Origin of the sequence: Boseongicola sp., assembly GCA_014075275.1 — a bacterium.
In the GTDB taxonomy this organism is placed as follows: Bacteria; Pseudomonadota; Alphaproteobacteria; order Rhodobacterales; family Rhodobacteraceae.
Genome location: CP046179.1, coordinates 703,347 through 818,689, shown reverse-complemented (window position 1 = coordinate 818,689; position 115,343 = coordinate 703,347). Strand labels below are relative to the sequence as shown.

Genomic DNA, 115,343 nt, shown 5'->3' with positions numbered 1-115,343 from the left:
AGCTTTTTCGTGTGCACGGGATCACCCACAATAACTGGTACGATATGGGTGCCGTGATCGATGATAGGCAAGCCAAGCCCCTTCAAACGCAGCTTCAGAATCTTTGCCTGGGTTTGGTGCTGTTCGCGGCGATCTTGATCTTGCTTGAGGATCCGAATGCTGGCAGCGGCGCCTGCTGCCACCACGGGCGGTAAGGACGTTGTAAAGATGAACCCTGGCGCATAAGACCTTATTGCATCGCACATTTTCGCGCTGGCAGTGATATAGCCACCGTGGACACCGAACGCTTTGCCGAGCGTCCCATTGATGATGTCCAAGCGATGCATAACCCTGTCACGCTCCGCAACACCCGCGCCGCGCGGACCATACATGCCGACAGCGTGGACCTCGTCCAGATAAGTTAGCGCTCCAAATTCATCGGCCAGATCGCAGATCGCTTCAATAGGCCCAATATCGCCGTCCATCGAATAAATTGACTCAAACGCTATCAGTTTCGGCGCATCGCTATCATCCGACTCCAAGAGCTCTCGCAGGTGATCCAGATCATTGTGCCGGAAAATCCGCTTTTGTCCGCCATTGCGGCGAATGCCTTCAATCATGGACGCGTGGTTCAATGCGTCCGAATAGATGATCAAGCCAGGAAACAGCTTGGGCAATGTCGACAAAGTCGCGTCATTGGCGATGTAAGCCGAAGTGAACAACAACGCCGCTTCTTTGCCATGGAGATCGGCAAGCTCGGCTTCAAGTGCATTGTGATAAACGGTGGTCCCAGAAATATTGCGCGTGCCGCCCGAACCTGCGCCGGTCGCTTCTAATGCCTCGCGCATTGCTGTCAATACTTCAGGATGCTGACCCATTCCCAGATAATCGTTGCCACACCAAACAGTTACAGGGCGCTCGGACCCATCCGGATGCCGCCAGGTCGCATGGGGAAACTGCCCGCGCTTGCGTTCGATATCGATAAATGTGCGATAGCGGCCTTCGTCATGAAGCCGTTGCAACGCCCCGTCCAGCTTGTCGTCATAATTCACGGTTACCGAATCCTTCGTGTGGTCCTGATCTTTTAGATATCATGAACAGAAAACGGTATAGTACAAATTGCCGCGATGACATGGATCAATTTTCGACATCTACTTGGCAGTCCGAAGCGCTTTTCGATGCGATTCTGCACTCTGCAAGTGCTGCATCGGCACTGGCTCCTATACCCCAGGCACCGGTCGAACGAGAAACAGCCATGGCGCTGCCAGTTAACCAATCACGAATAGATTCTTGGAATGCCGCCGTCGCAGGTTGAGACAGTGTGAAGTCCCGGTTTGAAAATCCTTGCGGCAGAATACGAGCCGCGACGCGGCAAGACACAGAGCCAGACTTTTTTGCCTTGTTACAAGCGGCTCTCGCCGCCGCGTCTGCCGAGGCAATGTCGTGGTAATTAAATGCGCCCTGCATCGAGGCGCTGATCAAACCTTCGTCAGGACTGTACGCAAGCGATGAATAGTATTCGACCGAAGCTGCCAACTGAGTCTTTAGCACCGGCACCAAAGCGACCATCACGTCGCGCTCATCCTTACTCAGTGACGATGATAGCTGAATGGCCTGCCCGTCGTGCGGGAACAGTCGCGTCTGCGCCTCGCGCATCGAAATTCCCTCTCCCAAAGCCATCACTGGGACAATCCAAACTAGAAAAACCATTGTCAGAATACGCATTTGCGACACCCGTATTGTTTTGAGCAGGCTATCTTCCACAACAGCTTCTGACCAGACTGGACCTCACCAACAGGACTGCTACGGTCGCGCCAAATCACACAATGGAGCCGCTTATGAGCATCGACACAATACTGGCACGTATAGACGAGGATCTGCCTAAGTCGCTGGAGCATCTCATGGAACTTCTGCGCATCCCGTCTATTTCAACCGACCCTGCCTATGCCAATGATTGTCAGACTGCCGCAAATTGGCTCGTGTCCGATCTTGAGGCCCTGGGAGTTCAGGCGGAAGCCCGTGCCACACCTGGCCATCCCATGGTCGTGGGGCACGTCGGCGAAGGCAGCCCGCATCTTTTATTCTATGGTCACTACGATGTGCAGCCGGTCGATCCGTTGGAACTTTGGAACCACGACCCATTCGATCCTCAGCTGGAAGAAACTGCCACGGGCCAGGTGATCCGCGGTCGCGGTGCCTGTGACGACAAGGGCCAGTTGATGACCTTTGTCGAAGCATGTCGCGCATGGAAGGCGGTCAACGGTGAATGGCCCTGTAAGATCACTTTCTTGTTTGAGGGCGAAGAAGAATCCGGCTCGCCCTCTCTCGTGCCATTCCTGAAAGAAAACGCCGAGGAACTCTCGCAGCCTGACCTTGCCCTCATCTGCGATACCAGCTTATTCGACTTCGACACCCCAGCAATCACAACCATGCTGCGCGGTCTTCTCGGCGAAGAGATCACCATCACCGGCCCGGATTTCGATCTGCATTCTGGCGCCTACGGCGGTGCCGCAATGAACCCGATCCGAGTGCTCTCTAAGATCATTGCCGCCCTTCACGACGATACCGGCCGCGTCACCGTGCCCGGCTTTTACGATGGCGTCCCCGAACTGGCCGACGATGTCATGGCTCAGTGGAAAGCACTTGGTTTTGACGAGGAAGCCTTCCTAGGCGAAGTCGGTCTCGCGGACGCCGCTGGTGAACAGGGTCGCACGATGCTGGAACTGCTCTGGTCACGCCCCACCTGCGAAACCAACGGCATTACAGGTGGTTACACCGGCGACGGCTTCAAAACCGTGCTGCCTTCCAAAGCCTCCGCGAAGATCAGTTTCCGCCTTGTGGGCACCCAAGACCCCAAGAAAATCCGAGAGGATTTCCGCGCCATGGTTCGCGCCATGGTGTCCGCCGATTGCAAAGTTGAATTCGGTGATCACGGCTGTTCCCCGGCCTCTGTCATGTCCACCGACGACCCCGCCTTCGAAAAAGCCCGCAACGCCATGTCAGAAGAATGGCCCAAGCCAGCTGCTTTCATTGGATCAGGCGGTTCAATTCCAATCGCGGGGTACTTTAAAGAAATCCTTGGCGTCGATTCCATGTTGATTGGCTTTGGTCGCGATGATGACCTTATTCACAGCCCCAACGAGAAATACGACACCCGCAGCTTCCACAAAGGAACGCGCAGTTGGGCACGCATTCTCGACGCACTCACAAAGGGCTGAGAAAAAGGAAGATGGCGCGGTTGACGGGGCTCGAACCCGCGACCCCCGGCGTGACAGGCCGGTACTCTAACCAGCTGAGCTACAACCGCGCGATCCCCGTGATTTATGCGAGCTAACGCATTGCGTCAATCGACAAATCATCAGAAATCCGACGAACGATTCTTGGGCAATTTTTTTGGGAAGAAGTTAGTGGCGCGGTTGACGGGGCTCGAACCCGCGACCCCCGGCGTGACAGGCCGGTACTCTAACCAGCTGAGCTACAACCGCGCATCTAACGGCGCGCTTCTATGGCCAGTGTTCAGTCCAGTCAATACCAATTGAGCGACTAGTCTGGTATTTGAGTTCGCTTCATTGGACGATTGATGAAATCTGCCAGCAAATCAAATACGATACGAACTCGCCGGCTGGTTTTGAGTTCTTGCGGAGCCACCAACCACACAGGAAATTCAACTGCCAGTTCGTCTTTCAACACCTGTCGCACCTCTGGGAACAACGCGCCAAAACTCCAGCTATTCAGCCCCAGTCCGACGCCACGAGGAGTCATTTCCCAATGCACATAATGACTCTCCGAAAACGCGACGAGATTTTCTTTTTCTATAGGTGCACCCAGTCCCTGCAACGTTGCCAATAACTGATCGTCATCAAGAAATCCGATCAACGGAGCGCCTCGCAGATCCTTCAAAGTGTTGAATGGCCCGTATTTTTCGATAAACACTGGCGTTGCAAACAGACCACCTGTTTCGTTTTTTATTCTCCTGGCAATTGTCTGAAGTCAGCGCCTATGGGTCCAAATAGCGTTATTTGATAAGAGAGAGTTGTTGGCTCATCGTAACCACTGAGGAGTGGATGATGAGAAAGACAACCAAAAGCCCTGGCGAGCAGATCGTCAAAGACATCTGTCCGTCGTCAGGGTTTTGGGAACCAAGAGTTGCTTAAACAAGTAAAGAGTTTGGCTCGTCTGGTTGATGTTATTATGCGGCGCGCTGTCTGTGATGCAAGCGCCGCGCTTCGAGCGTCTTTCGTTTGATCCTTTCCCGTTGTCTTAGAATGGCTTTGTCACGCCCGAAGTAGACGTCGGCGGGTGTGACGTTGTTCAGGCTCTCGTGGTAGCGCTTGTGATTGTAGTGATCGACGAAGGCTTCGATCTGGGTTTCGAGGTCTCCCGGAAGGAAGTAGTTCTCCAATAGGATGCGGTTCTTCAGGGTTTGATGCCACCTCTCGATCTTGCCCTGTGTCTGGGGATGATATGGTGCGCCCCGAGAATGCTTCATGCCTTTGTCCTGCAGCCATTCAGCCAGATCGCCAGAGACGTAACTGGACCCGTTGCCGCTGAGGAGGCGGGGTTTGTGGATGACGTGAACCTGATCGCACCCTGATGCTTGTAGCGCCAAATCCAGGGTGTCCGTCACGTCCTCTGCCCGCATGTTCGTGCAGAGTTTCCACGAGATGATGTAGCGGCTGTAGTCGTCCAGGATTGTGCTGAGATAGAACCAGCCCCAGCCAAGCACTTTGAGATAGGTGAAGTCGGTTTGCCAAAGCTGGTTGATCGCAGTGGTCTTGTCTTTGAACTCGTTTGCCGCCTTGAGCACGATAAAGGCCGGGCTGGTGATCAGATCGTGGGCCTTCAGGGCCCGATAGACTGAAGATTCCGAGACGAAGTAGCGCTCCCGATCCGTGAACGTCACTGCCAGTTCGCGCGGCGACAGCTCCGTCTCCTGCAGCGCCAGCTTGACGACCTTGCGCCGGACTTCGTCGGGGATGCGGTTCCAGACATGTCTGGGCTTAGGCGCTTGATCCACAAGGCCAGCGTCGCCGCGCTGCCGATACCGATCATACCAACGGTAAAATGTGGTGCGGGGGATGCCCAGCTTTGCCAATGTTCGACGAGCAGACAAATGCGACCCCTCAACAAGCCGGATGATCTCCAACTTCTCAGATGCAGCATACCTCATTCTTGGTCGCCCCCACCGCCGGTCATGCTTTTTTTGAGAAGACGCAGTTCCAGTGTTTGCTCGGCAACGACCTCCTTCAGGTCTCGGGCTTCGCGGCGCAGGTCCTTGACTTCGTCGGTCGTAGCCGCACGCGCCGTATCTCCAGCAAGCCGCCGTTTGCCAGCTTCCATGAAGTCCTTGGACCATTTGTAGTAGATACCTTGAGATATTCCCTCACGACGGCACAACTCAGCAATGCTGTCTTCGCCACGCAAGCCATCCAGCACGATCCGGATCTTCTCTTCTGACGAATACTGTTTGCGCGTCGCGCGCTTGATCTCTTTGACGATCTTCTCGCCGGGGCTCCTGCGAGTTCCAGTTGTCTGTCTCATGTCCCACTCCTCAGTGGTTACGATGAGCCAACAAAACTCTCTTATCAAATTAACCTAATTGGACCCATAGGCGCTGACTTCAGACAAAGCAACTCTTGGTTCCCAAAACCCTGACGACGGACATTCTCCTGGCAATCAAGTCCGGGTCTGTTGGGTCGGCATTGCGCACCGCAATATCTGCCTCTCGTCGCCGCAAATCACTTAGTGAGTTTGTCGCGATTACTTCAAGAATAATGCCGGGGTGGGTGGTCCTAAGTTCGGCTACAAGATCGGGCATAAGCTGTGCCGCGAACATCTCTGTTGCCGTGATCTTCACAACCCCTTCAACGGACTGCGACTGACCCGTCGCTACCAATGAAAATCGGGTTGCCGCCTCGCCCATGGCTCGAACATGTTCGGCCATTTCCAGGGCCGCGGGCGTAGGAATTAGTTCGCGGCCTGCACGCTCAAACAAAGTAACATCCAGCCGGTCTTCAAGTGCAGCAACCTGGCGCCCCAATGTCGGTTGTGTCAGTCCCAGTGAACGCGCGGCCGCAGAAAGAGACCCCTCTTCCAGCGTCGCCAGAAACGCTCGGACCTGATTCCAGTCGAAATTTACGGCATCCCAGTTCATGCATTTTCGTATATCAAACCGACGAATTTCTGCAATTCTATTGGGCGTCGAAGTGTGGGATCAGACCACAACGAAAGGATACGCAATGACCGCCGCCAGTTTCTGGGACAAAACCGCACCCAAATACGCGCTCAGCCGCATCTCCGATCAAGCAGCCTATGACACGACAATGGAACGGGTTCGCGCGCATCTGAATAGCAACGACAACGTTCTTGAAGTCGGATGTGGCACGGGTTCAACTGCCCTCATTCAAGCCGGCGGCGTTCATAGCTATGTTGGAGCAGACATCTCACCCGGCATGCTGAAAATAGCCAATGAAAAGCTCGAGTCCACGCCAGTAGAAGGACTGTCCTTCAAAGTTTCTGACGTCTTCGCGTCCGAAATGGAACGTGAAACATTCGACGCAGTTCTTGGCTTTAATATCTATCATCTGGTCAAAGACCTGGATGTCGCATTTCTTAGGGCCCGAGACCTAATCCGACCTGGCGGATTGTTCATAACCAAGACCCCCTGCCTTGGCAAAAAGTGGTATTTGCGCCCCGTGGTCGCCGCGATGCAGTTGGTTGACAAAGCCCCATTCGTCGGTTTTTTGACTGTCGAGGACTACGACGCGGCTGTGAAGAAAGCCGGTTTCGAAATTATAGAAACAGGTCTTTACCCGCCGTCTGCTCCCAGCCGTTTCGTCGTTGCACGCAAGCGTTAAAGCGAAACCACCCAACAAACTGCACAGTTTGCAGTTCAAAATTCTCCTTTATTTGCCAAAGGAAAGCCCCAAGAACCGCCTTAAAGGAACCATATTTGAGTGGTTTTTCCGGATTGCGAAACAGTAATCCATTGGGTCTCTATGTCGGTCGCCACAGATTTCACCACCGGCAAGCCAACTCGGCTTGCTCCTGTTGTCTTCACACTGACGATTTTCCTCAGTGCGTCGTTACTGTTTTTTGTGCAGCCATTATTTGCCAAGATAGCTCTACCAGTCATCGGCGGCGCACCGGCTGTTTGGACGACAGCAATGCTATTCTTTCAAAGCGTTCTGATCGGCGGTTACCTCTACGCGCACCTGTCGACTAAGTTTCTAGCTATTCCCTTACAGGTAGGACTTCATATAGTGCTTTGGGCAATTGCTCTGGCTTTCTTGCCACCAGAGTTGCCGCAAGGCTGGACGCTTGATGGCGGGGGTGGCGTGGCCATTCAAACGCTAGGATTGTTTGCCTTGGGTATTGGCGTGCCTTTCGCCCTTTTATCTGCAAACGCCCCACTCATTCAGTCGTGGTATCGCCACAGTGGCGGCCCCTCGGCAGACGACCCCTACTTCCTGTATGGGGCGTCAAATCTGGGGTCACTGACTGCGCTATTGGCATTTCCACTTGCTGCCGAACCACTTCTTGGTGCCAGCGCAATTTCGATGTCTTTCGCAGGCGGCTTTGTTTTGTTGGGCGCTGGACTTCTAGGCAGCGGAGTTTTGGCCATCAAGGGCAAGGGCCTTCTGACAAAGGCCACTGATCTCAAAGAATTGGCTTCGCTGGACGCAAAGACAATCGCTTTATGGGCATCCCTAGCGTTTGTGCCTTCCTCGTTGATGCTGGCGGTCACCTCGAAAATCAGTACCGACATTGGCGCTTTGCCCCTGGTTTGGGTTCTGCCACTGGCAATGTTTCTGCTGACCTTTGTTCTGACATTCACCAACAACACAATTTTCCAGCTACGTTGGCTCAAGCGCGCCTCGCTGCTTTCCGTTACTGCCGCCACAGCTCTGTTTCTCGGTGTGCTAGGGCCGCATTTCAGCCTGGCGCACATGGCGATACTTCTGGCAGCGTTCTTCTTCATCACACTTTGGGCGCACCGTACGCTATACGAACTGCGACCAGCCGCCGAGCACCTCACGCTGTTCTATGTCATCATGTCTGTCGGCGGCGCATTGGGTGGACTGTTCAACTCAATCGTCGCCCCAGTTTTGTTTTCCGGACTCTACGAAGGGGTTCTCACATTAGCCGTAGCTTTGCTGCTGATGTTTCGGCGTAGCTTGGACTTTACGCCTAGCCCGCTACTCAAGGCTGCAGCGGTCGGATTGCTCGCCGGGGCCGCGCTTATATTCATACTTCAATCCCTTGGACCTGATGCCACGGCACCTCGAATATTCGCCTTGGCAGTTCCAGCAACGCTTTGCTTATGGCTCTTTAAGCCCAACCTTACGGCGGGCGGCGTCGCACTGGTGGCACTTTTATTGCCGCCAATGCTTATGGGTCCGGACGATCAATTATTTCGAGACCGAAGCTTTTTTGGCCTTCACCGGGTTCTGGATCAAGACGGCGCGCGTTATTATTCCAACGGCACCACGGTTCACGGTGCCCAACGACTGGACCAACTGACTGCTGACCAACCGACGCCATCCAGCTACTACCATCCCGCCGGACCGATGGGTCAGATTATGGCATCAGATCTGGGAACCCGCGCCACTTCCATCGGGATCGTCGGCCTCGGCGTTGGTTCATTGGCTTGTTACGGAAGGCCCGGACAAGACTGGCAATTCTATGAGATAGACAAGATGGTCGACCAGGTTGCCCGCAACCCTGCCCTATTCACGTTCATGTCTAAATGTGCAAAAAATGCGCCAACGCACATCGGCGATGCACGCGTGGTGCTGGAAGCTCAATTCAATGCCAGATTCGATGTTCTCGTTATTGACGCCTTCTCATCCAATTCGGTGCCCATGCATTTGACCACAAAAGAAGCGGTCGAAATCTACGCAAATCGGTTGTCCGACGATGGCATTGTCATCTTCCATATCTCCAACCGTTACTACGACCTCGCACCGCCACTGACCCGTATCGCCTCCAGTCTAGGCCTCAAAACGTGGTTACAGGTGCAGGGTGCAGGCGCTTCTGACGATCCCGGGTTCCGCCCAAGCGTCGTTTTGGCCATGACACGAGCGGACGCGGCTACGACCTATCTCCACGACGATCCCCGTTGGACCAGGCAATCCGCAGATCGGCAACCGCCGTGGAGTGACGACAAGGCCAATCCTCTGTCAGCACTCAAGCCGGAATTTTTGCCGTGGAACTAAAGGGAATGGTGGGTGATGAGAGGCTCGAACTCCCGACATCTTCGGTGTAAACGAAGCGCTCTACCAACTGAGCTAATCACCCGATCGCCGGTTCTTTAGCGCCAAATGCCACCCGGTTGCAAGCCTTCAAAGCTGACTTTGATAACCATTTCTGATAACGTGTATGACACCCTGTCCGCCGGGCATGTCTGCAGCCGCGTCCAAGCCCTGTCCTAAGGCCGCCGCCCGCAGGAATCGGGTGGTCACTCCGTGGCTGATAATGACGGTTGGACCGGTGATAATCTCAAGAACAGCAACAACACGTGCCCAAATTGAATCAAACGTCTCGCCTCCCGGAGCCGCAGCATAGAGCTCCAGCCAATTGGCGGTGTCATGGGTTGGGTTTGCCGCACGAAGATGATCGCGTTTTTGCCCAGTCCATTCGCCTACGTCGATCTCCGCGAGTCTGTCATCCACGGCCGCGACAGCATTTACTCCGGACAACGCTATTTCGGCCGTTTTCATCGCGCGAAGCTGCGGCGAACATATGAATGCGTGACTTTCTGCCGTTACTCCGGCCAAGCGCAGTAATTCGCCCTGATCGCCAGCCTGCTTTCGTCCAAGCGCGGTCAGCGGCGAATCCAATTGCCCCTGCCAACGTCCCTGCACGTTCCATTCGGTTTCTCCGTGACGCATTACCAGAAGCTCCGGCAACGCCAAACGCGTCTTTTCGCTTAACTGAACCTTCATGGAGTCGACCCTAATGGCGTGGAAGAACGCCGCTTGCCTACCGCGCGCCATACGATCCCACAACCTTTGAAACAAAGACGCAAAACGGCGCGCCCATTTGGAGCGCGCCGCTTTGCATATCGGTTCTAAAAGTTTAGTGCGCTATAGCGCCACTGTCCCGTGCAGCCTGTGCCTCGGCACGTTGAATAGCCGCCGCTTCTTCTGCGGCTTCGTCCCAATCGATAGCTTCAGGCTGGCGCACAAGAGCGTGTTTCAGGACCTCACTGACATGGGTGACAGGAATGATCTCCATGCCGTCCTTCACGTTATCGGGAATTTCGGTCAGATCCTTGGCATTCTCTTCGGGGATCAAAACAGTCTTGATCCCGCCCCGCAGCGCAGCCAACAGTTTTTCTTTCAAGCCGCCGATCGGCATCGCATTGCCGCGCAACGAAACCTCGCCCGTCATGGCAATGTCTTTGCGCACCGGAATTCGCGTCAGCACCGAAACAATAGAAGTCACCATCGCCAAACCAGCCGACGGCCCGTCTTTTGGCGTCGCCCCATCCGGCACATGTACATGAATATCCATCGTGTCGAACTTTGGTGGCTTCACACCTATGGTCGGTGAGATGGATCGAACATAACTCGACGCCGCGTCGATCGATTCCTTCATAACATCGCCCAATTTACCGGTGGTCTTCATCCGGCCCTTGCCAGGCAACCGAAGTGCTTCGATTTGCAGCAGATCACCACCGACACTCGTCCAGGCAAGCCCGGTTACAACGCCAATCTGATCTTCCTTCTCGGCAAGCCCATAGCGGAACTTTTTGACACCCAGAAATTCTTCAAGATTATCAGGTGTTATGACGACCTTCTCTTCCATCTTCCGAACGATCTTGGTCACAGATTTCCGCGCCAGCTTAGCGATCTCGCGCTCAAGGTTACGAACGCCAGCTTCCCGCGTATACGTGCGGATTATCTCGTTCAGTGCTTCATCTGTCAGTTCGAACTCCGAAGCCTTCAATCCGTGGTTCTTAACCTGCTTTGATGTCAGGTGCTGCTTCGCAATCTCGCGCTTTTCATCCTCGGTGTAACCGGCCAGAGGAATGATTTCCATCCGGTCCAAAAGCGGCCCCGGCATGTTGTACGAGTTTGCAGTGGTCAGGAACATCACGTTCGACAGATCGTATTCAACCTCTAGATAGTGGTCCACAAAGGTCGAGTTCTGCTCAGGGTCCAAAACCTCCAGCATCGCCGATGCCGGATCGCCCCGGAAATCCTGACCCATCTTGTCAATCTCATCGAGCAGGATCAGCGGATTGGTTGTCTTCGCCTTCTTCAACGCCTGAATGATCTTACCCGGCATGGAGCCGATATAAGTTCGACGGTGACCGCGAATTTCACTTTCATCTCGCACGCCCCCAAGGCTGATGCGGATAAACTCGCGCCCGGTTGCATTGGCAACGGACTTACCAAGCGAGGTTTTACCAACACCCGGAGGGCCAACCAGACACATGATCGGGCCCTTCAGTTTCTTGGACCGCTGCTGAACCGCCAGATACTCGACGATCCGCTCCTTGACCTTTTCCAGACCATAGTGATCGGCATCCAGGATCTTCTCGGCTTTGCCCAGGTCTTTCTTCACCCGGCTCTTCGTTCCCCAAGGGATCGACAGCATCCAGTCCAGGTAATTGCGCACAACCGTCGCTTCGGCCGACATCGGAGACATCGACTTCAGCTTTTTCAACTCGCCTTCCGCCTTTTCACGGGCTTCCTTCGAGAATTTGGTTTCCGCAATCTTTTCTTCCAGCTCGGCAACTTCGTTGGCGCCCTCGTCGCCATCACCAAGTTCCTTCTGAATGGCCTTCATCTGCTCATTCAGATAATACTCGCGCTGTGTCCGCTCCATTTGGGACTTCACGCAGGTTTTGATCTTCTTTTCAACCTGAAGAACTGACATCTCGCCCTGCATCAGGCCGTAAACCGTTTCCAGACGCTCAGCGACAACCAACGTCTCCAGCAGTTTCTGCTTCTGATCCACTTCGACGCCCAGATGCCCGGACACAAGGTCAGCCAGTTTCGCGGCTTCGCGCGACTCGGCAACTTGTCCCAGCGCTTCTTCGGGAATGTTTTTCTTTACTTTGGCGTAGCGTTCAAACTCTTCGGCAACCGAGCCAACCAAAGCAGCCACGGCTTCGCTATCACCCAATTCTTCATCCAGCGAATGCGCGTTCGCCTCGAAGAAACGGGCGTTTTCAACAAAATCGGTTATCTGCACCCGCGAGCGGCCCTCGACCAGCACCTTTACGGTGCCATCGGGCAGCTTCAGCAATTGCAGAACGTTGGCCAGAACTCCAACTCGGAAAATGCCATCCGCCGTCGGTTCATCTACAGCGGGATCAATTTGCGAAGACAACAATATTTGCTTGTCGTCTTTCATCACTTCTTCCAGCGCGTGCACAGACTTTTCGCGCCCTACAAATAGCGGCACAATCATGTGGGGAAATACCACAATGTCTCTCAGCGGCAGCACCGGAAAAGAGTTTGGGAAAGGTGCGTTCATCCTGTTTCCTTATTACTGGCAAGAGGGCCCGGCCCCGCAATGCGGCAACACTGTTCCCTCTCCTGTCTCGGCCTCTTTATTTGGGGACCTTTAACAGTCCTTCAAGCGTCTTTACAAAAAGCGTGACCAGTGTGAACCCCAGAACCTCTCGGGGCAAGGCGTCATTCAAGAATTCTGTGATTCAGTATTAACACCAGCGATTCAGGTGTTGCATGCACGCTATCGGCGAAACGACGCCGCTTTCCGTGGATAATTGTTCTTGTTGTGGAAATATTTACGAGATCGTCTAACTTTCACCTTAGTTCGACACTAGCGAGGGCCTTGGGGGGCGCTAGTCTGGGGAGACTACGCATGATTCCGGGCCTATGGCGCGCAATATATCTTGAACGACGCCGTTTGGCATTTGTGACCATTCTGGCATTTCTTGCGGGTTTCATTTTCTATGCAAGAAATGACGCAGTTATAAATGGCCTGCCAATCGCGCTGTATACTGGTCTGATTTATGCAGCCGTCATCGCTCCGGTAACCCTACTCGTTTGTATCTTTATGCCAACTTTTAGGTTCATGATCGATGCAGTGGCCGTTTCTCGATTTGCCGTTTCGATTTTTGTGTATCTGTTCCCAGAAGCCGGAGCCATCATTCTGGCATCACCTCTTTTGACGGCAGTTATCGTCGTTGGGTATGGTGTCCTGTTCAGCAAGATCATGCACGGCCAGGCTGTTCGCCAAAAGGCGCCTCGTCTGCGTGACCGTGTAGCGATGCACGCCAATGGAATTCGCGAACCTGCCCTCATTAACGCCGCTCCAGTCCAGCATCGGTTCGTGCGTTGGGTGGATGATACGCCGCCCGTGCGGGCCTAAGACGCAAACGCATCGCGATGACACTGCCTGGTCTGAAACCCTTCATCCGTCGGCGACAGCGGCGTATCATTGGCTACGCAGTTCTCGTTGCTTTCGTTGTCACCGCGATGATCCTGACGAACCTCGGCATCAATGCTTGGCAAGAGATACTTTTTGGGTTGGAAGGTATATTTCGCAGCGAAACCGGAGCAGATGTCTGGTTAAACATTCAGTACTTTTTCCTCGCCTATTTGATTCCTGTTTTCATCGTCGTTCTCATCGCTTTCCTGGCCGCAAGTGCAGTTGGCATACTGGCCGCAGCAATCGTAACTTGTCTGGTGCCAGCTCGATTCCTAGGTTTTATTGACTTTGTCCTCTATGTCATCTTCGCGTCGACCATTATCAACGCCTCCGGTTTCGGCGCGTATTTGTCCGACGAATTGCCCCGATATGGCGCCTTTTGCGCACAAATGTTGATTTTTGCCCTGCCCATGTCTCTGGTTTGGGACAGGTTGCCAGTCGGCTTCACTTACCGAGGAACAGCCAAACGTATTATTAATCTAGGCAAAGAACCTATACTGGCGCGCCTGATCCCCGATCACAGCACAGAAACCGAACTTGCAGACGCCGGATGGCTACAAGGGCAAGGTAAACTAAAAGGCGAGACTGATGCCTCGGTCGAGATGATCGAAACCGGGCAATATCGCGTTCATCAGGATAGCCCACTTCGCCACGGCCCCAAAAGAGACACCGATTTTGTGCTATCCGAGATCGAAGACGGCAAAGTCGAACTCGGCACTTCAATAACCATTAAGGGGCTGGGACCACTCGATTTCTGGGAGCTATGGTCAAGGCCATTCGCAGAAGACTACGCCGATCATCTTCAAGCCCGACTGCACGGAACCAAAGACTTGTCGATCCACGGCGTTCTCATGCGCAGATACCGTAAGAAACGCGCCAGGAAACAGTCCAAACTACAAGCTGCCTAAAGCGGCTCAACATCACCTTGCGCTCGGTCCGCGTGAAATTTGGCTTCCCAATCTTCGAGACGACACTCTGCGATTGCTTTCCGCATACCGGCCATCAGATCCTGATAATATTGCAGATTGTGCCAGGTCAGCAGCATACCCGAGATCATCTCGTTGGCGCGAAATACGTGGTGCAGATAGGCCCGACTATAGTTTGAACAGGCAGGGCAGCCGCAACTCTCATCCAAGGGACGAGGATCATCTGCATGCCGGGCATTCTTGATATTCACGACGCCGCGTCGTGTGAATATCTGACCTGTCCGGCCGGACCGTGACGGCAGCACACAATCCATCATATCGATCCCGCGCTTCACAGCCCCGACAATATCGTCTGGCTTGCCAACGCCCATCAGATACCGTGGCTTGTCGACAGGCAGCATGTCCGCCGCATAGTCCAGCACGCCGAACATCGCCTCTTGCCCCTCGCCCACGGCAAGCCCGCCCACGGCATAACCATCAAATCCAATGTCACGCAGGGCCTCGGCGCTCTCTGCCCGCAGCTCCTCAGTGACACCACCTTGCTGGATGCCAAAAAGTGCATGTCCTGGTCGATCACCAAACGCTTCTTTCGACCGCAGCGCCCACCGCATCGACAACCGCATACTGTCGGCCACACGCTTATCGTCGGCTGGCAAAGACGGGCATTCGTCAAAACACATCACAATGTCCGAGCCCAAAAGCCGCTGGATTTCCATCGATCTTTCGGGGGTCAACATATGTTTGGACCCATCGATATGACTGGAAAACTTAACACCGTCCTCGGTTAACTTTCGCAGGCTGGCCAGACTCATGACCTGAAACCCTCCGGAATCCGTCAGAATGGGCCGTTCCCAATTCATAAACCTGTGCAGACCACCCAGTCGATCAATGCGCTCCGCACCTGGTCGCAACATCAGATGATAGGTATTTCCCAGAAGAACATCGGCGCCGGTCTGTCGAACGCTTTCAGGCATCATCGCTTTAACGGTGGCCGCTGTCCCCACAGGCATGAAGGCTGGCGTGCGGATGTCGCCACGAGGCGTGCTTATGACCCCAAATCGGGCCCGGCCATCAGTGGCATTCAACTGAAACTGAAATCTGTCGCTCATGGTATTGCCTATCGGAATTCTCGCCCGCGTTTACGCACAAACCTTCATGCCGAAAAGATCTTTCCTTGCAACAATGTCGAAGCACATCTGCGGAAATGTCGCGACCCTGCGTCTTTACCCGGTATACGCCATTCCCTATATAAAGACTCAAGAATGGGATAATGGACACGACCATGACAACAACCGAACATCTGGAAGGCACGCCGCTAATACGGCCCTCCACAACCGAACATCCTCTGCATGAAGCTATTGTGGAAGCCTGCCGGTCTGTCTATGATCCTGAAATTCCTGTGAATATCTTCGACCTTGGCCTGATCTATACAATCGACATCGCCGACGAAGGCGCGGTCAACGTGATCATGACCCTAACCGCGCCCGGATGCCCCGTTGCCGGCGAAATGCCGGGCTGGGTGGCCGAAGCAATCGAGCCTCTGCCGGGCGTGCAAAAAGTCGACGTCGAACTGACGTGGGAACCACCCTGGGGCATGGAAATGATGTCTGATGAAGCACGGCTGGAACTTGGGTTCATGTGATCCCCTTGGATAGGACTGAAATAGGACCTATCTTTCAACACGCGAAGTAACCGAGACAAAAACATGTTTGGCATACCCGGAAAACAAGCCGTCTCCATGACGCCAGCCGCGATCAAACAAATCGCGAAACTGATGAACCGTGACGGTCATCAGGGCCTGCGTATTGGCGTCAAGAAGGGCGGCTGCGCGGGTATGGAATATACTATGGATTATGCCTCGGATATCGATCCGATGGATGAAGTCGTCGAGCAAGACGGTGCGCGTGTGATGATCGCCCCAATAGCCCAGATGTTCTTGTTCGGGACCGAGATCGACTATGAAGTCGCTTTACTTGAATCCGGTTTCAAATTTCGCAATCCGAATGTCGAAGACGCTTGCGGATGCGGGGAATCGATCAAGTTCAAAGATATCGATGATCTGACAGCCGAACGCGAAAGTGTCGCGAAGGCTTGACCTTAACCATTTGATGGCCGATGTCGAACCGACCATTCAGGGAGGCTTATCGATGCGTCGGAAACTTGCAGCTGGCAATTGGAAAATGAACGGAACCGGCGCCAGCCTGTCCGAGATAGAGGCCCTAATGGCCTCGCACCCGGCCCCAAATTGCGACGTCCTGATCTGCCCGCCGACAACGCTGCTTGACCGTTTGGCCAGTGCTGCAAAAGGCAGTGCCATCGCTGCGGGCGGTCAGGACTGCCACGCCAATGCGACCGGCGCACACACTGGTGATGTTTCAGCCGAAATGATTGCCGAGGCAGGCGGAACCTATGTCATTACCGGTCATTCTGAGCGCCGCGCTGATCACCGCGAAACTGACGATATCATCCGCGCGAAATCCGAGGCCGCCTGGCGCGCAGGATTGACCGCCGTAATTTGCATCGGCGAGACACTGGAAGAACGCGAAGCCGGCCAGACCCTTGATATCGTGGGCGGCCAGTTGCAAGGCTCGCTTCCCAATGGCGCGACCGCAGCCAACACGGTTGTTGCCTACGAGCCTGTCTGGGCGATTGGCACCGGCAAAGTGCCGACGCTGGAAGAGATCGGCGCGGTCCACGATGACATCCGCCGCCGCCTGATGGCGCGCTTTGGATCAGAAGGCGAAGGCATGCGCATACTTTATGGCGGGTCCGTGAAGCCGTCCAACGCGACTGAAATTTTTGCCGTTTCCAACGTTGATGGGGCTCTGGTCGGAGGCGCATCGCTCAAAGCTGCCGATTTCGGTGGGATCATCACGGCCCTAGGTTCAGCCTAAAGGTTTCGCCGCCTGACGGCGTCGACGTGTGCGCCAACTGATGTTGGCGCGACTTGGGGCGCTGCCCCCGCGCTTTCGCGCTCCCCGGAGTATTTCCGCCAAAAAGAAAGATTATCTGTCTGAGGCCCAATCCGCAGACTGCATTTCTCGCAGACGGCTGGCGGTGCGTTCAAACTCAAAACTGCCTTCGCCTTCGATGTAAAGATGTTCCGGCACATCGGCGGCGGTGGCAATCAAGCGAACCTTTGCTTCGTAGAGAGCGTCAACAAGGGTCACGAAACGGCGCGCCTGATTATAGTTTTCTGACCCCAATCTCGGAATGTCTTCCAGAATTAGAACTTTCACTGCTTCGGCAAGGGCCAGATAATCTGCCGGTCCCAATGGTTGTCCGCAAAGATCGTGAAATTGCACCCGGGCGACCCCGTTAGCATACGTCGGCACCGAGACTTTACGGCCATTGACGGACAAGACCAACTCCTGCGACTGTCCCCCGCTCAAATCTTTCCACATCGCATCGACCGATGCCCGTGACCCTGAATTAACAGGATAAAAATAGACCTGCTCACCTTCCAGCCGGTCCTGACGATAGTCCTTTGGAGATATCAGTTGCAACACGTTCATGCGCTCTTTGATAGTATCTATGAACGGCAGAAAAAGTGCCCTGTTTAGGCCGTCTTTGTATAGATCGTCCGGCACACGGTTTGACGTCGTTACGACTGTCACACCGCGCTCAAACATACGTTCAAAAAGGCGGCCAACGATCATGGCATCGGCGATATCGGTGATTTGCATTTCATCAAGACACAAAAGCCTCACACCGTCGGCCATATCGTCCGCGACCGGTTTGATCGCGTCATCCACACCGGTTTGGCGCGCAACATGCAGAGCCGCCTGAACCTCTTGCATGAAAGCATGGAAATGTATCCGACGGCTGCGTTTTATCTTTGCTGCGTCATAGAACAAATCCATCATCATGGATTTCCCGCGACCGACTCCGCCCCAAAGATATAGCCCCTTGATCGGTTCGGCCTTCTTCGCAAAAACCCATCCAAGACTGCTGCCCTTTTCCGGCACAGCAGCCACTGTGACCGCGATGCGGTCCAGCTCAGGCAGCAGCGCTTCTTGCGCGGGATCAGTAGTAAGCTCTGACCCGGCAATCTTCGCTCGATACGCCTGTGTAATCGGTTTCATACCAATGACATCAAACATGGACCGAGATGAAAGAAAAGCCCTAGTGCTTGGCGGTTACGTCATGCCGATAAAGCCAGTCAAATTTCTTCAATGGTTGTGCTGGGGCAATCCGTCCAACCATTCTCAGAATACCATGGGCGGACTTTCGGATCAGGGGGTGTCGCAAGTGATAATTACGTGCGTTCTTGGTTGCCGCTTCGATGATCTGCGCAGCCCGAGCTTGGCGAAGCGACTGATAGTTGGTGAGCGCATCTGGCAATTCTGCACCCGACAATGCTTCGCTCAACACAAAAGCATCTTCCAACGCCAGATTTGCCCCCTGCGCCAAAAATGGCAGGGTCGGATGCGCTGCGTCGCCCACCAAAACTTGCGCGCCCGCATGCCAGCGATCCGCAACTCGATGTCGGAACAATCCCCAAAGAAAACAGCTTTCAATGTCATGCAACCATGCTTGAACTCTTGGAGAAAATCCCGTGAACGCTGCCCGCAAGTTGGCCGGATGATCTTCGTGGCTCCAGCCTTCCTCCGCCCAGGCACTACGTTCTTCAACGGCAACGATATTGCGCAAGTTTCCCGCCAAAGGATAGGATACCAAATGCCGACCCGGCCCCATATGCACTTCGACAACAGGAGCCCCGGTTCCCGGAATTACAGTCCGCCAGGCGACCTGTCCTGTGAAGAATGGCTTTGAGGCTTCGTCGACTTTTGCACGCAACCGCGAGTGCAACCCGTCGGCACCGATCAAAAGATCATCGCCGGGCATCGCCGAACCATCCAGGGGCGGCTCAACCGTTACACCGGTCTCAAGAGCCGCCCGTAGACTTGTGGCGCGCGCGGCCAGAAGTTCGATCAGGCGCGCACGGTGCACAAAACGCCAATCCAGGTCAGGCGCATGTCGCGCCAAGTCCAATGTCAGAACCGGCTTGCCGGTTGGTCCATCGATAAGGCGAACAGCAGTTGCACGAACCGAAACATCATCTAGATCCTGATCAACTTCCAACGCGCGCAAAACAGCCATGCCGTTCGGGCTGATCTGAATACCGGCACCAACTTCGGAAATCTCACTTGCCTGCTCGCAGACGCGCACCTGATGCCCCTTTCGGCGCAGGGCAATCGCCGCCGCCAAACCGCCAATGCCCGCGCCTGCAATTGTGATCTTCATAACGGTCCTCGCACCAAAACCTTTGGCTCATACAACAATTGGCGGGCAACCCGCCGTACCAGTTACGACGTCATCGGCAGTCTGCTTTCGGCCATTTCTACCCACCAGGAACATCCAGCCGGAATCGTCTGATCATTAAAATCATAGTCGGGGCTGTGAACGCTTGCGGTGTCGCCATTGCCAACCAGAATATAGGCACCCGGACAGGCGTTCAGCATGAAAGAAAAGTCCTCGCCGCCCATTGTAATATCGGCAACCGCACAATCGCCCGACACCTTGCGTGCCGCCGCCTGAGCATGTTCGGTCTCAATGTCGTGGTTTATCATCACCGGATAGTTGCGCAGATAATCAATCTCGGCATTCACTCCGAACGCCGTCGCCGTATGGGTAACAATCTCTTTCAATCGCTGCTCGGCCATGTCCTGCACGGCACCGTCCAGCGTTCGCACGGTTCCTTTGATATGAACACGTTCTGGAATGACGTTGAACGCTTTCGACGATGTTTCAATCGACGTGATCGAAACGACAACATTATCCTGAGGATTCGCATTACGGCTGGCAATGGTCTGCAATGCCAAAACGATCTGGCTGGCCACAATGATAGGATCCACAGTTTCATGTGGCTTGGCGGCATGACCACCCTGCCCGGTCAACGTTATGGTAACAATATCCGTCGCCGCAAAAAACGCACCCGGACGGATGGAAAAGGCACCAACTGGCGTGCCTGGCCAATTGTGCATGCCATAGACTTCACTGATCCCAAAACGATCAATAAGCCCTTCATCAACCATCTCGCGACCTCCGCCGCCGCCCTCTTCAGCGGGCTGAAAAATCACCGCAACTGTGCCGTCAAAATTTCGCGTCTCAGACAGATATTTTGCGGCACCCAACAGCATTGCCGTGTGCCCGTCATGTCCGCAGGCGTGCATGGCTCCTGGGGTTTCGCTGGCGTATTCCACTCCGGTCTCTTCGTGGATTGGAAGGGCATCCATGTCGGCGCGCAGCCCGACAACTTTGCCTGAGTCGGAGGTCCGCCCCTTGATCAACCCGACGACGCCAGTGCGCCCAATGCCGGTCACAACTTCATCGCACCCAAATGCCTTCAGCTTTTCGGCAACAACACCAGCAGTCCGATGAACTTCAAAAAGTATCTCCGGATGGCGATGCAGATCGTGCCGCCACTCGGTGATTTCGGAATGCAATTCGGCAAATCGATTGCGAATGGCCATGGGCAGCTGCCTCCATTTTTCAGGTATCGCACAAACTTCTTTTGCTCGGAGATACTCTGGAGGGGCCTGCGCAGCAAGCCGGGGCAAAGCCCCGGGGAAAATGCGCCGCACATATGCGCGGCGCACTATTGGAGATCAGCTGCGGGCGTTGCCCACAAACTTCCAGACAGCAGGCACAAGAAGCGCAGCCAGTGCCAATTTCAGCACGTCACCCGCGATGAACGGTGTCAGACCCCATTCAAGGATCGGCTTGTCCCAACCGTAAAGCTGACCCAGCCACAACAGGCCTGGAACATAGATGATTACATTGCCGATCAGCAGCGCCAGCGCCATCCAACCCATCGTCCGGTCCCAACCGCGCGTCGCCAGATACCCTAGCGCCATTGCCGCCAAAGCATAGCCCACCAGATAACCACCGGTGCCGCCCATCATATAGACCAGACCGTTATTTTCGGCATCAGAACCGGCAAATACGTTAAACCCAAGCGCGCCAACGGCCAGATAGGCCAGAATGGTGCCAAGACCCAAACGCGGGCCGTAGGCCGCACCAATGGTCAGCACAGCAAACGTGCCCATGGTCATTGGAACCGGCCACACCGGAATGCGGATCTTCGCGGCAATGGCCAGAACTGCAACGCCAAGAATTACCAATGCAATCTGCTTGATGCGCAATTGCGAACCCGACTGCGGGCCAAAAATATCGCTTAAAACCGGTCGTGCGCTAAGTGCAGACATGGGGCTTTCCCTCGTTTTATGTAACGTTGTTGGTCGTTTCGCCGCGCTTATCCCACGTCAGCCGATTTTCGGCAAGCGATGGCAGCGCTTACATTCCTTACAGATTGTCGCGCCTGAATGTGCTGATCATCCGATAGGCCTTGCGTGGCCCCTCTACGTCCCAAGTTGACGTCCATTCAGGATACGCGCTGAAATCATAAGACACTTCGTACCGGTCTGGCGGACACAGACAGGTTGTTCCGGGCGTCGGCGTGCCAAGCGGAATCGAGTGGAATGGTCGCATATCTTCGAACGCCACTTCGACGCTGTTGCCCGCACTCGCCCATACATAGCGCCGCGTCGCCTTCATTGACGTCCCTCCACGTGCTGGCGTCAAAACCCCATCTTCATCCTGAACCATCCGCGGCCCCGACCGTTTGAAGCTGGATTGCCCCGAAAACACATCCTCGCGCCCATCCTGATGGCGGATGACTCGTTCCAACACCCAACGCCCCTCTAGTGCGGCCAATGACGGCAACCCGCTCATTCCGTGCCCCGATAGGTCGCGACATAAGTATCCCCGTGCTCACCACGAAATCGCACGCCCGATCCATCAGCACTTACGTCTAACTCATAACAGTCCCAACCCTGCGACGGCGGCCACTGGCTGCAATACCGGTCGCCGCGCACTTCCCAGTTTCCCCAGGAATTCTCGCCCGCGTTGTAAAGCGTCCTCCCAGAGACGCGAAAATCCTGCCAAGCATCGTCGTAATCTACCACGCGCCCTTCCAAAGCGGCACGAATCCCGTCCCCGTCCTGCACCACCCAATCCTCGGCAAAAGCTGGCGAACCCATCAATATCAAGACTGCGAAAATCTGGCGCACGCGGCACTCCTTGTCCCTCACCGCCTGCCAGTCTAAACGCTGGGCGCGTGGAAGCGAAAGGCCCGAAAATGATCCCCAGATACGCCCGCCCGGAAATGACCGCTATTTGGTCGCCCGAAACGAAATTCCGCATTTGGTATGAAATCGAGGCCCACGCCTGCGACGCCATGGCTGATCTGGGCGTGATCCCCCGCGAAAACGCCGATGCCGTCTGGAAAGCCAAAGATGTCGAATTCGACGTCGCCCGCATTGACGAGATTGAAGCCGTCACGAAACACGACGTCATCGCCTTTCTGACCCATCTGGCCGAGATCATCGGCAACGACGAGGCCCGTTTCGTCCATCAAGGCATGACGTCGTCAGACGTTCTCGACACCACACTGAACGTCCAGATGGTCCGCGCCGCTGATATCCTTCTGGCCGATATGGACAAGCTGCTCGACGCTCTGAAACGCCGCGCGCACGAACATAAAACGGACGTCCGCATTGGCCGCAGCCACGGCATCCACGCCGAACCCGTCACCATGGGCCTCACTTTCGCGCGCTTTTACGCCGAGATGGACCGCAATAAGAACCGTCTGCAAAAAGCACGGTTTGAAATTGCCACTGGCGCAATTTCCGGTGCTGTTGGCACCTTCGCCAACATCGACCCGGCAGTAGAAGAATACGTCTGCGAAAAACTCGGCCTGCGCCCCGAGCCAATTTCTACCCAAGTCATCCCCCGCGACCGCCACGCAATGTTCTTTGCAACCTTGGGCGTCATTGCCAGCTCGATCGAAAACGTCGCCACTGAAATCCGCCATATGCAGCGCACCGAGGTGTTGGAGGCCGAGGAGTTCTTCTCGAAGGGCCAAAAAGGCTCCTCCGCCATGCCGCACAAGCGCAACCCGGTCCTGACCGAGAACCTGACCGGCCTCGCCCGCCTCGTCCGCATGACCGTGGTGCCCGCAATGGAAAACGTCACGCTTTGGCACGAACGCGATATTTCGCACTCTTCCGTTGAACGTGGCATCGGCCCCGATGCCACCGTCACCCTTGATTTCGCGCTGAACCGCCTGACCGGCGTCATCGAGAAACTCGTCGTCTATCCTGACAACATGATGAACAATCTCAATAAGTTCCGGGGCCTAGTTCATTCGCAACGTGTTCTCCTCGCCCTGACCCAAAAGGGCGTCAGCCGCGAAGACAGCTATCGTCTGGTGCAGCGCAATGCGATGAAGGTCTGGGAAGAAGGCGCCGACTTCATGACAGAACTTAAGGGCGACCCGGACGTTACCGCCGCAATGTCCGTAGCTGAAATCGAAGAAAAATTTGACCTCGGCTATCACACCAAACACGTCGACACCATTTTCAAGCGCGTGTTTGGCGAAGCCTGACACTCCGCAACGTGATTTTGACCTAAGGCCAACTCGTGCTACCTTCTGAATACGAGCAAGAAGGAGAGACCGATGAAGACCAAGTTGCTTCTGGCCACTCTGGCCCTGGCAATGTCGCCAACCCTCGCCATGGCGATGGGCTGCGGCTTTGGCCACGCAAAGGACGAACAGATTGTGATGTCCTGCGCCGTTGGGTCTGTTTATGACGCCGAGGCGCATCGCTGCGTCCCGACAACCGGCTAACACCATTCCCTCGTTAATAGTTTTGGGCGGTTCCCTAAGGGCCGCCCTTTTTCCTTTGGCGGCGTCCTTTTTCCTGACAACCGCCGCGCATGCCGTCGGGACCGAACAAGGCTCTGATGAGCCGCCCAAGCCCACCGAAACTACTCAGGACTGCGCCCATGGCACAATATGGGACGACAAGATTGAAGCCTGCGTGGCCCCCGAAGATTCGACCAACGATCAAGCCAGCCTCTATCTGAACGCGCGCGAACTTGCATGGGCGGGCCGTCTTGATGATGCTTCCCGCGTGCTGAACGTCATGCAGCCTTCCCATAAGGTTCTGACATATCAAGGCTTTGTGGTCCGCGCCGAAGCCAATTGGTCAAAAGCTGAAAGCCTTTACCAAGCCGCCCTCACCGCCAATCCAAACAACCTTCTGGCGCGTTCCTATTACGGTCAGGGCCTCGCTGAAAATGGCGATATTTCAGGTGCCCAAAACCAACTTAGCGAAATCCGCCAACGCGGTGGCCGCATCAGTTGGCCCGAAACCGCCCTGCGCCTGACGATTGAAACCAATTCAACCGCATATTAATTGCCCACAGTAGCCAAGTCTTAACCTCCCGCACGCTATCCCTTTGGCAATGGAGGCGTGAGGATGTCACTCGATTTGGCGCTGCCGGATATTCCGGCACTTGGGGCTGCTTTGCCGGTCGTGAATCTAAGCGGGCGTGAAAAGGCGGCAATTGTCGTCCGCCTTCTGCTGCAATCCGGCACGGTGCCCGCGCTCTCGGAATTGCCTGAAAGCCTGCAAACTGAACTGGCAGTGCAATTGGCCCGTATGACGCCCGTAAATCAGGATACAGTTCGCGCCGTCGCCTCAGAATTTTCGGAACAAATTGAACGCATTGGCCTCTCTTTCCCGACCGGGATTGATGGCGCGCTTGATCTGTTGGATGGCGTGATCAGCGCCAGCGCCTCCAGCCGCGTGCGCCGCATGTCCAGCGGCGATTTCAACGGCGACCCCTGGGAAACGCTGGACGCCGTCGAAAACGAACGCCTCGCCCCCATTCTGGAAAATGAGTCTCTGGAAGTCGCCGCCCTAGTCCTGTCGAAGCTGAAGGTCTCGAAAGCTGCCGATCTTCTCAGCCATCTGCCCGGCGAACTGGCCCGCCGAATTACCTACGCCGTGTCACTGACCGGGTCCGTTGCGCCCGAAGTCGTGCGTCGCATCGGCGTCAGCCTTGCAGAACAACTCGACACCCGCCCAGCCCGCGCATTCTCTGATGGACCGGTCACCCGTGTTGGTGCGATCCTGAACTATTCCCCGGCCTCAGTGCGCGACGATGTACTGACCGGCCTCGACAACGAAGATGCCGAGTTTGCAGAACAGGTGCGCAAAGCCATTTTCACCTTTGCCAACATCCCAGAGCGCGTTTCGCCGCGCGATGTGGCCCGCATCCATCGCGACCTCGAACAAGCAGACTTGATCACAGTTATCGCGGCCACCGAAGGCGACGATGCCAAAACAGTCGAATTCTTGCTTGAGCATATTTCTCAACGTATGGCCGAAAATCTGCGATCCGAAGGTTCCGAAAAAAAGGGCACAACTGTCAAAGATTGCGAAGAGTCCATGCGCCGTATCGTCAACGCAGTTCACAAACTCGAAGGCGAAGGCGAAATTTTCCTGACCGCAAACGATGCATAAGCCAAACACTCTCTGAACGCCTTGTGCCCCAGGGCCCGGACTTCTATCTAGGACACCATGAAACTGCCGTCCGGTTCTTATGGCTTCCGATAAAATCACACTTGCCAACCGCGTTCAAAATCTCGCTGCTTTAATGGTATTGCGCGGCGCGTTGTTGATACCCTATCGCGCCCGCGTGCCATTTGTTGGTTGGGTTATGAGCGCGCTTGTGGCTCCACTGTCTGGTTGGCGCAAACGTATCCGTGACAACCTGGCTCTTGCTTTGCCTGATCTGCAACCGTCTGAAGTAGAACGCATCGTTCGCGCAGTCCCTGACAACGCCGGTCGCACGTTGATCGAAATTTACTCTGGCGAAGCTTTTGTTTCGCAAGCCATGAACACTCCACAAAGCGGCCCGGGACTGGAAGCATTGCATTCAGCGCGAAAGGCTAACAAACCTGTTATCCTTTTGACCGCACACTTTGGTAATTATGATGCCATACGCGGGGCGTTGGTGCGTCAAGGCTTTCCCATGGCAGCACTTTACAAACCAATGCGAAACACCGGCTTCAACAAACACTACGTTGAGGCGATCTCTGCCATCGCCGAACCGGTATTTCCGACAAACAAAAAAGGGCTTTTTGCGTTAGCAAAACATTTGCGCGATGGCGGCATCATCGGCATTGTCGGCGACGTTGCAAAGCTCGGCGCGCCCGTTCAATCTTTTTTTGATCAACCGTCTCACACGCCGCAAACGGCTGCTGAATGGGCGCTGAAATTCAATGCCGCCCTCATTCCGGTATATGGACGACGCAAATCAGATGGCCTCAGTTTTGAAATATTCTTTGACGAGCCAATTCCGGCTTCGTCGCCGGAGGAAATGATGCAGACCTATAATGACAGCGTCGAAGCCATTGCCCGAAAATACCCCGATCAATGGTTCTGGGTCCATCGCCGTTGGAAGCTACACGACCATAGAGTGTTAGACAGCCAAAAAGACTGAAAACTCGATTTACTTGAGCTGCGCCGCACCAAGCATCGGACCGTAATTCGGCTGTTGGACCAAAACTGCAATCGGAGTGGTTGCAGGCACCTGAATAGATGCACGATACGTTCCGCGCCCGTTCCATTCTCCGATCTCAATCATCTGCCCGACAACGTTGTGATAGGTCAGCGTGCGTCCACGGTTTTCGCCACGGCGTATATCTACCGTTTCCTTTTCTCGGAATGTCGCAAGTTGAACCAATGCGCCTCCTGATGGCATACCGCTCTCTGCAGAAATTCGAACGGTAACGCGATTGCCGTTGCGCTCAAGCCTCACATCGGCGGCGTATGGCGTTTTCCAATGGTCTTCTAACAGCTCAAAAACCTTCATGGGCCGCGAACCCACTACATGATCGCGCCCACCAATGACCATTTGCGGCGTATAGATCGTACGTTTCCCGGCGGCATGTGAATAGCCGCGCTGGCGCACTGTATGAGCTGGATCGGCGAATTCATCTTTCCAACCAATATAGTCCCAATAATCGACATGCAGGGCCAATGCGATTACGTCATCGCGCTGCGCAATTTCGCCCAGCAATTTGTCAGCCGGCGGACAGGACGAACATCCTTGAGACGTATACAGCTCAACAACAACCGGGCTCTCAGCCACAGCCAATTCGGAAAAGCCAGCCCAAACCGCCGTTATGATTGCACTCATTCGCACCATATCTGTCATCCCAAACTTACGCCCACTCCGCAATTGTGAGTAACTCAGACCAACGCGCGATACCAATCAAGGTTTTGCGAGAGTGCGTTACAGAATCTTCACGACGCAAATTGTACACCATGGTATACAAAATCGACGCACCCCCCTTGCGCCACCCCCATTCATGGGAGTATTCCCGCGTCAAAACCAGCCGCATTTCTGCGAAAAACCCGGAGATTGCCCTATGCCCATTACCGTCGGCCACGATTCTTCCAACACCCGCAAAACTCTGTCTGTCGGCGCACAGTCCGTCGACTATTACTCTATCCCGGCCGCAGAAGCCGCAGGTCTCGGCTCATTCGCCCGCCTGCCCGCCGCCCTGAAGGTCGTGCTGGAAAACATGCTGCGGTTCGAAGATGCCAAGACGGTTTCGGTTGACGACATCCGGGCCTTTTCGGAATGGGCCGACAAAGGCGGCAAAAACCCACGCGAGATTGCTTATCGCCCTGCCCGCGTCCTGATGCAGGATTTCACCGGCGTGCCTGCCGTGGTCGATCTGGCCGCCATGCGCGACGGTATCGTGGCCCTTGGTGGCGACGCCGAAAAGATTAACCCGCTGAACCCCGTTGATCTGGTTATCGACCACTCGGTCATGATCGACGAGTTCGGCAATCCCCGCGCCTTCCAGATGAACGTGGATCGCGAATATGAACGCAACCTTGAACGCTACACCTTCCTGAAATGGGGCCAGTCGGCATTCAACAACTTCCGCGTCGTGCCACCGGGCACCGGCATCTGCCACCAGGTCAACCTGGAATACCTGTCTCAAGCCGTTTGGACCGACAAGGATCAGAATGGCAGCGAAGTTGCCTATCCCGACACCCTCGTTGGCACCGACAGCCACACCACAATGGTTAACGGCCTCGCTGTTCTGGGTTGGGGCGTTGGCGGGATCGAGGCCGAGGCCGCCATGCTCGGCCAGCCGATTTCCATGCTGATCCCCGAGGTTATCGGCTTTGAACTGACCGGTGCCATGGTCGAAGGCACCACAGGCACTGACCTCGTGTTGAAAGTCGTCGAAATGCTGCGCGCCAAAGGCGTTGTGGGCAAATTCGTCGAGTTTTACGGCAAAGGCCTCGACACGCTGCCACTGGCCGACCGCGCCACTATCGCAAACATGGCCCCGGAATACGGCGCGACCTGCGGTTTTTTCCCAGTCGATGGCGAAACGCTCCGCTACATGCGCACCACGGGCCGTTCAGAAGACCGCATCGCACTGGTCGAAGCCTACGCCAAGGAAAATGGCTTCTGGCGCGGCGATGATTATGCACCGGTCTACACCGACACTCTGACCCTCGACATGGGCACCATCGTCCCCGCCATCTCCGGCCCAAAGCGCCCACAGGACTACGTTGCCCTGAACGCCTCGAAATCGGCCTTCACCAACGAGATGGAGAACACCTTCAAACGCCCCATGGGCAAAGAAGTGGCCGTCGATGGCGAAGACTACACGATGAATTCGGGCAAGGTCGTGATCGCCTCGATCACGTCGTGCACCAACACATCAAACCCCTATGTGATGATCGGCGCGGGCCTCGTCGCCCGCAAAGCACGCGCCCTTGGTCTTGATCGCCAGCCTTGGGTTAAAACATCTCTGGCCCCCGGCAGCCAGGTCGTCTCGGCCTACCTAGAAGCCGCCAACCTGCAAGAAGACCTCGACGCCATCGGCTTCAATCTGGTCGGCTATGGCTGCACGACCTGTATTGGTAACTCTGGCCCGATCCAGCCCGAGCTTTCCAAAGCCATCGCCGACGGCGATCTGGTGGCCACTTCGGTCCTGTCCGGCAACCGCAACTTCGAAGGCCGGATCAGCCCGGATGTGCGCGCCAACTATTTGGCCTCACCACCGCTGGTCGTCGCCTACGCGCTGGCTGGCACCATGGACATCGATCTTACAACGGAACCGCTGGGTCAAGACCAGAACGGCAACGACGTCTACCTGAAAGACATCTGGCCAACTCAGGCCGAGATCGCGGAACTGGTTGAAGCCACCGTTACCCGCGAAGCTTTCACCTCGAAATATGCCGAAGTCTTCACCGGCGACGAGAAATGGCAATCGGTCGAAACCACCGACAGTCAGACCTACGACTGGCCCGCAACGTCGACCTATGTCCAAAACCCACCCTACTTCCAGGGCATGAGCAAAGACCCCGGCGTTATCTCCAATGTCGAAAACGCACGGGTACTGGCCATCCTTGGCGACATGATCACCACCGACCACATCTCACCGGCCGGTTCGTTCAAGGAAAGCACACCGGCAGGCCGCTATCTGACTGACCGTCAGGTCGCCCCGCGCGAGTTCAACTCCTACGGATCGCGCCGCGGCAACCACCAGATCATGATGCGCGGCACCTTCGCCAACATCCGCATCAAGAACGAGATGCTGGACGGTGTTGAAGGTGGTTATACCCTTGGTCCCGACGGCGAACAGGCGGCAATCTACGACGCCGCCATGGCCTACCAGGAACAGGGCACACCGCTGGTGATCTTCGGCGGCGAACAATACGGCGCCGGTTCAAGCCGTGATTGGGCCGCCAAAGGCACCGCGCTTTTGGGGGTCAAAGCAGTGATCGCCGAAAACTTCGAACGTATCCACCGCTCGAACCTGGTCGGCATGGGCGTAATCCCGTTCGAATTCACAAATGGCGACAGCCGCAAATCTCTGGGCCTGAAAGGCGACGAAATCGTCTCTATCACCGATCTTGAGGGCGACCTGAAACCACTGTCGAACGTGCCCTGCACGATCACCTTTGCTGACGGATCAACCAAAGACATCGAGATCAAGTGCCGGATCGATACCGCCATCGAAAAAGAATACATCGAACACGGCGGCGTTCTGCACTACGTCCTGCGCGATCTGGCCGCGTCCTAAAGCGACCTATATTCAAGACAAAGGCCGGGCTTCGCTCCCGGCCTTTTTTTGGGCAATGCGCCATTGTTCACCGCATTGATATGACTTTGGAAACAATGCATTAAACCTTTGACCAGCAACCCCGCCTGACCTACGGTCAAACTGAAGAAACAGGGGGACTACCATGAGAATTTTCACCACTTTGGTGCTTGCCGCGACGGTGATGACAGCATCGGCATTTTCCGCGACTGCGGATGAAGGTGCGAATGTAACAGTAAATCAAGAGCCAAATAATTCTGACTGGGACCTAGTTGTGAGAGTAAGAGTCGAGTCAGAGACCTCCAAACCCAGAAACATCCTTCGCGGTTCGCAGCAGGCAAGAGGTACGATAGACGAAAATGCCAGTGTCGTGCGCTTCCGGCTCGAACTAAAAGATTGAGAATAAGTTTAGCTCGACCAGCACTTGCGGTGATACCGGAGGCTACAAATCGCCCGCCCTGATCGGTGGGCGTAGTTGTGTCTAAGGACTGCATCAAGACTCTTTGAAAGTACCTAATCAAATAGAAGCCCCGCAGGTTAATTCCAGCAGGGCTTTTTCTTTGAGCATGGCGGAATTGACGTTAACTTGGCCAACAAGGGGTACGCCTATGAAGTCCAACAGAAACCGAACCTACCTGATGATCATCGCGCTGCTGATGCTCTCCGGCGCCCTTATCCTCGTCGCTTACAACACCGCCACCCCCGGCTTCTGCCCGACCTACCCCGTCCTGAACCAACCCGCCTGCGTCATTGTATCGATCTACTTCGCTGGGATGCTCGGGGCGCTTTCCATGACCGGAGCAGTGAGTGTCTGGCTTTTCTACGCTTGCACCACGCTTGCGCTTTTTACCGGTTTGGGTTTCAGCGCGTTTGAGCTTACGACCGACGGCCACCAATGCCCGCAACTCTGGGGCATTCCGGTTCCTCTGTGTTTTACGGTCCCTCCAATGATGCTCCTGGCTCTTTTTTTGGGAAACGATGGTCGCAAAGAGTCGCTACCAGACTGAGCCTCAATCTGCGATTCTCAGCCCTGAGCATGCTTAACGGCTAAGTAGAACTGTGCCATTCGCTGTTTCCACACAGACATTTTTGCCCCCAAATTCCCAGAATTGTTTCCAATTCCAACGTTACCAACCGCGAAACCCATTGTTTCCTCGCCCGACAAGTCGCCAACGTCCATAGATAACGCGTGTAAGTTCTGGGGGTTGTAATGAGTATAGATCAAATCACCGATACGATTCGGGCTGTGGCCCGATCTCTGCCAACGCGTCTGCCACCACTTGAAGGCGGCGCGCTAATTTTGCTGTATGGGATTTGGCTATTCGGCTGAGGCTTCGGCCAAAGCAGGACGAATACGCTTTTCCATAATGTCAGCAGTTATCGGCCCGGCAAAGCGCAGGACAACCCTGCCTTTGCCGTCGATGACGAATGTCTCGGGTACACCGTAGACACCCCATTCAATGGCCATTCGCCCACGCGGATCGGCTCCAACCCCTTCATAAGGGTTTCCCAATTCCGTCAGGAAAGACTTCGCCTTACCGACATCATCCTTGTAGTTGACCCCATAGACCGGCAAGCCCTCATCGGCCATGGTCATCAACTGCGGATGCTCAACCCGACACGGCGCGCACCAGCTTGCCCAGTAGTTCACTATTTTCGCCCCTGGCGCATCCAGCAATTCGCGTGCAAACGGCGTCAGCCCAGCCATCGGATCAAGGTCAATCACAGGTGCCGGGGACCCGATCAGGGTCGAGGGCAAAGCATCCGGGCTGGACCGGAACATGCCTCCCAGAAACAAACCTGCCAGCGCCACAAAGAACAGGGGCGGCAAAATAGCCAATGGCGGCAACTTAGCCATCGCTCCAATGCTCCTCGGCCTCTTTCAGCGCCTCTCGGACCCGACGGGACTGGGCGACACTCAGCCAGACAATGGCAATCAAAAGGCCCAACGACACACCATAGGCCAACCCGACTTCAACTGCATATCTTCCAAGGTCAGGCATCACGCAGCCCTCTGTCTCAGGGTGATTGCGTGAATGCGGCGTTTGCGGATTTCAGTTCTAGTCCGCATCAGCACCAACGCCACGAACAAAAGAATGAAAGCGGCGATGCAGACCAGCAAAGGCAACCAAAAAACGTCAGAAATATTCTCTTCTTTATCTAGCGAAAGACTTGCACCCTGATGCAGTCCCTGGTTCCAGAAATTCACCGCATAGCGTGACAAAAATGCGAAGACCGAACCTACCAGACTCAAGATACTTGTCAGATCAGCCGCTGTATCCGGGTCCTCGATCGCCGCCCAAAGCGCAACATATCCAAGATAGAACAGGAACAAGATCAGAAACGACGTCAAACGGGGGTCCCAGGCCCAAAACGTGCCCCACATGGGCTGCCCCCAGATCGCACCAGTCAGCAATGCCATCAATGTCATGACGATACCCACCGGGGCTGCAGCTTTAGCTGCCAGCGCTGACACGTGATGCCGCCGGATCAGCCAGACCAGCGACGTCACCAGCATCATTACCCAGATATTGATCGCCATCATGGCCGAGGGCACATGCAGATAGATAATTTTCACTGTCGATCCCTGCCGGTAATCGTCCGGCGTGCCGAAAAATCCCCAGATCAGACCAACCGCAAGCAAAACGCCAGACACGGCAAAGGCCGGCCCAACCACCCGGTCGGTCACAGCCATGAAACGGCGAGGATTTGCATATTCCCAAAGCGACATGAAAGCTATCTATCCCCGCTCTCCAGGTCCCACAATACACGACCCCGTGGGCAGATCATCGCAGGTTGATCCGCAAAACGGCGGCCCCCGCAAATGGCAACAGCGCCACGCACCCCGCCGTAATCCCCGCCAGCAATGTCAGGGGCACATCTCCACCCAATCCCTCTGCCCCGCGACGCACAGTTTCAGCCCCGAAAATCAATGTCGGAATATAGAGCGGCAGAACCAAAAGCGACAAAAGCAATCCGCCGCGCTTCAACCCAACCGTCAGAGCCGCACCAAAGGCCCCGATCACTGACAACGCAGGGGTTCCAATCGCCAGTGACAAGACCAGCCAGACATAACCCTCGCCCGGAAGATTCAGGAAAATTGCGAACGCCGGTGCCGCCAGCGTCAGTGGCAATCCCGTCGTGATCCAATGCGCAAGCGCTTTCACCGCCACCAATGCCTCTAGCGGCAAAGGCGACGTGGCCAACAATTCCAACGACCCGTCTTCGAAATCGGTCGCGAATATCCGATCCAGCGACAACAGACAGGCAAGCAATGCCCCAAGCCACAATATTCCCGGCCCTATGGGACGCAATACGGCTTCAGACGGCCCAACCCCAAAAGGCACCAGAACCGTAACGATCAGGAAAAACACCAATGCCAACCCAAAGCCACCACCTGCTCGCACCGCCAAACGTAAATCCCTGACCAAAAGCGCCTTCATGTGAACGCCTCGTCAAAGGTCCCGCGCCGAGCTCCACGCGCTTTAAACGACGAGATATCAATTTCGCGCGCCGCAATGCCCAGGTCGATGTGGGTGGCGATCAATGCACAGCCACCCCCCGCCAAATGGCGCTCCAACACCGCTCCAAACAACGCGACCGCGTGTACATCCAGCGAAACCGTTGGTTCATCAAGCGCCCATACCGGCCGCCCTGTCACCAACAATCGCGCCAATCCCAACCGGCGCTTCTGCCCGGCCGACAATGCCTGTGCCGGACGCTCGGCTAAATCAACCAGGTCGAACCCTTCCAGCGCAGCCATCACACCAGACATTCCAAACATGCCCGCCCAGAACGTGAGGTTTTCAGCCACCGTCAACGTGCCTTTGATCCCATCGGCATGACCGGCATAAGCGATACTGTCCGGTGCAATTTCGATCACGCCGGTGTCAGCGGCCTGCAACCCCGCAATCGTGCGCAAAAGCGTCGTCTTGCCCGACCCGTTCGGTCCACGCAGAACGATGGCCTCGCCAGCACCAACCTGAAACTCCACGCCGTCCAGAACCGTCAACCCACCCCGGGCACAGCTCAAACCACTCACTTTCAGCACTGCATCAACCATCGACAAAGGCATGGCCCAAACCACCGATATTGTCCACGACCCAGTAGCGCCTAAAATTTAAGTAAAATTGTGCTTTCTTTTTGGGGAAAATACTCCCGCCGGAGGCATAAAAATTAGGCCTCTCAAACTGGCAATGCCGCCAGAGCAACGCGACGCCCCTCACCCAAAAGCACGTTATAGGTCCGGCAAGCCTGTGGCGTCGCCATGATTTCAACACCAATCCCTGCCGCTTCCACTGCCTCGCGAAAGACCGCCGGTATGTGGGCGATGTCCGCGCCGGTGCCAACCAAAACCACATCCAGCTCGCCAGCTGCCGCCACCAGCCCGGCGCTATCGTCAAACCCGCCCCAGGACACAGCACCAGAACCCATAATCAACACAGCCCCATCCTGCACTTCACCACCAAGACGGAAGAAACCGACCCCATAACCGTCTACCGGCACAGCGTCGGTATATGTCACTTCGTTGACGCGCATCACGACCTCCTCAATCCCAAAACGGAATGCCCATTATCGCCGAAGCCGCAATGATCACATAGGCCGTCGTTCGATAGTATTTCTCGACCTCCGGGCGGAACATCACGGCGCCAATCCAATTCCCGAACAAATACGGCACAATCATCAAGATGCCCGTCGCCACTGCCGCCAAGACAAGCAATCCCCCCAGCCACAACACACAGACCAGAATGATATCTGCAACAATCAGATAAAGCGTCAGATTGGCGCGCACCACTTTGGCCGGAAGGGTCGACGCCATGTATAACATGATCACAGGCGGACCCGGCAAACCCACCGCTCCGGCAAAAAGCCCACCCAAGGCGCCGGTGCCAAAGATCATCGCGCGGGTCAGTTCTCCGCGATAGCGCACACCCAAAATAAGCAAGGCCAATAGCCCCACAGCGACCAGCGAAACGCTTCACCTGAACACATCCGGATGCACCAGTGACAACAAATATATACCCACCGGAACCGCAAGCATTGCTCCGGCCCCCAAACGCAATACATCGCCGGGTTGCCCCTCTCGCAACGCGCGCCGCACGTGGATTAGCGGCGCTGTCAAATCGATGATCATCAACGCTGTCAGGGCTTCAAACGGCCCCAGAACCTGTGCCGCAAACGGCAGAAACACCATTGCAGTACCAAATCCGGTAAAGCCACGGACTATGCCTGCCAGCAGGGCTCCAACTCCGATCAGCCAAAGCCCTGACGTCGCCAGAGCTTCTGCCAATGGCTCAAGCATCTATATTCGCGAATTGAGTTCCAGCACCGCCGCCGCCAGGACCACCTGCATCCGGCTTGGACCAGTCGCGCTTGACGCCCAGGAACAGAACCGCGCTTTTAGCGACATAGACCGAGGAATATGTGCCAACAATCACACCCCAGGTGATCGCGAATACAAAGCCACGGATCACATCGCCACCCAGAATCAGCAACGCAATCAACGCCAACAGCGTCGTCACCGATGTCATCAATGTCCGCGACAAAGTCTCGTTCACAGACTTGTTCATGACGTCCTGCAACGGCATCTTCTTGAACTTGCGCAAGTTCTCTCTCAGCCGGTCAAAGATCACCACCGTGTCGTTGATCGAATAGCCGACAATGGTCAAAAGTGCGGCAATCGTCGCCAAATCAAATCGGATCTGCAAAAGACTGAACACGCCGATGGTTAAAATGACGTCGTGGAACAAAGCCGCCACGGCCCCAACAGAAAACTGCCACTCAAACCGCAACCAGATGTAAATCAGGATCGCCGCCAGTGCCGCCAGAACCGCAATCACTGCCGTCTGGATCAGTTCGCCGGACACTTTTGGCCCCACGGATTCCACCGAAGCAAAGGTGATGCTCGGATCCACCGCCTGCAAAACCACCAGAATTTCATCGATGACGACACTGGTCACACTTTCCTGACCATCCTGCGCCTGAATACGGATCATGGAGACATGCTGGTTTTCGTCAAATGTCGGGTCGAAAACCTCGGAAATCGACACATCCCCAAGGTTCAGGCTTTCAACCGCATCACGATATGCACCCACATCCACCGCCTGAGCCGCATCCGTCCGAACAGTCGTGCCGCCCCGGAAATCGATGCCGAAATTCAGGCCGACGAATATCCACAACAGGATCGAAGCGATCATTGCGACGATCGAAAATCCCATGGTGATCTTCACATGGCGGAAGAAGTCGATGTTTGTTTCGCTTGGAACAAGTTTCAATCTCATGACATCAAACCTCGATTGTCTTCGGGCGTTTGCGTTCAAACCACATGACAATCAACAGCCGCGTCACAAAGATGGTGCAGAAGACCGAGGTCATGATTCCGATCCCCAGCGTCACCGCGAACCCCTTAACCGGCCCCGATCCCAGGGCAAACAGGATCGTCGCAGTGATAAACGTGGTGATATTGGCATCGATGATCGCACTCAAAGCCCGCTCATAACCCAATTCAATCGCCCGGCTCGGCCCCTTCGCCGACTTCAACTCCTCGCGTATCCGCTCGAAAACCAGCACATTGGCGTCCACCGCCATACCAATGGTCAGGACGATCCCCGCAATGCCCGGCAATGTCAGCGTCGCACCAATGGCCGACAGTATTCCGAACAGCAACGCAACGTTCAGCACCAGCGCGATATTGGCAAATATCCCGAATAATCCGTAACTCAGCGTCATGAATGCAAGCACCGCCGCGAAGGCTACCAAACAGGCGATGCGTCCAGCATCAATGCTGTCTTGACCCAACTCCGGCCCAATGGTTCGCTCTTCCAGAAACGTCATTTCTGCTGGCAGTGCACCTGCCCGCAACAATATCGACAACTGCGTCGAGCTCTCAACCGTAAAATTCCCGGTGATTTGCCCCGATCCACCCATAATCGGCTCGTTAATCCGCGGCGCCGTTATTACCTCGTCATCCAAAACGATGGCAAACAAGGCCCCGGTGTTCTCTGCAGTGAACTGCCCGAACACCCGCGCGCCCGAGGGATTAAACCGGAACGTTACAGAAGGCAGTCCGTTCTGATCAAACCCAGGCTGCGCATCCACCAGATCGTCGCCGGACAGCACGGCAGTTTCTTCCAGCAGATAAAACTGGCTCGAGTCGTCAAGATCCGGCAGCAGGATTTCACCCGGGGCAGCAACCGTCTGCGATCCAGCAAATGAAATCACCGGATGAAATGTCAACCGCGCCGTCGTTCCAATGAGATCTTTCAGCTCGCCGGCAGATCCAATGCCCGGCACCTGGATCAAAATCCGTTCGGCACCCTGTCGTTGAATGGTCGGTTCACGCGTGCCAACTTCATCCACACGGCGGCGAATGATCTCTAATGATTGCTGAAGCGTGCGGTTATCCGTAGCCAGCTTTTCGGCCTCGGATAGCGTGACGATCAACCGATTGCCCTGCCCGGCCACATCAATGTCAAAGGCGCCAATCCCGGTCAGACTGGCAACCGGCTGTGCCAAGGCACGCACTGCTGCCACTGCTGCGTCCAACCCGGCCGCGTTTGAAATCTGGATATGCAATTCACCTTCAGGCGCCGTGCGATCCCGTTCGACAAAGCCAATCTGATCACGCAACGGCACCAGCGCATCGCGCGCCAGAAACCAGTAACCATCCATCCGTTCAACATAGACGTCTTCCAGATGAACCTCGGCCAGCAAATGCGCACCACCGCGCAAATCAAGCCCCAGATTGACCAGCGAATTGGGCAAATAAGACGGCCACTCTGACGCCGCCACCAACCGTTCTGGCGTCTCGCCCAAAACTTCGATCTCGGCCAGCGCATCATTGTGATGCTCAACCCGCGTATAGAAACCATTCGGAAATGCGAAAAGGATCCCGGCAAGACAAACCGTCCAGATCAGGACGCGCTTCCAGGCTGCAATCTGAAGCATGAAAGCCCCTTAGTTTTTGTTGGCCGGCTCGGTCTTCGAACGTACCTGGGTCAGCGTATGCTTGACGACACGCACATTCACGCCTTGCGAAATCTCAACTTCGATTTCACCGTCGTCTTTAACTTTGGTCACTTTGCCCAACAAGCCACCGGCAGTCACAACTTGGTCACCACGGCGCACTCCGTCGACCATCGCCTGATGCTCTTTCAGTTTCTTTTGCTGCGGCCGGATCAGCAGGAAATACATGATACCGAAAATCAGCACCATCGGGATGACGAGCGAGGTGAAAACATCCCCGCCGCCAGCGGCCTGAGCATAAGCAGGCGTGACGAACATGGCTTTTAATCCTTGTTGTTATAAGGGCGCGTTGCCCCCTGTTTGACGTTGGCGCAGACCCTATCTGTGGGCGAATTGGTTGGCAAGCAAGGGAGCATGCTAAAAACACCACCTTTTGCGCTTGAATGATCCGCGCTCATGCCGCCAAATCACCCCATAATCGCGCCGCGCCATCCCGTCACCCCAAGACTAAAGCAGATCCCATGCAGCCACTGCGCATTGACAATAAGACCGCCCGCCAACTTTGGCTGCAATTGCAAGGGCTTGGGCAAACGCCAACCGGCCAGCCGGATGTCCTTCAGACCATCAAGAGTCTCGGCTTCGTGCAACTGGATTCCATCCAGGTCGTTGCCCGTGCGCACCACCACATCCTTTGGAGCCGCAACCAAAACTATCGCGAACCGATGCTCGACAAACTTATGGCCAAAGATCGGGCCATATTCGAACATTTCACACACGACGCATCTGTCATCCCCATGGAGTTTTTGCCCATGTGGCAAAGACAATTCAGCCGCATGAAAGCACTCTATGACCGTTCCGGTTGGTTCAAGGGCTTGCCGGACGAAGCAGCGCGCGAGGTCATCAAAGATCGCATTCGCACCGAGGGTGCCCTGTCCACCAAATCCTTCAACAGCACAATTGACGGCTCAAAGGAAATGTGGACGCGCCCGCCGCACAAGATGGCGCTGGATTACATGTGGTATGCGGGCGAGCTCGCCACCTGCCATCGCGTCAATTTCACCAAATTTTACGATCTGGCAGAGCGAATTTTCCCCGAAAACCTGCATAAAGCCAATATGCCCGAGGCCGATCAGATCGACTGGCTCTGCAATGCCGCGCTCAACCGCATGGGGTTCGCCGCGCCCGGCGACATCCAACGTTACTGGGACGCGGTCACATCCGACGAAGTCAAAGACTGGGTCAGCACCAATCAAAGCTCGCTTGTTCCCGTTCAAGTCCAATCCGCAGACGGCGAATGGGTTGATAGACTTGCAACCGCTGACATCGAAGAACGTTTGGCCGACCTTCAGCCCACAACATCTCGGCTGCGCATCCTCAATCCCTTCGATCCGGTCATACGCAATCGCAATCGCCTCAATCGGCTGTTCGGCTTTGAATATCGCGTCGAAATGTTCGTCCCCGCCGCAAAACGGGTTTGGGGCTACTATGTTTTCCCAATTCTCGAAGGCCGCCGGTTTGTCGGGCGCATCGAAATCAAAACCGACCGCAAGGCATCAACCCTGAACGTCATCAACTTTTGGCCCGAAGACCGCGTCAGATGGCCAGCATCACGCCATGAGAAACTCGCAGCTGAACTTGATCGTCTACGCCGTTTTGTTGGATTTGATAAAGTCCAGTGGAGCCCGTGATAACAGAAAGTTATACGGCGGTCTTAATGTCAAATAAACCGCCGCTTCCAAACAGGCTCCGGCCTACCAGGCCTTAGACCCCAACAACCGCTCACCAAGCTCTGTCAGCTCCGCCGGCTTTACATTTTGCTTTTCCCAATCCCGTGGATCACCCGGAAAATCAGGACGGTCCGGCGGCTCTATATCGTGCCAAAGCCGCACGCGCTCGTCCTTTTCAGCATGGTTACTTGGTTCAGCCGGATGCATCGAAATATATTGCGCCAAGCGCACTTTATTCTTAGAAATATTCGGTCGCACGCCATGGGCCAGAAGCGAATTGAAGATCATCAGATCGCCCGGGTTCAGCGAAATATTCTCGCGTTCGATCCCGTCCATGTCCGGCAAAAGCGGATTGCGGTCATCAGGCTGTGTCTTCACCCACTGGTCGAAATGCTCGAACAAGTAAGGCGCACACTGAAACCCACCGGTTTCATCGTCCTGAATATCCAGACTTAAGACGCCCTGAACCCCGATCGGTGGCGGATCAAGCGCAGTATTCACATCCCAATGAATAAACCCGTCCTTGGATGTCGCCCCCTTCTTGGGAACGTTCAAATTGGCGCGGTCGATGGTCACCCAAAGGTCAGTCCGATCCCAGATATCCACAAAGGCATCGTAAACACGCTGGGTCTGCCGGTTATCCCAAAGCGCCTGATGGTGATAAATCTCGACCATGCCCGCATTGTTCAACTCTGCACGTACATGAGCGCGCCGTTGGGGCGCATACCAGGTTGACGGATCGCTCGGATCCTTTTCGTCAAACTCCCACAACACATCTGCCAGAGCCTTTGCCTGCGCAGCCGGAACGGCATTGCGCACAATCACGAACCCTTTGGTGATCCAATGGGTCCAATCATCTTCTGACAGAACCCTAAGCGGCAGCTCTTTTTTGATGTCCTTAAGCTGCGTGGTCAGTTCTGCACTGACCGGATGGCTGATATCGTCGGCGTTTGGTTGCATATTCGTGTCCTCTCCCTTGCAGAAAGTTGACCCCTAATTCACCGGTTTGTCCAGAATCCTGTCGAACTGCATGATCAATTCGTCAGAACCGCAACCGCGCCCCGCTATCGCCATCAAAGAAGTAAAGATGGCTAGGGTCTAACGTGATGCCAGCTTCTTGCCCGTCCGATATTTCAAATTCCTTCGGCATCTTCACGACTAATGGCGTGCCTTCCAGCCGTAAGGTGACCAGCACCTGATCGCCCGTCATCTCGACCGTGTAGACATCCGCATCAAGCAATCCTTGGCCGGCCTCTACGATATCGCAGTCCTCTGGACGAAACCCCAGTGTCACTGATTTGGAATCCGGCGCACTGTCAACATTCGCGCTAACGCCCTTTGCTTCAAACGTTCCATTCGAAATGGCACCATTAACAAAGTTCATTGGCGGTGATCCCATGAAACCTGCAACGAACAAGTTCGCCGGATCCGAATACACCTCTTTCGGGGTTCCAAGCTGTTGTAAAATCCCGTCTTTCATGATCGCAACGCGATGCGCCAGGGTCATAGCCTCAATCTGGTCGTGGGTGACATAGATCGTCGTAATCCCCAGTTCACCCTGCATATGCTTAAGTTCTGCGCGCATATTCCCACGCAGTTTGGCGTCCAGATTGCTCAGCGGTTCATCCATCAAAAAGACCGATGGCCGCCGGATAATAGCCCGCGCCAAGGCTACCCTCTGCCTTTGACCACCAGATAATTGGCCGGGATAGCGCTCCAGCAACTCGCCCAGCTCCACCTGATCCGCCGCCGCACGAACCGCAGCCGCCATCTCGTCAACTGGCGTCTTGGCAACTTTCAGCGGAAACCCGATATTTTCGGCCACGGTTTTGTGCGGGTAAAGCGCGTAAGACTGAAACACCATCGCAATGTCACGATACTTAGGAAGCACATCGGTGACATCGTTGTCACCAATCAGCAGATCGCCTGACGATATGCTTTCCAGCCCGGCAATCATGCGCAGCGCCGTAGATTTCCCACAGCCCGACGGGCCCAGCAAAACCAGAAACTCGCCCGCTTCCACCTCTAACGAAAAGTCCTTCAACGCATGAAAGGATCCATAGAATTTGTTCATGTCACGAATGGTGATCGCCTTGGCGTCGCCTGTGATTTCAGCGGTCATAGTCGCTACCCTTTTACAGCCCCGACAAGGAGCCCTTTCGAGATATATTTTTGTAAGACAATGGCCAGAATGACGACCGGAATGATCATGACGATAATTGCGACCGACATGGACCACCACAAGATGCCACGTTCACCCGCATTCATTGCTGCCACCAAAAGCGGCATGGTCTGCGCCTTGGTTGTCGAAAGGAACAGCGCCAACAAGTATTCGTTCCAACTAAGGATCATCACCAACAACGTCGTCGCTGCCAATCCGGTGCGCGACAGTGGCAACACAATCTCGCGGAAAGTGCCAATCATCGTGGCCCCGTCCAACTGCGCACTTTCTTCCAGATCGCGTGGGATCGAGTTGAAGAAATCATACATCAGCCAAACCACAATCGGCATGTTGACCACGGCGTAAGTGATGATGATCGCTATGTGGGTGTCCAACAGGCGCACGGACTGGAACATCATGTAAATCGGAACAACCACAACAATCGGCGCCAGAATGCGCTGCGAGATGATCCAGAACAGAATATCACCGTTGTGCAGTCGGAATTGATACAGGTTCCCCACCGCCCGCGCCAGGAAAAAGAACAGCGCAATGGCAACCGCCATCGCCAACCGCCAGTCCATCTCGTAGACACCAATTGCTACACCGGTCATCGCCAGCAAAAACACGAAGAACAGGATCGTAATCAGGTTCGGGGCATAAACGACGCGACTTAAAGCATAGGCCGCCATCGATCCGATCAATACCGACAGCCCGGTGGCCGACAGCGAAATGACGATCGAATTGAAATAGGCCCTGAGCGTATCTTCATAGTCGATGACAAAAAGCTCTTTCCACGCATGCAAACTCGGCTGAAAATCTACCCATGGGATGAAGAAAGGCCCCTGATTAACGTCCGCGGCATCCTTGAAAGACGTGATCACCAGCCAATAGATCGGGAACAGCACGAAGGCCGACCAGATTAGCAGCATTGAATACAGCACGATCTTGGTCGCCGTCGATTTCTGCCCAATGGCCGGGGCCTCAAAGATGCTGCGTTTGCGGGTCAATGGTTGACTCATCTCTGTTTCCTAATCCGCGCAAGCACCACAAGGTTAAAGAAAGACACACAGATCACGACAGTGAGGAACAACAGGATATAGGCGATGGCCGAAGCTGAACCCAAATCCAGACTTCGCCATGCATAATAGGCTTGAAGCGATACAGACTCGGTCGCAATTCCGGGGCCGCCCGACGTCATGATGTTCGGCAAATCAACGATTTTGAATGCCTCAATAGCGCGGATCAGCATGACCGTTGCTGCAATGGGCAAGACGTGCGGCCAGGTAATTTCCTTGAAGCTCTGCCAGGGACCGGCCCCATCCAGCTCGGCGGCTTCTGTTAAGTCTCGCGAAACGCTTTCAAATGCCGCCAACATCATGATGAAGACAAAAGGTATCCACTGCCAACTATCGGCAATCACGATGAAAATTCGCGCTGCCCAAGGATCGGCTGCCCAGGCAAAGTTACCCAAGCCAATCCATTGCCAGACCTCGGAAAACGGGCCTTTGGTCGTGTCGGCCATCATGCGAAAAGTGTAGCCAACTCCAATGGGCGTGATCATCATCGGAACAAAGAAAATAACCCGAAACGCGGTCTTGCCTCGAATGCTCTGCGAACAAGCATAGGCCAGCGCAGTGCCAATCAGAAACTGAACACCACATCCAACCAAAACGTAAAACAGCGTGGTGCCAACCGTCCCAAACAGATTGCCGCTCAGCAAGGTGCCCGCGAACATCCACGTCAAAGCCAAGCCCATCGCAAGCGTGATCACGCGTCCGACAAATCCAAACCAGGTGAAGTGACTGCGTACATATTTGGTGATCCACCAAAACAAGGCCGCACTCGCCGACAGTCCGAATATCCAGCCCAAGATGGAAACCTGTGAGAACGTTCCAATCAGATGAAACTGTTCAGAACCGAAAAATTGCTTGTCGAAATTGCGCCATCCGACAAAGCGCACCTTGAAACCACCTGCCGAAAATCGAATGCGCGCAAACGCCATGATTAACGACGCAACAAGTGGGAAAATTGAGAAAATCAGAATCAACGTCACCGCAGGTGCCAGAAACAGCCGACCCATATGTCTGTCGAGCCATTCGTTCATCGTGGTCTCCGTGGTGCGTTGACTGAGAAAGACGTGAGGCAGGCGGACCATGCGATCCGCCTGCCTCTTGGGAGAGACTTAGTTCGTGATGCCCAGAGACAGCGAATAGATTGCTGCCTGGTCTTCGCGACCAAAGTCATCAGTAATTTCTTCCCAACCTTCTTCGATGTTGGCCAGAGCCTGCTCAACGGTGATTTCACCGGCAAGATAACGGGCCAACTCGCGGTCAAGTACCACACCGGTGTACTGCTGCGCACCCGGAATGCGGAAATCTGACGCCATGTTCGGATGGTTCAGGCTTTCCTTGATCGCACTCAGATAGTTCTCGGCGGATGCTTCACTGAAGCCTGCCTCGACCCATGCGGCCGTATCCTCAAGCTGCGAGTTCCGATACGGGTTGTAGCCGGTCCAGCCCATAGTCACGTCCACATTCGACTGTTCTGCCTGGTTCATGTAGCTCAGAAAGTCGTATGCCGCCTGCTTCTTCTGATCATCCAGCGTCGCCGAAACGGCACCGGTCCAACCACCAAAGGCCGCAAACGGAGCGAAGTTCACACCATCAACCGCATGTGGGCAAGAATTGGCATCACAGGCAACAAGTTCGCCTGAAGCAGTATCAAGCATTTCCATTGAACCCGGCATGATGATCGCGCCAACTTTGTCCTTGATCTGGCTGCCTTCTTCGATGGAAAGCGGGCCGATATCGCCCCAGTCGATGACCATGCCGCAACGTCCGGCAAGCGCCAAAGACCGCGTATCGCCAATGTCGTGGTTCAGAACATCGGGTGGGTTGAATGCGACCGAAGCATTGAAGACTTCAAACGCTTTCTTCCAGGCATCGTTGTTAATCTTGGGCTTCATCGTGGCAGGGTCAAAGTAAAGCCCCTCGCCGGTGCCTTTCGACTGAACCATGCTTGCCGCAACGGATTGGATAGCAAAGTAACTCTGCGCGTTCCGCTTCATGAACGTGCATGATCCGTAGTCCGGCTCGCCATCGCCATTCATGTCCTTGCCATGGATAGCTGCACCAACTTCAAGGTATTCTTCCCAAGTGCGTGGCGGCTCCAATCCATTCTCTTCGAAGACGTCCGTCCGATAATACATCATCTGGAAGTCGCCATCGATTGTGATGAAGTATGTCGAGCCTTCAACCTTCTGATTAAAGTCACGGAAGTAAGGCGCGATGTCCTGAAGATCGATCTTGTCGTCGGCAGCGATATAGGGATCAAGGTTTTCAACCAGACCACCGGCAACAAGCTCAACACCCCAACCCGAGGCAAAGACGCCAACATCAATCGAATTAGTGCCGGTCGCCCAGTCTGTCAGAAGTTTCTGGAAGATCTCGGCAAACGGCACTTCGGCCACGCGAACTTCAGCGCCAGTCATGGCTTTGAATTCTTCGCCGCGTTCGACCATGCGGCCAGCGATAACGGGGCCTGGACGTGTCAGGATATTGATGGTGACACCATCATAATGGTCATCCGCGGCAGCGGTCATCGGCGTCAAAGCCGTTGCCATCGCTAGCGCGGTCCCTCCTAATATCTTTCTTAACACTTTCTTCTCCTCCTTGTTGAATTCGTTATGTTTTTACAGACGCGATTAACCTCGCGCTTCTACATCACAGCTCCCATTTGCCAGGGAACAAACTCAGCACCACCAAATCCAAGCTCTTCGCTGCGCGTCTGCTCGCCACTGGCGATGCGCAGGATCAGCTCGAACAATTCTTCACCCTTCGCTTCAATTGAAACGCCGTCAGTCACGATGTCTCCGCAGTTCAGATCCATGTCATCCTTCATGCGGGCATACATTTCCGAATTGGTCGCCAGCTTGATGCAGGGTGACGGCTTGAACCCGGAAACCGAGCCTCGGCCCGTCGTGAAGACAATAATGTTGGACCCTGATGCCACCTGCCCGGTCACCGAACAGGGATCAAAGCCGGGGCTGTCCATAAAGACGAAGCCCTTCTTGTCGACGCGCGCGCCAAACTTGTAGACATCCCGCAAGGGTGCAGTGCCGCCCTTGGCGGTCGCGCCCAGGGATTTCTCCAAAATCGTCGTTAACCCACCGCGCTTGTTGCCGGGGCTTGGGTTGTTATCCATCTCGCCGTCGTTTTTAGCGGTGTAATCCTCCCACCACCGAATTCGCTCGATCAGCTTTTCACCGACCTCCACCGTTTCGGCCCGCCGCGTCAGCAAATGCTCCGCCCCATAAATCTCGGATGTTTCCGATAAAATGGTCGTGCCCCCATGGCGCACCAGCAAATCCGAGGCATAGCCCAGCGCAGGGTTGGCAGTGATCCCGGAATACCCATCCGAACCGCCACATTGCATGCCAACTGTTATTTCAGATGCTTGCGCGGGTGCCCGCACCGACAAATTGGCAATCTCCAAAACGCCACGCAGCTCGGCCAACCCACGTTCAATGGTGCGACGTGTGCCGCCTTCGTTCTGGATCGTCATATACCGAAGTTCACCGTCAGGGCGGATAGCACGTCCGCCAACCAGCTCTGAAAGTTGCATAACTTCGCAGCCAAGACCAATAAGCAAGACACCGGCAAAATTCGGATGCTGCACATAACCCGACAACGTCCGAAACAACGTTGCAAAGCCTTCATGGCGCAGCGACATGCCGCACCCGGTTCCATGCACAATCGGCACCACACCGTCGACATTGGGAAATTCGTCCAGCAACCCCGATTTTTCAGCAGCCTCAGCTATGAAGCGGGCCACAGACCCCGAGCAGTTCACGGTTGTCAGAATGCCAACATAGTTTCGCGTGCCCACCCGGCCATCAGCACGGTGATATCCCTGAAACTCCCGTTTTTCAGAAATCTTCGGCAAAGCAACAGCAGCACTGGCATGGGCATAATCCTGTTGATGATCTCCCATCCCCAGATTGTGCCCGTGAACGTGTTCGCCCGGCGCTATATCGGATTTTGCTTGCCCAATGATCTGGCCATATCGATAAACACTACTGCCCGCAGTGATCGCCTCAGCCGCCACTTTGTGGCCCCGTCCGATCTTCGACACCAATGGTGCCTCTACATCTGCAAATGTCTCACCAGCCACCAGATCGCGTAACGCTATGACAACGTTGTCGTTTGCATGAAGCCGAATGGTGCCCGAAGTGTTATTAACTGCGTCCAACGCGCCCCTCGCATGGCTGGAGTTCAGGTAATCGTCCTCAAACAAGTAACTTGACTGAAATTTTATGTCAACTAACATGTCAGTTAAACGGAAGCCAATATGAACGCACCAAACGCCGACGCCAGCAAACTCAAGGACATGCGCGCCTTCAGCGGTCTTTTGTCCGATCGTGTCTACGAGGTTTTGAAGTCTGCGATCCTATCGATGGACTTTGAACCTGGTGCGGTCCTGCGCAAGGGTGCGATATGCGACCAGCTTGGGGTGTCACGAACGCCCGTCTCTGATGCTATCGCCAAACTTGAATCCGAAGGTTTGGTCGAGGTCATTCCCCAATCCGCCACTCGCGTCTCGAAGATGTCGATGACCGAAATTCGCGAAGATGCTTTCTTGCGCGAAGCTCTCGAAGTCTCTGCCGTTGAATATGCCGCCGAAAACCGCTCGGAAGAACTTTTGGCACGCCTCGCCCGTAATTTGCGCATGCAAGTCTCGCAGGTTGAAAACAACGACTTCGAAGAATTTTTTAAAACCGATCAGGAATTTCACCGCCTGATTTTGGATTGCTGCAACGTCCTGCGTCTGCACACAACAATTCGGTTTGTCTCCAACCATATGGACCGCGCCCGCCTTCTGTTGCTTCCAGCACCGGGACGCACGTCTGACTCTGTCAAGGAACACCACGCCATCTTCGATGCAATCGAGGCCAAAAACCCCGACACAGCCCGGACCGCCATGCAAAACCACCTTCGCCAGCTTATCAAACGGCTTGAGCCACTGGAAAAAGAGCGCCCCGAAATCTTCGCACCGTAAACACTTACCCGCTTTCAAAACAGGTCGACCAACAATGAAACCAAGCGACAAAGTCCTTCTGAACAAGCGCACCAAAGTGCCGGTCCCTGTTACACGCATGGGATTTGGCGGCGCACCACTGGGCAACCTTTACCGCGTAATTTCCGAAGAAGATGCCCAGTCTGCATTGCAAGCTGCCTACGACGCTGGCATCCGCTATTTCGACACCGCCCCGCAATATGGCCTGGGGCTGTCCGAGGGACGGTTTGGTCAGGCCCTGAACCGCTTCGGCGACGAAGCCGTAAAGCTCTCTACCAAAGTCGGCCGCCTTCTCGTGGATTGCGACCCCGAAGACGTCACGCCCGAGGCATTCATAGGCGTGCCGCAAAAGCGGATAGTTTTCGACTATACCTACGACGGCGTCATGCGCTCTTTCGAGGCAAGTAAATCCCGCCTCAACTATGACCGCATCGACATTTTGTTGGTGCACGATGTCGATGTCTTCAGTCAGGGCAGCCAGGAAGCCAGCGATGCAAAAGTGCGCGAACTGTTCGATCAGGGCGGCTACCGCGCATTAAGCGAACTGCGCGATGCCGGCGAAGTCTCGGCCATTGGCGCAGGTGTCAACGAATGGCAGGTCTGTGAAAAACTCCTTGGTCTGGGCGATTTCGACGGATTCCTGCTCGCCGGTCGCTACACCCTCTTAAAACAAGAAGCTCTGAACTCTTTCCTGCCTCTGTGCATTGAACGCGACGTGGGCATCATCCTCGGCGGGCCTTACAATTCAGGCATCCTTGCGACTGGCCCAATTCCTGGCGCTAAATACAACTATGCCGATGCGCCGGAAGACATTCTTGAACGCACCCGCAAGATCCAAACCGTCTGTCAGGCTCATGACACCGAACTCATTACAGCCGCGTTGCAATTCGCCCTAGGGCATCCCGCGATAACAACCGTCATTCCCGGTGCGGTGAACGCAACCGAAGTGGCGGCCAACGTCGCCATAATGGAAACGCCTATCCCATCCGCGCTATGGTCCGATCTGAAGGGCGAAGGTCTAATTCGCTCTGACGCGCCCACGCCATAGGAGGTTCGCCATGCTACGCAATATTGACCCCATCCTGTCACCGGATCTGCTTCACGCACTCGCGGCCATGGGTCATGGCGACGAAATCGTGATTGCTGACGCCAACTATCCCGCAGAAAGCGCGCCGCCAATCTGCATTCGCGCCGATGGCTCGGACGCCAGCGCCATTCTAAGGGCAGTTCTCAGTATAATGCCGCTCGACAGCTTCGTTGATGACCCGGCGACCACAATGCAGGTTGTCGGTGATCCCGATGCAGTGCCGGACGCCGTCAAAGACTTTCAAAAGGTCATAGATGAAACTGCCGATAACCCGGCGCAGATCGTCAGCCTTGAACGCTTCCATTTTTATGATCGCGCCGCAACCGCCTTTGCTGTCGTCCAGACAGGCGAGCGTCGCCTTTACGGGAACATCATCTTGAAGAAAGGCGTGATCGAGTGACCCGGATCGACGCGCACCAGCATTTCTGGGCGCTCGAACGCGGCGACTATGGCTGGCTCACCCCCGAACTGAAGACAATCTATCGCGACTTTCTACCCAATGACCTTGCGCCTTTACTGGCGAACCACGGCATCAATGGCACCGTGTTGGTCCAGGCTGCCCCCACGGTTGCCGAAACCTGTTTTATGTTGTCCTTGGCCGATGAAACGCCTTTCATCAAAGGCGTTGTAGGCTGGGTCGATTTCGAAGACCCAGCTGCTCCCGAAACTATCGCCGATCTGGCCGCTGACGATGCCCTCGTCGGCTTGCGTCCCATGATCCAGGACATCGAAGATGTCGACTGGATGCTGCGCGACGATCTCGCCCCGGTCTTCCAGGCGCTCATCAATAACGACCTGACCTTCGACGCCCTCACCCTGCCCCCGCATCTTCCAAACCTCAAAACACTTCTCAGCCGTCACCCCGATATGCGAGTCGTCATCGACCACGCCTCCAAACCCTTCATTCGCGATCAGATCACTGAAGGCTGGGCCCAGGATATGACCGATCTGGCAGGGTCTACCTCTGCCTACTGCAAGGTTTCCGGCATGGTGACCGAAGCAGCCGAAAACTGGACCACCGAAGATCTGAAGCCATATGTCGACCACCTGCTAACTTGCTTCGGCCCCGACCGCCTGATCTGGGGCAGCGACTGGCCCGTTTGCACTTTGGCTGCAACTTATGATCAATGGGCCAAATCCACCACTTCCCTGCTGGAAGGGCTTTCGCCTGACGAAATTGCCGCCATAATGGGTGGAAACGCACGCGCTGCGTACAAGCTGCCCAACGACTAAAGGCCCACGAATACATGTCAGACCAGAAGATCATCGCCATCGGCGGGGAAAACCTTATTGACCGCGTTCAAACAGGCGCGCAAGACGGCCAAACAACTTTCGCCAACAACCCCGGCGGCTCACCGTTCAACGTCGCCATGGCCGTCGCCCGTCAAGACGGTGTCGCGCATTACCTGACACCAATCTCCACCGATGACATGGGCGACCTTTTGGCCGAACGGTTGATAAATTCAGGCGTTCATATCGCCGCCCCTCGCCGCGACGAACCGACGTCGCTGGCCATCGTCACTTTGAACAATGGTATACCGGATTACGAGTTTCGCCGTACCGGCACAGCTGAACGCTGCGTGACCGAAGCCAGCATCGCCGCCGCGCAACCGCCGGGCACCGCCGTCTTCCACATCGGCTCGCTCGCCTTGATCGAAGGGGATGACGCCCGCGCCTGGGAAGCCGCCGCCAATACAGCCAGCGCAAATGGCCAAATGGTGTCACTCGACCCGAATGTGCGAACCTCGCTCATCCATGATCACGAAAACTATCGCGCCCGTCTGATGCGCCTCTTCCACACCGCCGATCTGGTCAAACTCAGCGATGAAGACCTTGAATACTTCTACCCCGACACACCCCTGCAATCCGCATGGGAAAGCCTGTGCAACACCTCGCCCGCTGCCCTTATCGTCCTGACAAAAGGCCCCGACGGCGCACAAGCCTATAACGGCGACCATCACGTCAGTATCGCTGCCCCCAAGGTTCCCGATCTGAAGGACACCATCGGCGCGGGCGACACATTCATGGGCACGCTTCTTGCCACACTGACCGCTTCTGACACTCTGACTAAAGACAAACTCAAGGGTCTCGATGACGCAATGCTCAAAACCCTCCTGACCCGCGCGGCCCAAGCCGCTGCGCTTAATTGCGCACAAGAGGGCTGTAACCCGCCAACACTCACTGAACTCGATGCGGCGCTGGTCTAGGATCGCAAAGTGAAACTCTACCTCGATACCGCCAGCGTGGCAGATTGGCAGAGCCTGATGCCAACAGGCATATTCCACGGCATCACCACTAACCCGCTGCTAGCTGCGCGCGCCGGCCTCTCCTACCGCACCATCGATTGGAGAACCATGGCGCGCAAAGCCGCTGACCTCGGCGCAAAAGAACTGCACGCGCAAGTCCACGGCGACCCTGATGGCTATGCCGATTGGGCGGCGACGCTTTATGACATCGGCAAGGAAACTGGCATTCAAACCGTTGTTAAGATCCCGCTCGTCGAACCAGCCATCCGCGCAACACCAGACATCAAAGCCCTGGGCGGTCCCATTCTGATGACAGCCTGTTATGACGCTAAACAGATGTTCATTGCCCAAGCCTTAGACGCCGACTTCATCGCGCCGTACTACGGCCGCATGATCGAAGCTGGTATTGATGCCAAATCCCACCTAAGTGCCATGAAAGCCATTCAGCCAGACCACGGCGACAAATGCGAAATCCTCGTCGCATCTCTACGCGGCACCAGCCAGATGGTCGAACTTGCCCAGCTAGGAATGGACGTCTTCACCATCGCACCTGACATCGCCCACGACCTTCTCAGAGAGGACAACAGCGAAATAGCATTCAAAGCCTTCGAACTGGCCGCTGGCTCCTAGACCGCCCATCCCTGGGCATTAACGCCGCAGATCATACCTCAGTTTCAAATACGCCGCATCCGGAACCCGCAATCTGCCACGATAGTTGCGCAGATCGGGATCATGTAACGCGCGACCTGCAGGCGTATCCGGCAAATTAACGCCCTGAATGGTCCGGCTTGCCAGAAAGTCGCTGCGCACCTGCGCCGCGCTTGCACCCCGTCCAGCCGCTTGCAGATAATCCGCCAACATTCGCCCAACGATCGGGGCAGCAACGCTGGTGCCGTTGATCGCCATGCCGGCTCCGCTCAAACTCGTGGCGCACATCAGCCCACCGAACACGCGCGACCGGTCCCCCGGTGCCACCAAATCCACATCCACCGTCGTCCCGGAACCAGCCCCCGAATAAAGCGATGGCATATGATAGTCCTTGGTCGGCAGGTGGTCTTCGGTATAGCGGCTCGCACCGACCCGAATGACGGCATTACCCGTTGCCATACCGCTCACGGTTCCATAGCGGTTCAACCCCGCGCCTTCGGGCATCCGCCCGATATGCTCGGCCAAATCGCCACGGTCTCTCACATCCGGTTCGTCGCGCCGCTCCAGATACGATTGACGACCCTGCCGGATATACCCCGGCGGTCGGTCATCCCGCTGCACCCAGGCCTCAATCGCCTCGCCCTCTGCCAGCGCAATTTTGGCTTCGACTTTCCAGATACCGGACGGCAAACGCGCACCCTGGGACTTTGCCGGGTATGATGGCCCCAAGGCCACCAGAATCCTTATTTTGTCGCCGCTTCCAGTTGCAGTCGAAGGATCAAGCGTATGCGTGTTGATCCGGTCCACACTGATACGCCCGGTGATGTCACTTGCACCACCTCCTGCGGCCCGAAGAACAAAGGCAACCGAGGTGTAGTCCAAATCATCAACCTGCTCGTCCAGAGCCAAAACTTGATGAATCTCGCTCACTGCCGTTGCATCCGGGGAAGTCACCCGTAGGTCAAATCCAGCGGCTGCTGCCGTCTTCGGCACCCAGAATTCCAGATAATTTGGTGATTCATCCTGCGGCTGCGCGACCCAATTCAGCGATAGTTCTGTCGGGCCAGTTCCGTCGGAAACAGCATGTGCATGACCATCCAGCAAAAACCGATTGCCCGCAGGAATGGGCACCAAAACCGGCCCCACATCCGCCGTCGCCAAATCACCAGCCGCCACAATCTGATCAATCATCCTCTCAATCAAATGCTGGCCATTATGTGGCCCCCCCGCGATGCCGTAGCTGAAGTTGATAATCAGCGGGATCTTCTCGCCGGGCGCAGTTCGAAGTTCCTTTGCCATGGCCGTTGCACGGTCAAAAATGTAACGAAGCCCTGCAACCGCAAACAGGCTGTAGTAGGCCCCCGAAGATTCCACCGTCGTCAGTTGCGGCAATTGAACGGAAATCAAACGCCGATTCACACCATCAGCATCGGCCGGATCCGCTCCTCCGATCTTGTCCAAAACCGCAGTCCCGTGGCTGAACCGTTTTGACAGTGGCACCGGCGGCGACTTCTCAAAATCCCCATAGCCTAGAGCGCGCAGCGCCTCTTTTTCGTTCCCTCCAGCCAGCGCGGCGGCAATATCTTGGCGAGCAATCTCTTTGCCGAACATTACGTTCGACTGGCCCTGTTGTTTCGCCGCACCATCCTGAACCCAGACAAAGTCCACTCGGGGATTGCCATGGGCATCGCGAAACCGCTCATGCGCGATGTTTGCATAATCATCAATCACCGCGATGATGACTGCCTTGCTCCCGTCCACACCATCCGGCGCGTCATAATTCGCAACATTGTTCGGGCGCGGTACCATCGGCAATGCATCGGCCAAAAGCGGTGCCAGATGGGCATAAGCCGGTGCCACTTCGTTTGCGTTACCCCCGCCCCCGCCCGCAACGTCAAATAAGTCGTCCGGGTCGGCAGCATCAGCATCGTAGTCCACCAATTCCACGCCATAGCGACGATCACCATGATCCCATTTCAATGCCTTCGCCGAAAACGGCAGATTACCCGGCCCCTCATCAAAGGTGCGCAATCGCAGGCACAAATGCTTGCCATTCGCTTGCGGCTGCCAGGCTTGCCCATCAGGATTTAAGTTCCGTGATAGCCTCAGGAACTCGGTGTAAGGATCAACAATCGTGCCCTCATAATTGGCATTCCGTGCGACCCATTCATATGTCGGCATCGCCCTAGCTCCATTCCGCCTTCGCCAGCGACCATAGCTTCGACAGATATGGTGTCGCGCTTACAGCAACCGGATTGCCCAGATTTACGTGGAACCCGCCGCCCGGTGCAAAGCTCTTGCGCGCACCACCGTCAAAGTAGTCCGACAAAAAGAAATCCTGCGCCCCAACACCCACACCATTGAAGTCGACCGACTTCGGCTGAAATGCCGCTCCATCAACCTCGAACCCCGACTGCGCCGCGTAATACTCGGCCACACACAGACCCAAGGCTGCACCTGCAATACTGTCCACCGGATAATGCAGCCCTGCCACCGTCCGATTGACCGCAATGCGTTCGGCCTGCCGCATCATCATCTCTTCGACTTCGGGCACCCCCTGCAACAGCCCCAGAACCCGCGCCAGAACGGCAGCCTGCGTCGCATGTCCTGACGGCAAGGCCCCATGCCCCGGCATCGGTAACATCGGCTGAACGTGGCGCGACAAGTGATCAGGCCGCTTACAGGCCATGGCAATCTTCACCCGCTGCACAATTGTGGTGGCAAAAGCATGCGCCTGCCCCATCACTTCCAGCGTGAACCGGTTCCGCTCGGGGTGCAGCCCCAAGATTACACCAAAGAAGTGATCGGGATAACCGACTTGCGTCAGTATCTCGGCCTGTCGATCCAAACGCAGATCACCGTAATGCCAAATCTTCTCCAACTGGGTCTCAAAATCCGCTTTCTCGGGGCGCGTGAAACTTGCCAACTCGGCGAACCCGGACTCAAGATTTCCGCCGTTGATGGCATCCTGCCGAGAGTAAAGCGTTGCCTTTCCGGTCCCAGAGTCCACTCGGAAATGCACTCCCGATGTCAGTTCACCCTGATAAACCATCGTGCGCACCCAAGGTGCCCATTCCAACATATCATCCGCGTTATCAATATCATAAGGGGTGTAATTCAACTTATCCCAGGTCGACATTGGCCCAAAAATAGCATCCCGCGCCGTTATTATTGCTGTCGACTGCGCGCCGGAAAATGTGCGCCCCGGACCACCACCAACGCCAGTTACTCCTGTGACTCCCGTAACTCCGGTAACACCCGTTACTCCAGTCACGCCGGTTACTCCTGTCACACCAGTTACTCCGGTCACCCCGGTCACACCCGTCGAAAGTCCTGTAAGCGACATGTATTCTCTCCCTGTTGAATTATTTATCTATTGTAGCGGCACTCCCGAAGCGTTCAGCGCCCGCGCCCAAGCCTGACCCGAGTCGTAATTTGCGGCAGCGTGATTAGAAAGGTATCGGGAAATCGTCAGATCCGGCTCGCGCTTCATCAACTCAGCCGCCGCATCACGGGCTTCATCGACCCGACCCAATTCATGCAACGCAACAATTTTCGCGCGCAAACTGGAAATGTGATTTCGGTTTAGTTGGATCGCCTTTTCAGACAACTCCAACGCAATCTCGTAATCCTTGTTGGCAAGGTGTGCCGTCGCCGACAAAGTCGCGAACAAATAGGCACTGGGATCAAGAGGCGACAAATGCTGTGCCCGATTGGTGCAGGCCACGGCACTTGCACCATCGGCTTCAAAGGCATGCATCTTACCCGTCATCAGCCAGGCCAACGGATTATTGGAGTCCACATCCAAAACTTCGTGAAAACGGCTTTTCGCGGCGTCGTAATTCTTCAGCAACTGATACTCGACCAGCCCGTCGATGGTCCGCGACAGCGTGCTTGTAACATCTGCTGAAACTGCATTCTCTGCATATTCCTTTGCCCGTCCCGCGTCGCCGGAAATATTGGTGCTCCATCCCTGCGAAATGAACAGAACATACCACTTAGCCAACCAGGCCAGCGGCTCGGCCGACCCGGGAAGCCGCTTCTGCAATTCCTCTAACTGCTCGCGTGACTTGGCAAAGCTGATCAATTCCTGCCGATGCATCAGCGAAATCGAAGACATCAAAAGGGTGTGCGACGCCGTATCACGCGTGCCGTACCCAACAGCAGCGCGAACAGAGACATCGAAAATCGTAAGGGTAAGGAAGCGAATGATTTCATCGGAATGATCCGGTTCGCCCCGCAGTATTGCCGACTTTGACGTTTCAAAGTTCTCCGTTCCCACTAACTTGCCGGTAGAAACCTCAAGGACATCAATGTTCGACAACAACATATCATCACGTTCGCGCAAATGCCCGGTCACCAGATAATCGACGTTATACTGGGCGCTCAGTTGGTGAAATTCAGTTTCCCGAAACGTGGGTTGCCGACAGGACAAATGGGAAATCACATCGATGCCAACCGCGCGCGACATTTTTCGCGAGATGTCAGCCGAAACCAAATCGCCCAAAGCAAACGCGCCCGAGCGAACCGATCCAACCAAAGGCATTATGGCAATGGTCGAACGCATCCGCGAATTTATCGGTGCAATTGCACCATCAAGCAGAGGATACTCTGGGTTATAACCGGTGATCAGATTGCGACGCTGTCGTTTGACCCAATTGGAAAAGCGGTCAGCCCCAGCAATATCCAGACCTTCCAGAAACTCGCCATCTTTTGGTTCGCCGATCAACTCTACACGATCAAGGTTAAGCGTAATGGTGTTGTTATTTGACTGAATAAGCGCATCGCCATTCGGCGACAGTGACTTTCGAAGCGCGGATAGCGCCTGACGCAGGCTCGAACGTCCATGTTCGGGGCCTGAACGCTCCCATAGCACTTCCTGAATCCAGCTACGGGTGCGACTTCCATCAGGAGCGGTTGCAAGCAAAGCCAACAACGCTGACGGCTTCGCTCCAAGCGTCACGGTTTGTGTATTGGCAATCAGAGTTGCAGAAAATGGGCCATACAGTCTTACGGCCAACTGGTCTTTAGTCTCGCTCAAGCCGAATTCCATCCCTCGTTATCAACCACAGCATATCGGCTAAAACATGCGTAACGAAGCATATTAACGTTTTTTTCACAGCCAATATTGAACAATCAGCTTTAGATCTTTCGTCAGTCTATTGATACCGGAGATGCATTTCAGGCGATGCCAAATTTTAGCAAGAGCGAAAACTCATTTAACGAGATACGTGATATCTGCGATTTCTGCACCCGATGGGAAGAACTCCGCGACACGGTCCAGCCGGACGCGGTTTCCGACAGCAACCTGTCTCCTGAGGCCGTAGAAGTTGTCCATTGGCTGCGAGAACTTGCAGACAAGACTTTTAAGATGCCAATCGTATAATTCGACTGCAGCATCTCAAGGACCGCACCGATCTCACATTCTGATGTGGTCGGAACGAAACGTTCTTTCCGGCACACTCGTTTGAGCTGCGGTATAATACGCTCCTCAAAACCTGCCCAATGGCCACGTCATCGCAAGCCACTCGCGCGCCCCGACGGACGCATTTTTGTTAATGACTTCTTACTGCCCAGTTCGCTGGCACCGACGTCATACCGACGTGATACAGACAGGGCATTTCCCCCATTTCCACCGCCAAAAAAATCCGCCATACACCCCGCACAATCAACCCATTAGGAGAGGATCAATGCACGACATCCGCGCTATCCGTGACAACCCAACAGCTTTCGACGCCGCCATGGCAAAGCGTGGGATCTCGGGCGCGTCGTCAGAGATTCTCGCCATAGATGAAGCCCGGCGTTCGAAGATCGCGACCGCGGAAAAAGCGCTTGCAGATCGCAATGCCGCGTCCAAACAAGTAGGGGCCGCCAAAGCCAGGGGCGATGAAGCCGAGTTCGAGCGACTGCGCGCCTTAGTGTCTGAAAAGAAATCGGAAATCTCTGATCTTGAAGAACAGGCAAAGGCCGAGGATGCGCGCCTGCGCGATCTTCTGATGTCGATACCGAACTTGCCCATGGACGATATTCCAGACGGCACAGACGAAAACGACAACGTTGAAATCAGCCGTTGGGGCACGCCCCGCACGTTCGATTTCAAACCCGTCGAACACTTTGATATTACAGGCGTCAAACCCGGAATGGATTTCGAAACCGCCGCCAAACTCTCTGGCAGCCGTTTCGTCCTACTGCGCGGCGCCATCGCCCGCCTGCACCGTGGATTGGCTCAATTCATGCTGGACATCCACACCCAGGACAACGGCCTCACCGAAACCATGACTCCCGTATTGGTACGTGACGACGCGATGTACGGAACCAACCAACTCCCTAAATTCGCTGAAGATTCTTATCAGACACGCGAAGGTATGTGGTTGATCCCAACATCTGAAGTTACCCTAACGAACACGGTTCGTGAGAGCATTCTGGATGCAGATCAACTGCCCATTCGCCTGACCGCGCACAGTCAGTGTTTCCGCTCCGAAGCCGGAAGCGCGGGCAAAGACACCTCTGGAATGTTGCGCCAGCACCAGTTCGAAAAGGTCGAAATGGTTTCGATCACTCATCCTGAGCAGTCAGAGCAGGAACACGCTCGCATGACCCGGCTGGCCGAGGACATACTTGAGCGTCTTGGTTTGCCTTATCGCACGATGGTTCTTTGCACCGGAGATATGGGTTTCGGTGCGCGCAGGACGCATGACTTGGAAGTATGGCTACCCGGTCAGAACACCTATCGCGAAATCAGCTCGGTCTCTACATGTGGAGCTTTTCAGGCGCGTCGCATGAACGCGCGCTACCGCGATGAAAACGGAAAACCGCAGTTTGTTCATACGCTTAACGGTTCAGGTTTGGCCGTTGGTCGCTGTCTGATTGCGGTGCTGGAGAACGGTCAAACCGAAGATGGCGGCGTATTCCTTCCGCAATCTCTTGGGCCTTGGATGGGTGGCAAAACACAAATAACACCCGACGGACAACTCGCTTAAGCATTAGTGCCACCGCCGGTCAAAGGCGTACCGGCGGTGACTTTTCGACGACCTAGCTCGCGGTCACAAGACCTGCGTCTTCGGCCGCCTCCAATTCAGCCGGATCGATTGTCCCGCTTGCATCGACGTCTATCTCAGAAAAAATGTCGATTGTAAGGTCAGGAAATACAGCCATCAATTCCTCCATAGAGTAGACGCCATCGCCGTTGCTGTCGGGCACAACAGTTTGCGCCATCGCGAAACCGCAGAGCCCCATAAGGGCAAGGGCTAAAGTGCTGATTTTCATCTTAATTCTCCGTTGTAAGGCGCGGGCCCGCTGTGAGTGGATGAAGCTTCACCACCCACATCGCTCTTGCGTAATCTCGTTTCAATGAGTTGCTAACAATCCGGTAAAATGCGCTCATCGTTGCTCAAAAATCAGCGACTCAAGCGCATAAATCCGCCCGACAACCCCCTCGAATAGGACCCGGCTAAACTTAGCGCACCTTAAATGGAATTTCCGGCAATCCCTCGCCGCATCTACTCGTCGAACGACGGTTTACCCAGATGCTTTCGCAAACGTGACGGAGTGGACTTTTTCTTGTTCCTATATGGGTTCTGATCCGCCTGAGATCTGAATGTCAGCCGAATTGGCGTGCCGGGCATATCAAAATCTGCGCGCAACCCATTGATAAGATATATTTTATAGGCGTCGGACATCTTATCCGGATTTGAGCACATAAATACAAAACCCGGTGGCCGGGTACGCGCTTGAGTGCCATATCGAAGCTTGATGCGGCGTCCACTTGGGGCAGGAGGTGGATGCGCCTCAACCATTCCCGCCAACCAACGGTTCAGATGAGACGTAGGCACGCGCCTGTTCCAAACCTCATAGGCTTGTTCAACCGCTTTTCGCAGTCGATCCATGCCGACTCCAGTACGCGCTGAAACTGTTACCAGCGGCGCACCGCGTAACTGAGGCAAAAGCCGTTCAAATGCCTCGCGCAAATCACGCAGTTTTTCCTGTTTCTTATCTTCGGCGTCCCACTTATTAACCGCGACAACGACGGCACGACCTTCACGTTCCGCGAGATCAGCAATCCGCAGATCCTGGCTTTCGAATGGAATGGCGGCATCCAGTAGCACGACCACAACCTCAGCAAACTTCACAGCCCTAAGCCCATCGGCAACTGATAACTTTTCCAGCTTTTTCTGCACCCGCGCTTTTTTTCGCATCCCGGCGGTATCAAATATACGAACCGGCATACCGTCCCAGTCCAATGGAAGCGATATCGCATCCCTTGTGATTCCGGCCTCGGGTCCCGTCAACAGTCGATCTTCACCTAGCAAACGATTGATAAGTGCCGATTTTCCAGCATTCGGGCGTCCTACGACCGCGACCTGCATTGGGCGCTCAGGAGTTGGAGCGCGATAGGCAAGCGCGGGATTTTCGTCGCTCTCATCGCCGTCATGCAAAGCCACATTTGTTTCCGGCGACAAGTCTTCTGTTTCAGCCAGTTTTTCATCTGCCGCAGAAATCAGCGGACGCAATATCTCCATAAGTTCGCCCATGCCCTCGGCATGTTCAGCAGACATCTTGATCGGATCACCCAGACCCAATGAATAGGCTTCGATCATTCCGGATTCTCCGGCGCGCCCTTCGGCCTTGTTGGCCGCCAGAATTACGTGCGCAGATCGCTTGCGCAGAATATCGGCAAACACCTCATCGGCGGGCAGAACCCCTGCCCGTGCATCAATCATGAACAAACACGCATCGGCCATATCGACGGCGCGTTCCGTAAGTTTTCGCATTCGACCCGGAAGACTTTCGTCTGTGGCTTCTTCCAGTCCGGCGGTGTCAATCACAGTGAATCGCAGATCACCCAAGCGTGCCGCACCCTCTCTCAAGTCGCGCGTCACTCCTGGTTGGTCGTCTACCAAAGCAAGCCGTTTGCCAACCAAACGGTTGAACAAAGTGGATTTTCCAACATTGGGTCGCCCTACTAGGGCCAGCGTAAAGGACATGAGACTCAGTTTTCGATCAGATCAAGGCGCGCTCTTACACGCTCTTTTGCCTAGCGGAAAGCGTGAAGCTCACCTTTATCAGTGAGAAGATAAAGGACCCCACCAGCAACAACCGGGTTACTTGCGGCATCACCGGGCAATTCGATTTGTTCAATCAATGAACCTGAAGCAGGATCGAATGCCCGCATAAAGCCGTCGTCGGAAACAACCAACAAACGCCCGCCAGCAATAATCGGACCAAAATGCGCGAAAGTTCCTTTGCGCCGACTTATCCGATTTTTCGTAAAGAATGGCAGGTCCTGCGCCCAAATTATATCGCCTGTCTCTGCATCCAGACGCAAAAGCTGCGCCTCATCTGAAACAAAGAAGACGCTGCCGCCGGTCACCCAGAGTGGACCAATGGCTCCTTCTTCGGCGACCCATGCAATCTGCCCTGTCGCCCCTTCAAAGGCGGCAACGCGGCCTGAGTGGTTCCCGGCATAAACGCGTCGTCCGTCGGCAACTGGATCGCCCGCCAAATCGCTAATCCTGGAAAACGCCCGCCCCAGACGACGACCAGGAACGCTGGCCACCCAGGCTGTCGCGCCGGTGTTTGCAATTACTGCCATGATCTGGCCTGACGAAAACGGCATCATGACCAGTGGCCCATCAACGGCCGGCGCCGCGCCGCCAGTCAGACTGCTGATAGCGGGAACGCCCAGCTTTTGCCAAAGGATACGTCCATTTTCAGCATCCAGCGCCCAGGCCAGATTGTCTCGTGCGACCACATACACGCGCCCGTCTGCGACCGTCGGCGCACCTGTTGCTGCCGCATCCAGCTTCTGAACCCAACGCGTTTCCCCGGTAGCCGCTTCCATTGCGGTCAACATTCCAAATCCGCTAGTCACAAAAAGCGTGTCGCCCGAAACTGCCAATCCGCCACCGGAGGCATCATCAGCACGATCAGAAGACGGTGTTAGATCACGACTCCACAATGTGCGCCCATTCTCGGCGATATGAGCCATCACAGTCGCGCGACTATCCAGCGTGTAGATACGTCCGCCAGAAACGACAGGATCGGCCGTCAAACGATGCTTGCGGCCATTGCCCTCGCCGATGGTCGTCGTCCACTGCCGCGTCAAACGGCGATCTAAGACTGGGTGAGCTATTTTATGCGAGGGCGTTGCCATGGAGTGGGTCCAATTGGCATTCGCAACCGGCGCACCCAATGATATCGGAACTGGAACCGCCGCACGAGATAGAGCTGCCGACTCTTCACCGCGAATGTCCTGACGTTCGCCCTCAAGCAATATTTCCTGATCGCCGCAAGCCGCCAAACCAAAAGCAACCGAGCAAATCGCTGCTACTGACTTGAAAAGTGATGCCACCCGTCTGCCCTTTACTCAAACTAACCGCTCTCAACTTTCGGTCAGCGATCCCCCTAAGGCCACAATCAACTGCGATGCCCGGCGGCGCAAGTCCTGGGTCGTCGAAGCGTCCGCAAGAATATCGCGCAACCGCGCCGTCGCAGCATCGTTTTGACCTAGTTCTATTTCGGCTAAGGCAATTTGCTCTTCGGCAAGAAGTCTGAAGGCTCCTCCGCCAAGAACCAATGAATTCATGCGTGCTATACGATCTTCTGCAGAAATGGCCTGTCCGCCAAGCAATACAGCCTTCAAGCTGGCCAGATCCCTAAATGCTTGCGGCGCTGACACATCCGCCGCCAGTGTCTCAAGCGCGGTAATAGCCTCGTCAACATCTCCAGAGTCTTCAGCAAAAGTCGCGCTGATCAATGCCGCAACAGCTGCCCGTCCGGCGTTGCCGCCAATTTCAATTGCTGCAAGCGCATCTGCGCGCTCTGAACTGTCAGTAGAAACTGCAGCGAGAATAGCGTCACCGACAGCTTCTGCCTCTGCTTGTGCAGACGCTTTTCGCCATTCGTTAAACGCCGTACCGCCAACCGCCAAAACAATGGCAACAGCTCCAATCCAGCCGTAGCGTTTGAAAAGACGAAACAATCTGTCTTTTCGGACCTCTTCGGTCACTTCATCAATGAATGAGTCCTGGTTGGACACTTCGAGCCCCTTTACAGTTGAAAGCGCGATTTCGCGTCGTCTTATCCCGACCCGGAATGGAATGCAAAGGCAGTAAAATGTCTCTGCCACTTGCAATCTTGCTCAAAAAGGCAGAAATGACTAATCTGAACCGAACGGTTTAGCGAAATTAACAGTATTGTCGCGCCTTTGGCGTGCCAGAACCGTAATTAAATACAGATTGTAAGAGGCATCACATGCGCGTGTTTCCGATCATTACGGCAATTGTCGTCGTGGCAGTCCTTTATGGGCTGATTTTCGAAAGAGACCGATTGGTTTCGTTTTCCGGCGCAACTCCAGAAGCCTCCGAACCAGATGTCGTGACTGACGAGCCAGGCTCTCAGACAAACGCAGGTGTATCCGTTGTTGCAATGCGCTCTGAGGCCACCAGTGTTGACGGCGCAGTCGTGCTGCGTGGGCGAACAGAAGCCACACGGCAGGTAGATATACGCGCTGAAACTTCGGGACGTATTGTATCAGATCCACTGCGCAAAGGGGCGTTTGTGAATAACGGCGATCTTGTTTGCCAGCTTGATCCCGGCACCCGTGAGATTGCACTGTCTGACTCTCAGGCGCGTCAACGCGAGGCGATGGCCCGCGTTCCCGAAGCCATGGCACGCCTCGCAGAAGCCCAAGCGCGCCTTGTCGAAGCTGAGATCAACGACAATGCCTCATCACGACTGTCCGAAGGTGGTTTTGCGTCTGAAACGCGCGTGGCGCAGACGACAGCAGCCGTTGAGGCCGCACGCGCGGGGGTGCAATCCGCAAAGTCGGGTGTTCAGGCTGCCGAAGCGGGAGTTCAATCGGCAGAAGCGGGTGTCGCAGCCGCACAGAATGAACTGACCAAACTCGACATTGCGGCCCCTTTCGAAGGCCTTCTTGAAACCGACAGCGCCGAACTTGGCGCACTGCTGCAACCCGGTTCGCTTTGCGCGACGATCATTCAACTTGATCCGATCAACCTTGTTGGTTTTGTTCCCGAAACGATGGTCGACCGTGTTCAGGTCGGCGCGATTGCTGGTGCGCGCCTTGCTTCCGGGCGTGAAATTGTTGGCAAGGTAACATTCCTTAGTCGATCAGCCGATCCGTCAACTCGCACTTTCCGCGTCGATGTGCGAGTGCCAAACCCAGATCTTTCCATTCGCGATGGCCAAACTGCCGAAATTCTTATTCAGGCAGACGGCAACGTGGCGCACTTGTTGCCCCAATCGTCACTCACCCTAAACGATGACGGCGATCTAGGTGTTCGCGTCGTGCTGGACGGAAAAGCCAGCTTTCAACCGGTTTCGGTCCTGCGCGATACTATCGACGGTATTTGGGTTGGTGGTCTCAGCGAAGTCGCCGACGTTATCGTTGTCGGGCAAGAATACGTGACGGACGGTGTTGCGGTAGCCGCGACCTTTGAGACGGAGATCACTCAATGACCGGCATCGTCGACTGGGCCGCCGGGCGTGCCCGGATGGTGGTGGCATTTATCCTGCTCTCGCTTATGGCGGGAGCATTGGCCTATGCATCACTTCCGAAGGAAGGTGAGCCAGATATCGAAATTCCGGCATTGTTTGTTTCTGTGCCCTTCCCTGGGATCTCGGCGGAAGACAGCGAGAAACTTCTGGTCAAACCCATGGAAACCGAGCTTTCCGATCTCGACGGTCTGAAATCCATCCAAGGCACTGCCGCCGAAAGCTATGCCGGCATTGCGCTAGAGTTCGAGTTCGGCTGGGACAAAACCAAGATTATGGCCGATGTTCGCGACTCGATGAATTCGGCGCAAGCGCAGTTCCCGCAAGGCGCAGAGCAGTATTCCATTAATGAAATCAACTTCTCTGAATTTCCGATCATCATCGTCAACCTGACCGGCGCCCTGCCCGAACGTACCTTATTGCGCGTCGCCAAAGATCTTCAGGACCGACTAGAAGGCCTGGAACCCGTGCTAGAGGCCGCACTGACAGGCCACCGTGACGAGATGTTGGAAGTCGTCATCGATCCACTGCGACTGGAAGCCTACAACGTCACCGCAGGCGAATTGATCAGTGTCGTGGTCAACAACAACCAGTTGATTGCTGCCGGCGAGATCGAAAGCGACAGTGGTGCCTTTGCCGTCAAAATTCCATCGTCGTTTGACGAACAGCAGGACATCTACAATCTGCCCGTGAAGGTTGCCGGCGACCGCGTGATCACTCTTGGAGATCTCGCTGAAATCCGACTGACCTTCGAAGACCGCGCCGGAACGGCGCGTTTTAACGGCGAGAACACCGTCGCGCTGCAAGTAGTGAAGCGCAAAGGTTTTAACATTCTCGACCTTGCCGAAGTGGTGAAGGCAGAAATTGCCGCCGAACAAGCGACCTGGCCGACCGAGTTGCGCGAGGCGATAACCGTTGGCACATCCAACGACCAATCGCGCATCATCCAATCCATGGTTAGCCAGCTTGAAGGCTCGGTTCTGACCGCGATCGCGTTGGTTATGATCGTTGTCCTTGCAGCACTCGGATCGCGGTCAGCGCTGTTGGTTGGATTTGCTATCCCGACGTCCTTCTTATTGTGTTTTGCCTTCCTGGCTTTGATGGAAGTCCCGATATCGAACATAGTTATGTTCGGCCTGATCCTGGCCGTTGGAATGCTTGTTGATGGGGCGATTGTGGTTGTCGAATACGCTGACAGGCGCATCCGTGAAGGCTCGGGGCCCATGGCGGCCTATACTGAAGCCGCAAAGCGCATGTTCTGGCCCATCGTCTCATCCACGGCGACAACACTTTGCGCGTTCCTGCCGATGCTGTTTTGGCCGGGTGTGCCTGGCCAGTTCATGGGAATGTTGCCCGTTACCCTGATTTTCGTTCTGTCGGCATCGCTGGTCGTCGCACTGATTTATTTACCTGTGATGGGTGGTGTTGCTGGCCGCATGAGCCGCCTTTTCGAACGATCTTCAAACGCGCTTGCCCGGTCCACGCCGTGGTTCCTGCGCGCGCTTTTGGTCCCACCATCGATGTATTTGATGTTTCTGGCCGCGATGCAGGTCTTAAACCCCGAATACTTGCTGGGCGAAGGTACTGGTGGTGGTGGCAGCATCTTTGGCGCAATTCTGTTCATTGCCGGAGCCATGCTGACCTCGATCACGCTTGGTGCCGCAAAGGTTGAGCGTCAGGAAACCAAAATTCGCTCGGGCCACCGCCGGACCAAGTTCGGAATGTTCATCAAGTTCATTGCTGGTAACCCGATTATGCCAGTGGTCACCATCGCAGCAGTTGGTTTCTTCGTGGTGTCGGTGTTCGGCTACTTCGGCCAGAACAACAACGGCGTTGAATTCTTCGTGGAAAGCGAACCCGAGCAGGCCATTGTCTATGTCCGTGCGCGCGGCAATCTTGGTTTGACCGAAAAGGATGAGCTGGTCAGTCAGGTCGAACAGGTCATTTTGGCAACTGAAGGCGTCGAAAGCACGTTTGCATTTGCTGGGGCTGGTGGATTGAACCAGAACACCGGCGGGGCCGCGGGGCCGAATGACACCATTGGTCAGGTCCAGATTGAACTTATCCCGTGGGAGCGTCGCGGTGCTTATGCCGCCACCCATGATCTTACAGTCGAAGAGTTGGACGGCGATTTGATCCTGGAGCAGATGCAGGACGAGCTGGACCGCATTCCCGGCATCAAGGTCGAGATTTTGAACCTCGCGCGCGGACCAGCCAGTGGCAAACCGGTGCACCTGCGCCTTAAGGGCGACAACTGGGAAGAGCTTCTAGGTGCTGTGCGGCTCGTGCGGGCCAAGTATGAAGGCACTGAGGGGCTCATCGACATCGAAGACAATCTGCCCCTGCCTGGCATTGATTGGCAGATCAACGTGGATGTTGAAAAGGCTGGTCGCTATGGCGCAGACGTCGCCACTGTGGGCGGCATGGTCCAGCTGGTCACGCGCGGTATTCTACTGGACACCATGCGGGTCGATTCCTCGGATGAAGAGATCGAAATCCGCGTGCGGTTGCCAGAGCAGGACCGGGTATTGTCGACACTGGACACTCTGAAAGTACGCACCCGAGATGGGTTAATCCCGCTGTCAAACTTCATCACTCGGGAACCCGTTGCCCAACTTGCGCAGATCAATCGCATCGGCCAGAAACGGTTCTTTGATGTGAAAGCCGATGTCGCGCCCGGACTAGAGACCGAAGACGGGCTGCCGATGACACCGAATGACCGCATCGAGTTTCTGACCGAGTGGCTGCAGAACGAACAACCATTGCCGCCGGGAGTCGACTGGGAATGGACCGGTGATCAGGAAGATCAGGCCGAAAGCCAGGCGTTCCTGCAGGTCGGATTTTCGGCCGCTTTGGGTCTGATGTTCATCATTCTGCTGGCGCAATTCAACTCGTTTTATAACGCCGTTCTGGTGCTTCTGGCTGTGGTACTGTCCACCACCGGCGTTTTGATCGGCATGTTGGTTATGGATCAGCCGTTCTCAATTATCATGACCGGAACGGGGATTGTGGCGCTTGCGGGAATTGTGGTGAACAACAACATTGTCTTAATCGACACCTATCAAGAATATTCGCAATATATGCCGCGGATCGAAGCCATTGTGCGGACTGCCGAGGCGCGTATTCGCCCGGTTCTGCTGACCACAATCACCACAATGGCCGGTTTGGCCCCCATGATGTTTGGTCTATCTCTGGATTTCATAGGCGGTGGGTTCTCGGTTGATAGCCCAACCGCACTTTGGTGGAAGCAATTGGCAACAGCTGTGGTCTTCGGCCTTGGACTGGCCACGATGTTAACGCTGGTCTTCACGCCCTCGATGCTGGCGCTGCGGGTCTGGATCACCACCGGTGCTTACAGGAGCTTTACGACACTTCGCGCCTTGAGCCACGGTTCGGGTTCAAAAACCGCGCGGGATCTGGCGTTGAACAAAGCCGCCAAGAAAGTAAAGAATCCGGAAATTATCTGGGACGTGTCCAGCGATTCATCATTACCAAGCAAACCCGGCGAGCCCGAATTGCGGGCCGCAGAATAATCATTAGTCTCCTAAATTCCGGTGGACAATACACGATAAAGTTGTCCAAACTTATCTTTACTGATACATTTTTTTCGCATTTTTGGTTAAGAATTGATGTCAAGATTTTCCGAACTACGGAAGTATTTCCAGAAGGCAATCCTTAACGGCTCCGTTCGGAGTTATTTGATCGCTTTTTTAATGATTGATTTTCTTCTTGTAGCAACCTACGGGCTATTGGGATTGCTGGCCGTGCAATCTGGTGCCCAAGTCGCGGCGTCGTTTGACTTGGGTCACTCCAAAAGTTTCGCAAGCACATGGAATTATGCAAAGCTATTTTTTGCAGTATGTTTTGTATTGGTCGCGGCAATGAAAACAAAGGATCGGGGCGTAGCAATATTCTTATTGCTACCTTTGACATTACTAATCGATGACTTCTTCGAAACTAATCGATGACTTCTTCGAAATTCACGACGCTCTGGCACGCCAGATAGGCCATCTGATCACCACCGGGCCGCTTTCCAAATTGCATATCCAAAGCCGTGGCGAACCTTTTGTCTTTTTGGTGTTCGGGGTCATGCTACTATCTTTCATGATTGCCGCACTTCGGAAAACCAATCAGGAATTCGAACTCGACTTAAAGTTGCTTTGCATCTCTCTTCTCGGCTTCGCATTTTTTGGTGCAGGTGTGGACGTTGCCCACGGCGCTTTGGACTTTTTCATGAGCGGCCCTCGAGACGTTCTTGAAGGTCTTTTCAACATTTTGGAAGAAGGCGGGGAGTTGGCGACGCTTTCGTTTTTTATGGCGATGTGTTTGGCTTTCTTCGGCCCCAACGAGATTGAACGGGATCGCTGAAGCATTCAAAGCATTGCGACTATTTCTTAAACCCAAATGTTGCGTAACGAATTTGTCGCTGATCCGACGCTAAATTCTTCAGAGCGAAGATGGAAACACCAAAAAATCCACATTTAATCGGCGATGAAGAATTACTCAGGCGGCCGCTTCGTCTTCCGAAGCCTGCATATGCCACAGCGACGAATAACGCCCATCCTGCTCCAGCAAATCATCGTGGGTGCCTTCTTCGACGATCACGCCTTTTTCAAGCACGACGATCCGGTCCGCGTGGGCAATCGTTGAAAGTCGATGCGCGATGGTGATGACTGTGCGCCCCTGCCCCATCGCCTGAAGCTCGGTTTGAATTTCAGCTTCGGTTTCAGTGTCGAGAGCAGAAGTTGCTTCATCCAAAAGGAGAATAGGCGGGTTCTTCAAGAGCGTTCGCGCGATACCAACGCGTTGTTTTTCACCGCCTGAAAGTTTCAACCCGCGTTCCCCCACGGTTGTTTCATAGCCATCAGGGAGGCTGGAAATGAAATCGTGAATTTTAGCGGCCTTAGCCGCTGCTTCGACTTCCGAGCGGCTGGCTTCTGGTCGACCATAGGCGATGTTGTAGTAGACGGTATCATTGAACAGCACTGTGTCCTGAGGAACCACGCCGATCTGGGCGTGCAAGCTATCCTGGGTAATGTCGCGAACGTCTTGATCGTCGATCACAAGTGCACCGTCACCAACATCATAGAATCGGAACAAGAGACGTCCGATGGTTGACTTGCCCGACCCCGAGGGCCCAACAATTGCAACGGTTTGGCCGGCTTCCACGTCAAGGGTCAAACCCATAAGGATCGGCCGCTCGGCCTCATAGCCAAAATGCACGTCTTGGAACTGAACCCGTCCCCCACTAACTTCTAATGTCCTCGCGCCGGGCTTGTCTTCAACCTCTTGCGGTTGCTCCAGCAGATCAAACATCTCGCCCATATCAACAAGGCTTTGGCGGATTTCACGGTAAACCGTGCCGAGAAAGTTCAGCGGCATGGTGATCTGAATCATATAGGCGTTAACCATGACGAAATCACCAACCGTCAAACGCCCCTCTGCGACCCCCATTGCTGCCATAACCATGACAATTACAAGACCTGCTGTAATCAACACCGATTGGCCGAAATTCAGAAAACCCAGTGAATAAGAGGTTTTCAGCGCAGCCTGCTCATAGCCTGCCATCGCCACATCATAACGTTCGGCTTCGCGAGACTCTGCCCCGAAATACTTCACAGTTTCAAAGTTCAAAAGGCTGTCGATAGCCTTTTGGTTTGCATCGGTATCCTGATCATTCATCTCTTTGCGGATCTTCACCCGCCATTCGGTCACTTTGAACGTGAAAACGATGTAGATGCCAATCGTCACTGCGATGACCGCGACGTAGCTGACATCAAATACCACGGCCAAAACGACCGCGATCATCAGCAATTCGATGTTCAATGGGCCGATCGAGAATAATAGGAATCTGAGAAGAAACTCGACACCCTTCACGCCACGCTCGATGATACGCGACAGGCCCCCGGTTTTCCGTGTGATGTGATAGCGCAGACTCAGGCGGTGGATATGCGTGAATGTCTCCAACGCAAGTTGCCGCAAAGCCCGTTGGCCCACCGCAGCAAAGATGACATCGCGCAATTGCTGAAACCCGACGGTCATTAGGCGTGCAACACCATAGGCGACTGTCAGGCCCACAGCCCCCATTCCAAGCATCCATGCCGCGTCGGTGGCATCACCTGCCAAAGCATCTACCGCAGCTTTGTAAAAGAATGGCGTCCCGACTGAGATCAGCTTTGAGATGAACAAAGCAATCATCGCAAGAACAACACGCTGCTTCACCCAAGGATGTGCATCCGGCCACAGATATGGCGCGACCTTGCGAATTGTACGCATACCGCTGCGCCGTTCATTTCCGGCGGAAAATGTGTCGCTCATGTCTGCCCCTCATACCGAGGACTTAACCTATGGTCACCGCACGAGAAGTTCCACCCAATCTGGGCGCAATTCTTTGCACAGGTGGATGTGCGATCAGTTAGGTACGGTGAATATCTGGCCAGGGTAAATTAGATCAGGGTCACGGATGCGATCCGAGTTCGCTTCAAACACGCGCACGTATAGCAGTCCTTCACCATACTTTTCGCGGGCAATACCCCAAAGCGTGTTGCCGGGTTGTACGGTAATCAAAGCTACCGGCGCGCTCTGAGTGCCGCCGCTAGTGTCCAGTGCGCGAATAGCTTCGACCGGCTCTCGGCGGAACGGCGTTTCAGTTCGCGAAACTACAGCTCCTTCGGCGTCGAGCTCGTCAACGCGAAGCGTATAGGTTCCGGTGTCGACATCTGGCAAGTCGGCGCGCCACTGGCCATCTTCGCCTATGTCAGTTTCCAGGATGGGTTGATTATTGATGTACACGCGAACGGCACTTTGACCAGTTGACCGACCGGACAGGGCGACCTCGCCGTCGCTGTCATAGCTGATGGCGTCAATTGAAACGTTCTCAAGCACCTGCGGCCCGCTGCCACCAGACTGCAAAACGCGGACACCTTCGCTGTCGGCCAGAAGTACTGTTGGAGCTGCGGGTTCGGTTGAAACGTCTTCTGATTCCGGAGCCTCGGCATTTGCGTCATCGGCCACTGCAACCGTATCCGGTTCTGCATTTTCGTCGACAGTCGCCGTCGCAACTTGTTCCGTTGTGTTCTCAGTGACACCCACAATTTGATCGTTCGCAGCAGTGCTTCCCCCTGAAGCCACCTCAGTTGATTGATCTTCCAATTGCCCGTCTGTCTCTGTTGTATCTGCGGTGGCGACATCGGCGCTGGTTACAGTGGTGTCGTCCGCCGTTTCTTTATTTTCCGGGGCCTCGGCTGAAGTCGACTGCTCTACCGTTCCGGTATCGACAGCTTCCGCGTTTGAAGCCGCGTTCACTTCCTCGGAAACGGCGGCGACGGTTTCTTCGCCCGTTTCCGCGTCTGTGTCAGCCTCAGCAATCAGGACTTCTGGGCTCGGCGCCAGGATGACCGATGCTTCCGCCACAAGCTCTGTGCCGTCCGGCAAAGTCTCAACCAATGACAAAACCCGAGGCACATCCGATCTTCCCAGCGACAGCAGTGCAACAAAGTTCCCGGTCGGATCAACTTCAGCTTCCCCCACCGGGGTTTCATCCAAATTCAAAGTAATGTTGGCACCCGGTGTTGCACGACCTGCAATCACCGTCTCGCCGTCCGGCTCAACACGAACGATATCAAAGGTTGCGCTACTAAATTTCGGGCCTTCATCGACTGGTTCTGTTTGAGTTTCAGGCTCAGCTTCGGCGACCGGTTCGGGCGCGGGCGTTTCGACAGCAGTTATTCCTTCGTCAGTCGACGTTTCTTCAACCACAACCGCAACGTCTTCTGCAACGCCGCTGCCATCTATGGCGACGTCTTCTTCCCCATTTCGCAGTCCAAAAAACACTGCCAGCACAATTGCGATGACAACCGCTACGGTTCCACCTACCCACGTCGCTTTCAAAGGCTATCTCCTGCCAGCGGCATCCATCCCCGATCACGCCAAATTGTTCGTCCCGATGGCGCTTGAGAGACCATAACAACACCTCTATCAAGGGTCAAAACCCGTTTAGTCAAAGGGATTTGCAAGATGTCATCATCATCACTCTCGGTTTGCGTCTACTGCGGTTCCCGTCCGGGTGCAAACCCGGCGTTCCTGAAAGCCGGTCAGAAGATGGGTCAGGCGATTGCCGACAACGGCTGGCGTTTGGTCTATGGTGCCGGTGATGTTGGATTGATGGGGGCAGTTGCGGATGCGGCGACCACGGCCGGGGCTGACGTTCTGGGCATCATTCCAACCCATCTGCTGGATCGCGAGGCACCTCGCCGCGTCTATGGTGACCGCATCATTACCGAAACTATGCATGAGCGGAAGAAGGTGATGTTCATGAACGCGGATGCAGTTGTGATCCTGCCCGGAGGCGCAGGTTCGTTGGACGAGTTTTTCGAAGTGCTGACATGGGCGCAGCTTGGGCTTCACGCAAAACCCATTGTGCTGTTGAATATCGAGTCATTTTGGGAGCCGTTGATCGCTCTTATTGACCACATAATTGACCAGGGATTTGCAGATAATTCGATCAAAGACTTTTTTGTGATCTCAGAAACTGTGGACGAGACCATCGAAGCGATAAGCAAGAAAACTGAATGACCGCTCTGAGCCCATAGTTGGCAAAGGTGCCTTGGATCGCAAAAGCGATAAATGAAACCATTTAGATGCTGTGGGTTTCAAGAAATCAAGCCGGAAGGGCGCTCGGGAAAGCGCCCTAACCAAAAGATTTATTAGTCGGGTTTTCCGACATTACTGGTTTTGGGATGAAACCCTACGCGACCCTGGCTTCGGTTCTTGTCAATCGCTACCTCCGCGTTAAAGTGTCCGGTGGAATCATTGTCCCCCGCTTCCCCAACGCTATGAGCCAAGCCCAGTGTCGGCGTAAGTGCAACTATAGCTGCGATAAATACGTACTTCATTGTCACCTCTTCACAAATTTTCTGATTTGGAAACGCTATTGCCTTCGGTCGCCCGTGCCAAATTTCGGCCACAATTGAGAAGAATATGTGAACAACCAATCTTCTTGACGCTGGTTAGTTTCCAAATACGAATTAATCAACGCCGCACCCAGTTCAAAGTGCATCAACGGGTGGGTAATTCGTAGTGATTTCTATTCTGGTTCGCGATTTAATCTGGTCGGCACTCAAATGGCGGGATTAAACGCCGAGCGCTAGATTTACAGCCTGTATCGCTTGTCCGAATTGTCCGAAAATCGGGCATTCAGCCAAAAAAGCGCGCCATCGGGCGCGCTTTCGCAGTTCTTCCATGGTCGACGCCTTACATCCGGCTGGCGACGTTTTCCCAGTTCACCAGATTGTCCAGAAAGTTCGACAGATATGCCGGGCGTTTGTTGCGGAAATCGATGTAGTAAGAATGCTCCCACACATCACAGCCGAGCAATGCGGTCTGACCAAAGCACAATGGGTTCACGCCGTTTTCGGTTTTCGTCACCGCAAGCGAGCCGTCGGCATTCTTGACCAGCCATGCCCAGCCAGAGCCGAACTGACCAGCACCGGCAGCCGAGAACTGCGACTTGAACTCATCAACCGATCCGAAACTTTGGTTGATAGCCGCTTCCAGATTGCCCGGCATGCCACCGCCGCCTGGGCCCATCATCTCCCAAAACTGGTTGTGGTTCCAAAGCTGGCTGATGTTGTTGAAGATACCGTTCTGGGCAACCGCACCAGAATCGTATGTACCAACGATGATCTCTTCCAGCGTTTTGCCGTCCCATTCTGTGCCAGCAATCAGCTTGTTGCCGTTGTCCACATAGGCCTTGTGGTGCAGATCGTGGTGGTATTCCAGGGTCTCAGCGCTCATGCCATGCGCTGCTAACGCGTCGTGGGCGTAAGGAAGATCGGGAAGTTCAAAAGCCATGTCAGGGCCCCTCTCGGTTCATGGATATGATGTCTGACACCCTACCTGTGCCGCATGTGCCGTGGGGTCAAGCCTATGTTGGCCAATCGCTCAGAAAACCTATCCAAGGGATCAGCCTTTTAACATTGGCCAGAATGTGTCGACATCGCGAAGTTCGTTCAGCATTCAGCAGCCAATTTGCAGGGAACCGATATGCCGTTTCAATCAGATGAGACAAACCCAATGACGCCCTATCAGCTTCCATTCCCGAAAGAGGCGCTGGAAGAGATTGTGGTTCCCGAGGATGTAGATGAAATGATTACATATTTTCAGGTGAACGGCGTGATGGTCTACGTGGATCAGTTTATTCGCTAACCCCGTCTTCTAGGCTTTTCCGACTAAAAGGTTGGTGTCTCCACTTGGTGTCTTGGTCAAACCCGCAAACACGTCGATGTCATAGGCCAGATCATCGTAAAGATGGGTCATCAACGCCCTTACACGCGCGGTGTTGCGCAAATCGGGGTGCGTCAGGATCCACAGCTTCATGTCCAGATGCGGGAAAGTCTCTGTTACGCGGATAAGCCGGTCATCAACATCGCCAACGTAACACGGAAGAAACCCGATCCCCATGCCGGCGGCTATCGCATTCTGCACCGCCTTGGTGGCGCTGCATTGAAAAACTGTCCGCTCAATGGCGTGCTCCAGCGACGGAAGAACTTGCGGTACAAGCCATGACATCGCTCCTTCGATGACGCAAAGATCATGCTGGTCGATGGGCGTTTCGCCATGTTCCCCCATATATTCGGGCGTCGCAAAGGTGGCGAAGCGAAAATCGCAGATCCGGCGTCCATAAGCACTGTCCGGCGGTGATCTTGTTGCACGAATGGCGACTTCAGCCTCGCGTTTATTGAGATCGACGGTTCCGTGACCCGGTGTGACGTCTAGCCGGATTTCGGGGTGCTTGGCCAGAAACCGGGCAGCAATGCCGGGTGCGAGTTCCTGGGCGAACACCTCGGGGCATGTCAGGCGGATGCGTCCGCGCAACTCGCCGTCTTGGCCGAGCACTTCCAGGCCAAGGGCATGCACTTCTGCTTCGATCCGTTCAGCGTATTCAATCGCTTTTTGCCCGGCCTCGGTCGCGACATAGCCTTTGCGGAAACGATCAAAGAAACGAACGCCGGTTCGTTCTTCAACGGCGTTGATGCGGCGAAATACCGTGCTGTGGGTTTGCCCAAGTGCACGAGATGCCCCCGACAAACCGTTTCCACGACCGATGGCAAGGATCAGGGAAAGGTCGTTCCACTCTAGGTCGTTCGCGGTTCGCGTAGTCACTGGTGCAATCCTGTCTGTCCGTTTTTGCAAAGTCTCATTGCGATATTAGCGAATTTCCTTGCGCAATCAAACAGACAATCTTGAACTTACCAAACGAAACAAACCAAACGCCAAAGGAACCCCAGCCATGATGATCCAATTTGTTCAGTTCGAAACCTCCCTTAGCGATGCCGAGGTCCGTGCCGTTGCCGACGCCCGCAAACCAGATTTTCAAGCGATCCCTGACCTTCACCAGAAATACTATCTGAAGCTCAATGCCCCGAACCAATACGGCGGCTTCTACATCTGGGACTCGCCCTCTGCCATGGCGTCTTTCCGTGACAGCGAATTGGCGAAAACGATCCCGGCGGCCTACGGCATTGTTGGCGCGCCCAAAGTCGACATTCACGAACTGATCATGGCGCTGCGCTGATCTTCATGTTCCTAAAATCACCCTTACATCCTGGAGACTGAACATGACTTTTCTACGCAAACTGAAACTGACCGCCTTTGCCGCAACTATCCTGGCCACTCCGGTCGTTGCCCAAGCCAGCGACAGCGGTTCCGCTGACGACGCCACGGTTGTGCAAATCATTCGCTTTGAAACCACCCTGCCCCGTGATGTGGTTCTGGCCAAAGCGCGGGAACGGCGTGAAGAGTTTCGCGATGTGGATGGTCTAGTTCAGAAGTATTACGTGGAACTTAACAGTGCGAACACATACGGCGCGGTTTACATTTGGGAGAGCAAGGAAGCGATGGGCGCCTTCTTTCAATCGGATCTGGCAAAGAGCATTCCGGCGGCTTATCGGATCCGCGGCAAGCCCGACATAGAAGTCATCAGCGGTGTGTTTCGACTACACGACTGAGTTCACCATACCCCAGAAACAAGAAAGCCGGGCACAAAGCCCGGCTTTTTCGCATTTGCTTTTGGGAAAACTCAGAAGTGACCAACGTCGCTTCCAGAAACAGATGAAATCTTCAGCAAATCAAACACATACTGCGCAACCGAACGGAAGCAGATCAGATGGGCCTCGCCATCAGCGCTGAACCAGAATGCGCCAGCAACCTGTGCAAGACGGGTGCGGCGGGCTTCGCCAACCGGTAAAGACGCATCCCGCATGTCGGCAGGGGAAATCTTTGCCAGCACTTCTCGGATTGCTGCGCCTTCGCCCGTCAGACGGAAATACGCACGCGCGTCCGATACATTAACGGCCATGTGGTGTTGACCAGCCAGTGCCGCCGAGATGGCCGCCACGCGGACTTCCGCCTCGTCATGGGGACATAGCAGCATCAGTTCGTCCGGCGACATCCAGAGCATTTGTCCGGCGTCCGACGAGGTGACCTGACGAGGTGCCGGAATTTCGACGCCCGCCGCCTTGGCCAGAGCTGCGGTGAGACTTTCATCAGACAGATCACCGCGCAGGGTGATCATGCCTTGCAATCCGGACTCGACAACTTCGATGGTTCCGCTGGCGGTAACCCCGTCCAATGCGCTTGCTGCCTCAGACATTTTGCTTCTCCCCTTCGGGATCAAAGAAGACCGGATCGACGATTTTGGCCTTTACAACTTCGCCGTCGATCTTCGGGAAATCCAGAACTTCGCCCATGCGATCAGGCCCGCGCAGGACCAGCCCCATCGCGATGCCACGGTCCAGCGTTGGCGAGTAATAGGTTGATGTTACACGACCTTCGGTAATGCGCTGGCCATTGTCGTTAATGCCGGGCTCAGCGGCATAGGCCCCATCCGGCAGCACCGAGCCATCCGTGGTTTCAAGGCCGACCAGCTTCCAGCGGTAGGGATCGGTCATATGGTCACGCTCCTGAGCGCGCTTGCCGATGAAGTCTTCTTTCTTCTTTGAGATCGCCCAGTTCAGACCAAGGTCTTGCGGGATCACTGTTCCGTCGGTTTCGTCACCGATCATGATGAAGCCCTTTTCTGCCCTGAGGATGTGCAGCGCTTCAGTGCCGTATGGCGTGATCCCGAACTCTTCCCCGGCTTCCAAGAGTGCATCCCAGAAGGCGCGGCCCTGACTGGCAGGAACGGCGATTTCGTAGCTGAGTTCACCCGAGAAAGAGATGCGGAAAACCCGCGCCGAGAAGTTGCCGATGGCCCCGTCGGCCCATTGCATGAACGGCAAAGTCTCTTTCGAGACATCCATTCCGCCCAGCTTTTCAAGGACTTGGCGCGCGTGCGGGCCGACAACGGCGATCTGAGCGTAATGTTCGGTCACGTTGGTGACGTAGACTTTCCAGTCCCACCATTCAGTTTGCAGCCATTCTTCCATGTGTGCATGGATACGCTCGGCACCGCCGGTGGTGGTGTGGCAAAGCCAGGTGTCTTCATCGATGCGGGCCACAACGCCGTCATCGCTGAGGAAGCCGTTCTCCGAGCACATCAGGCCATAGCGGCATTTGCCGACCTTCAGGTTCGACATCATGTTGGTGTACATCATGTCGAGGAACTTGCCCGCGTCGGGTCCTTTGACCAGGAGCTTGCCAAGCGTAGACGCGTCCAGCAGACCGGACCGGTTACGCACGGCGTTTACTTCGCGCACGACGGCGTCATGAACAGTTTCCTCGCCTTTCAAGTAGGCGTAAGGGCGTCGCCAATGGCCAACGGGCTCCCAATGGGCACCGTTGCTGTCGTTCCATTCATACATCGGCGTGCGACGGATGGGCTGGAACAGGTCGCCGCGCGCTTCGCCACCGATAACACCCATGGAAATCGGCGTGTAAGGCGGGCGGAATGTCGTGGTGCCAACTTTGGGAATATCTTCGCCCAACTGTTGGCTGAGCACGGCAAGGCCGTTGATATTGCTAAGTTTCCCCTGATCTGTGGCCATGCCGAGCGTGGTGTAACGCTTGGTGTGTTCAACCGATTCAAAGCCTTCGCGGGCTGCCAGTTCAACGTCTGTGACCTTCACGTCATTCTGGTAGTCCAACCAGGTTTTCGAGCGCAGATCATAGGATGCCTTGGCAGGCATGTTCCACACCGGTGCCATGGGTTGTGCGTCTTCAGCGGCAGCCGTTGGGACATTGGCCTTCTTGCGGGTCTTGTGACCAGCAGCAGCGGCAGCGGTGCGACCTGCCTCGAAGGCATCCGCCAATGCATCCGCAGTGTGCAGATGACCGTTGGCCGTGCCTGCGACATGAACGAAGGCCTCGCCCTCTGCGCCTGTTGGCGCGCGGTTAGGATCGGGGCGGAAATGGGCGTTTTCGTCCGACCAGTTGAGCTTGCCGCCGCAGTGGGACCAGAGGTGAACGATGGGAGACCAACCACCTGCCATGGCGACGCAATCGGCGGAAATCTCTTCCAGAACAGCACCTTCGCCGAGTTGGTCGCAGATGTAGACGGTTTCAACCTTACCCTTTCCGGTAACCTTGGCGATACCGCGACCGGGAACGACGCGGATGCCCTGCTCTTTCGCGGCTTCGGCCAGCGGGCCAGCGGCGCTGATGCGGGCGTCCAGCACGGCTGGAACGTCGAGACCGGCGGCTTTCAGGGACAATGCGGTGCGATAACCGTCGTCATTGTTGGTGACAACGACTGTGCGTTGACCCGGGGCGACGCCGAAATTCACCACGTAGTCGCGCACTGTCGAGGCCAGCATGACACCGGGTAAGTCATTGCCGGCGAAAGACAAAGGACGTTCGATGGCACCGGTCGCCGTGATAATCTGAGCGGCGCGGATGCGCCACAAACGGTGGCGCGGCAGGTTCGGGTCGGGGGCGTGATCGGTGATGCGTTCATAGGCCAAGGCATAGCCGTGGTCATAGATGCCTGCGCCCATGGTGCGGGTGCGGATACGGACGTTTGGCATGGCTTCAAGCGCCGTTACCGTTGCTTTGATCCAATCGTCGGCAGGCTGTCCGTCGACCTCGGAACCGTCTACCGGCGCGCGGCCGCCCCATTCCGAAGTTTGTTCAAAAAGCAGAACTTCGGCACCGGCTTCTGCAGCAGATTTAGCGGCAGTCAGACCAGCGATTCCACCCCCAATAACAAGGACATCGGCGTTGATATTAAAGTGCTCGTAGTGATCTGCATCGCGATGCTTTGGTGCCTTGCCCAGACCAGCCGATTGACGAATGATGGGCTCGTAAACGTGCTTCCAGAACGCGCGTGGCCACATGAACATCTTGTAGTAAAAACCAGCGGGTAGAAAGCGCGACAGCTTGGCGTTGACCGCGCCGATATCGAACTCGAGACTTGGCCAGTGGTTCTGGCTTTCTGCTGTCAGCCCGTCGAAAAGTTCGGTGGTTGTGACACGGGCATTGGGTTCGAAAGTCTTTTCTTTTCCTAGGTTTACCAGCGCATTCGGCTCTTCCGCGCCCGAGGCAACAACGCCACGTGGTCGGTGGTATTTAAATGAGCGTCCCATCAGCGTCTGACCGTTGGCCAGAAGCGCCGAAGCAAGTGTGTCGCCCTGCACACCGCGCATGGCGCGACCATTGAAGGTGAAGCCCTTGGATTGACTACGGTCGATCAGACGCCCGCCGGATTCCAGACGATGGCTCATTGGAAGTCCCTCCAGGACCAACCGGGTCTTTTCTTGGTGACGGCGTCGCAAATTTCTTTAGGTGGATCAAATACTTGCGCCGAATATGTGCCAAAGACCTCAAGGGTCATGGTATCGCGGGCCGCATGGAACCACTTGCCGCAGCCATTGGCATGACGCCAGCGTTCAAAGTGCACACCACGCGGATTTTCACGCTTGAAAAGATAGCCTTCAAACTCGTCATCTGACGAACCAGGGCCGTGGCGCTTAAGGTGGGCTTCGCCGCCGGGGCTGAGCTCGGTTTCATCGCACGGAATGCCACAGTATGGGCAATCTATAATCAGCATGTTGTACCCCTGAAAAATGGGAAAAACGACCTGTCTGTATCGCGTCGGTATTACGTCGGTGGACCCGAACGCAGCGGTAAGACCTTGGTAAGACTTTGCAAACCGGCCAATAAATTCGACGCTACGCTTGTTGTGCCGAGGCTCAACACCCATGTGAGAGCAATGAAACCTGCGCTTCAAATCATGCCCATTGCCCTTTTGCTGGCCGTCGCCGTCGTCGCGGTCTGGCGCGGAATGGACACCAAACCCGACCGCACCGGCAACCGCGCCAAAGGTGGCGGAGCGAAGTGGAAGTATTGGAAGTAGCAATCTGCTGCTAAACCGAACAATCGACATCAGTGCGCCACCCCAGCTGCCACGCTCTCATCAATGAACCGGCCTTCGCGGAAGCGATCCAAGGTGTAAGCCTCGGTCAAAGGTGAGTGGCCGGTCGCCATCAGTTCCGCCATTCCCCAACCTGATCCCGGGATAGCCTTAAAGCCACCGGTGCCCCAACCGCAGTTGATGAAGCAGTTTTCGAGCGGCGTCTTCGACAGGATTGGCGAGCGATCCCCGGTCATGTCCACGATCCCGCCCCACTGACGCAGCATCTTCAAGCGCGAGATAATCGGGAAGGTTTCGTTCAGAGCCCGTACCGTTTCTTCGATGTGGTGGAAGGAACCGCGCTGAGTGTAATTGTTGTAACCGTCCGCACCGCCGCCGATGACCATCTCGCCCTTGTCGGACTGGCTCATGTAGCCGTGGACGGTGTTGGCCATAACCACCACGTCCATGCAGGGTTTGATTGGCTCGGACACAAGCGCCTGAAGCGCCACGGATTCAATCGGCAGCCGGAAACCCGCCATATCGGCGAGGTGGCCGGAATGCCCGGCCACGACGACGCCCAGCTTGTCGCAATCGATGTCGCCTTTGCTTGTGGAAACGCCGACGACTTTGCCGCCTTCTGACCGCACGCCTGTGACTTCGCATTTCTGGATCACATCCATGCCCATTTCCGAGCATTTGCGCGCGTATCCCCAAGCCACGGCATCATGACGCGCGGTGCCGCCACGGGCCTGCCATAGCGCACCCAGAACAGGGTAACGAGGGCCACGGGTTTCGATGATCGGGCAAAGCTCTTTCACGCGCTCGGGGTCGACGTATTCGGTTGTGACACCTTGCAGAGCGTTAGCGTGGGCGGTGCGCTTATAGCCGCGAACTTCGTGTTCGGTCTGGGCCAGCATCATCACGCCACGGGGGCTGAACATAACGTTGTAATTCAGGTCCTGGCTGAGGTCTTCGTAAAGGCTACGCGCCTTTTCGTAGATCGCCGCGGAAGGGTCCTGTAGATAGTTCGACCGTATGATGGTGGTATTGCGCCCCGTGTTGCCGCCCCCAAGCCAACCTTTTTCCAGGATCGCCACATTGCGGATGCCGTGGTTCTTGCCAAGATAATAGGCGGTCGCCAAGCCGTGCCCGCCCGCACCGATGATGATCACATCATACTTGCGCTTTGGCTCGGGCGAGGCCCAGGCGCGGGTCCAGCCTTTGTGATTTCGAAACGCCTCGCGGGCGACGGCAAATGCAGAATAACGGCCCATTGGTCACAGACTCCCCGGGGTGCCGGTCCAATCCCGACAATTGCCCCTCTTTGACAAAATTTCATGGGCTTTGTGAAGATGGCAAAGCGGCACGGTAATGTGGTTTCGCGACACGCGTTGGTGATCGCTTGTCGCATTTTGATAAATTGCCTTGGGCTATTCGATTTCGACGACTACATGGGGAGCATGATATTCTGGTTGATAACCCTTGGACTTGCTGTGGCCATCGTGGCCTTGCTTGTTTCGGCATTGCTGGCTGCGCGAAGCGAAAAAAGCGCGGTCTCAGCGGCCGAATCTGACATTGCTCTCTACAAAGATCAGCTTAACGACGTCGAACGGGATCTTGCACGAGGCGTCCTGAGCGAAGACGAAGCCAAAACTGCTCGCACCGAAGTCGCACGACGGCTTCTGGATGCAGACAAACGGGCATCGGCGCGACCTGCCCTGTCCGCCGGGCAAAGCCTACCGGCACTGGCTATGGTAACGCTGTTCGTGTTGGGAGGCACTTTTGGTCTTTATGCTTACTTCGGTGCGCCGGGGTATGGTGATTTGCCCATGACAGCGCGATTGGACGCCATCGAAACCGCGCGCGCTGAGCGCCCCAGCCAAACTGAAGCAGAAGCGGTTGCGCGCGACCTCCTGCCGCCGGTCTCCGAAGCGCCCCAGGATTTTCAGGACCAGATGGCGCGTCTGCGCGCCGCCCTGGAAGAGCGGCCTGACGACGTGCGCGGGTTGACGCTTCTTGCTCAATTCGAGGCCCGGCTTGGCAACTATACCGCCGCGCGTCAGGCACAAGAGCGGCTGGTCCAAGCGAAAGGCGATACAGACACGCTTGCCGATCGTCAGCGACTTTTGGATATTATGGTCTTTGCGGCTGGCGGCTATGTCTCGCCCGAAGCCGAGGCTGTGTTGGACGTCATCCTGCAGGAGGTGCCCAACAGCGGTGCTGCGTTGTATTATCTGGGTTTGTCAGAAGCTCAGGCAGGGCGCGCCGACCTTGCTTTCCCTATCTGGCGCCGACTGTTAGAGACCAGCGGGCCGGATGCGCCCTGGTTCGACGCCATCCGTGCCGAAATTGGCGATCTCGCAGCGACGGCAGGCGTGCGATATGATCCACCCGAGGTTTTTGGACCCAGCGCAGAAGATATTGCCGCGGCTCAGGAACTGGATGCCGAGACAAGACGCGATATGATCCAGAACATGGTTTCGGGTCTGGCAGCGCGCTTGGCAGATGAAGGGGGGCCACCGGAAGACTGGGCGCGCCTGATCCGGTCGCTGGGTGTCCTTGGACAAGACGAGCGCGCCTTTGCCATCGCCGAAGAGGCCCGTGTGGTCTTTGAACGCGATGCCGGCGCACTGGCTCTGATCAATGCGGCCCAGGCCGCCGCGCTGGGGGATCGATGATCACCGACTCCCTGACCGATTTTGTCCCGCACATCGCTGCGCGGACCCCGCTTATGGGGCTGGACTTGGGCACTGTTACCATCGGTGTTGCTGTATCCGATGGTTTTCGCCAGGTTGCCACACCGCTGGAAACCATCCGGCGCAAAAAGTTCGGAGTTGATGCCGCACGGTTGATGGAAATCTGTTGCGACCGGGCCATTTCGGGGATCGTTCTTGGCCTGCCCCTGAACATGGACGGCAGCGAAGGCCCACGGTGCCAGTCGACCCGCGCTTTCGCCCGCAATCTGGAACGGCTAACCGAACTGCCCATCACCTTCTGGGACGAACGCCTGTCAACGGTTGCCGCCGAGCGTGCGCTCCTGGAGGCCGACACATCGCGCAAACGCCGCGCCGAAGTCATCGACCATGTTGCGGCCTCCTACATCCTGCAGGGCGCGCTCGACCGCCTGAGCAATATCGAGGCCACCCCATGAGCGACGACGTCTGGAAACGGGACGAGATCCAAAGTCCTTGCGTCAAAATCTGCGTCATTCATCCCGAAGCACGCAACTGCATCGGTTGCCACCGGACGGGCGACGAAATCGCCGGATGGATGCGAAAAACCCCCGAAGAGCGTCAAGCGATCATGGATGCCTTGCCCAAGCGAAAAGCCCTGTTGCCCGGACGACGCGGCGGGCGCTCTGGTCGGTCTCGATACAGATCCACCTGATCTTCTTCTGTCTAAAAATACTTCCGCCGGAGGCCACCGCGACGGCGAAGCCGGCGCAAATCATTGTATGCGCCTTAAGGCGCGCAATTTGACAAGATAAAAGGCCCGCGCTTAAGCCGGACCTTTTCAAACATTCTACTGTGAATTCGTGGCGGTCAATCGTCGCGGTGAACTTTCTCACGGCGCTCATGACGCTCCTGCGCTTCCAGGCTCATGATGGCAATTGGACGGGCATCCAGGCGCTTCAATGAGATCGGATCACCGGTCTCTTCGCAATAGCCGTATTCGCCCTCTTCGATTCGCCGCAAAGCTGCGTCGATCTTCGAAACCAGTTTGCGCTGGCGGTCCCTTGTGCGCAGTTCAAGTGCGCGATCCGTCTCTTCGCTGGCGCGGTCGGCAATGTCAGGAATGTTGCGAGTTGTGTGCTGCAGACCTTCGATGGTCGACTTGCTGTCTCCCATCAGTTCCGCTTTCCAGTTCAGAAGCTTACGCCGAAAATATTCGGTCTGAAGCTCGTTCATAAAGGGTTCGTCGTCGGCTGGGCGGTAATCGTCTGGCAGAAATACTTCAGCTTTCACCTTGTTCACCTTTTTTATCATTGGCACTCACCCCGGACGACAATTCTGGTAAAACGGCTCGGCCATCCGGCTCCTCGTTGGCGGGCATGTAACTCATCATCAAAGGCTTGTCACTACACGATCGGTGCAACACTGCGTGCTCTTGAAGGCCCCCGCCCCGCAAGCTAGGGTTCACGCCGGACGGCGGCAATCACACGAGTGACGACGATGAAGTTTCAGGGGACCGATGCCTATATCGCATCGCAGGATCTGGCGATTGCGGTAAACGCCGCGATTACACTGGAGCGTCCGTTGTTGGTAAAGGGCGAGCCTGGCACCGGCAAAACTGAACTTGCGCGCCAGGTCGCCGACGCGCTTTCGATGCCCATTATCGAGTGGCACGTCAAATCCACCACCCGTGCCCAGCAGGGCCTGTATGAATACGATGCTGTCAGCCGGTTGCGCGACAGCCAGTTGGGCGAAGATCGGGTGCACGATATCTCGGCTTACATTCGCCGGGGCAAGTTGTGGGACGCTTTTGCCGCCGACGAACGGGTGGTTTTGTTGATCGACGAGATCGACAAGGCCGATATCGAGTTTCCCAACGATCTGCTGCAAGAGCTGGATCGGATGGAATTCCATATCTATGAAACCGGCGAGTCAATTCGCGCAAAACATCGCCCGGTGGTCATCATCACCTCGAACAACGAAAAAGAGCTTCCGGACGCCTTTCTGCGCCGCTGCTTTTTCCACTATATCCGCTTTCCTGATCTGGAAACGCTGAGGTCGATCGTTGAGGTGCATTATCCCGGCATCAAGGATCATTTGTTGACCACGGCGCTGACCCAATTCTTTGAGGTGCGCGAGACAAATGGTCTGCGCAAGAAACCTTCGACCAGCGAGGTTTTGGATTGGCTTAAGCTGATCCTTGCCGAGGATTTGTCGCCCGAGGATTTGCGCCGTGATGGCACCGACGCCTTACCCAAGCTGCATGGTGCCTTGCTTAAGAACGAGCAGGATGTGCAGTTGTTCGAACGCCTGGCGTTTCTGGCGCGGAGGCAGTCGTAATGCAGATAGGCCCGCTTGAGCGCCGGGACTATGGCGATTGGTGCCATTTGTGGCACGGGTATCTGGCGTTCTATGAGACCGAGTTGCCTGACGAGATTTACCAGACCTATTTCGAGCGTCTTTTGGGCAACGACCCGCAGGACTTTCATGGGCTGATTGCCGAAGTAGATGGGGCACCGGTTGGCCTGGCGCATTATCTGTTTCACCGCCATGGCTGGAAGGTCGAAAACACCTGTTATCTTCAAGACCTTTATGCTGATCCCGCGGTACGCGGTCAGGGGATCGGGCGTAGGTTGATTGAAGCGGTTTATGCCGCCGCCGATGCGATGGGCGCGCCGGGCGTATACTGGCAAACCCAGGATTTCAACGCCGAGGCGCGCAAACTTTATGACCGGATCGGCGAACTGACGCCCTTTATTGTGTATCGGCGACCCGTATGAGGTTTCTTTTCGTTTTGTTTGCCTTGGCAGCGCTGTCGGCCTGCGGCGTGCCCGAAACTTTGGATGCTGAGACGGCATTACCGCCAATGAAAACATTTGAAAGTGCTGCTCAGCCCTCGCCGGCGGGATCAAACACGCAGATTGCTCGCGACTTTCTGGATCTGACATTTACCTCGGAGCTTGGAAGGAAACTACCGGTATTCACACGGTTTGAAGGTCCGGTAACTGTTCGGGTGCTCGGCAAAGCGACTCCGGTATTTATGCACGATCTGGACAGATTGCTTTCACGTCTGCGAACCGAGGCGGAAATCGATATTCATCGGATCCCAGGCAAAGGTGCGGCGTCGATCATTGTGCAACTGGTCCGCCGATCTCAAATTAAGAGCATTGAGCCATCTGCGGCCTGCTTAGTGCGACCAAACGTAGAAGACTGGGATGATTTTTCAAAGAAGCGTCATGCGCCCGAGACGTTCTTAAGCAGCTTAAAAATACGCAAGCAGATGGCGGTTTTCTTGCCAATAGACGCTAGCCCGCAGGACCAGCGCGACTGTCTTCACGAAGAAATATCGCAGGCACTTGGTCCGGTGAACGATCTTTATCGTTTAAGCCAGTCCGTATTTAACGACGACAATTTTCACTCTGTTTTAACGGGATTTGATATGCTCATTTTGCGCACTTATTACGATAGCGCGCTTCAAAATGGCATAAGCCGGAACGCGGTTGCCGCAAGGTTGCCAGCAATTTTATCGCGAATCAATCCACAAGGCGGACACGGTGGAATTGCTCCGCCCGCCCCGCGCATGACAGCCTGGCAAGCAGCTTTCAAAAAAGCGACTCAGCCTAGGCACCTATCAAACCATGGCGTTTCCGACGCCCAGCGCGCAATCGACCTGGCCCGCCCCGCTGGAAGGTTGAGTTTGCACTTAGCACTTTCGCATTTTTTGCATGGAGAACTGACTCTGAAAGAGCGGCCCGATATTTCATTGAATGCCTATCTTGCCGCCGGGCGCATTTATGCTAATCGCGCCGATACTGCCATTCAGGAGGCGCGAGTAGCACTTCAGTTGGCAACATATCAACTATCGGTCGGACAGACGGAAACTGCAGTGGCGCTGGTCAACCGAAATCTAAATATTGCAAAGCAATCAGAGAATGCTGTGCTTTTATCTCGAATGCTGCTGGTGAAAGCAGAAGCCCTAGAGATTATGGGCCTTTCCGACCAAGCAGCCGACATTTACTCTGAAGCCCTGGCTTGGGGTCTTTATGGCTTTGGAAGTGAGAGCGAAGTCTTGAAACAGGCTCGTCAAATCCGCGCGATCAGCCCGCGCATTGCCGAAAGGACCGCAGGATGATCATTTTAGGAGCCGCTGTGATTGGGAGCATACTCGGGGTCAACACTGCCCGGCGTCGGAATGGAAACCGGTTGGATATGCTACAGTATGGCTTTGGCTTCGGTATCTGTTTTGGCCTTTTTGGCGGTGTTGTCACAATTCTGATCGAGCGTCTGGTGACCTGATGTTCCTGCCGTTTTTCGAAACACTTCGAAACGGCGGCGTCCCGGTCACATTGCGCGAATACCTGGCATTTCTGTCTGCGCTGGACGCCGGGCTGGCGACCTACGATGTCGATGAGTTCTATTATCTTGCACGCACAACGATGGTTAAGAACGAGTCCCATCTGGATCGGTTTGATCAGGCGTTTGCCCATGCGTTTCAAGGCATCGAAAACATCCCGCAGGATGCCGTGATTGACGCGCTGGATTTGCCTGAAGACTGGTTGCTTAAGATGACCGAAAAGCACTTGAGCGCCGAAGAAATGGCCTAAATCGAAGCGCTTGGCGGTTTCGACAAGTTGATGGAGACATTGCGCGAGCGCCTTGCAGAGCAGAAAGGCCGGCATCAGGGCGGGTCGAAATGGGTTGGCACCGCCGGAACCTCGCCGTTCGGGGCCTATGGCTATAACCCGGAAGGTGTGCGCATTGGTCAGGCCGAAAGCCGTCATCAACGCGCGGTTAAAGTCTGGGACAAACGTGCGTTTCGCGATCTGGATGACACCCGCGAGATCGGCACCCGCAGCATCAAAGTTGCGCTGAAACGTCTACGCCAGTGGGCGCGCGAGGGGGCGGCGGATGAACTGGATTTGGATGGCACCATCCGTTCAACCGCTGAGCATGGATATCTGGATGTCAAAACCCGCCCCGAGCGGCGGAATGCGGTGCGGGTGTTGCTGTTTCTGGACGTGGGCGGCTCGATGGACCCTCATGTGCAACTGGTTGAAGAGTTGTTTTCCGCTGCCCGCACCGAATTCAAGCATCTGGAGCATTATTACTTTCACAACTGTCTTTATGAAGGCGTGTGGAAAAGCAATCAGCGACGCTGGAACGCGCAAATCCCGACCTGGGATCTGCTGAACAAATATGGCTCGAATTACAAATGTATATTTGTCGGCGACGCCTCGATGTCACCCTATGAAATCGCAATTCCAGGTGGCGCCAATGAACACTGGAACAAAGAAGCGGGCGAGGTCTGGCTCCACCGCGCCGCTCTTCAGTGGCCGGAAATGTTGTGGATCAATCCGGTCAGGCAGGCCCATTGGCAATACACGACGTCGATTGGCATGGTTCAGGACATCATCGGCGCAGATCGGATGGTGCCGCTGACATTGTCGGGTCTGACCGATGGTATGAAACGTCTGAGTTAGTTTTGCGTCATCTTCAGGTTTGGAACCGTTTCGCGCACATGGCGCGCCATGGCTATGGCGGCTGGATTGCGAACGGTGCTTTCATGCTCGGCAAGGTACAGGACCGGTGGGGTCGGCTTCGGCAATCCCACAGATGCCGGAACCTCGCGCATGTCTTTGCTCAGATTCAGCCTCAATATCATCCCCAAACCGATACCGGCACTGACCGCCGACATGATGCCGCTGACCGATTGGGTAGATAAAGCGATACGATATGGCAGGCCGGCGCGATCCAGACCGCCCAACATGACCCGTCTGTGATGCGACCCTTCGCGCCAGACGACGACCGGTAAAGGACGCAATTTCTCAAGCTCAAGGTCTTTTGCGCAGGCCCAGACAACCTCGTTGCGATATAACGCCGGACCGACCCCGACCGCACCTTCGGCATCTGTGAACAAGGTCATGTCAAGGCGACCAGAGTTTAACGACTGTAACAGACCCGCCGTTTCGTTTTGCTCAATTGTGACTTCGACGTCAGGGTATTTTTCCCGGAATTCAGGCAAGATCAGCGGCACAAGACGCTCGCCGTAAAGTTCTGGCACGCCAAGGGCAACGCGCCCGCCTCTGCCCTCGCCACCGAAGGCAGCTAATGCACGGTCATGTGCATCGATTACCTCGCGTGCCAGCGGCACAAGGCGCGTGCCAGCGGCTGTCAGACTGGTGCCCTGACCGCCGCGCACCAATAGCGAAACGCCGAGACGGTCTTCTAGTTTACGAATTTGCTGGCTAATGGCCGATTGGGTTCGACCCACACGAGACCCGGCCCCGGTGAAGCTGCCGGTTTCAGTAATCGCCAAGAAAGTGCGCAGTGTATCAATGTCCATGGTCATTAATATCTCTAATATCGACTATAAGATCAATTCGTTTGTGTAATGCCATTTGACCGAGCTAATCTAATCGCAGACAAAGGAAAGCATCATGCAAGATACAATTTTCACAATCAGAGAAGCTCGGCTCGCAGATATGGATCGTTTGCTGGACCTTGAGTATCGTGCCTTTCTTGGACTGAACGACGGCAACTACACCGAAGAAATTCTGAAACTGTTCATCGGCGAAATGAAAAGGGTCACACCGGAATTGCTCGCAGAAGGCAGATACTACGTTTTCGAAGACGAAGACGGAGATATTATCGCCAGTGGAGGCTGGTCGCAGGAAACGCCGGGCTATGCCCATGGCATTGAAGGTCATGCCGAAGAATACCGCAGCGACGAAGGTGTTGTGCGCGCCATGTATGTCTCGCCGGATATGGCGCGGCGTGGTTTGGGCCGAAAGATGATGGAACTGATCGAAGAAAGGGCCATGGCCGAAGGTGTGCGCAAGCTGGCGATGTCAGCGACAATTATGGGTGCCGGACTATACAGCGCCTGCGGATATAAAATCACGGGACCAACCATCATCGCCCTGTCTGAAGGACGCCAAATTACCGGCCATGAGATGGAAAAGATATTGGTCCCAAACGGCCAATCCATCGCTGACATTGCCGGGGCCGCTGCCTGACCCCATATAGGGGGTATGATCAAGTTCACCCCCATACTTCTGGCCATTCTTTATGGTTTGGTGATGTATCGCTTTTCCGTCTGGCGGACGGGCCGCGAATTGGATGCCAAGTCAAGCGAACTGGCTGACCCCATGCTGAAAGTGCTGACCGACCGTATGGCGGCGTCGTTGGATTTGCCCCGCATTCGCGTGCATCTTTATGAGATTGACCCGGTCAACGGATTGGCCGCGCCGGATGGGCGGATTTTCATCACCCGCGGGTTTTACCAGAAGTATCGCAGTGGCGAGGTCTCGGCGGACGAAATGGCAAGCGTCATCGCCCATGAATTGGGGCATGTTGCCTTGGGCCATTCCCGCCGCCGGATGATCGATTTCTCAGGACAAAATGCGCTGCGCACCGCTTTGGCCATGGTTCTGTCGCGATTCCTGCCGGGGATCGGGGTAATGATCGCGAATTTCATGGCGACTTTGCTGGCAGCACGGCTTAGCCGGTCGGACGAATACGAGGCGGATGCCTATGCCTCGGCATTGCTGGTGAAATCAGGTATTGGGACTGCGCCGCAGAAATCGCTGTTTACCAAGTTGGAAACATTGACCGGAGCGCGCGGCGCGGCCACACCGGCCTGGATCTTGAGCCATCCGAAAACCAAGGACCGGATCGCGGCGATTGAAAAGCTGGAAGTGAAGTGGTCGCAGTCAGGTCAGGACGCGTAAAGCGCCTTGCCAAGACGCGGCAAACGCGCGCGTTTCAGCACCGCACGCGGGTTGGAGACTTTGATCCCATGGTGCGCAGCTTTTTGCAGAACATTCCCAACAATTTCCTGCATCACTTTGGGATCATTGTGAAATATCTCCAACAAGAATTCATCAGGCTGGCGCAGCAGAACCGCTTCGCGGGCAAGTGTCCGGGTTGGGAAGTCTTTGACGTTGAGCGTCAGAAGTTCGCCCGCACCGCCGTCGATGGCCGCCGTGAGAACATGAATGTCGTCCAGGTCAGGCAATGACAGGCGCAGTTGGGTTTCGCGGCTCTCGGGCACTTCGGCATCGGGGAATGCGTGGCGCAGAGTGGCGATTTCAACCTCGGCGATTGCTTGATCCTGTGGGCTTTTCTTGCCTGCCGCGTGCCGCCATTCCTCTAGTATCCGCGCGGACCAAACGGGCGTGAAAGCGCCCTGCCCGGCGGCCCCAATCACTATTTCGCGCAGGACTGTCGGGAACAAAGCGCAAGCGTCGATCAGCACCTTCATGGCAGCATGCGGAAGGTGATTGTTTTCAGGTAACCGCTTTCGGCCAGATGTGGGTGCTGCGGATGGTCAGGCCCGGCGAAGCCGGTGCGCAGAATTTGCGCCGTGCGCCGCGCCCGATGCCACGAATGCATGCTGTGCGGAACTGACCGAGATCGGCGGCATGACTGCATGAACACAGCGTTAGTGTGCCACCCGGTGCAACCAAAGGTGTGGCCAGTCGCGCGACCTTTTCATATGCGCGCAGGCCCGCTTCCAACGCCTGTCGGTGCGGCGCGAAGGCGGGCGGATCACAAATGACGGTACCGAATGTGCGCCCCTCGTCCGCAAAGCCCTGCAGGGCATCGAAAGCGTCTGATCTCAGTGTCTCAAATTGGTCAGAAACGCCCATGGCCTCGGCACCGGAGCGCGCCAGTGTTAATGCAGCCTCAGAGCCATCAACCGCCGTTGCCTTAGTCGCTCTGCCAGCCAGCGCCGCCAAAGCAAAGCCGCCGACATGAGAAAACACGTCAAGCACCTCGGTTCCTTCGGCCAATTTGGCGACGAAGGCTTGATTGGGGCGTTGGTCATAAAACAGGCCAGTTTTCTGCCCGCCCATCAGGTCGGCCATATAGATTGCGCCGTTCATGGGCACGGGCAATGGGCCGTCAACAGACCCGCTGAGAACGGCTGACTGATCATCCAGCCCTTCAAGACTGCGCGCGCGGCCAGATGCACTTTTGACCACGGTGGAAACGCCTGTCACTTCGATAAGCGCTTCTGTCAGTTCGTTCAGCCGGGTATCCGCCCAGGCGGCATTGGGTTGAACAACGGCCACATCGCCAAATCGATCGATGATGACACCGGGAAAACCATCTGCTTCGGCGTGAATTAGGCGATAGAAGTCGCTGGAATAGATAGCTTTTCTTGACTGCAAGGCGCGCGATAACCGCGCGGCGATCCAAGCCCTATCAATCACTGCGTCGGGGTCGCGATCCAGCAACCGCGCGAAGATCTTGGAGTTCGGATTAACTGCAACTGTCGCTATTGGTTTGCGGTCGGCATCTTCCAGTCGTGCGATACTGCCGGGCGCGAGCGACTTCGTTCGCCGGTCGGTGACCACTTCGTTGTCGTAGGCCCATGGAAAACCACGCCGAAGACGGCGTGGATCGGTTTTTGGCTTTAATCGTATGGCGGGGCGTGCATCTGTCATGCCGCCCTCTACCCCGATCAATGGAAAACGGAAAGTCCGTTAGCGGGCTTTCTTGCCTGCAAACAGGTCGCGGATCCAATTGGCGCGAAGCTGACGTGCACGGGCTTCAATAGCCAACAGGTCAACGGAGTGATCTTTGGACGAGGATTTCATATCGGTTCCTTGGAGGATTTGTTTCGATAGCCGGCACATAGGCAGGTTCTGATAGCGCTAAAACAGATCCTTTTGCATGGCCGCTATGCACTCGCAGCATTCTGCGTTGCAGCGCAGCAATTTGGGGATTGTTAGCGCTATCATTTTGTGATAGCGAACCGACAAATCCAGATCGGAGCAGCCCAATGCCCCTGAATGACACCGTTGCAAAAGTCACAGACCGTATCGTCGAGAGGTCGCGCACCGCACGCAGCGCATATATGGCTAAGATTGCGCGCGCTCAGGACGCTGGCGTGAAACGCGGGCATCTGGCGTGCGGCAATCAGGCCCACGCCTATGCCGCAATGGGTGATGACAAGGCAGCGTTGATTGCTGAAAAAGCACCCAATATCGGGATCATCACAGCCTATAACGATATGCTGAGTGCCCATCAGCCGTTCAAGGACTACCCGGATCAGATCAAGGTTGCCGCCCGCGAGGCCGGAGCGACCGCACAGGTGGCTGGTGGTGTCCCAGCGATGTGTGACGGCGTTACCCAGGGCCAGCCCGGCATGGAATTGAGCCTGTTTTCCCGCGATGTAATCGCGCTGGCGACAGGCGTTTCGCTGTCGCACAACACATTCGATGCGGCGATGTATCTTGGCGTTTGCGACAAGATTGTTCCCGGTCTGGTCATTGGCGCTGCCACGTTCGGGCATATTCCGGGCATTTTCGTGCCTGCCGGTCCGATGGTCAGCGGCCTGCCAAATGACGAAAAAGCCAAAGTGCGTCAACAATTTGCGGCTGGGGAAGTTGGGCGAGACAAATTGATGGAGGCCGAGATGGCCTCGTATCACGGGCCGGGCACCTGCACATTTTACGGCACGGCGAATTCAAACCAGATGCTGATGGAATTCATGGGGCTGCATTTGCCAGGGTCATCATTCGTCAATCCGGGCACGCCGATGCGTGATGCCTTGACTGTCGAGGCGACGCGGCGGGCGGCGGCGATCACGGCGGAAGGCAATGACTATCGCCCGGTGGCCGAGATCTTGGATGAACGGGCTTTTGTGAACGGCATGGTCGGGTTGATGGCCACAGGGGGCTCAACCAATCTTGTGCTGCACCTGCCGGCCATGGCCCGCGCCGCAGGTGTCATTCTGGATATCGAGGATTTCAACGATCTGTCGGCGGTGACGCCGCTGATGGCAAAGGTTTACCCAAACGGATTGGCAGACGTGAACCATTTCCATGCCGCTGGTGGGTTGGCCTATTTGATCGGGCAGCTATTGGACGATGGTCTGGTGCATCCTGATACCAGCACGGTGGCCGGTGACGGGCTTGGGCATTATGCGCAGGAACCAACGCTGAAGGACGGATCAATCGTCTGGAGGGATGGGCCGCGCGAAACCTTGAACGACAAAATCCTGCGCCCTGCCCGCGACGCGTTTCAGGCCACTGGCGGTTTGCGCGAATTGAAGGGCAATCTTGGCCGCTCGGTGATGAAAGTTTCCGCTGTCGCGCCAGAACGTCAGGTTGTCGAAGCCCCGGTGCGGGTGTTCGAAGATCAGGAAGCCGTAAAAGTGGCTTTCAAGGCCGGGGAATTCACCGCAGACACTGTCGTTGTCGTGCGGTTTCAGGGGCCAAAAGCCAATGGCATGCCCGAACTGCATTCGCTGACGCCAATCTTGTCGGTGTTGCTGTCGCGCGGCCTGAAAGTGGCATTGGTCACCGATGGACGCATGTCGGGGGCCAGCGGCAAGGTGCCTGCGGCCATTCACCTGTCACCCGAGGCTGCGGACGGCGGCCCGATTGCGCGGCTGCGCGATGGTGACCTGGTTCGGGTGGATGCAACAACAGGTGTCCTTGATTGTCTTGAGGACGATTTCACCAATCGCACGCCGGTCGATCTGGACCTTTCTGCCAATGCCGAGGGCATGGGGCGCGAGTTGTTTGCCGCGTTCCGCGCCAATTGCGGGCTATCGACCAACGGCGCGGGCACTGTTGTCTGAACCAGAACTTGATTAAGAGACATGCCAAGGGCCTCGGCCCAAAGCCACATCACCAAATAAGGCCAAAACAATGACAGTCGAAGACCTAAGCCAACAAGCCGGTGAGATTTGCAGGCTGGCCCCTGTCGTGCCAGTGCTTGTCCTGGATGACGCAAGTTGGGCCGCGGACTTGGCCGAGGCATTGGTTGCGGGTGGATTGCCAGCGCTGGAAGTGACCCTGCGCACACCAGCGGCTTTGGATGCCATTCGTGAGATGTCGGGCGTTGAAGGTGGTGTGGTCGGGGCTGGAACATTGCTGACACCAGCGGATGTTGTGGCCGCCAAAGAGGCTGGCGCGTTGTTCGGTGTGACGCCGGGCACCACGGACAGATTAATTGATGCGGCCCTGGACGCTGAACTGCCACTTTTGCCAGGGGCCGCCACGGCGACCGAAGCGCTGCGGCTTTTGGAGCGTGGGTTTTCAGTTCAGAAGTTCTTTCCTGCCGAAGCCTCGGGCGGCATTCCGGCGTTGAAAGCCATAGGCGCGCCCATTCCTCAGGTCTCATTCTGCCCTACAGGCGGGGTCAACCTTGCAAACGCACCAGATTATCTGGCGCTGTCCAACACGATCTGCGTCGGCGGTTCGTGGGTTGCTCCGAAAGAGGCGGTTGCCCGTCGCGAATGGGGCAAAGTGGAGCGACTTGCGCGTGAGGCCGCCAAGCTGGGGCAATAGCCAGCCTGAACCAGGTTAGCGGAGCTCAGTCCTGCGACCTGCGAGCTGATGCACCGCCACGACGTCCAGATTTTGCCGGGGCGTCCAACGCGGCCTTCAAAACAATCGTCATTGGATGATCTGGAAAATCTGGGCCGAACTTGGTCAGCAGCTTTTCGACATAAGCGCGGCTGTCCTGATCCACCGGCACCCCGATGGCCCAGTCCAAAAAGATCGAACGGCACTGGCCTTCGTCAATACCATCGATCTGATAACTTTCGTGGATCAGACCGCGTGGGTCGGCTTCATCGTCGCGTCTTGGCATCCACCACTTCCTTTTTCAGCAGACGTTCTTCATTTCTCGTCGCCAGAAGTGGGTTGGTCGACCAAATTGTCAATGATTTCAGCGACAGTTTCCGCAGCTTGAACGACGCTGAGCAAAAGTGCGTCTAAAGAACTGGAACCCGTCTCGCGCAACATGAAAGCAGAGGCACCCGCCCCGACATCGGCTTCACCGGGTCCGGTTCCCGATATTAACCGTGCCGAAGATTGAACCCGCCAATATAGTCTGGCGGCATCTGACATAGCCTGTCTTTGCGCAAGGGGCAGATTGAATGCCCCATATGCCACATCAAGTTGCGCCGTTAATGTCTGTTCCGATGCACCTGCCAACAAACAACCGGTTTGCCCGAACAATTCGATGTCCTGAAGACGACCCGCACCGGCCTTTGCATCCAATCTATTGGTAGCGGGTTTCGCCTCGGCCAATCGGGCGCGCATGTCTGATACGTCTTTCAATACGCTTGCGCGATCTCTGGGCTTTGCCAGCAGCTCTTGGCGAAAGCTTTCGATTTCGCGGCCCAACTCCATTTCTCCGGCAATGGCACGGGCGCGGGTCAATGCAAGATGCTCCCATGTCCAGGCCTCGCTCGTTTGATAGGTGCGAAACGACTCGAGTCCGGTGGCGACCGGTCCCTGACGGCCCGACGGACGCAGGCGCATGTCGACTTCATAAAGTCGGCCTTCGCCAGTTGGTGCGGAAATCGCCGTGACCAATGCCTGGGTCAGCCGCGCGTAATAGGCGCGCGTGGCCAGTGGCCGGCGTCCATCAGAAGCATCGACCCCAGCGCCGTCATAAATCACGATCAGATCCAGATCGGATGCTGCATTCAGCCGTCGTGCCCCAAGCGACCCCATGCCCAGCACACAAGCCCCCTGTCCGGGTGGCTGGCCATGTTTAGACGCGAATTCATCCACGACATGGGGCCAAAGCGCTGCAACCGCAGCTTCGGCCAAATCGGCATATTGCTGGCCGGCAGTTTCGGCGTCGATCAACCCGCGCAGATGGTGGACGCCGATACGGAAGTGCCATTCGCGCGACCATGTGCGGGCCAGGTTCAGGCGGGCTTCGTAGTCGGGGGCATCGTTCAATCGCCGCCCGATCTTGCCTGTCAGCCCATCTGCGCCCGGCCATTCAGAAAAAAACTCGCCGCCGATGACCGCATCGAATACACCGGAATTTCGGGCAAGATGCTGCCCAAGCGCCGGGGCGGAATCGACGATATCAACAACCAGATCTAAAAGCTGGGGATTAGCCTCAAACAGCGCGAACAGTTGAACTCCGGCGGGCAATCCGGCGAGGAAACCGTCGAAATGAACCAGTGCCTCTTCCGGGCGGGCCGCTTTCGCCAATCGGTCCATCAGAACCGGGCGCATCCGGTTGAACATATTGACGGCGCGAGTGGTGCGCAAAGCAGGGTAGCCCATCCAGCGATCGGTGATCTCGGGCGAAAGTCCCGGAAGATCGGTGACTGGTGATGCCGGAACTGCGTCGGGAGCGAAGAAGCCTTCGGTCAGTTGATGAACACGGTCGAAACGCTCTAACAAATCGGCCTTGTAGGTGGCCGGATCGGTTCCGGCGAGATTGGCCAGACGTGTGAACTCGTCTTCGGTGGTTGGCAGTTTGTGGGTTTGCTGGTCTGCGACCATCTGCACGCGATGTTCTGCCTCGCGTAGCGCGCGGTAGTCGCCGGTCAGAGTTTGGGCATCCTCCACGTTCACCCAGCCTTTTGCGGCGAGGATTTCAAGCCCTTCCACCGTGCCAGAGACGCGCAGTTCTGGGTCGCGTCCGCCTGAAATGATCTGCCGGGTTTGAGTAAAGAACTCAATTTCGCGAATGCCGCCCTGCCCCAACTTCAGATCATGGCCCAGATGGCTTGGTGCTTTATGCAGCCCTTTGTGATCGCGGATACGCAAGCGCATGTCGTGCGCGTCCTGTATGGCGGCATAGTCCAGATGACGCCGCCAAACAAACGGCGTCAGGGTTTTGAGAAACTTCTCGCCCGCCGCAATGTCCCCTGCCGCTGCGCGCGCTTTGATATAGGCCGCGCGTTCCCAGGTGCGTCCGAAAGCCTCGTAATACCGTTCGGCGGCCTCCATGGAAATTGCCACGGGCGTGACCGAAGCATCCGGGCGCAGTCGCAGATCGGTGCGAAAGACATAGCCATCTGCTGTGCGTTCGCTCAAAAGCTGAGTCATCCGTCGCACGGCGCGCACAAAGCTGGCGCGCGCATCGCCGTAATCGTCAGGGTCAAACCGGGTTTCGTCGTAAAGACAGATCAGGTCGATGTCGGAAGAATAATTCAGCTCGCCCGCGCCCATCTTGCCCATGGCCAGAACCGACAGTCCGCCACAGGTTTCCAGATCCGCATCGCCCTGCCCCGGAAGTTTGTTGCGACGAAGCTCGTTTGCAATACCCGCCTTTAATGCGCGATGGGTCGCAGCGGCAGCAAAGTCTGATAATGCCCCCGTGACATCTTCAAGCGACCAAACACCGCCCAGATCGGCCAGGGCTGCCAAAAGCGCCAACCGCCTCTTGGACTGACGAAGACCCGGAGCCAAGGCCGCGTCTTCCATGGTCTGGACGGCAGACATGATATCGTCGCGTGCCGCTTCCGGATCACCTTTCAGCGCCTCTGAGATCCAGTCCGCCTCTTTCGCCATCAGTTCAGCCAGATAGGGCGAAGACCCTCCGGCCCCCTTGATCAGATCAGCCAACGGGCCGGTTGTGCCGACATGTGCCAACGCCTCGGCCCCGCGATCCGCATCAAACGGGATGGCGCAACGAGAAAGACGAGAGGCAAATGTCATTGGGGCAAGAAATCGGCGTTTGGCGTGGTGGTCAATAGAGTGCGGCTTGATGGCGCGCAATTTTCGCGCCAGACAAGCCCATGAGCAAGAGTCTGAAACGAGTAAAAGCGGCTTTGGCCGACGCCGGGGTTGAAGTCGACGTGCTGGAGATGGCGGGCGAAACGCGCACGGCAATCGACGCGGCGCGCGCGATCGGTTGCGAGGTCGACCAGATTGCGAAGTCGATCATCTTTCGGGGCGAGGTAACGGATGCGCTGTATCTGTTCATCACTGCGGGTAGTCATCAGGTAAACAGCGCGAAGGCATCGACCATTGCGGGCGAACCTTTGGGGCGCGCGGATGCGGCGATCATTCGCAAGATCACTGGTTTCGCTATTGGTGGTGTATCGCCAGTTGGGCATCTGACCAAACCGAGGGCATTTTGGGACGCGCGACTCACTGAATTTGACAGAATCTATGCTGCAGCGGGCACGCCACGGCATAATTTCGGTGCAAAACCAGGTGAATTACAAAATATTTCTGATGCGCAAGACGCTGATTTTATTTCATAAACTCGGTTAATGTAAAATAGTTTCACATTTTCTCTTGAACTATCCGTGATCTACTCCGATATCGGTGATGTGAAAGACATTCACATTAACACGAAACCACGGAATGGAGCTTACAAAATGACAACCGCCTCTCTTCACGCCACCCCTGCAGAGCGTGGCAACTGGCTAAGCCGCAGCGAATCCTGGCTTGATGAACGCGGCAAAGGCGCGTGGATCGTTGCCACGGTTCTCGGCTTTATCATCTTCTGGCCGATTGGCCTGGCCCTTCTCGCTTACATGATCTGGAGCAAACGCATGTTCAAAGGTTCCTGCGCAAAACGCACCCGCCACGCCCACGTCGCCTTCAAATCTTCGGGCAACAACGCTTTCGACTCTTATAAGTCGGACATGCTGCGCCGCCTCGAAGACGAACAGGACGCATTCGAACAGTTCTTGCAGCGTTTGCGTGACGCAAAAGACAAGGCCGAGTTCGACCAGTTCATGGCCGACCGTGACCGCCGCCAGGCAGAAGCCGACAAAGAACCGGTCGACGCCTGATATCCCTCTTACGTGGCAGCCCTTCCCTTGGGCCGCCATTCCTTTACTTAACCTCGAGCGATCAAGGCGCTAAACTTCGTGACACACATATATTCAGGCCCAATCACCATGACATTGCCGCATCCCGAAACGCACCCGGACTTTTACGAAGACGTTGTTTCCAAACGCTTTATGGCGTGGTTGGTTGACGTCGTGATAATTTCAGCGCTGACAGCTATATTGACTGTCTTCACGCTATTTACCGCCCTGTTCTTCCTGCCGTTCTTTTATGCAGTCGTCAGCTTCCTCTATCGCTGGATCGGACTTAGCCGTCACTCGGCAACGCTGGGCATGCGCCTGTTCTCGTTGGAGTTTCGTCGCGACGATGGCTCGAAATTCGATGGCAGCACCGCATTCATGCAGGTCGCAGGTTACTTCGTTTCGCTGGCCATCTTCCCGCTACAGCTTGTTTCCATTGTCATGATGCTGATGAGCGAACGCCGTCAGGGCCTTACAGATATGGTTCTGAACACGGTAATGCTGAATAAACGCGCAAGATAAACCTCGCCAGAATTGGGTATTGGCGGGTGGACAGGCAATTGTTAACGTGTTGGTCAGTTGATCACGGTTAGGTTGCCTATCCACCCATGCGCCACACACTTCCGATAGCCCCGCAGTTTTATGTGACTGCGCCCCAGCCTTGCCCATATCTGGAAGGTCGGATGGAGCGGAAGTTGTTCACCGCACTTCAGGGTGATTACGCCGAAAAGCTGAACGATACGCTGTCAAAGCAAGGGTTTCGGCGCTCTCAGAACGTCCTTTATCGACCTTCCTGTGCTGAATGTTCTGCATGTCTGTCTGCGCGAATTCGCGTGGCAGATTTCGAACCTTCACGCAGCCAAAGAAAAGCCAAACGCCGCAACGCCGACCTGGTGCGCGAGGCGACCAGCCCCTGGGCAACCGAAGATCAATACGCCCTGTTCCGCGCTTATCTGGACAGTCGGCACGCCGATGGCGGCATGGCTGACATGGATATTTTCGAATTTGCCGCGATGATCGAAGAGACGCCAATCCGCAGCCGTGTCATTGAATATACCGGCACTGACGAGGATGGCGCGAAAGAGCTGAAGGCGGTTTGTCTAACCGATGTTCTCGATGACGGACTGTCGATGGTTTACAGCTTCTATGGCCCGGACGCGGTTACCTCGAGTTTGGGCACACATGTTATCCTTGACCATATCGAGATCGCCCGGAAGGCCAATCTGCCCTATGTCTACCTTGGCTATTGGGTGCCGGGATCCGAAAAGATGGGATACAAGGCGCGGTTTTCATCGCTGGAAGTTTACTTTCAGGGCCAGTGGCAAAGCATCGGTGACCCTAAAAAATACTCTTCTGAAACCCATCCTCTGTCGACCGATCCAATTGCCGAACAAGTTTCGCGGATCAATCTTCCCGATACTCGCCCGACGACCGGTTAATATCACTACGAGATTTTCCTAACCGGCAAATCCCGCGCGCATTTACTGCGACGGCGCCAATTCGCCATCCACTAAAGCGCCGAACAGGATGACAAAGGCCGAAAGCCAGAACCACGTCAGCAGTACAACCACCCCGCCGAAACGATGTACCAACTGAGCGCAGCAACGATTATGCCCGGACTTGCCCAGATCCAGTGCCGCAAACGGTGTGCCGGACCAAAGCGATAAATTACCGCCAATCCGCCAAGAAAGACCGTCGTTACGACCACCCATCGCAGAACTTGCACAACCCGCGCGGTTTCCAGTTACAGCGGCACGAATGCCAGGACCGTAGGCAGACCCACCATCAGCACCAACATAACGACGGTGCCAAACAAAAGCGCGACCGTTAGACCAATCACCACCAGCCAATAGCGCAGGAAACCACGATTTTCCTTTAATCCCAGGGCCACGTTCAGCCCGTGGATCAGACTGGCAGCGGCACGGGTTGACAAATAGACCGCCACGATCAAGCCGAAAAGAACTGTCAGCGTCAAGCTTTGGTCCGGCGCGCTGGCGACTTTCGCTGCCTCACCAACCAGCAGCTGTGCAGCCTGCTGGGGGATCAGTTCGGTCACATTCTCGAGCTGGCGCACCACTGCATCGGGGTCGGTGAACAAGCCCGCCAGCGCCACCAGAGCGGCGATCGCCGGAAAAGCCGCCAGAAATGCATAGAACGCCACGCCAGCAGCGATCAGGCCCAGTTTGTCGGCAACACTGCGTTGCAGAATTCGTTGTGTCGTCTTCAGAGGCATGTCTTCGGTCGATTGTCGCTGGAAGCCCCACTCTAAGACAGCAAAGTTCCCGGCGCACGGGCAAAATGCCTCTGGTCTGATCACAGATAATCGGCCCTAGAATTCGTGATAATTCCCTTCTACGGGCATTTTCAGCAAGATATGCAAAGGTTTTTACGCAACGGCGACATGAAATTCCTGCAATTGCCTGTTGACGCCCCTGTGACCGCTGTTAGTGTCACCGCCACTAAAAGACAGGAGCCCCCGGATGACCCGGATTCTACTAGTCGTGAGAAAATGGCGCATGGGCCGGTAACGGACACCATATAGGTATCCCATGCGCCCTCGAATGATCGGGGGTTTTTTTATGCGCAAGACGATGGAGACAGCGCGATGAGCAAGACGAAAATGACCGGCGCCAAAATGGTTGTAGAAGCCCTGAAAGATCAGGGTGTGGACGTAGTATTTGGCTATCCCGGCGGTGCTGTCCTACCGATCTATGACGAGATCTTTCAGCAAAACCACATTCGCCATGTGCTGGTGCGCCACGAACAAGGCGCGGTTCATGCGGCTGAGGGTTATGCACGCTCAACCGGCAAGCCCGGCGTCTGTCTGGTGACATCGGGCCCCGGTGCCACGAATGCGGTTACGGGACTGACCGATGCGCTGATGGATTCGATCCCGATTGTCGTTCTGACCGGCCAAGTTCCGACCTTCATGATTGGCAACGACGCATTTCAGGAAGCCGATACCGTTGGCATCACGCGGCCCTGCACCAAGCACAACTGGCTGGTGAAAGAGACCGACAAGCTGGCGGACACCATCCATCAGGCGTTTCATGTCGCCACCAAGGGTCGCCCCGGCCCTGTTCTGGTCGACATTCCGAAGGATGTGCAGTTTGCCAACGGCACCTATGTCGCGCCAAAAGCGGCCAACACCGGCTATTACAATCCGCCGGTAAAGGGCGACATCAATACGATCACGGAACTGGTGGTCGCAATGGAGACCGCCAAGAAGCCAATCTTCTATACTGGTGGCGGCGTGATCAACTCGGGCACGGCCGCCAGTCAGCTGTTGCGCGAGCTTGTGGATGCAACCGGTTTTCCGATCACCTCGACCCTGATGGGTCTGGGCGCCTATCCGGCGACGGGCAAGAATTGGCTGGGCATGCTGGGGATGCACGGGCTTTATGAGGCCAATCTGGCGATGCACGACTGTGATCTGATGATCAACGTCGGCGCGCGGTTTGACGACCGTATTACCGGGCGGGTGCAGGACTTCAGCCCAAACTCGAAGAAGGCGCATATCGATATTGATCCTTCGTCGATCAATAAGGTCATTCATGTCGACATGCCGATCATCGGTGATGTTGCACATGTTCTAGAAGACATGCTGCGCATCTGGAAATCGCGCGGTCGCAAGACCGATGGCGGGTCGGTGAAGAAGTGGTGGAGCCAGATTGAAGAATGGCGCGAAGTTGATTGTCTGGCGTTCAAACAGACCGGCAAAGTGATCCGCCCGCAGCATGCGCTGGCACGGCTGGAGGCATTGACCAAAGACCATCCGAACCGGTTCATCTGCACCGAAGTTGGACAGCATCAAATGTGGGCGGCGCAATATCTGCACTTTAATGATCCCAACCGCTGGATGACTTCGGGCGGACTTGGGACCATGGGCTATGGCTTCCCCTCGTCCGTGGGTGTGCAAATGGCGCATCCTGACGGGTTGGTGATTAACGTCGCTGGTGAGGCGTCGTGGCTGATGAACATGCAGGAAATGGGCACGGCGGTTCAGTATAATCTGCCAGTGAAACAGTTCATCCTGAACAACGAACGGCTTGGCATGGTGCGCCAGTGGCAGGAGTTGTTACATGGCGAGCGGTACTCTCAAAGCTGGTCCGAGGCCCTGCCCGATTTCGTGAAACTGGCGGAAGCCTTTGGCGCAAAGGGTATTTTGTGCAGCGATCCGGCAGATCTGGACGATGCGATCATGGAGATGTTGGACCACGACGGCCCGGTGATCTTCGATTGTCTGGTCGAAAAGCACGAAAACTGCTTCCCGATGATCCCATCGGGCGAGGCGCATAACACGATGCTGTTGGGCGAAGCGTCGACCAAGGACGCAATTGGGTCAAAAGGCGCGGTGATGGTATAGGGGCGCTGCCCCTCACCCCTTGAGTATTTTTCGATAGAAAGAAAAAGACATGGCACCTCTAAAGATTAAAAAAGGCTCTTCCAGCCATTCGGCCTATGACCTACGCGACCCCCATGCGGAACAGATCGAACGCCATACACTGGCGGTGGTTGTCGACAACGAAGCCGGAGTTCTGGCGCGAGTGATCGGACTATTTTCGGGGCGTGGATATAACATCGAAAGCCTGACCGTGGCCGAGATTGACCACACCGGGCACCGCAGCCGGATCACGATTGTGACCACGGGCACGCCGTCGGTGATTGAGCAGATCAAGGCTCAGCTGGGGCGCATTGTGCCGGTGCATGAAGTGCATGATCTGTCCGTGGAAGGCCCGAGCGTTGAGCGGGAACTGGGGCTGTTCAAGGTTACGGGCACCGGCGACAAGCGGGTTGAAGCGCTGCGTTTGGCCGATATATTCCGCGCCAATGTGGTGGATTCGACGTTGAAAAGTTTTGTGTTCGAAATCACCGGAACCCCTGAAAAGATTGACGCTTTTGCCGATCTGATGCGGCCTTTGGGGCTGGAAGAAGTGGCGCGCACGGGCGTGGCGGCATTGGCGCGCGGTGAAATGGCGTCCTGACCGGTTTGGGTTGCCACACATATTCTGTGCGTGGGCGCGGTCTTTATGATCGCGCCGGATGCTCTATTTGATTGGGGAAGCCGTCAAGGAGCGTCCAAATGACATTTCGACCCGTGAGATCAACCTCAATCGCTAATCCCACATTGGAAGGTGCGGGCGTGCATTTGCACCGGGTGTTCGGCTTTGGCGACCCCGGCGAAAGCGATCCGTTTTTGTTGCTGGATGATTTCCGTAACGACGATCCGGCGTATTTCGAAAAGGGGTTTCCCTGGCATCCCCACCGGGGGATCGAGACCATTACTTATGTGTTAGAGGGCGAAGTCGCCCATGGGGATTCCTTGGGCAATAATGGTGTGTTAGGTCGCGGATCGGTGCAGTGGATGACGGCCGGATCCGGGATTATGCATCAGGAGATGCCACGCGGGAACGCGGCGGGTCAGATGCACGGGTTTCAACTTTGGGCGAACCTGCCGCAGGCGCTGAAGCTGACGGACCCGCGGTATCAGGACATTGCCGGTGGAGAGATCCCTGAAGTTATTGACGATGACGGCACAAGGGTGCGGATCATTACAGGATCGTTCTGGGGAAAATCCGGGCCGGTCGACGGCGTGGCGGCGGAACCGATGTTCGTTGACGTGTCAGTCCCGCCGAACACGCGCAAGGTTTTGCCGGTGGACGCCTATTCGAACGCCTTCGCCTATGTCTTTGCCGGATCAGGAAATTTCCGCGATGCGTCCGCCCCGGTTGGGGTGCGTGTTGAGAAGGAATTTCGCGGCGAAGAGCTGAATATTCGCGACATGAGCGGCAACCGGACTCTGGTGCGGTTCGATACCGGGGACGAGATTTCGGTAACGTCGGGGGATGAAGGCATACGGTTTTTGTTGATCTCGGGGCGGCCTTTGCAGGAACCGGTCGCGTGGCATGGGCCGATTGTGATGAACACGCGGGAAGAATTGTTGCAGGCAATGCAGGATCTGAGGAACGGGACGTTTATTAAGGTTTGAATTGAAACTCAGATCAATCGACGACGGATTTCCACACGAAATCCGGGTGGCGGGGTCCCCCCGCCATGCCTTCGGCGAGGATACTTTTGGGCCGATAATGAACGCTGACATATGTCAGTCGCCGTAGAGGCATGCTTTGCGGCGCTCCCATGCTTCGACCGGCCACTGTGCTTTCATATCGTAGTATTCCTCGAATGCCGGAATGTCGTTGGACAGCGTCACCCATGCCTGTTTGCTTCTGGTCCAGATTTGCACGTCGGGCGGACAGACATTCGGGTCGTCCAATGTTCCCACCCGCAGGAACGACAGCTTTTCACCCCGCACGAGATAAGCGCTATAGATTGCAACCCCACAGTCTGCGCAGCGGCAGATTTTTTGGCCACTTCCGCTGGGTGTTTCAACGAGGTGATCTGTAAGCGCGCCGCTAATATTCAGACGGTCGCGTTCGATCATCGCGTTTACGACATAGGCCGATCCGGATTGTCGCTGACAATCCGTGCAGTGGCAGTTGTGTACAAACATGGGGCCCGAAGTCATCTCGTAGGTGACGGAACCACAGGCGCAGCGTCCTTTATGCATGTCTCTCTCCCCTGGTTATTCCGCAACCGCGTTCATGGCGGCGCGCACCTTTGAAACGGCTCCGTCGACATCACCCAATTTGTCGAGGCCGAACAGACCCAAACGAAAGGTGCGGAAGTCAGCCGGTTCATCGCATTGCAATAGCACCCCGGCGGCGATCTGCATGCCTTGCGCCGAGAATTTCGAGCCATTCTGGATGTCGGGATCATCGGTGTAGGACACGACCACGCCGGGGGCTTCGTATCCCGGTGCGGCAACGCTGTTGATGCCATGGTCGGCCAAGAGCGCGCGGATTTTCGACCCAAGTTCAAGCTGTTGCGCCTTTACGGTGTCAAACCCAAGTGCTTTGGTTTCGGCCATGGCATCGCGAAACTTCACCAGTGCGTCGGTCGGCATGGTGGCGTGATAGGCGTGGCCGCCACCCTCGTAGGCCTGCATGATCTGGTGCCATTTGCCCAGGTCGCAGGAAAAGCTGGTGCTTTGGGTTTCGCCAAGGCGCGCAACGGCGCGGTCGTTCATCATAACCAGACCTGCGGCGGGTGACGCGCTCCAGCCTTTTTGCGGGGCCGAGATCAGGACATCGACGCCTGTGGCCTCCATATCCACCCAGATCGTGCCCGAGGCGATGCAATCCAGCACGAACAGACCACCATATCTGTGCACTGCATCGGTGACCGCTTTGATGTAATCGTCGGGTAACAGCATGCCGGACGAGGTTTCGACATGGGGCGCGAAGACCACATCGGGCTGTTCTTCTGCAATTGTGCGCAACACGTCTTCGATGGGCGCCGGGGCGAAGGGCGCCTGATGGTGATTGCCGGTGCGCCGCGCTTTCAAAACCGTGGCACTGGCCGGGATGTTGCCCGCGTCGAAAATCTGGGTCCAGCGGTAGGAGAACCAGCCGTTGCGGATGACAAGCGCCTTTTGATCGGTGGCAAACTGGCGCGCGACGGCCTCCATCGCGTAGGTCCCGCCGCCGGGAACAATGGCCGTGGCCTTGGCGTTGTAGACCTCTTTCAACATCGACGAGATGTCATTCATCACGCCCTGAAAAGTTGCTGACATGTGGTTCAGGGACCGGTCGGTGAAAACGACCGAAAATTCCATCAGGCCGTGGGGGTCAACGGCGGATCCGTTAGTCATGAGGGGCTTCTCCGATTGGGATGTGCTGTCTAAGGGGATATCGCGAGAACAGTAGTGAGGAAAGGCAGTTATCGGTGCAAGACAATAGCTGCGGCGTTCGCCATCCTTCTCAGTGCCCATACCACGCAAAAGCGGCCTTGTGTTCTTGAACGTTGCCCAGTGAAGGAAGTGGAAAATGGCTTCCCAGCACGAGCTGTTTTGCCTCACACGCAGACTCAAGAAACGACCGGCGCGTCCTTGCGGCTATTGACCTGTCGTGGTCATGTAGGAAACTCCATTCCGGGTGATAGCATTGTATCGGACTGTGCATTGCGTCGCCTGTAATGACAGCTTCCTGGCCTCCATCTGCAACTATTACTGAAACGTGACCCGGCGTGTGACCTGGTGTCGGAATAAGGGACACACAGTCGCCAATCATGTGGTCAGACGCGACGATATCCGCCTGTCCCGCTGCAATAACTGGCAACACGCTTTCGGTGTAGACAATGCTCGGATCAGCACCGAAATGGGCTACATCATCAGCCGACAGGATATAGCGCGCATTGGGAAATGTCGGAACCCAGCGCCCGTTTTCCAACCGGGTATTCCAGCCGACATGATCGACATGTAGGTGCGTGCACAAAACGAAGTCTATGTCAGATGGTGAAACCCCGGCAGCAGTCAGGCCGGCCATGAACCGACCACCCGATCGTTTGTGCCAAGCCCCAAAAAACTCATAAGATTTATCATTGCCAACACAGGCATCGACCAAAATATTGTGTCGCCGGGTTTTGATCAGGAAGCCTTGAATGGGAAGCAGTATGCGGCCAGTTTCGGCGCAAAGCTGGCCCGGTGCTTTTTCTTGCATCTCTGAAAGTCCGTCTTGACCCATGGTCGGAAAGAATTCCAAGGGATCTATGAATGGATCAACGCTTTCCAGAATTCGCCAGATTTCGACGTTACCTATGCGAGTGAGCATCTTATTCCTCGGTCAATTTGATAAAAACGCTAAGATGTTCATGCCAGACCCGCAACACCTTGTATTTTGGGCTGATTTCGAAGTGATTACACTCATAACCGAGGCAGGTCTGTAGACTGTCCTGCTTTGCGAGTCACATTGAGGGGTATCGGTTCGCAATGTCTTGCAAAGAATGCACTTTCAGGCTCGCCGGATGCCGTTTGGCAGAGCCCCTGTGGGACATGGGGCGGACACCTTCTGTGCGAATGTGTTGGGTCAAGCGTATTGGGATATTGGGGGAAGTTGAAATTGGATACTGGCGCCGGGTTCGTTCAATCGGTGGCGACCTCGGCCAGAAAATCCGCAATATCCTCCTGCGACCTTAAACACACTGCCCGTTTACCTGCAAGAACGCTGTCCATGAGACGCATGATATTTGCACGCGCCTTGCTGCGTGTGCGCCAGATCCACAGATAGAACTCGGGGCTGAATTTCTCGGGGCAATCATCGGGCAGATCCGGACGCGTTCGGCCATAGTGTTTCATGATCCGTCTGGTCACCCTCGAAGATCCATTCCTCGCCGGCGTGGACTTCGCGGCAAAGTTCGGCCTTTTCCACGCGATCCCGCTCGACCCATCCGGATTTCCAGTGGATGTGGTCGATGTGGACGACCGGCAGACCGGTGACTGCGCCCAATTGGCGCGCGAGTGTGGATTTGCCGGATCCAGGTTGGCCGATGATCATGACGCGTTTCATTTGTATGTCTTCTCACTGACCCGGTGTGAAAGTCGCGGTTTTAGACGAAGTAGTCGGCAAAGAAAATGGGGACCCGTGGCCTAACCGTTACGCATGGTTCAAGCCGAAGCGAAGGGCGTCCAATGGACGGATACCCAGCGAGAACGCCCGAGGGCACGGGCCGAAGGCTGTCGCAGGCTGACAAAAAGAAATGGGAGCCCAAGGGCTCCCAGTTTCGCTTGTCAGGCTCATTTGTTTATACCGCCCGGTGTTTTTTGCCTGCGGCCTGACCCGCGTTAAGAGCGCGCTCGCGCGCTCCGTGTGAGAGTGGGGAGGCGGCTGCCCGCCCCACCCTATGCTTTTAGCTACACCCGCTTGTCCCACCGCAGGTGTTGCACTTCATGCAGGTGCCGTTGCGCACCAATGTGTAGTTTCCGCAGTCGCCGCAGGGGTCGCCCTCGTAGCCTTGCATTTTGGCCTTGGCGCGGGCGTCCATTTTGACCGTGCCTGTTGCAATGGCCGTTTCGCCGCTGGCTTCGGGCACCAGCGTTTGCAATGTCGCCACCGGATCGCCTGCTGTGGACAGGGCCGTTGCGCCCATGCCGCCTTGCACCACCATCAGTTCCTGAGGTGCGCGGTTGCGCAAGTAACCCGAGGACACGACTTTGCGTAGAACCTCGACCGGGTCTGAGCCTTTGGCACCTTCAACTTCTGAGAAGTTGCGCTTGCCCTCGTCTTCGCCCCGGCCAAGGTCGTCAAAGCTGACGCCTTCGGGCTGGACGTGGGCCAGATCGGTGCGGTCCAGATAGCTGACGGCCAGTTCGCGGAAAATATAATCAAGGATCGAGGTTGCGTTCTTGATCGTCTCGTTGCCCTGCACCATGCCTGCTGGTTCGAACTTGGTGAAGGTGAAAGCGTCAACGAATTCTTCCAGCGGCACGCCATATTGCAGGCCAACGGATACGGCGATGGCGAAGTTGTTCATCATCGCGCGGAAGCCAGCGCCTTCTTTGTGCATGTCGATGAAGATCTCACCGAGGTTGCCGTCCTGATACTCACCGGTGCGCAGGTAAACCTTGTGCCCGCCGACGACCGCTTTTTGGGTGTAACCCCGGCGACGCTCAGGCATCCGCTCGCGGCCTTTGGCGATCTCTTTGACGATGACCTTTTCGATCACCTTCTCGGCCAGCACGGCGGCCTTTTCGTGGGTCGTGCCGGTTTCCAGAATTTCGGCGGCTTCGTCGTCATCTTCGACCAAAGCTGCGGCCAATGGCTGGCTGAGCTTCGAGCCATCGCGGTAGAGCGCGTTGGCTTTGATGCCCAAAGACCAGGACAATTCATAGGCTGCTTTACAGTCTTCGATTGTCGCGTCGTTCGGCATGTTGATCGTCTTCGAGATCGCGCCCGAGATGAAGGATTGTGCCGCGGCCATTATGGTGATGTGGCTGTCAACACTCAGGAAACGCTTGCCAATTTTGCCGCATGGGTTGGCGCAGTCGAAGACCGGCAGGTGTTCGTCCTTCAGGTGTGGTGCACCTTCCAATGTCATTGTTCCGCAAACGTGGGCATTGGCGGCTTCGATGTCTTTGCGGGTAAAGCCGAGGTGGCGAAGCAGGTCAAACGACGGATCGTTCAGCTTGGCGGCCGGGATACCCAGCGCGCCGGTGCAGAACTCTTCGCCCAGTGTCCACTGGTTGAAAACAAAGCGGATGTCGAAGGCGGAGGGAAGCGCGGCTTCGATCTTGTCCAGCTCCGCCTGTCCAAAACCGTGGCCAATCAGCGAGGTGTGGTTGATAACTGGCGCGTTACCGATGGTGCCGTGACCAACAGCGTAGGAAATGATCTCTTCGGTCTGGGCCGAACCGTAGCCCAGGGTTTCCAGAGCAGCGGGCACGGACTGGTTGATGATCTTGAAGTAACCGCCACCGGCCAGCTTCTTGAATTTCACCAGTGCGAAGTCTGGTTCGATGCCGGTTGTGTCGCAATCCATGACCAGACCAATAGTCCCGGTCGGCGCGATCACAGTGGATTGCGCGTTGCGATAACCGTTCTTTTCGCCCAGCTTCAGTGCCTCGTCCCAGGCCGATTTCGACAGGGCAATCAGACGCTGATCGGGGCAATTGGCGTGGTCCAGTGCAACCGGGTTCACGTTCATCGCCTCGTAACCGTCGGTTTCTGCGTAGGCGGCGCGGCGGTGATTGCGGATGACCCGCAACATGTGCTTGGCATTACGCTTGTAGCTTGGGAATGCACCCAGCTCGCCCGCCATTTCAGCAGACGTCGCGTAGGAAACACCAGTCATGACTGCAGTCAGGGCACCACAGAGCGCGCGGCCTTCGTCCGAGTCATAGCTGTAGCCCATGTTCATCAGAAGGCCGCCAATGTTGGCATAGCCCAGACCAAGGGTGCGGAAGTCGTAGGATAGTTGCGCAATTTCCTTGGATGGGAACTGCGCCATCATCACACTGATTTCCAAGGTGATGGTCCAAAGACGGGTGGCGTGGACATATTCGTCCGCCATGAACTGGCCGTCCTTGTAGAAGGTCAGCAGGTTCATCGAGGCCAGGTTACAGGCCGTATCGTCAAGGAACATATATTCGGAACACGGGTTCGATCCACGGATCGGGCCGTCTTCGGGGCATGTGTGCCAAGCGTTGACCGTGTCGTGATACTGGATGCCGGGATCGGCACAGGCCCATGCGGCGTGGCCAACCTGTTCCCATAGATCGCGGGCTTTGATGGTCTTGGCGATCTTACCGTCGGTGCGGCGGATCAATTCCCAGTCGGCATCGTCTTTGACGGCCTGCAGGAAGGCATCGGTGACGCGGATTGAGTTGTTCGAGTTCTGGCCCGAAACCGAAGAATAGGCTTCGCTATCCCAGTCGGTGTCATAGGTCGGGAATTCGATGCTGGCGTAGCCTTGGCGGGCATAATCCAACACGCGCTTGATGTAAGTTTCCGGGATTGCTGATTTTTTCGCATCCCGCACCGCGGATTTAAGCGAGGTGTTGGCGTTCGGGTCATAGGCGCCCTCTTCGCTGCCATCAAAATCGCGGATCGCCGCAAAGATGCCGTTCAGCCTTTCTTCGTGCATCTTCGAGCCGGCAACGATCGACGCGACCTTCTGCTCTTCGATCACTTTCCAATTGATGAAGTTCTCGATGTCTGGGTGATCCGCGTCAACGATCACCATCTTGGCTGCCCGACGGGTTGTCCCGCCTGATTTGATCGCACCGGCTGCGCGATCACCGATCTTGAGAAAACCCATAAGACCCGAGGATTTGCCACCGCCCGACAGGCTTTCGCCCGCGCCGCGCAGATCCGAGAAGTTTGAACCCGTGCCCGAGCCGTATTTGAACAGACGCGCCTCGCGGACCCAAAGGTCCATGATGCCGCCTTCGTTCACCAGATCATCGGCGCAGGACTGAATGAAGCAGGCGTGCGGTTGGGGGTGTTCGTAGGACGAAGTCGACTTGGTCAGCTTGCCGGACTTGTGGTCGACGTAGTAGTGGCCCTGCGCCGGGCCATCGATGCCATAGGCCCAGTGCAGGCCAGTGTTGAACCACTGCGGCGAATTCGGCGCGGCGCGTTGGGTCGCCAGCATAAAGCGCATTTCGTCGAAGTAGGCTTGAGCATCTTCTTCGGTGGTGAAGTAACCACCCTTCCAGCCCCAATAGGCCCAGGCACCTGCAAGGCGGTCAAAAACCTGACGCGCCGAGGTTTCACCTGTGAAGCGTTCGTCTTCGGGCAGATCTTTCAGGGCCTTCTCGTCGGGAACCGAGCGCCACAGGAACGATGGAACGCCCTTTTCCTTCACGGCCTTCAGGCGCGCGGGCACACCAGCTTTGCGGAAATACTTCTGTGCGATGACGTCGGAAGCCACCTGGCTCCAGTCCTTGGGCACATCAACGTTGTCCAGTTTGAAGACAATGGTGCCGTCAGGATTGCGAATTTCCGAGGATGTTGTGGTGAATTCCAGCGCCGAATAGGCGCCTTTTCCAGCTGTCGTGAAGGTGCGATCGATCTTCATTTGTCCCGCTTCCGTCTTTGTTTTGTGCGCGCCTATGGCTTACGCTGCCTCATTCAATCGTGCCGGTCAGCGGTCACGAGACAAAATCTCTCCGGTTGCTGGACATTGGATGTTCAGCAATCAGCCTTGGGGGGCGCATTCGGAGTTGGTTCCGTCCCTGTGCCGTGGCTACTATATCTTGTGGCCTTCTGACCGGCTTGCACAAACTGGAGCATTTGCACGCCTTACGTCAACGACAATTTTCAAAATTCCGTGAGTTTTTTTGGTTGACGTTTTGCGGCTGCAATGCGCCATGATTCTACACTAATCGGTCGAGCGAAAGTAACGCCAAGCAGGTCAAAACGTCGCCGTCACATATTCTTCATAAAAGCCAACAATCTACCAGCGGCACTTGAAGCATTAACGAAGTGTTAATCCGCGGAATCGCCCCGCTGACGAGCGCTTTTGATCTGCTAAACACCGCATTCAAAGAAATCTGATGGAACGGTAGCGCGGTCAGCATTTCAGCACGCTGCACCACATACAGGCAATAAATGGTCAACCCAAAGGAGCAGACACAAGATATAGGGGCGCGCCCCGCGTGATGTTGTGAAGATTTTGAAGTGGTCGGGGCGGAGAGATTCGAACTCCCGACCCTCTGTTCCCAAAACAGATGCGCTACCAGGCTGCGCTACGCCCCGACGGGGGTGTCCTTAATCCCTTCGTTGAAATGGTGCAATGGTGGATTTCACTGAATTGGCCGAAAATTTCAGGATCAGTTCTTTACGTCACAAGGCCAGGCCGCATTGGCACCAATCACAGGATGACGGAGCTGACTTCCGACGCTTATTCCCATCCGATCTGCCAACCCACCGTTGATCTCCAACACAAACTGAATGTTTTGCCCGCCTTCGATTGCGGTTTCATCCAGCGGGATTGCATTTTCGTGAACGCGCATCACGACGCCGACACTGTCGGCAAATATCATGTCGAGAGGAATGAGTGTGTTGCGCATCCAGAAGGCCACGCTTTGAGGGTGCTCATAGGCAAACAACATGCCAGCCCCGGTCGCCATGCTTTCGCGGTGCATCAACCCTTGAGATCGTTCACTCGGCTCGTCTGCCAATTCAACCGTAAACCGCGCCCGCCCAAAGTCACCGCGCAGGTCGACGCGATCGGGCTGGCACGCAGACATTACCGGTCCGGCACCCAGTAGCGAAATTACGAAAGAGAATAATAGACGACGCTTTATCACTCGTCGTCTTTAAGAGCTGCTTCCCAGCTTGTCACCTGCACAGCCATCCGACCCCGCTTGCCGTCAACGACGCGCAGAGAAACAGCTTCGCCCGGTTGCAGATCCGCAAGGCCCGACCTACGCAGAACTTCGATGTGTAAAAACACGTCTTCGTCCCGACCAAATATATTCGCAAAACCGAATCCCTTGGCCTTGTCGAACCATTTGACCCGCGCAGGTTCCAGCGGCAATGACAGGTCCAAAGGCTCAGTCATCTCGCCTTCGGGGTCCATCATTTCAGGCTCTTCGCCCGCCGGTGGATCAATGTGTATAACCTCAACGGCCTGGATGCCGCGTGCCGTTTCCTGCACGATCACTTCGATCCCGGCAGAATCCGCCACCGAGGATTGTCCGAAGTTTCTCAGGACATTAGCGTGCAAAAGGATATCGGGGCCTCCACCGTTGGCGACC

The 115,343-nt window shown here is 55.7% G+C and carries 108 protein-coding genes, 4 tRNA genes and 4 pseudogenes (2 of these 116 cut by a window edge); 50 read left to right on the top strand and 66 right to left on the bottom strand.

What is annotated here, in order from left to right; genetic code table 11:
* Together hemA and GKR98_04150 are read right to left on the bottom strand one after the other, a co-directional pair.
* Positions 1–1,031, bottom strand: partial view of a 5-aminolevulinate synthase gene (gene hemA, locus GKR98_04155; GenBank protein ID QMU57462.1) — the 5' portion only. It extends 193 nt beyond the left edge of the window; 1,031 of the gene's 1,224 nt are visible here — the first part of the coding sequence; its start codon is at positions 1,029–1,031; the stop codon falls past the left edge of the window.
* A gap of 85 nt (positions 1,032–1,116) precedes the next feature.
* Positions 1,117–1,704 carry a hypothetical protein gene (locus GKR98_04150; GenBank protein ID QMU57461.1) on the bottom strand — a complete coding sequence of 196 codons (588 nt, stop codon included), beginning with the start codon at positions 1,702–1,704 and terminating at the stop codon, positions 1,117–1,119.
* A gap of 113 nt (positions 1,705–1,817) precedes the next feature.
* Here GKR98_04150 and GKR98_04145 point away from each other — a divergent pair, with 113 nt between their 5' ends.
* Positions 1,818–3,197 (top strand): M20/M25/M40 family metallo-hydrolase, encoded by a 1,380-nt coding sequence (locus GKR98_04145; GenBank protein ID QMU57460.1) that lies wholly within the window; start codon positions 1,818–1,820, stop codon positions 3,195–3,197.
* A gap of 12 nt (positions 3,198–3,209) precedes the next feature.
* Here GKR98_04145 and GKR98_04140 read toward each other — a convergent pair.
* The 5 genes from GKR98_04140 to GKR98_04120 all read right to left on the bottom strand — a co-directional run bounded on the left by GKR98_04140 (position 3,210) and on the right by GKR98_04120 (position 6,133).
* Positions 3,210–3,286: transfer RNA gene (locus tag GKR98_04140), tRNA-Asp, on the bottom strand.
* A gap of 101 nt (positions 3,287–3,387) precedes the next feature.
* Positions 3,388–3,464 (bottom strand) — tRNA-Asp (locus tag GKR98_04135).
* Between the two features lie 58 nt (positions 3,465–3,522).
* Positions 3,523–3,912 carry a hypothetical protein gene (locus GKR98_04130; protein ID QMU57459.1) on the bottom strand — a complete coding sequence of 130 codons (390 nt, stop codon included), beginning with the start codon at positions 3,910–3,912 and terminating at the stop codon, positions 3,523–3,525.
* A gap of 256 nt (positions 3,913–4,168) precedes the next feature.
* Positions 4,169–5,520 (bottom strand): IS3 family transposase gene (locus GKR98_04125; protein QMU57458.1). Its coding sequence is split into 2 segments (ribosomal slippage): positions 4,169–5,184 and positions 5,184–5,520, totalling 1,353 coding nucleotides; the frame shifts between segments, so codons are not numbered across the junction.
* 79 nt (positions 5,521–5,599) lie between these two features.
* Entirely contained in the window at positions 5,600–6,133 is a 534-nt protein-coding gene (locus GKR98_04120; protein QMU57457.1) for a LysR family transcriptional regulator, read from the bottom strand.
* Between the two features lie 85 nt (positions 6,134–6,218).
* Between GKR98_04120 and GKR98_04115 the strand changes: the two genes are divergently transcribed.
* Together GKR98_04115 and GKR98_04110 are read left to right on the top strand one after the other, a co-directional pair.
* Positions 6,219–6,836 (top strand): methyltransferase domain-containing protein, encoded by a 618-nt coding sequence (locus GKR98_04115; GenBank protein QMU57456.1) that lies wholly within the window; start codon positions 6,219–6,221, stop codon positions 6,834–6,836.
* A 141-nt stretch (positions 6,837–6,977) separates the two neighbouring features.
* On the top strand, positions 6,978–9,197 hold the full coding sequence (locus GKR98_04110) for a transporter (protein ID QMU57455.1): 2,220 nt from the start codon (positions 6,978–6,980) through the stop codon (positions 9,195–9,197).
* Between the two features lie 6 nt (positions 9,198–9,203).
* On the opposite strand, the gene GKR98_04105 is transcribed toward GKR98_04110, so the two are convergent.
* The 3 genes from GKR98_04105 to GKR98_04095 all read right to left on the bottom strand — a co-directional run bounded on the left by GKR98_04105 (position 9,204) and on the right by GKR98_04095 (position 12,471).
* Positions 9,204–9,279 (bottom strand) — tRNA-Val (locus GKR98_04105).
* A gap of 44 nt (positions 9,280–9,323) precedes the next feature.
* A complete protein-coding gene (locus GKR98_04100; GenBank protein ID QMU57454.1) occupies positions 9,324–9,926 on the bottom strand; it encodes a histidine phosphatase family protein in 603 nt (200 codons plus the stop codon).
* A gap of 133 nt (positions 9,927–10,059) precedes the next feature.
* Positions 10,060–12,471 (bottom strand): endopeptidase La, encoded by a 2,412-nt coding sequence (locus GKR98_04095; protein ID QMU57453.1) that lies wholly within the window; start codon positions 12,469–12,471, stop codon positions 10,060–10,062.
* A gap of 351 nt (positions 12,472–12,822) precedes the next feature.
* On the opposite strand from GKR98_04095, the gene GKR98_04090 reads away from it, so the two are divergent.
* Complete coding sequence (locus GKR98_04090; protein ID QMU57452.1) at positions 12,823–13,332, top strand: hypothetical protein; 510 nt, start codon at positions 12,823–12,825, stop codon at positions 13,330–13,332.
* A 17-nt stretch (positions 13,333–13,349) separates the two neighbouring features.
* On the top strand, positions 13,350–14,300 hold the full coding sequence (locus GKR98_04085) for a hypothetical protein (GenBank protein QMU57451.1): 951 nt from the start codon (positions 13,350–13,352) through the stop codon (positions 14,298–14,300).
* Here GKR98_04085 and tgt read toward each other — a convergent pair.
* Complete coding sequence (gene tgt, locus GKR98_04080; GenBank protein QMU57450.1) at positions 14,297–15,427, bottom strand: tRNA guanosine(34) transglycosylase Tgt; 1,131 nt, start codon at positions 15,425–15,427, stop codon at positions 14,297–14,299. The two genes, GKR98_04085 and tgt, sit on opposite strands and share 4 nt — an antisense overlap.
* Before the next feature lie 173 nt (positions 15,428–15,600).
* Between tgt and GKR98_04075 the strand changes: the two genes are divergently transcribed.
* The 3 genes from GKR98_04075 (at position 15,601) to GKR98_04065 (ending at position 17,212) form a co-directional block, all read left to right on the top strand.
* Complete coding sequence (locus GKR98_04075; GenBank protein QMU59962.1) at positions 15,601–15,960, top strand: SUF system Fe-S cluster assembly protein; 360 nt, start codon at positions 15,601–15,603, stop codon at positions 15,958–15,960.
* A 63-nt stretch (positions 15,961–16,023) separates the two neighbouring features.
* Positions 16,024–16,413, top strand: a complete 390-nt coding sequence (locus GKR98_04070) for an iron-sulfur cluster assembly accessory protein (protein ID QMU57449.1) — start codon at positions 16,024–16,026, stop codon at positions 16,411–16,413.
* 52 nt (positions 16,414–16,465) lie between these two features.
* Positions 16,466–17,212, top strand: coding sequence for a triose-phosphate isomerase (locus tag GKR98_04065; protein QMU57448.1), 747 nt, complete (start codon positions 16,466–16,468; stop codon positions 17,210–17,212).
* A gap of 111 nt (positions 17,213–17,323) precedes the next feature.
* Here GKR98_04065 and zapE read toward each other — a convergent pair whose 3' ends face one another.
* The 6 genes from zapE to GKR98_04035 form a co-directional block, all read right to left on the bottom strand.
* Positions 17,324–18,403 (bottom strand): cell division protein ZapE, encoded by a 1,080-nt coding sequence (gene zapE / locus GKR98_04060; GenBank protein QMU59961.1) that lies wholly within the window; start codon positions 18,401–18,403, stop codon positions 17,324–17,326.
* Between the two features lie 40 nt (positions 18,404–18,443).
* The gene (locus tag GKR98_04055) at positions 18,444–19,565 is read right to left on the bottom strand and encodes an NAD(P)-binding protein (protein ID QMU57447.1); all 1,122 of its coding nucleotides are present in this window, start codon (positions 19,563–19,565) and stop codon (positions 18,444–18,446) included.
* A 62-nt stretch (positions 19,566–19,627) separates the two neighbouring features.
* Positions 19,628–20,794, bottom strand: coding sequence for an amidohydrolase (locus GKR98_04050; GenBank protein ID QMU57446.1), 1,167 nt, complete (start codon positions 20,792–20,794; stop codon positions 19,628–19,630).
* A gap of 135 nt (positions 20,795–20,929) precedes the next feature.
* Positions 20,930–21,529, bottom strand: a complete 600-nt coding sequence (locus tag GKR98_04045) for a biotin transporter BioY (protein QMU57445.1) — start codon at positions 21,527–21,529, stop codon at positions 20,930–20,932.
* Positions 21,530–21,626: 97 nt separating this feature from the next.
* Entirely contained in the window at positions 21,627–22,055 is a 429-nt protein-coding gene (locus GKR98_04040; protein QMU57444.1) for a trigger factor, read from the bottom strand.
* Complete coding sequence (locus GKR98_04035; GenBank protein ID QMU59960.1) at positions 22,052–22,363, bottom strand: hypothetical protein; 312 nt, start codon at positions 22,361–22,363, stop codon at positions 22,052–22,054. The genes GKR98_04040 and GKR98_04035 overlap by 4 nt, the downstream gene beginning before the upstream one ends.
* Before the next feature lie 98 nt (positions 22,364–22,461).
* Here GKR98_04035 and GKR98_04030 point away from each other — a divergent pair, with 98 nt between their 5' ends.
* The 5 genes from GKR98_04030 to GKR98_04010 all read left to right on the top strand — a co-directional run bounded on the left by GKR98_04030 (position 22,462) and on the right by GKR98_04010 (position 26,678).
* A complete protein-coding gene (locus GKR98_04030; protein ID QMU57443.1) occupies positions 22,462–23,769 on the top strand; it encodes an adenylosuccinate lyase in 1,308 nt (435 codons plus the stop codon).
* 72 nt (positions 23,770–23,841) lie between these two features.
* The gene (locus GKR98_04025; GenBank protein ID QMU57442.1) at positions 23,842–24,012 is read left to right on the top strand and encodes a hypothetical protein; all 171 of its coding nucleotides are present in this window, start codon (positions 23,842–23,844) and stop codon (positions 24,010–24,012) included.
* A 55-nt stretch (positions 24,013–24,067) separates the two neighbouring features.
* The gene (locus tag GKR98_04020; GenBank protein QMU57441.1) at positions 24,068–24,583 is read left to right on the top strand and encodes a hypothetical protein; all 516 of its coding nucleotides are present in this window, start codon (positions 24,068–24,070) and stop codon (positions 24,581–24,583) included.
* 63 nt (positions 24,584–24,646) lie between these two features.
* A complete protein-coding gene (locus GKR98_04015; GenBank protein QMU57440.1) occupies positions 24,647–25,696 on the top strand; it encodes a flagellar motor switch protein FliG in 1,050 nt (349 codons plus the stop codon).
* Between the two features lie 79 nt (positions 25,697–25,775).
* A complete protein-coding gene (locus tag GKR98_04010; protein ID QMU57439.1) occupies positions 25,776–26,678 on the top strand; it encodes a lauroyl acyltransferase in 903 nt (300 codons plus the stop codon).
* Positions 26,679–26,687: 9 nt separating this feature from the next.
* Here GKR98_04010 and GKR98_04005 read toward each other — a convergent pair whose 3' ends face one another.
* Positions 26,688–27,377 (bottom strand): DUF1223 domain-containing protein, encoded by a 690-nt coding sequence (locus GKR98_04005; protein QMU57438.1) that lies wholly within the window; start codon positions 27,375–27,377, stop codon positions 26,688–26,690.
* A 232-nt stretch (positions 27,378–27,609) separates the two neighbouring features.
* Here GKR98_04005 and acnA point away from each other — a divergent pair, with 232 nt between their 5' ends.
* The 3 genes from acnA to GKR98_03990 all read left to right on the top strand — a co-directional run bounded on the left by acnA (position 27,610) and on the right by GKR98_03990 (position 31,322).
* On the top strand, positions 27,610–30,297 hold the full coding sequence (gene acnA, locus GKR98_04000) for an aconitate hydratase AcnA (protein QMU57437.1): 2,688 nt from the start codon (positions 27,610–27,612) through the stop codon (positions 30,295–30,297).
* A gap of 163 nt (positions 30,298–30,460) precedes the next feature.
* Entirely contained in the window at positions 30,461–30,715 is a 255-nt protein-coding gene (locus GKR98_03995; GenBank protein ID QMU57436.1) for a hypothetical protein, read from the top strand.
* Positions 30,716–30,923: 208 nt separating this feature from the next.
* On the top strand, positions 30,924–31,322 hold the full coding sequence (locus tag GKR98_03990) for a hypothetical protein (GenBank protein ID QMU57435.1): 399 nt from the start codon (positions 30,924–30,926) through the stop codon (positions 31,320–31,322).
* A gap of 311 nt (positions 31,323–31,633) precedes the next feature.
* Here the strand turns inward: GKR98_03990 and GKR98_03985 are convergent, their stop codons facing one another.
* The 11 genes from GKR98_03985 to yajC all read right to left on the bottom strand — a co-directional run bounded on the left by GKR98_03985 (position 31,634) and on the right by yajC (position 38,598).
* Positions 31,634–32,173 carry a DsbE family thiol:disulfide interchange protein gene (locus tag GKR98_03985; protein ID QMU57434.1) on the bottom strand — a complete coding sequence of 180 codons (540 nt, stop codon included), beginning with the start codon at positions 32,171–32,173 and terminating at the stop codon, positions 31,634–31,636.
* Complete coding sequence (gene ccmD / locus GKR98_03980) at positions 32,166–32,318, bottom strand: heme exporter protein CcmD (GenBank protein ID QMU57433.1); 153 nt, start codon at positions 32,316–32,318, stop codon at positions 32,166–32,168. Before ccmD ends, GKR98_03985 begins: the two co-directional genes overlap by 8 nt.
* Positions 32,318–33,046: a transcriptional regulator gene (locus GKR98_03975; GenBank protein ID QMU57432.1), complete on the bottom strand. Its 729-nt coding sequence runs from the start codon at positions 33,044–33,046 to the stop codon at positions 32,318–32,320. The genes ccmD and GKR98_03975 overlap by 1 nt, the downstream gene beginning before the upstream one ends.
* Positions 33,047–33,101: 55 nt before the next feature.
* Entirely contained in the window at positions 33,102–33,758 is a 657-nt protein-coding gene (gene ccmB / locus GKR98_03970) for a heme exporter protein CcmB (protein ID QMU57431.1), read from the bottom strand.
* Positions 33,755–34,378, bottom strand: a complete 624-nt coding sequence (ccmA, locus tag GKR98_03965; protein ID QMU59959.1) for a heme ABC exporter ATP-binding protein CcmA — start codon at positions 34,376–34,378, stop codon at positions 33,755–33,757. Before ccmA ends, ccmB begins: the two co-directional genes overlap by 4 nt.
* A 122-nt stretch (positions 34,379–34,500) precedes the next feature.
* Entirely contained in the window at positions 34,501–34,854 is a 354-nt protein-coding gene (locus GKR98_03960; protein QMU57430.1) for a hypothetical protein, read from the bottom strand.
* 10 nt (positions 34,855–34,864) lie between these two features.
* Positions 34,865–35,260: a hypothetical protein gene (locus GKR98_03955; GenBank protein ID QMU57429.1), complete on the bottom strand. Its 396-nt coding sequence runs from the start codon at positions 35,258–35,260 to the stop codon at positions 34,865–34,867.
* A 33-nt stretch (positions 35,261–35,293) separates the two neighbouring features.
* Positions 35,294–35,617 (bottom strand): TSUP family transporter, encoded by a 324-nt coding sequence (locus tag GKR98_03950; GenBank protein QMU57428.1) that lies wholly within the window; start codon positions 35,615–35,617, stop codon positions 35,294–35,296.
* Positions 35,610–36,596: a protein translocase subunit SecF gene (gene secF / locus GKR98_03945; protein ID QMU57427.1), complete on the bottom strand. Its 987-nt coding sequence runs from the start codon at positions 36,594–36,596 to the stop codon at positions 35,610–35,612. The genes GKR98_03950 and secF overlap by 8 nt, the downstream gene beginning before the upstream one ends.
* 4 nt (positions 36,597–36,600) lie before the next feature.
* Entirely contained in the window at positions 36,601–38,262 is a 1,662-nt protein-coding gene (gene secD, locus GKR98_03940; GenBank protein QMU57426.1) for a protein translocase subunit SecD, read from the bottom strand.
* A 9-nt stretch (positions 38,263–38,271) separates the two neighbouring features.
* Entirely contained in the window at positions 38,272–38,598 is a 327-nt protein-coding gene (yajC, locus tag GKR98_03935) for a preprotein translocase subunit YajC (protein QMU57425.1), read from the bottom strand.
* A 203-nt stretch (positions 38,599–38,801) separates the two neighbouring features.
* On the opposite strand from yajC, the gene GKR98_03930 reads away from it, so the two are divergent.
* The gene (locus GKR98_03930; GenBank protein QMU59958.1) at positions 38,802–39,968 is read left to right on the top strand and encodes a winged helix-turn-helix domain-containing protein; all 1,167 of its coding nucleotides are present in this window, start codon (positions 38,802–38,804) and stop codon (positions 39,966–39,968) included.
* Positions 39,969–40,031: 63 nt separating this feature from the next.
* Here the strand turns inward: GKR98_03930 and GKR98_03925 are convergent, their stop codons facing one another.
* The 6 genes from GKR98_03925 to GKR98_03900 form a co-directional block, all read right to left on the bottom strand.
* Positions 40,032–40,967, bottom strand: coding sequence for a phytanoyl-CoA dioxygenase (locus GKR98_03925; GenBank protein QMU57424.1), 936 nt, complete (start codon positions 40,965–40,967; stop codon positions 40,032–40,034).
* Positions 40,968–41,049: 82 nt separating this feature from the next.
* A complete protein-coding gene (locus GKR98_03920) occupies positions 41,050–42,081 on the bottom strand; it encodes an ATP-binding cassette domain-containing protein (GenBank protein ID QMU59957.1) in 1,032 nt (343 codons plus the stop codon).
* A gap of 53 nt (positions 42,082–42,134) precedes the next feature.
* Entirely contained in the window at positions 42,135–43,187 is a 1,053-nt protein-coding gene (locus GKR98_03915; protein ID QMU57423.1) for an ABC transporter permease subunit, read from the bottom strand.
* Positions 43,184–44,323, bottom strand: a complete 1,140-nt coding sequence (locus GKR98_03910; protein ID QMU57422.1) for an ABC transporter permease subunit — start codon at positions 44,321–44,323, stop codon at positions 43,184–43,186. The genes GKR98_03915 and GKR98_03910 overlap by 4 nt, the downstream gene beginning before the upstream one ends.
* 27 nt (positions 44,324–44,350) lie before the next feature.
* Entirely contained in the window at positions 44,351–45,790 is a 1,440-nt protein-coding gene (locus GKR98_03905; GenBank protein ID QMU59956.1) for an extracellular solute-binding protein, read from the bottom strand.
* Positions 45,791–45,885: 95 nt separating this feature from the next.
* Positions 45,886–47,496 carry an altronate dehydratase gene (locus GKR98_03900; GenBank protein ID QMU57421.1) on the bottom strand — a complete coding sequence of 537 codons (1,611 nt, stop codon included), beginning with the start codon at positions 47,494–47,496 and terminating at the stop codon, positions 45,886–45,888.
* A 21-nt stretch (positions 47,497–47,517) separates the two neighbouring features.
* Between GKR98_03900 and GKR98_03895 the strand changes: the two genes are divergently transcribed.
* Genes GKR98_03895 through GKR98_03870 form a run of 6 tightly spaced genes read left to right on the top strand, consistent with a single transcriptional unit; the run spans position 47,518 to position 52,206 of the window.
* Positions 47,518–48,225, top strand: a complete 708-nt coding sequence (locus GKR98_03895) for an FCD domain-containing protein (protein ID QMU57420.1) — start codon at positions 47,518–47,520, stop codon at positions 48,223–48,225.
* Between the two features lie 34 nt (positions 48,226–48,259).
* Positions 48,260–49,291, top strand: coding sequence for an aldo/keto reductase (locus GKR98_03890; GenBank protein QMU57419.1), 1,032 nt, complete (start codon positions 48,260–48,262; stop codon positions 49,289–49,291).
* A gap of 10 nt (positions 49,292–49,301) precedes the next feature.
* Positions 49,302–49,730 (top strand): ribose ABC transporter, encoded by a 429-nt coding sequence (locus GKR98_03885; GenBank protein QMU57418.1) that lies wholly within the window; start codon positions 49,302–49,304, stop codon positions 49,728–49,730.
* Positions 49,727–50,563: an amidohydrolase family protein gene (locus tag GKR98_03880; GenBank protein ID QMU57417.1), complete on the top strand. Its 837-nt coding sequence runs from the start codon at positions 49,727–49,729 to the stop codon at positions 50,561–50,563. Before GKR98_03885 ends, GKR98_03880 begins: the two co-directional genes overlap by 4 nt.
* 14 nt (positions 50,564–50,577) lie before the next feature.
* Entirely contained in the window at positions 50,578–51,537 is a 960-nt protein-coding gene (locus GKR98_03875) for a carbohydrate kinase (protein ID QMU57416.1), read from the top strand.
* Between the two features lie 9 nt (positions 51,538–51,546).
* Entirely contained in the window at positions 51,547–52,206 is a 660-nt protein-coding gene (locus tag GKR98_03870; GenBank protein ID QMU57415.1) for a hypothetical protein, read from the top strand.
* A gap of 18 nt (positions 52,207–52,224) precedes the next feature.
* Here GKR98_03870 and GKR98_03865 read toward each other — a convergent pair whose 3' ends face one another.
* From GKR98_03865 to GKR98_03855, 3 genes are read right to left on the bottom strand one after another with little or no spacing between them, the layout of a single operon-like run.
* Complete coding sequence (locus tag GKR98_03865) at positions 52,225–54,405, bottom strand: S8 family serine peptidase (protein QMU57414.1); 2,181 nt, start codon at positions 54,403–54,405, stop codon at positions 52,225–52,227.
* A gap of 4 nt (positions 54,406–54,409) precedes the next feature.
* Positions 54,410–55,570, bottom strand: coding sequence for a phosphatase PAP2 family protein (locus tag GKR98_03860; GenBank protein QMU57413.1), 1,161 nt, complete (start codon positions 55,568–55,570; stop codon positions 54,410–54,412).
* 27 nt (positions 55,571–55,597) lie between these two features.
* Positions 55,598–57,265 carry a hypothetical protein gene (locus GKR98_03855; GenBank protein ID QMU57412.1) on the bottom strand — a complete coding sequence of 556 codons (1,668 nt, stop codon included), beginning with the start codon at positions 57,263–57,265 and terminating at the stop codon, positions 55,598–55,600.
* A gap of 649 nt (positions 57,266–57,914) precedes the next feature.
* Between GKR98_03855 and serS the strand changes: the two genes are divergently transcribed.
* Entirely contained in the window at positions 57,915–59,204 is a 1,290-nt protein-coding gene (serS, locus tag GKR98_03850) for a serine--tRNA ligase (GenBank protein ID QMU57411.1), read from the top strand.
* A gap of 52 nt (positions 59,205–59,256) precedes the next feature.
* Here serS and GKR98_03845 read toward each other — a convergent pair whose 3' ends face one another.
* The 4 genes from GKR98_03845 to GKR98_03830 all read right to left on the bottom strand — a co-directional run bounded on the left by GKR98_03845 (position 59,257) and on the right by GKR98_03830 (position 63,262).
* Positions 59,257–59,490: an EF-hand domain-containing protein gene (locus GKR98_03845; GenBank protein QMU57410.1), complete on the bottom strand. Its 234-nt coding sequence runs from the start codon at positions 59,488–59,490 to the stop codon at positions 59,257–59,259.
* A 233-nt stretch (positions 59,491–59,723) separates the two neighbouring features.
* Complete coding sequence (locus tag GKR98_03840; protein QMU57409.1) at positions 59,724–61,208, bottom strand: ribosome biogenesis GTPase Der; 1,485 nt, start codon at positions 61,206–61,208, stop codon at positions 59,724–59,726.
* A gap of 50 nt (positions 61,209–61,258) precedes the next feature.
* Complete coding sequence (locus tag GKR98_03835; GenBank protein QMU57408.1) at positions 61,259–62,575, bottom strand: PQQ-binding-like beta-propeller repeat protein; 1,317 nt, start codon at positions 62,573–62,575, stop codon at positions 61,259–61,261.
* Between the two features lie 30 nt (positions 62,576–62,605).
* A complete protein-coding gene (locus tag GKR98_03830) occupies positions 62,606–63,262 on the bottom strand; it encodes a tetratricopeptide repeat protein (protein ID QMU57407.1) in 657 nt (218 codons plus the stop codon).
* A 215-nt stretch (positions 63,263–63,477) separates the two neighbouring features.
* On the opposite strand from GKR98_03830, the gene GKR98_03825 reads away from it, so the two are divergent.
* The 3 genes from GKR98_03825 to GKR98_03815 all read left to right on the top strand — a co-directional run bounded on the left by GKR98_03825 (position 63,478) and on the right by GKR98_03815 (position 69,108).
* A complete protein-coding gene (locus GKR98_03825; protein ID QMU57406.1) occupies positions 63,478–64,704 on the top strand; it encodes an efflux RND transporter periplasmic adaptor subunit in 1,227 nt (408 codons plus the stop codon).
* Positions 64,701–68,273, top strand: coding sequence for an AcrB/AcrD/AcrF family protein (locus GKR98_03820; GenBank protein ID QMU57405.1), 3,573 nt, complete (start codon positions 64,701–64,703; stop codon positions 68,271–68,273). Before GKR98_03825 ends, GKR98_03820 begins: the two co-directional genes overlap by 4 nt.
* A gap of 409 nt (positions 68,274–68,682) precedes the next feature.
* Positions 68,683–69,108, top strand: coding sequence for a hypothetical protein (locus GKR98_03815; GenBank protein QMU57404.1), 426 nt, complete (start codon positions 68,683–68,685; stop codon positions 69,106–69,108).
* 135 nt (positions 69,109–69,243) lie between these two features.
* Here the strand turns inward: GKR98_03815 and GKR98_03810 are convergent, their stop codons facing one another.
* Both GKR98_03810 and GKR98_03805 read right to left on the bottom strand, forming a co-directional pair.
* Positions 69,244–71,058 carry an ATP-binding cassette domain-containing protein gene (locus GKR98_03810; GenBank protein ID QMU57403.1) on the bottom strand — a complete coding sequence of 605 codons (1,815 nt, stop codon included), beginning with the start codon at positions 71,056–71,058 and terminating at the stop codon, positions 69,244–69,246.
* Between the two features lie 93 nt (positions 71,059–71,151).
* Entirely contained in the window at positions 71,152–72,219 is a 1,068-nt protein-coding gene (locus GKR98_03805; protein ID QMU59955.1) for a LysM peptidoglycan-binding domain-containing protein, read from the bottom strand.
* Positions 72,220–72,756: 537 nt separating this feature from the next.
* Here GKR98_03805 and GKR98_03800 point away from each other — a divergent pair.
* Positions 72,757–73,314 carry a TIGR00730 family Rossman fold protein gene (locus GKR98_03800; GenBank protein QMU57402.1) on the top strand — a complete coding sequence of 186 codons (558 nt, stop codon included), beginning with the start codon at positions 72,757–72,759 and terminating at the stop codon, positions 73,312–73,314.
* A gap of 678 nt (positions 73,315–73,992) precedes the next feature.
* On the opposite strand, the gene GKR98_03795 is transcribed toward GKR98_03800, so the two are convergent.
* Positions 73,993–74,592 carry a superoxide dismutase gene (locus GKR98_03795; GenBank protein ID QMU57401.1) on the bottom strand — a complete coding sequence of 200 codons (600 nt, stop codon included), beginning with the start codon at positions 74,590–74,592 and terminating at the stop codon, positions 73,993–73,995.
* Positions 74,593–74,859: 267 nt separating this feature from the next.
* Between GKR98_03795 and GKR98_03790 the strand changes: the two are divergent.
* A pseudogene (locus GKR98_03790) lies at positions 74,860–74,937 on the top strand (cupin).
* Between the two features lie 18 nt (positions 74,938–74,955).
* Here GKR98_03790 and GKR98_03785 read toward each other — a convergent pair.
* The gene (locus tag GKR98_03785; GenBank protein QMU57400.1) at positions 74,956–75,933 is read right to left on the bottom strand and encodes a LysR family transcriptional regulator; all 978 of its coding nucleotides are present in this window, start codon (positions 75,931–75,933) and stop codon (positions 74,956–74,958) included.
* 97 nt (positions 75,934–76,030) lie between these two features.
* Here GKR98_03785 and GKR98_03780 point away from each other — a divergent pair, with 97 nt between their 5' ends.
* Both GKR98_03780 and GKR98_03775 read left to right on the top strand, forming a co-directional pair.
* Positions 76,031–76,315 (top strand): hypothetical protein, encoded by a 285-nt coding sequence (locus GKR98_03780; protein ID QMU57399.1) that lies wholly within the window; start codon positions 76,031–76,033, stop codon positions 76,313–76,315.
* Positions 76,316–76,358: 43 nt separating this feature from the next.
* Positions 76,359–76,748 carry a hypothetical protein gene (locus GKR98_03775; GenBank protein QMU57398.1) on the top strand — a complete coding sequence of 130 codons (390 nt, stop codon included), beginning with the start codon at positions 76,359–76,361 and terminating at the stop codon, positions 76,746–76,748.
* A gap of 71 nt (positions 76,749–76,819) precedes the next feature.
* On the opposite strand, the gene GKR98_03770 is transcribed toward GKR98_03775, so the two are convergent.
* From GKR98_03770 to GKR98_03760, 3 genes are read right to left on the bottom strand one after another with little or no spacing between them, the layout of a single operon-like run.
* Positions 76,820–77,392, bottom strand: a complete 573-nt coding sequence (locus GKR98_03770) for a sarcosine oxidase subunit gamma (protein QMU57397.1) — start codon at positions 77,390–77,392, stop codon at positions 76,820–76,822.
* Positions 77,385–80,399: a sarcosine oxidase subunit alpha family protein gene (locus tag GKR98_03765; GenBank protein QMU57396.1), complete on the bottom strand. Its 3,015-nt coding sequence runs from the start codon at positions 80,397–80,399 to the stop codon at positions 77,385–77,387. The genes GKR98_03770 and GKR98_03765 overlap by 8 nt, the downstream gene beginning before the upstream one ends.
* Complete coding sequence (locus GKR98_03760) at positions 80,396–80,725, bottom strand: sarcosine oxidase subunit delta (GenBank protein QMU57395.1); 330 nt, start codon at positions 80,723–80,725, stop codon at positions 80,396–80,398. Before GKR98_03760 ends, GKR98_03765 begins: the two co-directional genes overlap by 4 nt.
* Before the next feature lie 162 nt (positions 80,726–80,887).
* On the opposite strand from GKR98_03760, the gene GKR98_03755 reads away from it, so the two are divergent.
* The gene (locus GKR98_03755; GenBank protein ID QMU57394.1) at positions 80,888–81,031 is read left to right on the top strand and encodes a hypothetical protein; all 144 of its coding nucleotides are present in this window, start codon (positions 80,888–80,890) and stop codon (positions 81,029–81,031) included.
* 29 nt (positions 81,032–81,060) lie between these two features.
* Here GKR98_03755 and GKR98_03750 read toward each other — a convergent pair whose 3' ends face one another.
* Entirely contained in the window at positions 81,061–82,305 is a 1,245-nt protein-coding gene (locus tag GKR98_03750) for a sarcosine oxidase subunit beta family protein (protein ID QMU57393.1), read from the bottom strand.
* 63 nt (positions 82,306–82,368) lie between these two features.
* Between GKR98_03750 and ccmI the strand changes: the two genes are divergently transcribed.
* From ccmI to GKR98_03735, 3 genes are read left to right on the top strand one after another with little or no spacing between them, the layout of a single operon-like run.
* Positions 82,369–83,709: a c-type cytochrome biogenesis protein CcmI gene (gene ccmI / locus GKR98_03745; GenBank protein QMU57392.1), complete on the top strand. Its 1,341-nt coding sequence runs from the start codon at positions 82,369–82,371 to the stop codon at positions 83,707–83,709.
* Positions 83,706–84,182: a Holliday junction resolvase RuvX gene (ruvX, locus tag GKR98_03740; GenBank protein ID QMU57391.1), complete on the top strand. Its 477-nt coding sequence runs from the start codon at positions 83,706–83,708 to the stop codon at positions 84,180–84,182. The genes ccmI and ruvX overlap by 4 nt, the downstream gene beginning before the upstream one ends.
* Positions 84,179–84,418, top strand: a complete 240-nt coding sequence (locus tag GKR98_03735; protein ID QMU57390.1) for a DUF1289 domain-containing protein — start codon at positions 84,179–84,181, stop codon at positions 84,416–84,418. Before ruvX ends, GKR98_03735 begins: the two co-directional genes overlap by 4 nt.
* Positions 84,419–84,573: 155 nt before the next feature.
* On the opposite strand, the gene dksA is transcribed toward GKR98_03735, so the two are convergent.
* Positions 84,574–84,996: an RNA polymerase-binding protein DksA gene (gene dksA, locus GKR98_03730; protein QMU59954.1), complete on the bottom strand. Its 423-nt coding sequence runs from the start codon at positions 84,994–84,996 to the stop codon at positions 84,574–84,576.
* A 207-nt stretch (positions 84,997–85,203) separates the two neighbouring features.
* Between dksA and GKR98_03725 the strand changes: the two genes are divergently transcribed.
* The 4 genes and pseudogenes from GKR98_03725 (at position 85,204) to GKR98_03710 (ending at position 89,183) form a co-directional block, all read left to right on the top strand.
* Positions 85,204–86,043, top strand: a complete 840-nt coding sequence (locus GKR98_03725) for an AAA family ATPase (protein ID QMU59953.1) — start codon at positions 85,204–85,206, stop codon at positions 86,041–86,043.
* Positions 86,043–86,483 (top strand): GNAT family N-acetyltransferase, encoded by a 441-nt coding sequence (locus tag GKR98_03720; protein QMU57389.1) that lies wholly within the window; start codon positions 86,043–86,045, stop codon positions 86,481–86,483. Before GKR98_03725 ends, GKR98_03720 begins: the two co-directional genes overlap by 1 nt.
* Entirely contained in the window at positions 86,480–87,835 is a 1,356-nt protein-coding gene (locus tag GKR98_03715) for a DUF2927 domain-containing protein (protein ID QMU57388.1), read from the top strand. Before GKR98_03720 ends, GKR98_03715 begins: the two co-directional genes overlap by 4 nt.
* Positions 87,836–87,998: 163 nt before the next feature.
* A pseudogene (locus GKR98_03710) lies at positions 87,999–89,183 on the top strand (VWA domain-containing protein).
* Here GKR98_03710 and GKR98_03705 read toward each other — a convergent pair.
* Entirely contained in the window at positions 89,180–90,052 is an 873-nt protein-coding gene (locus GKR98_03705; protein ID QMU57387.1) for a LysR family transcriptional regulator, read from the bottom strand. The pseudogene GKR98_03710 and the gene GKR98_03705 overlap by 4 nt on opposite strands.
* Positions 90,053–90,140: 88 nt before the next feature.
* Here GKR98_03705 and GKR98_03700 point away from each other — a divergent pair, with 88 nt between their 5' ends.
* Entirely contained in the window at positions 90,141–90,719 is a 579-nt protein-coding gene (locus tag GKR98_03700; protein QMU57386.1) for a GNAT family N-acetyltransferase, read from the top strand.
* A 15-nt stretch (positions 90,720–90,734) separates the two neighbouring features.
* The gene (locus tag GKR98_03695; GenBank protein ID QMU57385.1) at positions 90,735–91,433 is read left to right on the top strand and encodes a M48 family metalloprotease; all 699 of its coding nucleotides are present in this window, start codon (positions 90,735–90,737) and stop codon (positions 91,431–91,433) included.
* On the opposite strand, the gene GKR98_03690 is transcribed toward GKR98_03695, so the two are convergent.
* Together GKR98_03690 and GKR98_03685 are read right to left on the bottom strand one after the other, a co-directional pair.
* Positions 91,421–91,966, bottom strand: coding sequence for a PIN domain-containing protein (locus GKR98_03690; protein ID QMU57384.1), 546 nt, complete (start codon positions 91,964–91,966; stop codon positions 91,421–91,423). The genes GKR98_03695 and GKR98_03690 overlap by 13 nt on opposite strands.
* Positions 91,963–93,155: pseudogene (locus GKR98_03685) on the bottom strand (RlmI/RlmK family 23S rRNA methyltransferase). Before GKR98_03685 ends, GKR98_03690 begins: the two are co-directional and overlap by 4 nt.
* A gap of 338 nt (positions 93,156–93,493) precedes the next feature.
* On the opposite strand from GKR98_03685, the gene GKR98_03680 reads away from it, so the two are divergent.
* Both GKR98_03680 and eda read left to right on the top strand, forming a co-directional pair.
* Positions 93,494–95,299, top strand: a complete 1,806-nt coding sequence (locus GKR98_03680) for a phosphogluconate dehydratase (protein ID QMU57383.1) — start codon at positions 93,494–93,496, stop codon at positions 95,297–95,299.
* 70 nt (positions 95,300–95,369) lie between these two features.
* On the top strand, positions 95,370–96,011 hold the full coding sequence (gene eda / locus GKR98_03675; GenBank protein QMU57382.1) for a bifunctional 4-hydroxy-2-oxoglutarate aldolase/2-dehydro-3-deoxy-phosphogluconate aldolase: 642 nt from the start codon (positions 95,370–95,372) through the stop codon (positions 96,009–96,011).
* Between the two features lie 25 nt (positions 96,012–96,036).
* Here the strand turns inward: eda and GKR98_03670 are convergent, their stop codons facing one another.
* Both GKR98_03670 and GKR98_03665 read right to left on the bottom strand, forming a co-directional pair.
* Complete coding sequence (locus tag GKR98_03670; GenBank protein ID QMU57381.1) at positions 96,037–96,315, bottom strand: hypothetical protein; 279 nt, start codon at positions 96,313–96,315, stop codon at positions 96,037–96,039.
* Positions 96,316–96,344: 29 nt separating this feature from the next.
* Positions 96,345–99,140 (bottom strand): glutamine-synthetase adenylyltransferase, encoded by a 2,796-nt coding sequence (locus GKR98_03665; GenBank protein QMU57380.1) that lies wholly within the window; start codon positions 99,138–99,140, stop codon positions 96,345–96,347.
* A gap of 80 nt (positions 99,141–99,220) precedes the next feature.
* On the opposite strand from GKR98_03665, the gene GKR98_03660 reads away from it, so the two are divergent.
* From GKR98_03660 to GKR98_03645, 4 genes are all read left to right on the top strand, one after another.
* On the top strand, positions 99,221–99,691 hold the full coding sequence (locus GKR98_03660; GenBank protein QMU57379.1) for a YbaK/EbsC family protein: 471 nt from the start codon (positions 99,221–99,223) through the stop codon (positions 99,689–99,691).
* A gap of 117 nt (positions 99,692–99,808) precedes the next feature.
* Entirely contained in the window at positions 99,809–100,228 is a 420-nt protein-coding gene (locus GKR98_03655) for a DUF2852 domain-containing protein (protein ID QMU57378.1), read from the top strand.
* Between the two features lie 108 nt (positions 100,229–100,336).
* Positions 100,337–100,768: an RDD family protein gene (locus GKR98_03650; protein QMU59952.1), complete on the top strand. Its 432-nt coding sequence runs from the start codon at positions 100,337–100,339 to the stop codon at positions 100,766–100,768.
* 86 nt (positions 100,769–100,854) lie between these two features.
* Positions 100,855–101,685, top strand: coding sequence for an arginyltransferase (locus GKR98_03645; GenBank protein QMU57377.1), 831 nt, complete (start codon positions 100,855–100,857; stop codon positions 101,683–101,685).
* A 116-nt stretch (positions 101,686–101,801) separates the two neighbouring features.
* Here GKR98_03645 and GKR98_03640 read toward each other — a convergent pair whose 3' ends face one another.
* Both GKR98_03640 and GKR98_03635 read right to left on the bottom strand, forming a co-directional pair.
* The gene (locus GKR98_03640; GenBank protein QMU59951.1) at positions 101,802–101,990 is read right to left on the bottom strand and encodes a hypothetical protein; all 189 of its coding nucleotides are present in this window, start codon (positions 101,988–101,990) and stop codon (positions 101,802–101,804) included.
* Positions 101,991–102,479, bottom strand: coding sequence for a hypothetical protein (locus GKR98_03635; protein ID QMU57376.1), 489 nt, complete (start codon positions 102,477–102,479; stop codon positions 101,991–101,993). It lies immediately after the preceding gene.
* A 372-nt stretch (positions 102,480–102,851) separates the two neighbouring features.
* Between GKR98_03635 and GKR98_03630 the strand changes: the two genes are divergently transcribed.
* From GKR98_03630 to GKR98_03620, 3 genes are all read left to right on the top strand, one after another.
* Positions 102,852–104,612, top strand: coding sequence for an acetolactate synthase 3 large subunit (locus GKR98_03630; GenBank protein ID QMU57375.1), 1,761 nt, complete (start codon positions 102,852–102,854; stop codon positions 104,610–104,612).
* A 49-nt stretch (positions 104,613–104,661) separates the two neighbouring features.
* A complete protein-coding gene (gene ilvN / locus GKR98_03625) occupies positions 104,662–105,231 on the top strand; it encodes an acetolactate synthase small subunit (protein ID QMU57374.1) in 570 nt (189 codons plus the stop codon).
* A gap of 98 nt (positions 105,232–105,329) precedes the next feature.
* Entirely contained in the window at positions 105,330–106,235 is a 906-nt protein-coding gene (locus GKR98_03620) for a pirin family protein (GenBank protein QMU57373.1), read from the top strand.
* Between the two features lie 114 nt (positions 106,236–106,349).
* On the opposite strand, the gene GKR98_03615 is transcribed toward GKR98_03620, so the two are convergent.
* From GKR98_03615 to GKR98_03580, 8 genes and pseudogenes are all read right to left on the bottom strand, one after another.
* Positions 106,350–106,814, bottom strand: a complete 465-nt coding sequence (locus GKR98_03615) for an aldehyde-activating protein (protein QMU57372.1) — start codon at positions 106,812–106,814, stop codon at positions 106,350–106,352.
* Between the two features lie 15 nt (positions 106,815–106,829).
* A complete protein-coding gene (locus GKR98_03610) occupies positions 106,830–107,957 on the bottom strand; it encodes an aminotransferase class V-fold PLP-dependent enzyme (GenBank protein QMU57371.1) in 1,128 nt (375 codons plus the stop codon).
* 109 nt (positions 107,958–108,066) lie between these two features.
* Positions 108,067–108,915 (bottom strand): MBL fold metallo-hydrolase, encoded by an 849-nt coding sequence (locus tag GKR98_03605; protein ID QMU57370.1) that lies wholly within the window; start codon positions 108,913–108,915, stop codon positions 108,067–108,069.
* 311 nt (positions 108,916–109,226) lie between these two features.
* Positions 109,227–109,650: pseudogene (locus tag GKR98_03600) on the bottom strand (AAA family ATPase).
* A gap of 340 nt (positions 109,651–109,990) precedes the next feature.
* On the bottom strand, positions 109,991–113,659 hold the full coding sequence (locus GKR98_03595) for a vitamin B12-dependent ribonucleotide reductase (GenBank protein ID QMU57369.1): 3,669 nt from the start codon (positions 113,657–113,659) through the stop codon (positions 109,991–109,993).
* Positions 113,660–114,262: 603 nt separating this feature from the next.
* Positions 114,263–114,339, bottom strand: a tRNA-Pro gene (locus GKR98_03590).
* A gap of 74 nt (positions 114,340–114,413) precedes the next feature.
* On the bottom strand, positions 114,414–114,833 hold the full coding sequence (locus GKR98_03585; GenBank protein QMU57368.1) for a DUF192 domain-containing protein: 420 nt from the start codon (positions 114,831–114,833) through the stop codon (positions 114,414–114,416).
* 56 nt (positions 114,834–114,889) lie between these two features.
* On the bottom strand, positions 114,890–115,343 hold the 3' portion of the coding sequence (locus tag GKR98_03580) for a cold shock domain-containing protein (protein ID QMU57367.1). Its footprint extends 92 nt past the window's final position; only the last 454 of its 546 coding nucleotides appear in the window; its start codon lies off the right edge, out of view — the gene reads right to left on this strand; the stop codon is at positions 114,890–114,892.

Coding starts and splice junctions, on each gene's coding strand:
- GKR98_04145 (QMU57460.1), top strand. CDS start 1,818: ATGAGCATCGACACAATACTGGCACGTATAGACGAGGATCTGCCTAAG.
- secD (QMU57426.1), bottom strand. CDS start 38,262: ATGCTTCAGATTGCAGCCTGGAAGCGCGTCCTGATCTGGACGGTTTGT.
- GKR98_03950 (QMU57428.1), bottom strand. CDS start 35,617: ATGCTTGAGCCATTGGCAGAAGCTCTGGCGACGTCAGGGCTTTGGCTG.
- GKR98_04055 (QMU57447.1), bottom strand. CDS start 19,565: ATGAAGATCACAATTGCAGGCGCGGGCATTGGCGGTTTGGCGGCGGCG.
- GKR98_03705 (QMU57387.1), bottom strand. CDS start 90,052: ATGACCATGGACATTGATACACTGCGCACTTTCTTGGCGATTACTGAA.
- GKR98_04015 (QMU57440.1), top strand. CDS start 24,647: ATGTCACTCGATTTGGCGCTGCCGGATATTCCGGCACTTGGGGCTGCT.
- GKR98_03800 (QMU57402.1), top strand. CDS start 72,757: ATGTCATCATCATCACTCTCGGTTTGCGTCTACTGCGGTTCCCGTCCG.
- GKR98_03635 (QMU57376.1), bottom strand. CDS start 102,479: ATGCCTCTGAAGACGACACAACGAATTCTGCAACGCAGTGTTGCCGAC.
- GKR98_03735 (QMU57390.1), top strand. CDS start 84,179: ATGAGCGACGACGTCTGGAAACGGGACGAGATCCAAAGTCCTTGCGTC.
- GKR98_03630 (QMU57375.1), top strand. CDS start 102,852: ATGAGCAAGACGAAAATGACCGGCGCCAAAATGGTTGTAGAAGCCCTG.
- GKR98_03670 (QMU57381.1), bottom strand. CDS start 96,315: ATGCCAAGACGCGACGATGAAGCCGACCCACGCGGTCTGATCCACGAA.
- GKR98_04110 (QMU57455.1), top strand. CDS start 6,978: ATGTCGGTCGCCACAGATTTCACCACCGGCAAGCCAACTCGGCTTGCT.
- GKR98_04005 (QMU57438.1), bottom strand. CDS start 27,377: ATGAGTGCAATCATAACGGCGGTTTGGGCTGGCTTTTCCGAATTGGCT.
- GKR98_04100 (QMU57454.1), bottom strand. CDS start 9,926: ATGAAGGTTCAGTTAAGCGAAAAGACGCGTTTGGCGTTGCCGGAGCTT.
- GKR98_03990 (QMU57435.1), top strand. CDS start 30,924: ATGAAGTCCAACAGAAACCGAACCTACCTGATGATCATCGCGCTGCTG.
- GKR98_04065 (QMU57448.1), top strand. CDS start 16,466: ATGCGTCGGAAACTTGCAGCTGGCAATTGGAAAATGAACGGAACCGGC.
- GKR98_03755 (QMU57394.1), top strand. CDS start 80,888: ATGAAACCTGCGCTTCAAATCATGCCCATTGCCCTTTTGCTGGCCGTC.
- GKR98_03865 (QMU57414.1), bottom strand. CDS start 54,405: ATGCCGACATATGAATGGGTCGCACGGAATGCCAATTATGAGGGCACG.
- GKR98_03760 (QMU57395.1), bottom strand. CDS start 80,725: ATGCTGATTATAGATTGCCCATACTGTGGCATTCCGTGCGATGAAACC.
- GKR98_04085 (QMU57451.1), top strand. CDS start 13,350: ATGACACTGCCTGGTCTGAAACCCTTCATCCGTCGGCGACAGCGGCGT.
- GKR98_03750 (QMU57393.1), bottom strand. CDS start 82,305: ATGGGCCGTTATTCTGCATTTGCCGTCGCCCGCGAGGCGTTTCGAAAT.
- GKR98_03820 (QMU57405.1), top strand. CDS start 64,701: ATGACCGGCATCGTCGACTGGGCCGCCGGGCGTGCCCGGATGGTGGTG.
- ilvN (QMU57374.1), top strand. CDS start 104,662: ATGGCACCTCTAAAGATTAAAAAAGGCTCTTCCAGCCATTCGGCCTAT.
- GKR98_04070 (QMU57449.1), top strand. CDS start 16,024: ATGTTTGGCATACCCGGAAAACAAGCCGTCTCCATGACGCCAGCCGCG.
- GKR98_03915 (QMU57423.1), bottom strand. CDS start 43,187: ATGAGTCAACCATTGACCCGCAAACGCAGCATCTTTGAGGCCCCGGCC.
- GKR98_03975 (QMU57432.1), bottom strand. CDS start 33,046: ATGTCGCTTTGGGAATATGCAAATCCTCGCCGTTTCATGGCTGTGACC.
- GKR98_03780 (QMU57399.1), top strand. CDS start 76,031: ATGATGATCCAATTTGTTCAGTTCGAAACCTCCCTTAGCGATGCCGAG.
- GKR98_03905 (QMU59956.1), bottom strand. CDS start 45,790: ATGGCAACGGCTTTGACGCCGATGACCGCTGCCGCGGATGACCATTAT.
- GKR98_03715 (QMU57388.1), top strand. CDS start 86,480: ATGAGGTTTCTTTTCGTTTTGTTTGCCTTGGCAGCGCTGTCGGCCTGC.
- ccmI (QMU57392.1), top strand. CDS start 82,369: ATGGGCTTTGTGAAGATGGCAAAGCGGCACGGTAATGTGGTTTCGCGA.
- GKR98_03840 (QMU57409.1), bottom strand. CDS start 61,208: ATGTCCTTTACGCTGGCCCTAGTAGGGCGACCCAATGTTGGAAAATCC.
- GKR98_04030 (QMU57443.1), top strand. CDS start 22,462: ATGATCCCCAGATACGCCCGCCCGGAAATGACCGCTATTTGGTCGCCC.
- GKR98_03845 (QMU57410.1), bottom strand. CDS start 59,490: ATGAAAATCAGCACTTTAGCCCTTGCCCTTATGGGGCTCTGCGGTTTC.
- GKR98_03680 (QMU57383.1), top strand. CDS start 93,494: ATGCCCCTGAATGACACCGTTGCAAAAGTCACAGACCGTATCGTCGAG.
- GKR98_04120 (QMU57457.1), bottom strand. CDS start 6,133: ATGAACTGGGATGCCGTAAATTTCGACTGGAATCAGGTCCGAGCGTTT.
- GKR98_03690 (QMU57384.1), bottom strand. CDS start 91,966: ATGAAGGTGCTGATCGACGCTTGCGCTTTGTTCCCGACAGTCCTGCGC.
- GKR98_03815 (QMU57404.1), top strand. CDS start 68,683: ATGACTTCTTCGAAACTAATCGATGACTTCTTCGAAATTCACGACGCT.
- GKR98_03585 (QMU57368.1), bottom strand. CDS start 114,833: ATGTCTGCGTGCCAGCCCGATCGCGTCGACCTGCGCGGTGACTTTGGG.
- GKR98_03810 (QMU57403.1), bottom strand. CDS start 71,058: ATGAGCGACACATTTTCCGCCGGAAATGAACGGCGCAGCGGTATGCGT.
- GKR98_03960 (QMU57430.1), bottom strand. CDS start 34,854: ATGCGCGTCAACGAAGTGACATATACCGACGCTGTGCCGGTAGACGGT.
- GKR98_03645 (QMU57377.1), top strand. CDS start 100,855: ATGCGCCACACACTTCCGATAGCCCCGCAGTTTTATGTGACTGCGCCC.
- GKR98_03695 (QMU57385.1), top strand. CDS start 90,735: ATGATCAAGTTCACCCCCATACTTCTGGCCATTCTTTATGGTTTGGTG.
- zapE (QMU59961.1), bottom strand. CDS start 18,403: ATGAAACCGATTACACAGGCGTATCGAGCGAAGATTGCCGGGTCAGAG.
- GKR98_04025 (QMU57442.1), top strand. CDS start 23,842: ATGAAGACCAAGTTGCTTCTGGCCACTCTGGCCCTGGCAATGTCGCCA.
- GKR98_03875 (QMU57416.1), top strand. CDS start 50,578: ATGTCAGACCAGAAGATCATCGCCATCGGCGGGGAAAACCTTATTGAC.
- GKR98_03655 (QMU57378.1), top strand. CDS start 99,809: ATGACAACCGCCTCTCTTCACGCCACCCCTGCAGAGCGTGGCAACTGG.
- GKR98_03605 (QMU57370.1), bottom strand. CDS start 108,915: ATGCTCACTCGCATAGGTAACGTCGAAATCTGGCGAATTCTGGAAAGC.
- acnA (QMU57437.1), top strand. CDS start 27,610: ATGCCCATTACCGTCGGCCACGATTCTTCCAACACCCGCAAAACTCTG.
- GKR98_03895 (QMU57420.1), top strand. CDS start 47,518: ATGAACGCACCAAACGCCGACGCCAGCAAACTCAAGGACATGCGCGCC.
- GKR98_03665 (QMU57380.1), bottom strand. CDS start 99,140: ATGACATTTGCCTCTCGTCTTTCTCGTTGCGCCATCCCGTTTGATGCG.
- GKR98_03610 (QMU57371.1), bottom strand. CDS start 107,957: ATGACTAACGGATCCGCCGTTGACCCCCACGGCCTGATGGAATTTTCG.
- GKR98_03765 (QMU57396.1), bottom strand. CDS start 80,399: ATGAGCCATCGTCTGGAATCCGGCGGGCGTCTGATCGACCGTAGTCAA.
- GKR98_03890 (QMU57419.1), top strand. CDS start 48,260: ATGAAACCAAGCGACAAAGTCCTTCTGAACAAGCGCACCAAAGTGCCG.
- GKR98_03595 (QMU57369.1), bottom strand. CDS start 113,659: ATGAAGATCGATCGCACCTTCACGACAGCTGGAAAAGGCGCCTATTCG.
- GKR98_03925 (QMU57424.1), bottom strand. CDS start 40,967: ATGCAACCAAACGCCGACGATATCAGCCATCCGGTCAGTGCAGAACTG.
- GKR98_03770 (QMU57397.1), bottom strand. CDS start 77,392: ATGTCTGAGGCAGCAAGCGCATTGGACGGGGTTACCGCCAGCGGAACC.
- GKR98_04035 (QMU59960.1), bottom strand. CDS start 22,363: ATGGGTTCGCCAGCTTTTGCCGAGGATTGGGTGGTGCAGGACGGGGAC.
- ccmB (QMU57431.1), bottom strand. CDS start 33,758: ATGAAGGCGCTTTTGGTCAGGGATTTACGTTTGGCGGTGCGAGCAGGT.
- GKR98_03930 (QMU59958.1), top strand. CDS start 38,802: ATGCAGCCACTGCGCATTGACAATAAGACCGCCCGCCAACTTTGGCTG.
- GKR98_04150 (QMU57461.1), bottom strand. CDS start 1,704: ATGCGTATTCTGACAATGGTTTTTCTAGTTTGGATTGTCCCAGTGATG.
- GKR98_04075 (QMU59962.1), top strand. CDS start 15,601: ATGACAACAACCGAACATCTGGAAGGCACGCCGCTAATACGGCCCTCC.
- GKR98_04010 (QMU57439.1), top strand. CDS start 25,776: ATGGCTTCCGATAAAATCACACTTGCCAACCGCGTTCAAAATCTCGCT.
- GKR98_03920 (QMU59957.1), bottom strand. CDS start 42,081: ATGAACAAATTCTATGGATCCTTTCATGCGTTGAAGGACTTTTCGTTA.
- GKR98_03660 (QMU57379.1), top strand. CDS start 99,221: ATGAGCAAGAGTCTGAAACGAGTAAAAGCGGCTTTGGCCGACGCCGGG.
- GKR98_03700 (QMU57386.1), top strand. CDS start 90,141: ATGCAAGATACAATTTTCACAATCAGAGAAGCTCGGCTCGCAGATATG.
- GKR98_03985 (QMU57434.1), bottom strand. CDS start 32,173: ATGGCTAAGTTGCCGCCATTGGCTATTTTGCCGCCCCTGTTCTTTGTG.
- GKR98_03860 (QMU57413.1), bottom strand. CDS start 55,570: ATGTCGCTTACAGGACTTTCGACGGGTGTGACCGGGGTGACCGGAGTA.
- GKR98_04090 (QMU57452.1), top strand. CDS start 12,823: ATGATTCCGGGCCTATGGCGCGCAATATATCTTGAACGACGCCGTTTG.
- GKR98_03910 (QMU57422.1), bottom strand. CDS start 44,323: ATGGTCCGCCTGCCTCACGTCTTTCTCAGTCAACGCACCACGGAGACC.
- GKR98_03650 (QMU59952.1), top strand. CDS start 100,337: ATGACATTGCCGCATCCCGAAACGCACCCGGACTTTTACGAAGACGTT.
- yajC (QMU57425.1), bottom strand. CDS start 38,598: ATGTTCGTCACGCCTGCTTATGCTCAGGCCGCTGGCGGCGGGGATGTT.
- GKR98_04040 (QMU57444.1), bottom strand. CDS start 22,055: ATGAGCGGGTTGCCGTCATTGGCCGCACTAGAGGGGCGTTGGGTGTTG.
- secF (QMU57427.1), bottom strand. CDS start 36,596: ATGAGATTGAAACTTGTTCCAAGCGAAACAAACATCGACTTCTTCCGC.
- GKR98_03900 (QMU57421.1), bottom strand. CDS start 47,496: ATGTTAGTTGACATAAAATTTCAGTCAAGTTACTTGTTTGAGGACGAT.
- GKR98_03620 (QMU57373.1), top strand. CDS start 105,330: ATGACATTTCGACCCGTGAGATCAACCTCAATCGCTAATCCCACATTG.
- ccmD (QMU57433.1), bottom strand. CDS start 32,318: ATGCCTGACCTTGGAAGATATGCAGTTGAAGTCGGGTTGGCCTATGGT.
- GKR98_04045 (QMU57445.1), bottom strand. CDS start 21,529: ATGTCTGCACTTAGCGCACGACCGGTTTTAAGCGATATTTTTGGCCCG.
- GKR98_03775 (QMU57398.1), top strand. CDS start 76,359: ATGACTTTTCTACGCAAACTGAAACTGACCGCCTTTGCCGCAACTATC.
- GKR98_04115 (QMU57456.1), top strand. CDS start 6,219: ATGACCGCCGCCAGTTTCTGGGACAAAACCGCACCCAAATACGCGCTC.
- eda (QMU57382.1), top strand. CDS start 95,370: ATGACAGTCGAAGACCTAAGCCAACAAGCCGGTGAGATTTGCAGGCTG.
- ccmA (QMU59959.1), bottom strand. CDS start 34,378: ATGGTTGATGCAGTGCTGAAAGTGAGTGGTTTGAGCTGTGCCCGGGGT.
- GKR98_04050 (QMU57446.1), bottom strand. CDS start 20,794: ATGGCCATTCGCAATCGATTTGCCGAATTGCATTCCGAAATCACCGAG.
- tgt (QMU57450.1), bottom strand. CDS start 15,427: ATGAGCGACAGATTTCAGTTTCAGTTGAATGCCACTGATGGCCGGGCC.
- GKR98_03885 (QMU57418.1), top strand. CDS start 49,302: ATGCTACGCAATATTGACCCCATCCTGTCACCGGATCTGCTTCACGCA.
- ruvX (QMU57391.1), top strand. CDS start 83,706: ATGATCACCGACTCCCTGACCGATTTTGTCCCGCACATCGCTGCGCGG.
- GKR98_04095 (QMU57453.1), bottom strand. CDS start 12,471: ATGAACGCACCTTTCCCAAACTCTTTTCCGGTGCTGCCGCTGAGAGAC.
- GKR98_03725 (QMU59953.1), top strand. CDS start 85,204: ATGAAGTTTCAGGGGACCGATGCCTATATCGCATCGCAGGATCTGGCG.
- GKR98_03720 (QMU57389.1), top strand. CDS start 86,043: ATGCAGATAGGCCCGCTTGAGCGCCGGGACTATGGCGATTGGTGCCAT.
- GKR98_03995 (QMU57436.1), top strand. CDS start 30,461: ATGAGAATTTTCACCACTTTGGTGCTTGCCGCGACGGTGATGACAGCA.
- GKR98_03795 (QMU57401.1), bottom strand. CDS start 74,592: ATGGCTTTTGAACTTCCCGATCTTCCTTACGCCCACGACGCGTTAGCA.
- serS (QMU57411.1), top strand. CDS start 57,915: ATGCACGACATCCGCGCTATCCGTGACAACCCAACAGCTTTCGACGCC.
- GKR98_03825 (QMU57406.1), top strand. CDS start 63,478: ATGCGCGTGTTTCCGATCATTACGGCAATTGTCGTCGTGGCAGTCCTT.
- GKR98_03615 (QMU57372.1), bottom strand. CDS start 106,814: ATGCATAAAGGACGCTGCGCCTGTGGTTCCGTCACCTACGAGATGACT.